Origin of the sequence: Microbacterium sp. Leaf288, assembly GCF_001422925.1 — a bacterium.
In the GTDB taxonomy this organism is placed as follows: Bacteria; Actinomycetota; Actinomycetes; order Actinomycetales; family Microbacteriaceae; genus Microbacterium.
In genome coordinates this window covers 1-111588 of sequence record NZ_LMNI01000012.1, presented here as the reverse complement: position 1 = coordinate 111588, position 111588 = coordinate 1, and the positions used below count along the sequence as shown (strand labels likewise).

At 70.3% G+C, this 111588-nt stretch carries 108 protein-coding genes and 1 rRNA gene (1 of these 109 only partly in view); 73 read left to right on the top strand and 36 right to left on the bottom strand.

Annotation, left to right across the window (positions count from 1 at the left end; genetic code table 11):
- From ASF40_RS14140 to ASF40_RS21505, 6 genes are all read left to right on the top strand, one after another.
- A protein-coding gene (locus tag ASF40_RS14140) for an inorganic phosphate transporter (RefSeq protein WP_056370170.1) crosses the window boundary here: on the top strand, nt 1-368 show its 3' end. 928 nt of this gene lie to the left of the window's left edge; the window shows 368 of its 1296 coding nt (coding positions 929-1296); its start codon lies off the left edge, out of view; the stop codon is at nt 366-368.
- On the top strand, nt 365-694 hold the full coding sequence (locus ASF40_RS14135; RefSeq protein WP_056370168.1) for a hypothetical protein: 330 nt from the start codon (nt 365-367) through the stop codon (nt 692-694). The genes ASF40_RS14140 and ASF40_RS14135 overlap by 4 nt, the downstream gene beginning before the upstream one ends.
- Nucleotides 695-835: 141 nt before the next feature.
- Complete coding sequence (locus tag ASF40_RS14130; protein ID WP_056370166.1) at nt 836-4240, top strand: nSTAND1 domain-containing NTPase; 3405 nt, start codon at nt 836-838, stop codon at nt 4238-4240.
- A gap of 10 nt (nt 4241-4250) precedes the next feature.
- Nucleotides 4251-5162 carry a phosphodiesterase gene (locus ASF40_RS14125; protein WP_056370163.1) on the top strand — a complete coding sequence of 304 codons (912 nt, stop codon included), beginning with the start codon at nt 4251-4253 and terminating at the stop codon, nt 5160-5162.
- A 148-nt stretch (nt 5163-5310) separates the two neighbouring features.
- A complete protein-coding gene (locus ASF40_RS14120) occupies nt 5311-6792 on the top strand; it encodes an aspartate ammonia-lyase (RefSeq protein WP_056370161.1) in 1482 nt (493 codons plus the stop codon).
- A gap of 62 nt (nt 6793-6854) precedes the next feature.
- A complete protein-coding gene (locus ASF40_RS21505; RefSeq protein ID WP_235560247.1) occupies nt 6855-7391 on the top strand; it encodes a DUF4190 domain-containing protein in 537 nt (178 codons plus the stop codon).
- Between the two features lie 99 nt (nt 7392-7490).
- Here the strand turns inward: ASF40_RS21505 and ASF40_RS14110 are convergent, their stop codons facing one another.
- Nucleotides 7491-8354 carry a fumarylacetoacetate hydrolase family protein gene (locus ASF40_RS14110; RefSeq protein WP_056370159.1) on the bottom strand — a complete coding sequence of 288 codons (864 nt, stop codon included), beginning with the start codon at nt 8352-8354 and terminating at the stop codon, nt 7491-7493.
- A gap of 86 nt (nt 8355-8440) precedes the next feature.
- Between ASF40_RS14110 and ASF40_RS14105 the strand changes: the two genes are divergently transcribed.
- From ASF40_RS14105 to ASF40_RS14095, 3 genes are all read left to right on the top strand, one after another.
- Nucleotides 8441-9667 (top strand): PrsW family intramembrane metalloprotease, encoded by a 1227-nt coding sequence (locus tag ASF40_RS14105; RefSeq protein ID WP_056370157.1) that lies wholly within the window; start codon nt 8441-8443, stop codon nt 9665-9667.
- 186 nt (nt 9668-9853) lie between these two features.
- On the top strand, nt 9854-10222 hold the full coding sequence (locus ASF40_RS14100) for an FKBP-type peptidyl-prolyl cis-trans isomerase (protein ID WP_056370156.1): 369 nt from the start codon (nt 9854-9856) through the stop codon (nt 10220-10222).
- Nucleotides 10223-10411: 189 nt separating this feature from the next.
- The gene (locus ASF40_RS14095) at nt 10412-10975 is read left to right on the top strand and encodes a YceI family protein (protein ID WP_056370154.1); all 564 of its coding nucleotides are present in this window, start codon (nt 10412-10414) and stop codon (nt 10973-10975) included.
- 34 nt (nt 10976-11009) lie between these two features.
- On the opposite strand, the gene ASF40_RS14090 is transcribed toward ASF40_RS14095, so the two are convergent.
- Nucleotides 11010-11957, bottom strand: a complete 948-nt coding sequence (locus ASF40_RS14090) for a DMT family transporter (protein WP_056371465.1) — start codon at nt 11955-11957, stop codon at nt 11010-11012.
- Between the two features lie 96 nt (nt 11958-12053).
- The gene (locus ASF40_RS14085) at nt 12054-13364 is read right to left on the bottom strand and encodes an MFS transporter (protein ID WP_056370151.1); all 1311 of its coding nucleotides are present in this window, start codon (nt 13362-13364) and stop codon (nt 12054-12056) included.
- A gap of 176 nt (nt 13365-13540) precedes the next feature.
- Here ASF40_RS14085 and rpsO point away from each other — a divergent pair, with 176 nt between their 5' ends.
- Entirely contained in the window at nt 13541-13810 is a 270-nt protein-coding gene (gene rpsO, locus ASF40_RS14080; RefSeq protein WP_005048780.1) for a 30S ribosomal protein S15, read from the top strand.
- An 84-nt stretch (nt 13811-13894) separates the two neighbouring features.
- On the opposite strand, the gene ASF40_RS14075 is transcribed toward rpsO, so the two are convergent.
- Nucleotides 13895-14929 carry an isopenicillin N synthase family dioxygenase gene (locus ASF40_RS14075; RefSeq protein WP_056370148.1) on the bottom strand — a complete coding sequence of 345 codons (1035 nt, stop codon included), beginning with the start codon at nt 14927-14929 and terminating at the stop codon, nt 13895-13897.
- A 133-nt stretch (nt 14930-15062) separates the two neighbouring features.
- Here ASF40_RS14075 and ASF40_RS14070 point away from each other — a divergent pair, with 133 nt between their 5' ends.
- Entirely contained in the window at nt 15063-15911 is an 849-nt protein-coding gene (locus ASF40_RS14070) for an SDR family oxidoreductase (protein WP_056370147.1), read from the top strand.
- 43 nt (nt 15912-15954) lie between these two features.
- Here the strand turns inward: ASF40_RS14070 and ASF40_RS14065 are convergent, their stop codons facing one another.
- On the bottom strand, nt 15955-17157 hold the full coding sequence (locus ASF40_RS14065) for an oxygenase MpaB family protein (RefSeq protein ID WP_235560246.1): 1203 nt from the start codon (nt 17155-17157) through the stop codon (nt 15955-15957).
- Between the two features lie 170 nt (nt 17158-17327).
- Nucleotides 17328-18509, bottom strand: coding sequence for an acyltransferase family protein (locus ASF40_RS14060; protein WP_200919492.1), 1182 nt, complete (start codon nt 18507-18509; stop codon nt 17328-17330).
- Between the two features lie 133 nt (nt 18510-18642).
- On the opposite strand from ASF40_RS14060, the gene ASF40_RS14055 reads away from it, so the two are divergent.
- The gene (locus ASF40_RS14055) at nt 18643-20139 is read left to right on the top strand and encodes a carboxylesterase/lipase family protein (protein WP_082497076.1); all 1497 of its coding nucleotides are present in this window, start codon (nt 18643-18645) and stop codon (nt 20137-20139) included.
- A 13-nt stretch (nt 20140-20152) separates the two neighbouring features.
- Nucleotides 20153-21034 (top strand): alpha/beta fold hydrolase, encoded by an 882-nt coding sequence (locus ASF40_RS14050; protein WP_056370143.1) that lies wholly within the window; start codon nt 20153-20155, stop codon nt 21032-21034.
- A gap of 42 nt (nt 21035-21076) precedes the next feature.
- On the opposite strand, the gene ASF40_RS14045 is transcribed toward ASF40_RS14050, so the two are convergent.
- From ASF40_RS14045 to ASF40_RS14030, 4 genes are read right to left on the bottom strand one after another with little or no spacing between them, the layout of a single operon-like run.
- Nucleotides 21077-21994: a carbohydrate ABC transporter permease gene (locus tag ASF40_RS14045; protein ID WP_056370141.1), complete on the bottom strand. Its 918-nt coding sequence runs from the start codon at nt 21992-21994 to the stop codon at nt 21077-21079.
- On the bottom strand, nt 21994-22932 hold the full coding sequence (locus tag ASF40_RS14040) for a carbohydrate ABC transporter permease (protein ID WP_082497075.1): 939 nt from the start codon (nt 22930-22932) through the stop codon (nt 21994-21996). Before ASF40_RS14040 ends, ASF40_RS14045 begins: the two co-directional genes overlap by 1 nt.
- Before the next feature lies 1 nt (nt 22933).
- Nucleotides 22934-24220 (bottom strand): ABC transporter substrate-binding protein, encoded by a 1287-nt coding sequence (locus tag ASF40_RS14035; RefSeq protein ID WP_056370139.1) that lies wholly within the window; start codon nt 24218-24220, stop codon nt 22934-22936.
- A 34-nt stretch (nt 24221-24254) separates the two neighbouring features.
- Nucleotides 24255-26420, bottom strand: coding sequence for an alpha-galactosidase (locus tag ASF40_RS14030; RefSeq protein ID WP_056370137.1), 2166 nt, complete (start codon nt 26418-26420; stop codon nt 24255-24257).
- Nucleotides 26421-26546: 126 nt separating this feature from the next.
- Between ASF40_RS14030 and ASF40_RS14025 the strand changes: the two genes are divergently transcribed.
- From ASF40_RS14025 to ASF40_RS14015, 3 genes are all read left to right on the top strand, one after another.
- Nucleotides 26547-27662: an ROK family transcriptional regulator gene (locus tag ASF40_RS14025; RefSeq protein WP_056370135.1), complete on the top strand. Its 1116-nt coding sequence runs from the start codon at nt 26547-26549 to the stop codon at nt 27660-27662.
- Nucleotides 27663-27833: 171 nt separating this feature from the next.
- Entirely contained in the window at nt 27834-29033 is a 1200-nt protein-coding gene (locus ASF40_RS14020; protein ID WP_157549776.1) for an LLM class flavin-dependent oxidoreductase, read from the top strand.
- Nucleotide 29034: 1 nt separating this feature from the next.
- Nucleotides 29035-29685, top strand: coding sequence for an FMN reductase (locus ASF40_RS14015; protein ID WP_056370133.1), 651 nt, complete (start codon nt 29035-29037; stop codon nt 29683-29685).
- Nucleotides 29686-29688: 3 nt separating this feature from the next.
- Here the strand turns inward: ASF40_RS14015 and ASF40_RS14010 are convergent, their stop codons facing one another.
- Nucleotides 29689-30513 (bottom strand): DNA/RNA non-specific endonuclease, encoded by an 825-nt coding sequence (locus ASF40_RS14010; protein WP_056370130.1) that lies wholly within the window; start codon nt 30511-30513, stop codon nt 29689-29691.
- 45 nt (nt 30514-30558) lie between these two features.
- Nucleotides 30559-31275: a DedA family protein gene (locus ASF40_RS14005; protein ID WP_235560245.1), complete on the bottom strand. Its 717-nt coding sequence runs from the start codon at nt 31273-31275 to the stop codon at nt 30559-30561.
- Between the two features lie 31 nt (nt 31276-31306).
- Here ASF40_RS14005 and ASF40_RS14000 point away from each other — a divergent pair, with 31 nt between their 5' ends.
- The gene (locus tag ASF40_RS14000) at nt 31307-33292 is read left to right on the top strand and encodes a GDSL-type esterase/lipase family protein (protein WP_056370128.1); all 1986 of its coding nucleotides are present in this window, start codon (nt 31307-31309) and stop codon (nt 33290-33292) included.
- Nucleotides 33293-33310: 18 nt separating this feature from the next.
- On the opposite strand, the gene ASF40_RS13995 is transcribed toward ASF40_RS14000, so the two are convergent.
- From ASF40_RS13995 to ASF40_RS13980, 4 genes are all read right to left on the bottom strand, one after another.
- Nucleotides 33311-33967, bottom strand: a complete 657-nt coding sequence (locus ASF40_RS13995; protein ID WP_235560244.1) for a YrhK family protein — start codon at nt 33965-33967, stop codon at nt 33311-33313.
- The gene (locus ASF40_RS13990) at nt 33964-35331 is read right to left on the bottom strand and encodes a glutamate decarboxylase (protein WP_056370126.1); all 1368 of its coding nucleotides are present in this window, start codon (nt 35329-35331) and stop codon (nt 33964-33966) included. The genes ASF40_RS13995 and ASF40_RS13990 overlap by 4 nt, the downstream gene beginning before the upstream one ends.
- 164 nt (nt 35332-35495) lie before the next feature.
- Nucleotides 35496-36188: a response regulator gene (locus ASF40_RS13985; protein ID WP_056370125.1), complete on the bottom strand. Its 693-nt coding sequence runs from the start codon at nt 36186-36188 to the stop codon at nt 35496-35498.
- Entirely contained in the window at nt 36185-37450 is a 1266-nt protein-coding gene (locus ASF40_RS13980; protein ID WP_056370122.1) for a sensor histidine kinase, read from the bottom strand. Before ASF40_RS13980 ends, ASF40_RS13985 begins: the two co-directional genes overlap by 4 nt.
- 183 nt (nt 37451-37633) lie before the next feature.
- Here ASF40_RS13980 and ASF40_RS13975 point away from each other — a divergent pair, with 183 nt between their 5' ends.
- Nucleotides 37634-39085, top strand: a complete 1452-nt coding sequence (locus ASF40_RS13975) for a cation:dicarboxylate symporter family transporter (RefSeq protein ID WP_056370120.1) — start codon at nt 37634-37636, stop codon at nt 39083-39085.
- Between the two features lie 44 nt (nt 39086-39129).
- On the opposite strand, the gene ASF40_RS13970 is transcribed toward ASF40_RS13975, so the two are convergent.
- Genes ASF40_RS13970 through ASF40_RS13965 form a run of 3 tightly spaced genes read right to left on the bottom strand, consistent with a single transcriptional unit; the run spans nt 39130 to nt 39655 of the window.
- A complete protein-coding gene (locus ASF40_RS13970) occupies nt 39130-39315 on the bottom strand; it encodes a hypothetical protein (RefSeq protein ID WP_056370118.1) in 186 nt (61 codons plus the stop codon).
- 13 nt (nt 39316-39328) lie between these two features.
- Complete coding sequence (locus ASF40_RS21615) at nt 39329-39463, bottom strand: hypothetical protein (protein ID WP_268776132.1); 135 nt, start codon at nt 39461-39463, stop codon at nt 39329-39331.
- A 9-nt stretch (nt 39464-39472) separates the two neighbouring features.
- Nucleotides 39473-39655 (bottom strand): DUF5302 domain-containing protein, encoded by a 183-nt coding sequence (locus ASF40_RS13965; protein ID WP_056370116.1) that lies wholly within the window; start codon nt 39653-39655, stop codon nt 39473-39475.
- A 329-nt stretch (nt 39656-39984) separates the two neighbouring features.
- On the opposite strand from ASF40_RS13965, the gene ASF40_RS13960 reads away from it, so the two are divergent.
- The 3 genes from ASF40_RS13960 (at nt 39985) to ASF40_RS13950 (ending at nt 44324) form a co-directional block, all read left to right on the top strand.
- Entirely contained in the window at nt 39985-42264 is a 2280-nt protein-coding gene (locus ASF40_RS13960) for a polyribonucleotide nucleotidyltransferase (RefSeq protein ID WP_056370113.1), read from the top strand.
- A 289-nt stretch (nt 42265-42553) separates the two neighbouring features.
- Nucleotides 42554-43606, top strand: a complete 1053-nt coding sequence (locus ASF40_RS13955; RefSeq protein ID WP_056370111.1) for an aldo/keto reductase — start codon at nt 42554-42556, stop codon at nt 43604-43606.
- Between the two features lie 115 nt (nt 43607-43721).
- On the top strand, nt 43722-44324 hold the full coding sequence (locus tag ASF40_RS13950; RefSeq protein WP_056370109.1) for a histidine phosphatase family protein: 603 nt from the start codon (nt 43722-43724) through the stop codon (nt 44322-44324).
- A gap of 13 nt (nt 44325-44337) precedes the next feature.
- Here ASF40_RS13950 and ASF40_RS13945 read toward each other — a convergent pair whose 3' ends face one another.
- Nucleotides 44338-44811 (bottom strand): GNAT family N-acetyltransferase, encoded by a 474-nt coding sequence (locus tag ASF40_RS13945; RefSeq protein ID WP_056370106.1) that lies wholly within the window; start codon nt 44809-44811, stop codon nt 44338-44340.
- A gap of 71 nt (nt 44812-44882) precedes the next feature.
- Here ASF40_RS13945 and ASF40_RS13940 point away from each other — a divergent pair, with 71 nt between their 5' ends.
- Together ASF40_RS13940 and ASF40_RS13935 are read left to right on the top strand one after the other, a co-directional pair.
- Nucleotides 44883-45698 carry a 4-hydroxy-tetrahydrodipicolinate reductase gene (locus ASF40_RS13940; protein ID WP_056370104.1) on the top strand — a complete coding sequence of 272 codons (816 nt, stop codon included), beginning with the start codon at nt 44883-44885 and terminating at the stop codon, nt 45696-45698.
- Entirely contained in the window at nt 45695-46144 is a 450-nt protein-coding gene (locus ASF40_RS13935) for a tetratricopeptide repeat protein (protein WP_056370102.1), read from the top strand. The genes ASF40_RS13940 and ASF40_RS13935 overlap by 4 nt, the downstream gene beginning before the upstream one ends.
- 13 nt (nt 46145-46157) lie before the next feature.
- Here the strand turns inward: ASF40_RS13935 and ASF40_RS13930 are convergent, their stop codons facing one another.
- From ASF40_RS13930 to ASF40_RS13915, 4 genes are all read right to left on the bottom strand, one after another.
- Nucleotides 46158-47087: a TIGR01777 family oxidoreductase gene (locus ASF40_RS13930; protein WP_056370101.1), complete on the bottom strand. Its 930-nt coding sequence runs from the start codon at nt 47085-47087 to the stop codon at nt 46158-46160.
- Nucleotides 47080-47505 carry an OsmC family peroxiredoxin gene (locus tag ASF40_RS13925; protein WP_045297285.1) on the bottom strand — a complete coding sequence of 142 codons (426 nt, stop codon included), beginning with the start codon at nt 47503-47505 and terminating at the stop codon, nt 47080-47082. The genes ASF40_RS13930 and ASF40_RS13925 overlap by 8 nt, the downstream gene beginning before the upstream one ends.
- Nucleotides 47506-47635: 130 nt before the next feature.
- Entirely contained in the window at nt 47636-48178 is a 543-nt protein-coding gene (locus ASF40_RS13920) for a DUF4395 domain-containing protein (RefSeq protein WP_056370098.1), read from the bottom strand.
- Nucleotides 48171-48608: a TlpA family protein disulfide reductase gene (locus ASF40_RS13915; RefSeq protein ID WP_056370097.1), complete on the bottom strand. Its 438-nt coding sequence runs from the start codon at nt 48606-48608 to the stop codon at nt 48171-48173. Before ASF40_RS13915 ends, ASF40_RS13920 begins: the two co-directional genes overlap by 8 nt.
- Nucleotides 48609-48728: 120 nt before the next feature.
- Between ASF40_RS13915 and ASF40_RS13910 the strand changes: the two genes are divergently transcribed.
- The 18 genes from ASF40_RS13910 to dapF all read left to right on the top strand — a co-directional run bounded on the left by ASF40_RS13910 (nt 48729) and on the right by dapF (nt 66537).
- Complete coding sequence (locus ASF40_RS13910) at nt 48729-49568, top strand: thymidylate synthase (RefSeq protein ID WP_056370095.1); 840 nt, start codon at nt 48729-48731, stop codon at nt 49566-49568.
- Nucleotides 49565-50089 (top strand): dihydrofolate reductase, encoded by a 525-nt coding sequence (locus ASF40_RS13905; RefSeq protein ID WP_056370092.1) that lies wholly within the window; start codon nt 49565-49567, stop codon nt 50087-50089. Before ASF40_RS13910 ends, ASF40_RS13905 begins: the two co-directional genes overlap by 4 nt.
- 21 nt (nt 50090-50110) lie before the next feature.
- Nucleotides 50111-50875 carry an SDR family NAD(P)-dependent oxidoreductase gene (locus ASF40_RS13900; RefSeq protein ID WP_056370091.1) on the top strand — a complete coding sequence of 255 codons (765 nt, stop codon included), beginning with the start codon at nt 50111-50113 and terminating at the stop codon, nt 50873-50875.
- 413 nt (nt 50876-51288) lie between these two features.
- Nucleotides 51289-52176 (top strand): type IV toxin-antitoxin system AbiEi family antitoxin domain-containing protein, encoded by an 888-nt coding sequence (locus ASF40_RS13895; protein WP_056370089.1) that lies wholly within the window; start codon nt 51289-51291, stop codon nt 52174-52176.
- A 217-nt stretch (nt 52177-52393) separates the two neighbouring features.
- Complete coding sequence (dapA, locus tag ASF40_RS13890) at nt 52394-53371, top strand: 4-hydroxy-tetrahydrodipicolinate synthase (RefSeq protein WP_056370087.1); 978 nt, start codon at nt 52394-52396, stop codon at nt 53369-53371.
- A gap of 70 nt (nt 53372-53441) precedes the next feature.
- Nucleotides 53442-55118 carry a ribonuclease J gene (locus ASF40_RS13885; RefSeq protein ID WP_056370085.1) on the top strand — a complete coding sequence of 559 codons (1677 nt, stop codon included), beginning with the start codon at nt 53442-53444 and terminating at the stop codon, nt 55116-55118.
- A 125-nt stretch (nt 55119-55243) separates the two neighbouring features.
- A complete protein-coding gene (locus tag ASF40_RS13880; protein ID WP_157549774.1) occupies nt 55244-55738 on the top strand; it encodes a GNAT family N-acetyltransferase in 495 nt (164 codons plus the stop codon).
- 98 nt (nt 55739-55836) lie between these two features.
- Nucleotides 55837-58581 carry an FtsK/SpoIIIE family DNA translocase gene (locus tag ASF40_RS13875; protein ID WP_056370083.1) on the top strand — a complete coding sequence of 915 codons (2745 nt, stop codon included), beginning with the start codon at nt 55837-55839 and terminating at the stop codon, nt 58579-58581.
- 44 nt (nt 58582-58625) lie between these two features.
- Entirely contained in the window at nt 58626-59198 is a 573-nt protein-coding gene (pgsA, locus tag ASF40_RS13870; RefSeq protein WP_056370081.1) for a CDP-diacylglycerol--glycerol-3-phosphate 3-phosphatidyltransferase, read from the top strand.
- Nucleotides 59195-59680 (top strand): CinA family protein, encoded by a 486-nt coding sequence (locus tag ASF40_RS13865; protein ID WP_056370079.1) that lies wholly within the window; start codon nt 59195-59197, stop codon nt 59678-59680. Before pgsA ends, ASF40_RS13865 begins: the two co-directional genes overlap by 4 nt.
- Nucleotides 59681-59848: 168 nt before the next feature.
- Nucleotides 59849-60157: a helix-turn-helix domain-containing protein gene (locus ASF40_RS13860; RefSeq protein WP_056370078.1), complete on the top strand. Its 309-nt coding sequence runs from the start codon at nt 59849-59851 to the stop codon at nt 60155-60157.
- Between the two features lie 21 nt (nt 60158-60178).
- Nucleotides 60179-60403 (top strand): DUF3046 domain-containing protein, encoded by a 225-nt coding sequence (locus ASF40_RS13855; protein ID WP_056370076.1) that lies wholly within the window; start codon nt 60179-60181, stop codon nt 60401-60403.
- 259 nt (nt 60404-60662) lie between these two features.
- Nucleotides 60663-61712, top strand: a complete 1050-nt coding sequence (gene recA / locus ASF40_RS13850; protein ID WP_056370073.1) for a recombinase RecA — start codon at nt 60663-60665, stop codon at nt 61710-61712.
- On the top strand, nt 61712-62581 hold the full coding sequence (locus ASF40_RS13845; protein WP_056370071.1) for a regulatory protein RecX: 870 nt from the start codon (nt 61712-61714) through the stop codon (nt 62579-62581). The genes recA and ASF40_RS13845 overlap by 1 nt, the downstream gene beginning before the upstream one ends.
- A gap of 105 nt (nt 62582-62686) precedes the next feature.
- Nucleotides 62687-64252: a tRNA (N6-isopentenyl adenosine(37)-C2)-methylthiotransferase MiaB gene (miaB, locus tag ASF40_RS13840; RefSeq protein WP_056370069.1), complete on the top strand. Its 1566-nt coding sequence runs from the start codon at nt 62687-62689 to the stop codon at nt 64250-64252.
- 8 nt (nt 64253-64260) lie between these two features.
- Complete coding sequence (gene miaA, locus ASF40_RS13835) at nt 64261-65199, top strand: tRNA (adenosine(37)-N6)-dimethylallyltransferase MiaA (RefSeq protein ID WP_235560243.1); 939 nt, start codon at nt 64261-64263, stop codon at nt 65197-65199.
- A complete protein-coding gene (locus ASF40_RS13830; RefSeq protein ID WP_056371446.1) occupies nt 65196-65618 on the top strand; it encodes a GNAT family acetyltransferase in 423 nt (140 codons plus the stop codon). The genes miaA and ASF40_RS13830 overlap by 4 nt, the downstream gene beginning before the upstream one ends.
- 46 nt (nt 65619-65664) lie before the next feature.
- A complete protein-coding gene (gene dapF / locus ASF40_RS13825) occupies nt 65665-66537 on the top strand; it encodes a diaminopimelate epimerase (RefSeq protein ID WP_056370067.1) in 873 nt (290 codons plus the stop codon).
- A 6-nt stretch (nt 66538-66543) separates the two neighbouring features.
- On the opposite strand, the gene ASF40_RS13820 is transcribed toward dapF, so the two are convergent.
- Entirely contained in the window at nt 66544-67200 is a 657-nt protein-coding gene (locus ASF40_RS13820) for a class I SAM-dependent methyltransferase (protein WP_056370065.1), read from the bottom strand.
- Between the two features lie 115 nt (nt 67201-67315).
- Between ASF40_RS13820 and hflX the strand changes: the two genes are divergently transcribed.
- Nucleotides 67316-68833, top strand: a complete 1518-nt coding sequence (gene hflX, locus ASF40_RS13815; RefSeq protein ID WP_056370063.1) for a GTPase HflX — start codon at nt 67316-67318, stop codon at nt 68831-68833.
- 24 nt (nt 68834-68857) lie between these two features.
- Here hflX and ASF40_RS13810 read toward each other — a convergent pair whose 3' ends face one another.
- On the bottom strand, nt 68858-70798 hold the full coding sequence (locus ASF40_RS13810; RefSeq protein WP_056371444.1) for a S9 family peptidase: 1941 nt from the start codon (nt 70796-70798) through the stop codon (nt 68858-68860).
- 275 nt (nt 70799-71073) lie between these two features.
- Between ASF40_RS13810 and ASF40_RS13805 the strand changes: the two genes are divergently transcribed.
- Together ASF40_RS13805 and metE are read left to right on the top strand one after the other, a co-directional pair.
- Nucleotides 71074-72036 (top strand): methylenetetrahydrofolate reductase, encoded by a 963-nt coding sequence (locus tag ASF40_RS13805; RefSeq protein WP_056370061.1) that lies wholly within the window; start codon nt 71074-71076, stop codon nt 72034-72036.
- 96 nt (nt 72037-72132) lie between these two features.
- Complete coding sequence (metE, locus tag ASF40_RS13800; protein WP_056370059.1) at nt 72133-74463, top strand: 5-methyltetrahydropteroyltriglutamate--homocysteine S-methyltransferase; 2331 nt, start codon at nt 72133-72135, stop codon at nt 74461-74463.
- Here metE and ASF40_RS13795 read toward each other — a convergent pair.
- The gene (locus tag ASF40_RS13795; protein WP_056370057.1) at nt 74460-75968 is read right to left on the bottom strand and encodes a hypothetical protein; all 1509 of its coding nucleotides are present in this window, start codon (nt 75966-75968) and stop codon (nt 74460-74462) included. The genes metE and ASF40_RS13795 overlap by 4 nt on opposite strands.
- Nucleotides 75969-76083: 115 nt before the next feature.
- Entirely contained in the window at nt 76084-76764 is a 681-nt protein-coding gene (gene lexA / locus ASF40_RS13790) for a transcriptional repressor LexA (protein ID WP_045297256.1), read from the bottom strand.
- Between the two features lie 263 nt (nt 76765-77027).
- Here lexA and ASF40_RS13785 point away from each other — a divergent pair, with 263 nt between their 5' ends.
- The 7 genes from ASF40_RS13785 (at nt 77028) to ASF40_RS13755 (ending at nt 82976) form a co-directional block, all read left to right on the top strand.
- Entirely contained in the window at nt 77028-77438 is a 411-nt protein-coding gene (locus tag ASF40_RS13785) for a LysM peptidoglycan-binding domain-containing protein (protein ID WP_082497074.1), read from the top strand.
- A gap of 67 nt (nt 77439-77505) precedes the next feature.
- Nucleotides 77506-78591, top strand: coding sequence for a histidinol-phosphate transaminase (locus ASF40_RS13780; protein ID WP_056371440.1), 1086 nt, complete (start codon nt 77506-77508; stop codon nt 78589-78591).
- A complete protein-coding gene (gene hisB / locus ASF40_RS13775; RefSeq protein ID WP_056370056.1) occupies nt 78588-79196 on the top strand; it encodes an imidazoleglycerol-phosphate dehydratase HisB in 609 nt (202 codons plus the stop codon). The genes ASF40_RS13780 and hisB overlap by 4 nt, the downstream gene beginning before the upstream one ends.
- Nucleotides 79193-79864 (top strand): imidazole glycerol phosphate synthase subunit HisH, encoded by a 672-nt coding sequence (gene hisH, locus ASF40_RS13770; protein ID WP_056370054.1) that lies wholly within the window; start codon nt 79193-79195, stop codon nt 79862-79864. The genes hisB and hisH overlap by 4 nt, the downstream gene beginning before the upstream one ends.
- Before the next feature lie 72 nt (nt 79865-79936).
- Complete coding sequence (priA, locus tag ASF40_RS13765; RefSeq protein WP_056370052.1) at nt 79937-80683, top strand: bifunctional 1-(5-phosphoribosyl)-5-((5-phosphoribosylamino)methylideneamino)imidazole-4-carboxamide isomerase/phosphoribosylanthranilate isomerase PriA; 747 nt, start codon at nt 79937-79939, stop codon at nt 80681-80683.
- A complete protein-coding gene (locus ASF40_RS13760; protein WP_056370049.1) occupies nt 80667-81458 on the top strand; it encodes an SseB family protein in 792 nt (263 codons plus the stop codon). The genes priA and ASF40_RS13760 overlap by 17 nt, the downstream gene beginning before the upstream one ends.
- A gap of 126 nt (nt 81459-81584) precedes the next feature.
- Nucleotides 81585-82976 carry a pyridoxal phosphate-dependent decarboxylase family protein gene (locus ASF40_RS13755; RefSeq protein WP_056370047.1) on the top strand — a complete coding sequence of 464 codons (1392 nt, stop codon included), beginning with the start codon at nt 81585-81587 and terminating at the stop codon, nt 82974-82976.
- Between the two features lie 41 nt (nt 82977-83017).
- Here the strand turns inward: ASF40_RS13755 and ASF40_RS13750 are convergent, their stop codons facing one another.
- The gene (locus ASF40_RS13750) at nt 83018-83434 is read right to left on the bottom strand and encodes a DUF1844 domain-containing protein (RefSeq protein ID WP_442922703.1); all 417 of its coding nucleotides are present in this window, start codon (nt 83432-83434) and stop codon (nt 83018-83020) included.
- 245 nt (nt 83435-83679) lie between these two features.
- On the opposite strand from ASF40_RS13750, the gene infC reads away from it, so the two are divergent.
- The 12 genes from infC (at nt 83680) to ASF40_RS13690 (ending at nt 94989) form a co-directional block, all read left to right on the top strand.
- Nucleotides 83680-84387, top strand: coding sequence for a translation initiation factor IF-3 (gene infC / locus ASF40_RS13745; RefSeq protein ID WP_082497073.1), 708 nt, complete (start codon nt 83680-83682; stop codon nt 84385-84387).
- A gap of 71 nt (nt 84388-84458) precedes the next feature.
- Nucleotides 84459-84653, top strand: a complete 195-nt coding sequence (rpmI, locus tag ASF40_RS13740; RefSeq protein WP_018172232.1) for a 50S ribosomal protein L35 — start codon at nt 84459-84461, stop codon at nt 84651-84653.
- Nucleotides 84654-84685: 32 nt separating this feature from the next.
- The gene (gene rplT / locus ASF40_RS13735) at nt 84686-85069 is read left to right on the top strand and encodes a 50S ribosomal protein L20 (RefSeq protein WP_045297244.1); all 384 of its coding nucleotides are present in this window, start codon (nt 84686-84688) and stop codon (nt 85067-85069) included.
- A 187-nt stretch (nt 85070-85256) separates the two neighbouring features.
- Nucleotides 85257-86057: a TrmH family RNA methyltransferase gene (locus ASF40_RS13730; protein WP_056370045.1), complete on the top strand. Its 801-nt coding sequence runs from the start codon at nt 85257-85259 to the stop codon at nt 86055-86057.
- A gap of 88 nt (nt 86058-86145) precedes the next feature.
- Nucleotides 86146-86943 (top strand): amino acid ABC transporter ATP-binding protein, encoded by a 798-nt coding sequence (locus ASF40_RS13725; protein ID WP_056370043.1) that lies wholly within the window; start codon nt 86146-86148, stop codon nt 86941-86943.
- A gap of 84 nt (nt 86944-87027) precedes the next feature.
- The gene (locus ASF40_RS13720; protein WP_056370039.1) at nt 87028-87894 is read left to right on the top strand and encodes a glutamate ABC transporter substrate-binding protein; all 867 of its coding nucleotides are present in this window, start codon (nt 87028-87030) and stop codon (nt 87892-87894) included.
- Nucleotides 87895-87975: 81 nt separating this feature from the next.
- Nucleotides 87976-88623 (top strand): amino acid ABC transporter permease, encoded by a 648-nt coding sequence (locus ASF40_RS13715; protein WP_056370037.1) that lies wholly within the window; start codon nt 87976-87978, stop codon nt 88621-88623.
- On the top strand, nt 88620-89549 hold the full coding sequence (locus ASF40_RS13710) for an ABC transporter permease subunit (protein WP_056370035.1): 930 nt from the start codon (nt 88620-88622) through the stop codon (nt 89547-89549). Before ASF40_RS13715 ends, ASF40_RS13710 begins: the two co-directional genes overlap by 4 nt.
- A gap of 53 nt (nt 89550-89602) precedes the next feature.
- Nucleotides 89603-90652, top strand: a complete 1050-nt coding sequence (gene pheS, locus ASF40_RS13705) for a phenylalanine--tRNA ligase subunit alpha (protein ID WP_056370033.1) — start codon at nt 89603-89605, stop codon at nt 90650-90652.
- Nucleotides 90652-93186, top strand: coding sequence for a phenylalanine--tRNA ligase subunit beta (gene pheT, locus ASF40_RS13700; protein ID WP_056370032.1), 2535 nt, complete (start codon nt 90652-90654; stop codon nt 93184-93186). Before pheS ends, pheT begins: the two co-directional genes overlap by 1 nt.
- Nucleotides 93187-93208: 22 nt before the next feature.
- Nucleotides 93209-93949 (top strand): dienelactone hydrolase family protein, encoded by a 741-nt coding sequence (locus ASF40_RS13695; protein WP_056370030.1) that lies wholly within the window; start codon nt 93209-93211, stop codon nt 93947-93949.
- A 59-nt stretch (nt 93950-94008) separates the two neighbouring features.
- On the top strand, nt 94009-94989 hold the full coding sequence (locus ASF40_RS13690; RefSeq protein WP_056370028.1) for an NAD-dependent epimerase/dehydratase family protein: 981 nt from the start codon (nt 94009-94011) through the stop codon (nt 94987-94989).
- Here ASF40_RS13690 and ASF40_RS13685 read toward each other — a convergent pair.
- Genes ASF40_RS13685 through ASF40_RS13670 form a run of 4 tightly spaced genes read right to left on the bottom strand, consistent with a single transcriptional unit; the run spans nt 94980 to nt 97565 of the window.
- Nucleotides 94980-95732, bottom strand: a complete 753-nt coding sequence (locus ASF40_RS13685) for an ABC transporter permease (RefSeq protein WP_056370026.1) — start codon at nt 95730-95732, stop codon at nt 94980-94982. The two genes, ASF40_RS13690 and ASF40_RS13685, sit on opposite strands and share 10 nt — an antisense overlap.
- Nucleotides 95732-96622, bottom strand: a complete 891-nt coding sequence (locus ASF40_RS13680) for an ABC transporter ATP-binding protein (protein WP_056370024.1) — start codon at nt 96620-96622, stop codon at nt 95732-95734. Before ASF40_RS13680 ends, ASF40_RS13685 begins: the two co-directional genes overlap by 1 nt.
- Entirely contained in the window at nt 96619-96918 is a 300-nt protein-coding gene (locus tag ASF40_RS13675) for a transcriptional regulator (protein ID WP_056370022.1), read from the bottom strand. The genes ASF40_RS13680 and ASF40_RS13675 overlap by 4 nt, the downstream gene beginning before the upstream one ends.
- Nucleotides 96915-97565: a hypothetical protein gene (locus ASF40_RS13670; protein ID WP_056370020.1), complete on the bottom strand. Its 651-nt coding sequence runs from the start codon at nt 97563-97565 to the stop codon at nt 96915-96917. Before ASF40_RS13670 ends, ASF40_RS13675 begins: the two co-directional genes overlap by 4 nt.
- Before the next feature lie 268 nt (nt 97566-97833).
- Here ASF40_RS13670 and argC point away from each other — a divergent pair, with 268 nt between their 5' ends.
- The 6 genes from argC to ASF40_RS13640 are packed head-to-tail and all read left to right on the top strand — an operon-like array spanning nt 97834 to nt 104250.
- Nucleotides 97834-98907 (top strand): N-acetyl-gamma-glutamyl-phosphate reductase, encoded by a 1074-nt coding sequence (argC, locus tag ASF40_RS13665; RefSeq protein ID WP_056370017.1) that lies wholly within the window; start codon nt 97834-97836, stop codon nt 98905-98907.
- The gene (gene argJ, locus ASF40_RS13660; RefSeq protein WP_056370015.1) at nt 98904-100061 is read left to right on the top strand and encodes a bifunctional glutamate N-acetyltransferase/amino-acid acetyltransferase ArgJ; all 1158 of its coding nucleotides are present in this window, start codon (nt 98904-98906) and stop codon (nt 100059-100061) included. The genes argC and argJ overlap by 4 nt, the downstream gene beginning before the upstream one ends.
- Complete coding sequence (gene argB / locus ASF40_RS13655) at nt 100058-100957, top strand: acetylglutamate kinase (RefSeq protein ID WP_056370013.1); 900 nt, start codon at nt 100058-100060, stop codon at nt 100955-100957. The genes argJ and argB overlap by 4 nt, the downstream gene beginning before the upstream one ends.
- Nucleotides 100954-102168: an acetylornithine transaminase gene (locus ASF40_RS13650; protein WP_056370011.1), complete on the top strand. Its 1215-nt coding sequence runs from the start codon at nt 100954-100956 to the stop codon at nt 102166-102168. The genes argB and ASF40_RS13650 overlap by 4 nt, the downstream gene beginning before the upstream one ends.
- Entirely contained in the window at nt 102165-103088 is a 924-nt protein-coding gene (gene argF / locus ASF40_RS13645) for an ornithine carbamoyltransferase (RefSeq protein WP_056370009.1), read from the top strand. Before ASF40_RS13650 ends, argF begins: the two co-directional genes overlap by 4 nt.
- 13 nt (nt 103089-103101) lie before the next feature.
- Nucleotides 103102-104250 carry a heparan-alpha-glucosaminide N-acetyltransferase domain-containing protein gene (locus ASF40_RS13640; RefSeq protein WP_235560242.1) on the top strand — a complete coding sequence of 383 codons (1149 nt, stop codon included), beginning with the start codon at nt 103102-103104 and terminating at the stop codon, nt 104248-104250.
- A 276-nt stretch (nt 104251-104526) separates the two neighbouring features.
- Here the strand turns inward: ASF40_RS13640 and ASF40_RS13635 are convergent, their stop codons facing one another.
- Nucleotides 104527-105144 carry a hypothetical protein gene (locus ASF40_RS13635; protein ID WP_157549688.1) on the bottom strand — a complete coding sequence of 206 codons (618 nt, stop codon included), beginning with the start codon at nt 105142-105144 and terminating at the stop codon, nt 104527-104529.
- A 698-nt stretch (nt 105145-105842) separates the two neighbouring features.
- Here ASF40_RS13635 and argH point away from each other — a divergent pair.
- On the top strand, nt 105843-107276 hold the full coding sequence (argH, locus tag ASF40_RS13630; protein WP_056370005.1) for an argininosuccinate lyase: 1434 nt from the start codon (nt 105843-105845) through the stop codon (nt 107274-107276).
- Between the two features lie 26 nt (nt 107277-107302).
- On the opposite strand, the gene ASF40_RS13625 is transcribed toward argH, so the two are convergent.
- Nucleotides 107303-107899 (bottom strand): hypothetical protein, encoded by a 597-nt coding sequence (locus ASF40_RS13625; protein ID WP_056370002.1) that lies wholly within the window; start codon nt 107897-107899, stop codon nt 107303-107305.
- Nucleotides 107900-107903: 4 nt separating this feature from the next.
- Nucleotides 107904-108503, bottom strand: coding sequence for a hypothetical protein (locus ASF40_RS13620; protein WP_056370000.1), 600 nt, complete (start codon nt 108501-108503; stop codon nt 107904-107906).
- A 200-nt stretch (nt 108504-108703) separates the two neighbouring features.
- Here ASF40_RS13620 and tyrS point away from each other — a divergent pair, with 200 nt between their 5' ends.
- From tyrS to ASF40_RS13605, 3 genes are all read left to right on the top strand, one after another.
- Nucleotides 108704-110005, top strand: a complete 1302-nt coding sequence (tyrS, locus tag ASF40_RS13615) for a tyrosine--tRNA ligase (RefSeq protein WP_056369998.1) — start codon at nt 108704-108706, stop codon at nt 110003-110005.
- Nucleotides 110006-110050: 45 nt separating this feature from the next.
- Nucleotides 110051-110872 (top strand): DUF4184 family protein, encoded by an 822-nt coding sequence (locus tag ASF40_RS13610; protein ID WP_056369996.1) that lies wholly within the window; start codon nt 110051-110053, stop codon nt 110870-110872.
- Nucleotides 110873-111487: 615 nt separating this feature from the next.
- Nucleotides 111488-111588 (top strand): 16S ribosomal RNA (locus ASF40_RS13605); the annotation flags it as partial.

The following is a 111588-nucleotide window of genomic DNA, read 5'->3' as shown; positions in this document are numbered from 1 at the left end:
GCCGGATCATGGTCGGCTGGATCCTCACGCTCCCGGCCGCGGGCGCCGTCGGCGCCGCTGCCGCGCTCATTGTGGTGTGGCTGCCGGTGTGGGGCGTCATCATCGACGCGGTCCTCGCCGTCGTCATCATCCTCTTCCTCTTCATGCGCTCGCGCCGCGACGAGGTCACGGCGTCGAACGCGATGAGCGAAGTGGCAGACTCCGGTCGGGCCGTCAAGGTCAAGCGCAACCCGCCGCCCACGCGCCGACAGCGCGCGCTCGCGCGCGACGAGGCGCGGCGCGTGGCCGCGGTGGAAGCGGCCGCGAAGAAGGCCGCCAAGGCGGCCGGGCGATCCGAGAACCGTCCGAAGGACGGAGGCCCGCGATGATCATCAACTGGCTCGCCTTCGTTCAGGTGTTCCTCGCGGCGTTCATCTCGGCCATCGTGGTCGTCTCCTTCTACGCGCTCGGCCTGCGACTGCTCGTCCGCGCCGGCCGCGCTCCCGTGGTGGCCCCCGCGGAGTTCACCGACGCCATCACCGTCATCTCCGAGAAGGAGGCGCGGCGCGCCGAGAAGGCCGCCGCGAAGGCGGCCAAGCGCAGCCCGCTGACCGTCGGCCAGAAGCGGTTCGCGCTCGCAGGCGCCTACGCGTGCTTCGCGGTCTGCGCCGCGGCCGTGCTCGGCGGACTGCTGCTCATCATCTTCAACCACTGAGGACGGATGCCTGCAACCAGGCCGCCGGCATCGTCATTCCGCGAGCAGCATCTATCAATCTGATATCGGTCGAGCTCGCGCGGGTATCAGCCTGATATCGGGGTCCTTGACGGATACCGGCGCGAGTTTCACAGTGTCGTCATGGACCTCCGTGTACTGGGGGCGTTGACACTCGACGAAGGCCGGATCGCGCTCCCCCCTCGTGATCGTCTCGTGCTGGGAGCACTCGCCGCACGGATCGGCAGAGCGGTCACAGTCGAGGCGATCGCGACCGCGGTGTGGGGTGACGCGCTGCCCGCGTCGTGGTCGAAGGTGATCCCGGGCTGCATCATGCGTCTGCGCAGAGAACTGCCGAAAGCCGCGATCGCAACGACGGCGGCCGGGTACACCCTCGCACCCGCGGCGGTCGAACTCGACGCCGCGCAATTCGTGCGGCTCGTCGAGCGCGGCTCGCGGCTGCTCGAGTTGAATGAGCCGGATCGCGCGGCCCACTCTCTCTCGGAGGCACTCGGATTCTGGCGAGGACAGCCGTTCGCCGAGCTGCAGGATTGGGAGCCCGCGCGCATCGAGTCCGATCGGCTGGACGAGATCCGCCTTGCGGCGGAGGAATCTCTGCTGGAGGCGCGGTTGCAGTCGGGTGACCTGGTCGACGCGGCCGCCGAAGCGCGCGCCCGTGTCGCGGAATCGCCGATGCGGGAGCGCCGCTGGGTGATCCTCGGGCTCGCGCAGTATCGCCAGGGACGTCAGGCGGACGCACTCGCCACGATCCGTCGTGGACGCGAGCTGCTCGCGACCGAGCTCGGCCTCGACCCGTGCGCCGAGCTCGCCACGCTCGAGCAGGCGATCCTCCGGCAGGACCCCGAACTGCAGTCGGCGGCCGCGTTTCGCACGGCGAGCGCGGAGTGTCCGTACTTCGGCCTCCCACCCGCCGGCGCGGACGACGGGGAGCGCTATTTCGGGCGTGAAGACGAGCTCGACCGCGCGCTTCAGGAGCTGGAACGGCACGCCGTGCTGGTCGTCTCGGGGTCGTCGGGGGTCGGAAAGTCGTCGTTCGTCCGCGCCGGGATCGCAGCGCACTACGCGGCGCGCGGCAGGCGGGTGACGGTCGTCACGCCCGGAGAGCGTCCGCTCGAGGTGCTGCGCGAGCTCACGCGGCATGACGGCGAGTCGCTGTTGATCGTCGACCAGTGCGAGCAGGCGTTCGCGATCGACGATCGGGATCAGACCCGTCGGTTCTTCGAGGAAATGGGCCGACTGGTGTTCCAGGGTCCGCTCGTGATGGTGATCCGCGCGGACCGGCTGGGCGATCTCGCCGACCACCACGGCTTCGCGGGGCTCATCCAGTCTCACCTGATGATGCTGGGTCCGCTCTCGGCTGACGGTCTGCGTGCAGCGATCGAGAAGCCCGCGCGGCAGGCAGGACTCATCCTCGAGCCGGGGCTGGTGGAAGTCCTGGTGCGTGACGCGGACGGGCGGAGTCTGCCGCTTCTGTCGCACGCGCTGTACCAGGTGTGGCAGCGACGCGAGGGACGGGTGCTGAGCATCGACGGCTACCACGCGTCGGGGGAGATCGACGGCGCCGTCGCGCAGACGGCCGAGGAGATGTTCGCTGATCTGTCGCACGAGGGCGCAGGACTGGCACGCGACATCCTGCTCCGGCTCGTGGAGCCTTCCCGCGGCGGTGGAGTCATCTGTCAGCGTGTGGACCGCGCGACGGTCGCGGTCGACGAGTCTCACGCGCGCGTGGCCGAGCGGTTGGTGGATGCCCGCCTGGTGACCAGCGACGAGGACTCCTTCCAGCTGGCGCACGAGGCTGTCGCCCGTGAATGGCCCCGTCTGCAGGAGTGGCTCGCCGACGATGTCGAGGGGCAGCGGACCATGCGTCATCTCAACGCCGCAGCGACCGCATGGGAGGAGATGAGTCGACCCGACAGCGAGCTCTACCGTGGCGGCCGACTGAGCGCCGCCGTTCAGTGGCGGGAGTCGGCGCAGCCGGTGCTCGCCCCGGTCGAGGTCGCGTTCCTGGACGCCTCGGTCGAGCGAGATGCGGCTGATCTCGATGCCACGCGGGATCAGCTGCAGCGGGAGCGACGCTCCGTCCGGCGCCTGCGTTGGCTGGCCGGCGCGACCGCCGCGCTCGCCGTGGTGGCGCTCGCGGCGGGGGCCCTCGCGGCGGTGCAGACGTCGGTGGCCAACGAGCGGGCCGTGATGGACGATGCGCGTCGGGTCGCCGCTCTCGCCGCCGCGGAGCCCGTGTACGAACGCGCGCTCCTCATGGCGGTGGAGGCGATCCGCCTCTGGGATGCGCCGGCGACACGCAGGTCTCTCCTGGACATCATGGAGCGCAGCCCGCGCATCGCGAGCGTGACGCGACTGGGCGACAACATGGGCATCGAGACGATGATGCTCGGTCGCGACGACTCCACTGTGCTGGTCATCGACGACACGATCACCGCCGGTGTCATCGACCTCGATGAGCGAGCCCCGATCGCCGTCGCCGATGTCGGGGGAGGGATCGTCCTGGACGCCGCCGAGGGACCCGGCGGGGGGATCGCGCTGAGCGTGATGCAGGGCGACTGCGGGGGCAGCGGCTGGTGCGAGGCGCCCGACCTCCGCACTTTCGACATCGGCCGCGGGAGTGCTCGCGAGCTGACGTTTCCCGTGTTCGGTTCGGAGGTGCTCGACATCGAGTACTCGCGCGACGAGTCGCTGGCGGCGATGATCGCGCCGCTCCCGTGGATGGCGGAAGGTGCGAACGTCGCCGTCTGGCGGGTCGACACGCCGGACGAGCCGCTGCTGCTCCGGCTCCCGCAGGCGGGGACCAACCCAGGACCACCGAGCTGGGCGAACTCGTTCGGACGCGTGCGGTTCTCCGCCGATGGCACGCGGCTGTACGCGAGCGGATTCGGCCCGACCGCCGTTTTCGATACGGCGGACGGCGCGCTCCTCGACGAGATCGAAGGCGACGGTCTGCTCGCGGTCAGCCCCGACGGGCAGACCCTTCTCCTGCGCGAGGGCCGCCAGGCGGCGCGCATCGTCGACCTCGCGGATCCGTCTCGGTCCCGTCTTCTCGAGATGGATGCCGACGTCGTGGACGGCGCATTCAGCCCCGACGGCACCGACGTCGCCACCGCCTCGGGGGACCGAGCGTGGCTCTGGCGAGCGCGCACCGGCGACCTGCTGGAGGTCCTCGCCGGCCATCGCGGCATCGTCCGGGCGCTGGCGTTCCGTTCGACGGGCGAACTTGTGACGGCAGGCAAGGACGGAGCACTGTTCACCTGGGCGCTGGACGATTGGACCGAGTCGTTCCGCGTGATTCGGGATCTCAGCGGCCAGCCTTCCCTGAGGGATGAGCGCGCCCTCACCTACGCTCTCCCTAACGGCGGGCACGTGAGGGTCTCCGCCGACGACCCTGACATCTGGGTCGAACGGGCTTGTGCGATCGCCGGGCGCGGCCTCAGCGAGGAAGAGTGGCAGGAGGTCTTCGCGGACCGACCACATGACCCCGCTTGCTCGAAGGGCGCTCCGTCCGCGCTGCCCGAATAGACTCGGCCGCATGGCCACCGCCGCACCCGTCCAGTTCGGTCAGTACCCGCCTGCGCGGCGCACGCTGCTGCACGTGAGCGACACGCACCTGCTCGCGGGCAACGCGCCGCTCGGCGGCCGTTTCGACACCGCGGCGAACCTCGCCCGGACGCTCGAGGCGGCAGAGGCCACCGGCATCCGTCCCGACGCGATCGTGTTCACCGGCGACTTGACGGATCTCGGCGAGCCCGAGGCGTACACCGCTCTGCGCGCCGCGGTGGGGCCGGTGGCGGAGCGACTGGGAGCCCCGGTGGTGTGGGTCGCCGGCAACCACGACGAGCGCCCGGCGCTGCGGCGCGACCTCCTCGGGCTGGAGCCGACCGAGGAGCCCGTGACCGGCGTATGGGATCTCGGCGGGCTGCGGCTGATCGGTCTCGACTCGACGGTGCCCGGCTGGCATCACGGCGATCTCGACCACGGGCAGCTCGAGTGGCTGCGCCGTGAGCTCGCGACGCCGGCGCCGCTGGGCACGATCCTTGCGCTGCACCACCCGCCGCTGCCGTCGCACGTGCCGCTGTTCGACATCCTCGAGCTTCGGGAACAGGGGCGACTCGCCGACGTGATCGCCGGCACCGATGTGCGCGCGATCCTCGCGGGCCACCTGCACTACTCGACGAGCGGCACGTTCGCGGGCGTCCCGGTGAGCGTGGCTGCAGCCACCTGCTACACGATGAACCTGGCGCGCCCCGCGGCGGACGTCAACGGCATGGACGCCGGCCAGTCGTTCCACCTCGTGCACGTCTACGACGACACGATCACCCACGCCGTCGTGCCCGTCGTCGACGCGCCGACCGGCGATGTCTTCTCCGCCGAATGGGTCGAGCGGATGTCGCGACTCACGCCAGAGGAGCGACTCGAGGCGTTCTCACGCAAGCGCCGCTGACGGCGGTCTCCTCACCGAATGCTGACCGCCGTCATGTACGTGGAGGCGGAGCCGGGTGTACGCCGTGTACAACCCGGTGGGCGGGCCCCGCGGGTAGGCTCGAAGCATCCCGCACACCGCTGTGAACGACCCACGAGGACTGCAACACATGGCTCTGGACGCAATGACGCGAACCCGCATCGAGACCGACTCCCTGGGATCCCTGGAGATCCCCTCCGACGCGTATTGGGGCATCCACACCGCCCGCGCGCTCGAGAACTTCCCGATCTCGAAGAGGCCGATCTCGGTCTACCCCGACCTGGTGCGGGCGCTCGCGATGGTGAAGCAGGCGTCGGCCCGCGCGAATCGCGAGATCGGGGTGCTCGACCCCGCCAAGGCGGACCTCATCGACCGTGCCTCGCAGCTGGTCATCGACGGCGACTACCACGACCAGTTCGTCGTGGGCGTGATCCAGGGCGGCGCCGGCACGTCGACCAATATGAACGCGAACGAGGTCATCACCAACATCGCGCTCGAGCTCGCCGGACGCCCCAAGGGCGACTACGACTTCCTGTCGCCGATCGACGACACCAACCGCAGCCAGTCGACGAACGACGTCTATCCGACCGCCATCAAGGTGGGCCTGGGTCTCGACCTGAAGACGCTGCTCGAGGAGCTCGACCTGCTGCGCCGCGCGTTCCTGGCGAAGGCGGTCGAGTTCCACGACGTGCTGAAGGTCGGCCGCACCCAGCTGCAGGACGCGGTGCCGATGACGCTCGGCCAGGAATTCCACGGGTTCGCCACGACACTCGGCTACGATCACCAGCGCCTCACCGAGAATGCCTACCTCCTGTACGAGGTCAACATGGGTGCGACCGCGATCGGCACCGGCATCACGACGCATCCCGCGTACGCGAAGGCCGTGCTGCGCCACCTGCGCGAGATCTCGGGCCTCGACCTCGACACCGCCTCCGACCTGGTCGAGGCGACCAGCGACACCGGCTCGTTCATGTCGTTCTCGGCGTCGCTCAAGCGCAACGCGATCAAGCTGTCGAAGATCTGCAACGACTTGCGACTGCTGTCGTCCGGCCCCCAGGCCGGATTCGGCGAGATCAACCTGCCCGCGCGGCAGGCGGGGTCCAGCATCATGCCCGGCAAGGTGAACCCCGTCATCCCCGAGGTCGTCAACCAGGTCGCGTTCTCGGTCGCAGGCGCCGACCTCACCGTCACGATGGCGGTCGAGGGCGGGCAGCTGCAGCTGAACGCGTTCGAGCCCGTCATCGCGCACTCGATCTTCCAGTCGATCACGTGGCTGCGTCAGGCGATGTACACCCTGCGTGTCAACTGCGTCGACGGCATCACCGCGAACCGCGAGCGGCTCGGTGCGATGGTCGGCTCGTCCGTCGGCGTGATCACCGCACTCACCCCGTTCATCGGCTACGCGGCGGCCGCAGCCCTCGCCAAGACCGCCCTGCTGACCGGGCACGGCGTCGCCGACCTCGTCGTCGAGGCGGGCCTCATGTCGCGCGAGGAAGTCGTCAAGCAGCTCTCGCCCGCCCGCCTTTCGGGACTCGAAACCATCACCGCCGCGATCCCGGTCGTGGCGGCGCCCGAGGACGTCGTCGAGGAGGCGCCGGCAGACACGCGCTGAGCCGGTTGCCGCGGGCGGCTCCCGATCGATAACGTCAGGGAGACTCGAACGAAAGGCGAGAAATGACCGATCCGCAGAACCCGGCCGCACCCGAGCCGCCGCAGCAGCCCGCGTCGCAGCCCACTGCGCCTCAGCCGCCCGCCGCCGACGCCCCGTCCGGCACGGGACCATCGGACTACCCGCCGCCGGCTCCTCGACCCGAGTACGGGGCGGCTCCGCCCTCCTACCCGGCCGCCTCGCCCGCGTACGGCTCGGCTCCGCCCGCCGCGTACGGCGCCCCGGCCGACGGCCCGGTGCCCGGCAAGACGCTCGGCATCGTCGCGTTCGTGCTGTCGTTCTTCGTCCAGCTCGTGGCGCTCATCCTCGGCATCGTGGCACTCGTGCAGAGCCGCAAGGCGGGCGTCAAAAACGGCTGGGCTGTAGCCGCGATCATCATCTCGGCGGTGCTGATGCTCCTCGGCATTATCCTGTTTTTCGCGATCGTGCTCCCGCTGCTGACCTTCTCCGGGGAAGTGCTGCAGGCGTGCCAGGAGGCCGGCTTCACCGGGACCGTCGAGGTCCGCGGTCTGCCGGTCGACTGCGCCACGGTCTCGAATTGACCTGACATCGCAGACGGCGGGTGCCCCACGGGGCGCCCGCCGTTCGTCGTACGCGGCGGGAGCGGCGATCCGCCTCCACACCCGCGCCGCGGGAGGAAATCAGTCGAGGATGCGGCAGTGCGTGGTGAGCGCGCCGATGCCGTCGATCCCGACGGTGACGGTGGAGCGGTCGCGCAGGAACACCTGCGGGTCCCGCGAGTACCCGGCGCCGCCCGGGCTGCCCGTCGAGATGAGCGTCCCCGGCAGCAGCGTGGCCGACTTCGACAGATGCGAGATGAGCGTGGCGACCGGGCGCACCATCTGACCCGTGGTCGCATCCTGCAGCGTCGTGCCGTCGAGCACCGTCCAGATGTGGAGATCCTGCGGGTCGGGCACTTCGTCGGCGGTGATCACGAAAGGACCGGTCGGCGTGAAGCCGTCGAAGGACTTGCAGCGCGACCACTGCGCCTCGGAGTACTGGATGTCGCGCGCGGTGATGTCGTTGACCACCGTGTAGCCCCAGACGTGGTCGAGCGCGTCCTCGGGGGAGACGTCCTTCGCGGGAGTGCCGATGATGACGCCCAGCTCGGCCTCGTAGTCGACGGACTCGCTGAGGGACCGCGGCCAGATCGTGGTGTGGTCGTGCCCGGCGAGCGAGTTCGGCCAGAGCACGAACACCGTCGGCGTCGAGTCCGTCTTCAGCCCGAGCTCGCTCGAGTGCGCGGCGTAGTTGAGGCCGATCGCGAGGATCACCGGGGGCGCGAGCACCGCGGACGCGAAGCCCAGCCCCTCGATCGGATGCCGCGTGCCACGGTCGGCGGCATCCCGCACGCGTGCGAGCAGCTCGTCGCCACCGGCGATGAGCTCCTCGAGCACGCGGGGCGCTCCGTCGAACAGCTCCTCGACGATCGCCACCTCGTCGCCATCGACGAGTGCGAGCCTCGGCTCGCCCGACTCCGGTGGCACGACATGGGCGAAGCGCATGCCCCCAACCTAGCCGCCGGGATGCGCGCGCGGGCCGTCCACAGCCCTGATGACGGGTGAGCGTTCTGCACCCATAGGCTGTGCGCATGACGCTCGACCCCGGTGCCTCCCGCCCCCGGCCCTCGCTCACGCCGCCGGAGTTCGCCTCCGCGCTCGCGCAGCCCCGCGTCGCGGCCCCCGCGGCGATCACGCCCCCGTCATCCGCACCCGCACCCGTGCAGATCCCGACCGCCGCCGCGTCGCATCGCGGACGCGGTGCGTCGGTCTGGATCATCGGCATCCTCGTGCTCGTGCTGATCGTGCTGGTGGCCTACTTCCTGACCGCGCTCGGCCCGGCGGCGTCGCTCATCGGGATGGTGCTGGCGGTGGTGCCGCTCGTCGGCGTTCTCTTCGCGGTGCGCATCGTCGACCGCTGGGAACCCGAGCCCCGCGGACTGCTCATCCTCGCGATCGCGTGGGGTGCGATCGCCGCCGTCGGCATCGCGCTCGGCGTCGACCTGCTGCTGTCGATGGTGTTCGGCCCGGCGACCGGGTCCCGTGAGGTGCTGCAGACCGTCGTCCAGGCACCGGTCGTCGAGGAGTTCGCGAAGGGACTCGGCGTCTTCCTCATCTTCGCGACCGCCCGGCGCGCGTTCGACGGCCCGATCGACGGCATCGTCTACGGCGCGCTGGTCGGTGCCGGCTTCGCGTTCACCGAGAACATCCAGTACTTCGCCGTGAGCTTCATCGAGGGCGGTGCGACCGAGACCACCACGACGTTCTTCCTGCGCGGCATCCTGTCGCCGTTCGCCCATGTCATGTTCACGAGCGTCACCGGCTTCGCGCTCGGTCTCGCCGCGCGCCGCGGGCTGTCGACCGGTCAGGCGATCGGCCCCGGGCTGCTCGGGCTGGCGGGCGCGATCGCGCTGCACGCGTTCTGGAACGGCTCCGCCATGTTCGGGGACTTCTTCTTCCTCTACCTGACGCTGCAGGTGCCGCTCTTCATCGGGTTCATCCTCGGTGTCGTGGCGCTCCGGCGAGAGGAGTCGCGGCTCACGCGACGCCGGCTCGGCGAGTACGCGTCGGCCGGCTGGTTCACCCCGCAGGAGGTCGACATGCTCGCGACCTCGGCGGGGCGCAAGGCCGCCCTCGCGTGGGCGCGGACGCTGCGGGGGGACCGCACGGCGCTCATGAAGACCTTCATCACCGATGCCACGGCCCTCGCCGCGACGCGTCAACGGGCGATCACCGGGCGTGATCCGCAGGCGGCGGGCGAGGAGCGGGACCTGCTCGCGAAGACCGCCGCGACCCGCACCGCGATGTTCGCGCCGTGACCGGAGAACCCCGGAGACAAAGACTCAGCGCTCGGTGCCGCGGCGATGCCTGCGTGTCAACCGAGCGCTGAGTTGGTCTGCCCCCAGCATGCCGGGCGGGCTGCGCGGGTGTCAAGAGAACCCCGGCGGTTCCCCTGACGGCGAACTCGCTCGGCGCTCGCGGACTTCGGATGGTTGGATGGAGGCATGACTGACGACCGTACCAAGCCCGAGATCGACGCACCCGCCGGCCCGGCGCCGGCCGACCTCGTCGTCCGCGACATCGTCGTGGGTGAGGGTGCCGAGGCGAAGCCCGGCGACACCGTGACCGTCCACTACGTGGGCGTCGAGTACGAGACCGGCGAAGAGTTCGACTCGTCGTGGAACCGCGGCGAGAGCATCCAGTTCCCGCTCCGCGGCCTCATCCAGGGCTGGCAGGACGGCATCCCGGGCATGAAGGAGGGCGGTCGCCGCGAGCTCGTCATCCCGCCGCACCTCGCTTACGGTCCGGCCGGCGGCCACTTCCTCGGCGGCAAGACGCTCATCTTCGTCATCGACCTCATCAAGGTCGGCTGAGCTCGTCGAAGCCTGACCCACCCCGATCGTCCGGAGGGACGGATGCTGCGGCATCCGTCCCTCCTTCGTTCCCAGGAGTTCGCGCGTAATTTGCATTCACGGGAATAGAACATCTGCGAGGCTGTGTTGGACCACGTATGCCCGTCCCCTCGGGCGGCCCCACACGGACCTGAAACACGAAGGACGACCATGACCGACTCCACCACGATCGACGTTCCCGGCTACAAGGCGGGCACCTGGGTGCTCGACCCCGCGCACAGCGAGGTCACCTTCAGCGTGCGCCACATGATGATCTCGAAGGTGCGCGGCACCTTCGGCATGAAGAGCGCGACCCTCGTCGCCCCCGAGAACCCGCTCGACGCCAAGGTGGAGGCATCGGTCGACGTCACCTCCGTCGACACCAAGGACGAGGGCCGCGACAACCACCTGCGCTCCGCTGACTTCTTCGACGTCGAGAACCACCCCACCATGGAGTTCGTCTCGACCGGCGCCCACGTGAAGGACGGCGAGTTCTTCGTGGACGGCGACCTCACCATCCGCGGCGTCACCAAGCCCGTGTCGTTCGAGTTCGAGTTCGGCGGCTTCGGCACCGACCCCTGGGGCAACTACAAGGCGGGCGCGACGGCGAAGACGGTCGTGAACCGCGAGGACTTCGGCCTCACCTGGAATGCCGCCCTCGAGACCGGTGGAGTGCTGGTCGGCAAGGACGTCACCATCACGCTCGACCTGCAGGGCGCGCTCCAGCAGGACTGACCTTCCGCATGCGGAAGAAGAGCGGATGCCTCGATCACGAGGCATCCGCTCTTCGCGCACGCAGCCGATCCTGAGCGAGCAGGATGCCGAGGAACACGACGAGCGCGCCGATCGGCTCGTTCCACGTGATCGTCTCGCCGAGGATCAGGATGCCGAGGATCACGCCGACGACCGGGGTGATGTAGGTCACGGTCGAGGCGCGCGTCGGCCCCCACGCGCGCACGGTGTTCTGGTTCCACACGTACGCGATGCCGGTGCCGAGGCACCCGAGGAGCACCAGGCTCACCACGATCGGGACGTCGAGGCGCACGGGCGTCAGCACGAGGAACGGCGTCAGCAGTGCCATGACGACGCCGGCCATCGCGATGTAGCCGAACGTGAATGCGAGCGCCGACATCCCGGTGTTCGAGACGAAGCGCCGCATGTAGGCGAAGCTGAAGCCGTAGCTCGCGGTCGCACCGAGGATGGCGAGCTCGGCGACGAGGCTTCCGTCGAGGGCGATGCCCTGCCACGGGGCGATGATCACCACGACGCCGAGGATGCCGACGCCGATCCCGAGGACCTGCAGGGCCTTGAGCCGCTCGACGCGGAAGACCAGCCACGCCATGATCGCGGTCATGATCGGCGTGGTCGCGTTGAAGATGCTGGCGACGCCCGAACTGACGTGCTGCTGCGCCCACGAGAACAGCAGGAACGGGATGACGCAGAACGTGAGCCCGAGCACGGTCAGGTGCGCCCACACCTTGAGGCTGCGGGTCAGGTGCTCACGCCGCAGGAGGACGAGTGCGCCGAGGGTCAGCGCGCCGAGGAGGATGCGGGTCCACGCGACCTGCGCGGGGGAGATGCCGGTGAGCGACACCTTCATGAAGAGGAAGCTCGCGCCCCACACGATCCCGGCGAGCACGAACTGCACCGTGATCCAGCGCGGGGACGGCAGCCGCTGCGCACGCAGTGCCGGCGGAGCCGTTCTTGTCGAGGTCACGGTCGCCACCGTACGCCCACCCGCCGACGCCCGGGCCCGGGAGAGGATGCGACGTCCGAAATCCGCCGATGTGCGGCCGTCAGGCTACGGCGCAGCTCAGGGGACGGGATTCTCGGCGTCGTATGCGCGGAACCGCGGCGTGAGCCGCACCAGCGTCGCGACCAGGCCGATGATGATGAAGCCGCCCAGCAGCGGCGGGAACCACAGTGCGGTGAGCGTCGCCAGCGTGCCCGCGTACAGGGCGCCGAGGCGCGGGCCGCCCGTCACCACGACGATGAAGATCCCCTGCAGGCGGCCGCGGATCGTGTCGGGCACGGCGGACTGCACCATCGTGTTGCGGAAGATCGAGCTGATGTTGTCGGCGGCGCCCGAGACCGCGAGCACGAGGCACGCGAGTGCGATGAGCACCAGGTTCGGGGTGTCGGCGTCCACGCCGTCCGGCGCGAACCACCCGAGCGCGGCGGCGCCCAGGACGAGCCCCAGCGCGGCGATCGAGCTGCCGTACGCGAGGATCGCGCGCTCGATCCCGACGCCCTGACGCCGGATGCCGCCGACCCGGCCCGAGAACAGACTGGAGGCGAAGGCGCCTGCCGCCACCGAGGCGGTCAGCACGCCCGTCGTGATCGGCCCGCCGCCGAGCAGCACCGCGCCGATCGCGGGGAAGAGCGAGAGCGGCTGGCCGAACGTCATCGCGATGATGTCGAGGATGAACTGGAGCCGGATGTTCGACGCGCGCTTCAGGAAGCGCCAGCCATCGCGGAGCGACTCGAGGCCCGGCCGCACGATCTCACCCTCGGGGCGGAGATTCGGAAGGGTCCACAGCCCGAGGAAGAGCGAGGTCATGAGCACGACGTCGAGTGTGTAGGTCCACGCGTAGCCGGTCAGCGCGACCAGCACGCCCGCGAGGGCGGGCCCCGCCATCACCATGATCCCGACCGTGATGCCGCCCAGCGCCGACGCCGCGGGCAGCAGCTCACGCGGAAGCAGGCGCGGAACGATCGCCTGGCGCGAGGCGAACACGATCGAGTTCGCCGACGAGTTGACGATGCTGAGCGCGTAGAGCCACCACACGGTCTCGAGTTGCGCCCAGGTCAGCACCGCGAGCAGCGCGGTCGAGGCGAACGTGACGGTCGCGGCGATGAGGGCCACCGCCCGGCGGTCGAAGGCGTCGGCGAGCATGCCGCCGTAGATGCCGGCGAAGATCATCGGCACGAGGCCCGCGACCGCGATCATCGACACCGCGAAGGTGGACCCGGTCAGGTCGTACATCTGCAGCATGATCGCGACGATCGTGAGCTGCCCGCCGAGGCCGGCGAGCGTCGAGCCGATCCACATGCGCGTGAACGGGGGACTGGCGCGGAAGGGCCGCAGGTCGATGAAGTGGCTGCGATGCTCTCCGGCGCTCACTCGCCGGCCTCGGTGTCCTGCACGGATTCGAGCGTACCCGGGCTCAGGGGCAGCCGGTTCGCCGGGGCATCCGTTCGCTGGTAGACTCTTCAGGTTGCCGTTGGATCGGCCGCGGAGAAAGAGAGCTCGCACATCGGGTGACGAGCACCGCGCAACAAGCAGAGAGGGGATCACCTATGGCACTGGAAGCAGACGTCAAGAAGGCGATCATCGAAGAGTACGCGACGCACCCCGGTGACACCGGATCCCCCGAGGTGCAGGTCGCGATGCTGACGCAGCGCATCAAGGACCTCACCGAGCACCTCAAGGAGCACAAGCACGACCACCACTCGCGTCGTGGGCTGTTCCTGCTCGTCGGTCAGCGCCGCCGCCTGCTGGGTTACCTGCAGGACATCGACATCAACCGTTACCGCTCGCTCATCGAGCGCCTCGGTCTCCGTCGATAAGGCATCGACCAGCGTTCAATCGCGCAAAACATTCTTGGAAGGCCTCCCTACGGTGTGGGGAGGCCTTCGTCATTCCCGGACGCGTCAACGCGACGGGCGAGCGGATGCCTCGACCCGGGCGGCGACCAGATCCGCGTGGTGGATCTCGGCCACGTCGGGGTGCGCGCGCAGGCGCGACTTCAGCGCGTTCTCGCCGTACAGCGCATGGATCGGGTTGGACGGATCCTGCGTGACCCCGCGGGCCTGCGCCGCGAGCTCGGCCGGAAGCTCGATGAGCGGGAGGCGCTTGTCGAGGGCCGGGTTGAAGAAGAACGGCACCGAGATGCGGTCGTCGGGGGAGCGGGGAGAGATCACGCGGTGCTTCGTCGCGATGAGGTAGCCCTGCGTCGCGTACTCGAGGAGCTCGCCGATGTTGACGACGAACGCACCGGGTACCGGGGGAGCGTCGACCCACTCTCCGTCCCTCTCGACCTGCAGGCCGCCCTTGCCCGGTTCGACCCACAGGAGCGTCAGCACGCCGGAATCCTTGTGGGCGCCGACGCCCTGCTGCGGCGTCGGGTCCTCCTTGCCGGGGTAGCGCACGATCTTGATGAGCGTCGAGGGCTCGCCGAAGTGCTCGTCGAAGTAGTTCTCCGCGGCGCCGAGCGACAGCGCCCACGCGCGCAGGAGCTTGCGCGCGACCCCCGACAGGTGGTCGTGCCACTCTGAGACGACCTCGCGCAGCTCGGGCTGGGCTGCCGGCCAGAGGTTGGGTCCGATGAGGCGTGCGAAGTCGGGGGCCGCCGGGTCGGCGATCGCCTCGCGTTCGGGTCCGATATCGATCTGCTCGCGCCAGTCGACCTTGCCCTGCGTGCGCTCGCCGCCGACGCGGGTGTACCCGCGGAAGTGCGGGCTGTTGACGTTCTCGATGGCGAGCTTGTCGGCCTCGGGGAGGGCGAAGAAGTCGCGCGCGGCCTGGTGCAGTCGCGCCTCCAGGTCGGGGGTCACGCCCGTGCCGGTCAGGTAGAAGAAGCCGACGTCGTGGGTCGCGGCGCGCAGGTCGCTGCGGAACTGCGCGGCTGCCTCCGGGCCCGCGTCGAGCCGGGAGAGGTCGAGGATCGGCAGGTTGAGGTCGGTCATGGTGCGAGAGTAGGCGGCTGCGCCGCATCCGTCCCGTTTGTTGCCTTCGGTTTCGCGCGGTCCGCGCCGATGCCGAATCGGCGGCTGACGCGCACCCGTTGCGCCCGCGACCGTCGTCCGGTCTGCTGGACGCATGACGCGTCCCCCACGCAACGTGCTCGTGACCGGCTGTTCCACCGGTATCGGCCGCCAGGCGGCATCCGTCCTCGCCCGGCGCGGCTGGCGCGTCTACGCGACGGCTCGCCGTCTCGACGCCATCGCGGATCTCGAGAGGCATGGATGCCGCCTCCTCGAGCTCGACGTGACCGATGAGGCTTCGCGGGCCGCCGCCGTCGACGCGGTCATGGCGGCCGAGGGCGCGGTCGGCGTGCTGGTGAACAACGCCGGCATCAGTGAGCTCGGCGCGACGGCGGCCATGCCGGTGGCACACGTGGAGCGGATGTTCGCGACCAACGTCTTCGGCATGCTGAGCCTGACGCAGCTCGTGGTCCCGGGCATGCGCACGCGCGGCGCCGGGCGCATCGTGAACATCGGCTCGATGAACGGTCGCTGGATGATGCCGGGCATGGGATCGTACGCCGCCACCAAGCACGCGCTCGAGGCGTTCAGCGACGCCCTCCGCTACGAGCTCCGGCCCTTCGGCATCGAGGTCTCGCTCATCGCGCCCGGCATGGTGACGACAGGGTTCGGCCATTCGGCGGCGCGGCGCAGCGACAGCTCCGAAGACGACCCGCAGTGGGCGGACTTCACGGCCCGCGTGTCGGAGCTGACGCTCACGTGGGACGCGGGGCCGCGCGCCCGGCTCGCCTGCTCGCCGCGCGATGTCGCCGAGCGCGTGGTGCGCGCAGCAGAGTCTCAGCGGCCGCGGGCCCGCTACCGGGTCGCGCCGTCGGCGACGATCATGCTGTCGCTGCGCCGCGTGCTGCCGGAGCGGACGTTCGAGCGTGTGCTGCGCGCCCAGTTCCCGTCCCCGCGGCCCTGACGCCGGACGATGGCCGGGCGCGCGGCCCGGCCATCGGCGATCCTCAGGAGGTGGGGCGGTTCATGTCGGGGATGGTGATCGGGGTGGTCGTCCCCGATGCGCCGCGGTTCAGGAAGGCCATCGCGATGCCGCGGAGGAGCTGGTCGAACAGGTAGAAGTTCGCCGGCATGAGCGGAAGGAGCCCCTCGCGGAACGCGATGTAGCTCGGCCAGCCGACCCGGATGGTGGCGGCCGACACATAGTCGCGGGGGAGGCCGAGCCAGTCGCCGATCTCGTTGCCGAGCTGGTAGCGGACGAACTCGTTGAGGAAGCCGCGCGTGACCCCGAGGTCGACCTGCGCAGTGAGCCCGAGGAGCGTCTCGGCGAGCTCCTGGCCCTCGGGCGTCCACGCGAGCTTGGGCGTGAGGATCTGCGCGGCCTGGGCGTGTGCGGCGTCCCAGGTCGCGGGGATGTACTCGTCGCGGACGCCGAGGAAGTGCAGCGCCACCTGCCACGAGTGCAGGAAGGCGTCCTGGTCGGCCGTCGACATCGGCACCCGCCACTCCTTGAGCTTCTTGTGCGCGAAGGTGCCGGTGCTGTGGAAGGTGACGAGGATGTCGTGGTTGCTGATCGGGATCTGCTCGTCGTGACCGCTCTGCTGCCAGTGCGGCGACTGCGGCAGGAGGTGGCGGACGGCGGAGTGCACCATGCGCGTCTTGTTCGAGGTCACCATGAACTCGCCCGTCGTCTCGAACGCGTTGATGTCGCTCAGGTCGTAGCCGAAGCTGAACGTCTTCGCTGCGCGGTCCTGCATGTCGGCGCCGCCCTTCGAGTGGTACACGGACCGTGCCTCACGCGGGATGACGGTGCTCATGATGCCGCCGCCGATTCCGTAGATCATGAAGAGGTAGGTGTCCTTGCGGCGGTTGAAGTCCGCCGCGCGGCGCAGCTTGGTCCGGTCGGCCCAGGAGGGCAGCTGGGTCGAACCCTGGAGGAAGCCTGCCAGCTCCGGCGGAAGGCCGGTGGGCACCGGCTGCCAGTTGTTGACCCACGGCAGGATCGCGTCGTTGACCGCAGCGGTCTGACCGCTGGAGATGACGGAGGCCATGATGCGGTCGAGGTCGTCGTCCCACACCCACTGCGGATCGACGCCGGAGCCGGTGCCGAGCACCGACCCCGCGGGCGACCACGACCAGGCCGCTGTGGGGATGGCGACGCCGGCGAGACCGAGCGCGGCCCCCAGCGTCAGGACGGAACGTCTGGTCATTTCGGGCATGGGGGTACCTGCTTCCCGACGGGGGACGGATCACGCCCGGCGACATCCTCGACGCCGGTTCCCGCGTGTCGATCCATCCAGGACGAATGTGATTCGCCGTTAACATATGTGGTGCGGGCGCGCCGCACAACCCCCTGATGTCCAGGGGTTTCGGAACGGGGTCAGCCGTTCTGGCGCGGATCGGGTCGGGGCATCCGCGGTTCCTCCCGCGGCCGGCGCGATCCCGTGGGATCGTTGCGCCGTCCCTCGCGGCGGGCGAGGGTGCGATCGGCGAACAGCCAGGTCGGACGCGGCTCGACCAGCGGGCGGAAGACGCGGCGCACGGGTTTCGTCGCGAGCCCGAGAGCGATCAGCACGGATCCGATGATCACGAGTGGCAGCCACAGCCACGTCGGCTCGGCGTTGCGCAGCAGGCCGTTCTCGCGGAACGGGTAGAGCACGAACGAATGCAGCAGATAGACGTACATCGTGTACTGGCCGAAGTGCGTCCACCAGTGCGTGTCGCGCGGCACGAGCGCGAAGAACGCGGTCGACAGCACCACTGCCACGACCATCAGCGCGAGGCGCACACCGCCCGCCCACCACTGCGTGCCGCCGATCGACGCGTAATTCTCGTCGTAGAACAGCCACTCGCGCAGGTTCATCGCGCGCCAGTCGTCGACGAAGAACCACGCCGCCCATCCGGTGACGGCGAAGAGTCCGAGCGCGCCGGCCAGCACCCACCAGGGCCGGCGGTCGAGGAGTCGAAGCCGTGCGACGACGTCGTGCTCGCGCAGCCACCAGCCGAGCGTGAAGAACGGCAGCAGCCCGAGCGTGCGCGACAGCGAGAACGTCGAGCCGATGTTCGGCAGGTAGCCGGCGCCGATCGAGATCACGATGGTCCACAGCAGCGGCCAGCGCAGCAGCGCCAGATAGGGGAGCACGACTCGGAAGATGCCGAGCGCGAGCAGGAACCACAGCGTCCAGGAGGGCTGGGTGATGTTGGGGTTCGCCTGTCCCTCGACGATCCACTTGGTGAGGGTCCACAGTCCCTCGAACACGATGTACGGCACCAGGATGTCGGTGATCACGCGTGCCATCTGCGTCTTGGTCGGGGCGTCCGACTTCGAGAAGTAGCCCGAGATGATCGCGAACGCCGGCATGTGGAACGCGTAGATGACGAGGTACAGGCCCAGCGCGATGTCGGAGTCGTACGTCAGCCGCTGCACGGCGTGACCGAGCACCACGAACACGATGCACGCGAAGCGCGCGTTGTCCCAGAACGGCGTGCGCCGCCGCGGACGGGCGATGGATCCCGTCGGGGTGGTGGTCGTCGCCGTGGGCGGAACGCTGCTGCCGGTCATCGTCACCTCTCGCCGGGGGCGCAGACCAGACTAGCCGCGTGCGCCGGGCGGCGCTCTCGCTTGACACCGAGTCCCACGCTGGATGAATCTGAGTGCGAGCGTGCCGACGGCGGTCGCCGGGAGGGATTCACCGATGAGGGATGCTGCGACCCACGCCGGCTGGTCGAGCTCGGCGACCGATCGGCCCTTCGTCGCAGTGAGCACCGGGGTGATCCGCGGAACCCGGGAGGGTGCGCTCGACCGCTTCCTCGGCATCCCGTACGCCGCCCCGCCGGTGGGTGAGCGCCGCTTCCGGGCTCCCGAGCCTGCCGCGGCGTGGGTGGGGGAGCGGGATGCCTCGGCCTTCGGCCCGACCGCGCCGCAGCGTCCGTACAGTCCGGCGATCGCGAAGTACCTCGCCTCCGTCGAGGTGCCCGGCGACGACATCCTCACGGTGAACGTGTGGACGCCCGCCGATCGCGCACCGGACGCCGCGCTGCCCGTGCTGGTGTTCGTGCACGGCGGCGCGCTCACGCGCGGCACGACCGCGCTCCCCACCTACGACGGCGAGCGGTTCGCGCGGCATGGCATCGTGTACGCGTCGATCCAGTATCGGCTGGGCCAGGAGGGCTTCGCGGTGCTCGACGACGTGCCCCGGAACCTCGGCGTGCTCGACCAGGAGCTCGCTCTGCGCTGGGTGCGCCGCGAGATCGCCGCCTTCGGTGGAGACCCCGCCCGCGTCACGGTCATGGGGCATTCGGCCGGTGCCAACACGCTCACGGCTCTCCTCGCCCTCCCGCACGCGAAGGAGCTGTTCGACCGGGCGATCCTGCAGTCCGGCCCGCTCGAGGCGCGGCCGCCCAAGAAGGCGGGCCGTATGACCCGCGAGATCGCGCAGCGCCTCAAGGTCGCCACCACGCGTGCGGGATTCTCCGGCGTCCCTGCGGATGAGCTCGTCTCGCAGCAGACCGCGCTCGCCGCGGGCGGCTCCCCGCTCGGCGGCGGGCCGACGGTCGCGCTGGTGATCGGGGGCGAGGCCGTGCCTCGCAGCCCGCTCGATGCTCTGCTCGCGGGCGCGGGTCGAGGCATCCCGGTGCTGATCGGCTCCACCAGCGAGGAGTACCGGCTCTGGCTCGTCCCGTCCGGGGCGGTCGACAAGGCGAGCTGGCTCACGGTGACCGTCGCGCGGCTGGCCGCGCGCGTGCCGGCGCGGATCGTGCGGGCTCACCGCGCGCGCCGCCCCGACGCGAAGCCGGGGGAGGTGCTGGGCGAGGTGATCGGCGACATGCTGCTGCGCGGCCCGATCACGCGCTTCGCCGACAGTCGGGTCGAGTCGACGGAATCGCCGACGTGGGTGTACGAGTTCCGGTGGCGGAGCCCCGTCGACGGGCTCGGCGCCGCGCACGTCATGGAGCTCGGCTTCGTGTTCGACCGGCTCGGCGAGCCCGACGCGATCGGCATCGGGGGTCCGGACGGGCCCCAGGCCCTCGCCGACGCGATGCATCGAGCGTGGGTGTCGTTCGTTGTCGACGGCGATCCGGGCTGGGAGGCATGGTCGGCGCGGCGGCCGGTGCAGGCGTTCGATGCCGACGGCGGGCACATCGACTACGCGCCGCGTCAGAACGAGCTCGACGGTCTTCCCGAGGGGTAGTCTCGCAGGCGCGATGACGACGATCGACGACGCGCTGCAGCGCGACCAGGCCATTGGCGACCTCGATTGGCATGTGTTCCCGGGCGGCACGGAGCGCGATGAGTTCCGCGCCCCCAGTGGCGGTCTCGCGCGGGTGCGCCTGGGTGACCACGACGCGCCGAGGGTCGTGCTCGTCCCCGGCGTGGCGGGGTCGAAGGAGGACTTCGTGCTGCTGTTCCCGCTGCTCGCCGCCGCCGGGTACCGCGTCGAGTCGTACGACATCGCCGGCCACTACGAGTCGGTGGAGGCCGGCCCGCAGCACCTCGACCCGCCGCGCGAGCAATACGACTATGCGCTGTTCGTCGACGATCTCATCGCGATCCTCGAGGACGGCAGCCCCGCCCACGTGCTCGGCTACAGCTTCGCGGGCCTGGTCACCGAGCTCGCGCTCGTCGAGCGTCCCGACCTGTTCCGGAGCCTCACGCTCATGGCTGCGCCGCCCGCGACCGGCCAGGTCTTCCGTGGCGTGAAGCACATCGGGCCGATCTCCGACATGTCGCCGCACCGCGCCGCGGGGCTCATCCTGTGGGGCATCCGGTACAACCTCAACCGCACGCCTCCCGGCCGCATCGCCTTCGTGCGCGAGCGGCTCGGCGTCACGGGCCGCGCCTGCATCGACGACGTCGTCGGACTCATGATGTCGACGCCCGACTTCGCCGACGCCGTCGCGGCCACGGGCATCCCGAAGCTCATCGCCGTCGGCGACCAGGACCTCTGGCCGCAGGCGCAGCACGATGCCTACGCCGCGCGCATCGGCGCCCGTGTCGCGACGTACCCCACGGGGCACGCGCCCTGCGAGACCGCTCCGCACCAGCTCGCGCGCGACATGCTGCGACTCTTCGCCGACGCGCAGTGAGAGGGGTGGATGCCGCAGCCCGCGGCATCCACTCTCCTCATCTCACTTGATCGAGCCTCGCGTGACGCCAGAGATCACCCAGCGCTGGCTGAAGATGTAGACGATCAGCAGCGGTGCCATCGCCATCAGGTAGGACGCGAACGCCACCGTGTAGTCGGTGTTGAACTGCCCCTGGAAGACGTACTGCGCGAGCGAGAGCGTCCGCGCCGAGGGCTCTGTGAGCACGACGAGCGGCATGATGAAGTCGTTCCACGCCCACACGCACGTGAGGATGCCGACCGTCGCGTTCATCGGCATGAGCAGCGGGAAGATCACCTGCCAGAACACCCTCCACGTCGAGGCGCCGTCGACGCGTGCGGCCTCTTCGAGCTCGATCGGAATCGAGCGGATGTACGCCGTGTAGATGAAGATGTTCAGCGACAGCCCGTAGATCGTGTACAGGATGATCATGCCGGCCTGGTTGTCGAGTCCCAGGATCGACGTCTGCTTGACGAGCGGCAGCATGATGATCGGGAACGGGATGAATAGCGCAGCCAGCAGGTAGAAGAACACGCCCTTGAAGAACGGGCGGTGGATGTTGCGTGCCAGCGCGTACGCCACGATCGAGCTCGTCAGCAGTGTGAACGCCACGGAGCCGACGGTGATGATCGCCGTGTTCAGCAGCGCCTGCGGAAAGCTCGTGCGCACCCAGGCGTCGGCGAAGTTCTCCCAGCGGATCGGGTTCGGCAGTTCGAACCCGGTGCCCTCGGTCAGCTGATCCGGCGTCTTGAGGGCGACGACGACCGCCAGGTAGAGCGGGATCAGCACGGTGAGCGAGCACACCGCGATGAGCGCGGTGGCCCACCAATTGGTCTTGCGCGTGTCGTCGTCGGGCTCGCTGCGACGCTTGCGGCGGTTGTTCGCCGTGACGGCGTCGACCTCCTGCTCGAGCTGGGACGCGGTGTTGGTCATGGTGGTCATCAGAAATCGGCCTCTCTGCGCTGAAGGACCCGGAACTGCAGGAGTGAGACGACCGTGATCACGATGAAGAAGATCACCGCGTTGGCCGTCTGGTAGGCGAACTCTCCGCCTGAGAAGCCGCCCCGGAAGATGAGCAGCGTCACTGATTCGGTCGACGTGCCCGGTCCGCCGTTGGTGAGGGCGACGATCGGGTCGAAGACCTGAAGGAATCCCTTGAGGCTCAGTACCACGTTGATGGTGAAGAACGCCCCGATGAGAGGGAAGGTGATCGATCGGAACTGCCGCCACGGGCTGGCGCCGTCGAGGGACGACGCCTCGTAGAGCTCCGACGGAATCGTCTGCAGCCCCGAAAGGTAGATGATGATCGCGAAGGCGCACGCCTGCCAGACGGCGAGCGCGACGATCGCGGTCCACGCCCACGTCTCGTTCGTGAGGATGTTGTCGCGGAACAGCGGGATGCCCGAGAGGATCTTCGGCAGCGAGTTCGAGAAGAAGAACTGGAACACGTAGCCGATCACGAGGATCGCCAGGATGTAGGGCACGAAGTACACGCCGCGCCAGAAGTTCCGCGCCTTGATCTTCGCGTTCAGTCCGAGGGCGATCGCCAGCGAGAACACGTTCGTCAGGATCGTGGCGACGATGGCGAACAGGAACGAGAAGCCATAGGCCTGCAGGACGCGGTCGTCCTTGAACAGGTTGAGGTAGTTCGACAGACCCACGAAGTTCCAGGCGCCATAGCCGGCATAGTTCGTGAAGCTGAAGAAGATGCCCACCACGACCGGCAGGGTGTGGAACGCGGCGAACGCGATGACCGCGGGCCACACCATCCAGTAGTAGGCGGGGAGGGCACGCGAGGAGTCGCTGCGCGTGCGGGACGCACGCTTGCGCGCGGTGCCGACCGGAGTGGACCGAACGGCTTGGGTGAGGGTGGTGGCCATGTCATTCTCCCGTCACGGGGATCGTGCGGGCGGCCACCTTGGCCCACTCGCGGTCGAGGGTCTTCAGCGCCTTCTCGGCATCACCGTCGAAGAGGAACTGCTGATCGGTGGGGATGAGGGGGAGCGCAGGCGGGATCTGGTGGTCGATGAAGCCCGTGATGCGCCGGTCTTCGAAGTACGGCCGCACCGACTGCAGCGCGGGATCGTCGCTGAGTTCGGCGCCCTCGACCGACGGGACCATGTTCTGCGACGCGGCGAACTTCTCGATCACCTCGGGCTGGAACACGTAGTCGATGAAGCGCATCGCCGCGTCGTGCTTGGGGCTGTCCTTGCCGAGCGTGAAGACGACATCGACGCCGGACACGAGCAGGCTCTCGCCGGGCTCGTCGGTGGGGTAGGGGAAGATCCCCATCCGGATGTCGGGATTCACCTGCTTGATCGGGTTGGTGGCCCAGATGCCCTGGAGCAGCATCGCCGACTCGCCGCGCGCGAAGGCTGCGTTGCCGTCGTCGTACGTCTTGCCGCGGTAGCCCTCCTGCATGTACGAGTACAGCTGGTACTGGCGGTCCATCGCTTCGACGAAGTCCTTCTCGAAGGACACCTCGGAGTCAGGGCCGACGTTCTCGCCCTCCTCGCGCATCTTGTCGAAGAAGCCGTTCTGGGCGGGGTAGGCGCCGAGGGCGTTCCACGACGGGATGCCGGTCCACGAGTCCGCGAGCGTGCCGTAGAAGGGCTGGATGCCGGCGTCGACCAGCGCGTCGCAGACCGCGATGAACTCGTCCCAGGTCTGGGGGACCTCGAGGCCCTGTTCCTCGAAGATGTCCTGGTTGTAGATGACGCCGTTGGCGTTGTTGACGTAGCCGAGACCGTTCACCTCGTCGCCGTAGGAGCCGAGGTCGGCGAGGATGTCCTGCACGGCGGGGTTGATGGTCTCGAGCACCGGCTCGTTCGAGAAGTCGTAGAACACGCCGGCCTGTGCGAGCCGGCCGAAGTTGCCGTTCGCGTTGAGGGTGATGACATCGGGGATGCGATCCTTCACCAACAGCGTGCGGATGGCGGTGTCGGCGTCCGCGACCTGGTTCTGCACCACCTTGATGTCGGGGTTCTCCGCCTCGAAGCCCGCGATGATCTCGTTGAAGTCCTCGAGCGCCTCGCCCTTGAACTGGAAGAAGTTCAGGGTCGTCACGCCGTCGGCGGGGTTCTGGGCGCAGCCGCCGACGGCGACGGCGGTCGCGGCGATGACGGCGACCGCGAGCGGCCGGATCCATCGTCGGTGAATGGTTCTCATCGTGCGCCTCCTTGCGCGTGGGGGTGGGGAGTGTTCAGTTCTCGGCGGTGAGCTCGACGACCATCGCCTGCTGCGGGCGCTGCACGGGTGGGCGCACGCCCACTTCGGCCAGTTGCAGGCCGGTCAGCACGATGTCGGACTCGGCCCATTCGAGGGCCGACTGCCCGGCGTCGTCGTCCCGGATCAGGACGCGGAGCCGGTAGGCACGGGCGGGATCGAGTCCGGGCATGCGAACGCGACCTGGCGGATACGCGGCGCTGGTCGCGGTCTGGACGATCGTGAAGACGGCGGATGCGGCATCCGCTCCCACCACCCCGCGCACGTCGATTCCCGGGTCGGTGCCGTCGACGTGGATGACGCGACCCGACGCGATGAGGGGGCGCAGGCGCTTGGCGAGGGCGACCCACTCCGCGATCTCGGCACGACGGGTGTCATCGAGGCTGGTCAGATCCCATTCGATGCCGAAATGGCCGAGCAGCGCGACGGCGCCGCTCAGACCGAGCGAGACGGTCCGCCCCGACGAATGGACGACGGGACTCGTCAGGTGCATGCCGAGCATCTCGGGGGGCACCACGATGCCGGTGTGCTTCTGGTTGTCGAGCCGCTCGAGCGGATCGAGGCTGTCGCTGGTCCACACGCGATCGGTGCGATCCAGGATGCCGAGATCCACACGTGCGCCGCCGGAGGCGCAGCTCTCGATCTCGAGCCCGGGATGGGCTGCCTTGAGGTCGTCGATCAGCCGGTAGACCGCGAGCGTGTGCTCGTGCACGCGGGCGCCCCCCGCGGGTCCGCTCGCGGCGTCGACGAGATCGCGGTTGTGATCCCACTTGAGGTAGGCGATCGGGTACTCGTCCAGCAGGGCATGCAGACGCCCGGCAATGTGGGCGTACGCCTCCGGCTGCGAGAGGTCCACCACCTGCTGCTGGCGAGCGGACGGCGGCAGCGACATCCGTCCCCGCAGGAGCCAGTCCGGGTGCTGCCGCGCAAGGTCGCTGTCGGGGTTGACCATCTCGGGTTCGACCCAGAGGCCGAACTCCATCCCGAGCCCTCGCACGTGGTCGACGAGGGGGTGAAGGCCCCGGGGCCAGACGGCGGTGTCGACCGTCCAGTCGCCGAGCCCCGCGGTGTCATCGCGGCGGCCCTCGAACCAGCCGTCGTCGAGGACGAACCGCTCGACGCCGACGGATGCTGCGGCGTCGGCGAGTGCGGTGAGCCGATCGAGCGAGTGGTCGAAGTAGACCGCCTCCCAGGTGTTCAGCGTGACCGGCCGGGGCCGACGCGGATGCTGCGGCCGGGCGCGCCACTCGTCGTGGAAGCGCGCGGACAGCGCCGTCAGCCCGTCGCCCCACGAGCCGATCACCCAGGGGGAGCTGTACGCCGCACCGGCCGCCAGCACCACCTCGCCGGGCAGCAGCAGTTCGCCGCCCGCGAGGAAGGCGTCTCCGGTGGTCGTGCGCTCGGCGAGAACGCGGTGGTTGCCGCTCCAGGCCACGTGGATGCCGTGGACCCGGCCTCTCTCGAAGCCGAACCCCGGCCGGCCGGCCGCGAGGAGGATCGTGGAGTCGGCCCCGGTCCGGCCGCGACGGCTCTCACGGACATGGACGCCGATGCCGAGGTCGCGCCGCTGCGGCGACCGCTCGCGGAGGTGGTGTCCCGTGGTGTCGAGCACCTCGGTGGCATCCCAGGGGAGGGGGAAGGTGGGGTGCGTGGCCTGCAGTGTGTACGGCGTCGCGCCGGCGTTGCGCACCGTCACCCGCTGGTGGAGCAGGCCGCTCGGCCCGATGCGCACCTCGACGCGCACGGCGAGACCCGCCTCGGCGTCGACGAGGGCCAGGCTCGCGCGGTGCTCGCCGGCCTGCACGTCGGCGAGAGAGAGACGGATGCTGACACCCGCACCCTCGCGGTGCCCCTCGAGTCCCGGGGCGGCGAACCATCCTTCGGCGCCGGTGGGCACGAGTGTGAGGGCAGGCGTCGTGTCGAGGCCGCCGGACACGCGCTGGCCGCGCGCGGCCACCGCGAGTGAGCGCAGCGTGTCAGGAGTGGAGCCCGTGAGCGCCTCGCCCCAGTGCACGATCGCCGGTCCGGGCGTCGCGTCGAGGTCGACGACGACGCTCGTTCCTCCGCGGCTGAGGTGGAGCACGCGAGGCTCGGCGGACGGAGAGGTGCGCTCGGCGTCGAGCAACCGGTCGGTGCTGTGCATAAAGTTAGTTTTATCACGGAAGTAATGAGTCCCACAAGAGGAAGCGAAACGGTCGCGCCATCGGCGCTTGAAGGGGTATTCGTGCCATAATGAAACCATTAGGGATGTGGGGGGAGATCGCCGACGATGCTGACGGACAGCGAGCGCGCCCTCGCGCGGGCCGTGCTCATCCATGGCCCGATCGCTCGCAGCGCGCTCACCAACCGGCTCGGCCTGTCGCCGGCGAGCCTCACACGGCTGGCGAAGCCGTTCCTCGATCGTGGCTACCTCGTCGAGCTCGACGATCTGGCCGACGGCACGGTGGGGCGCCCGGTGCGACCGCTCGACGTCGCACCCGGCCTCGGAGTCTTCGCGGGCGTCAAGATCACCGGCGACGCCGTCCATGCGGTGGTCACGGACGTCCGTGCCGGTCTCGTCGCTCAGCGGACGGTCCCGCTCGCCACGCATGAACCCGAAGGAGTCGCAGCAGTGATCGCCGGAGCGCTCCGCGCCATGACGGACGACTCCCTCGTCGGTGTCGGTGCCGCCCTCGGCGGTGCTGTCGCCGACGGCACGGTGCGTTATGCCCCGTTCCTCGGGTGGGAGGGGGTGGACTTCGCGTCGATCCTCGAGCGTGAAGTCGGCGTCCCCGTGACGCTGGAGAACGATCTCGTCGCGCTGACCGAGGCTGAGCGCTGGTTCGGCCTCGGCCGAGGCATCCCGGGTTTCGTCGTCCTGACGATCGGAGTGGGCGTCGGCTACGGGCTCGTCGTCCACGGCGAGGTGGTCCACTCCGCGGAAGCGGGTCTCGGCCTCGGGGGGCATATCCCGCTGAGCGACACCGGCCCGCTCTGCCAGGAGGGGCACCGCGGATGCTCGCAGGCGATGCTGACATCGGGTTCGATCGCCGCGCAGGTGTCGGCGGCACTGCAGCGCACGGTCACCTATGACGAGGTCCTCGCGCTGGCGATCGCCGGTGAGCCGGCCGCCGCCGCGGTGGTCGATGCCGCGGCCGATGCGCTGGGCAGGTTCATCGCGCTGGCGGCCAACCTGACATTCCAGAGCGCGGCGGTGCTGGCGGGCGACGGCATCGGGCTGTTCCCGATCGTCGAGGATCGGATCCGCGCCGCGATCTCGGCGGGTCGGGACCCGCGAGCGCAGCCCGTGCAGCTGTTCGTCGACGACTCCGGATTCACCGCCTGGGCCCGGGGTGCCGCAGCCGTCGCGATCCAGGCCGCGGTCGACAGCCTGCAGTTCGACTGACGCACTCTCGCGCGCGAGGGCCCACGGCGACCGTTTCGAAACGGTCCGGAATATTCTTGGTGCGCACACGTTGCACGAGATACATTCATTTGCATGGATTCGCACGACGGAGAACCCGCACGGCGAAAGAGCGGAGAAGCGATCGTGAGCGAGAGCACCACGTGGTCGGGTATGCAGTTCGGCATCTTCACGGTGTCCGACATCACCCAGGACCCGACCGACGGCACCACGCCCAGTGAGGCGGAGCGGATCAAGGCGACCCTGAAGATCGCCCAGCACGCCGAGGAGGTGGGCCTGGACGTCTTCGCGCTCGGCGAGCACCACAACCCGCCGTTCTGGTCGTCGTCGCCGACCACGACGCTCGCGTACATCGCGGCGCAGACCGAGCGCCTCATCCTCTCGACCGCCACGACGCTCATCACCACGAACGACCCGGTGAAGATCGCCGAGGACTACGCGATGCTGCAGCACGTGTCGGATGGCCGCGCCGACCTCATGATCGGGCGCGGCAACACCGGCCCGGTGTACCCGTGGTTCGGAAAGGACATCCGCCAGGGCCTGCCCCTCGCGATCGAGAACTACAACCTGCTGCACCGCCTCTGGCGCGAGGACGTCGTCGACTGGGAGGGCCAGTTCCGCACGCCGCTGCAGGGGTTCACCTCGACCCCGCGTCCCCTCGACGGCGTCGCGCCCTTCGTGTGGCACGGCTCGATCCGCACCCCCGAGATCGCCGAGCAGGCCGCGTACTACGGTGACGGCTTCTTCGCGAACAACATCTTCTGGCCCAAGGAGCACTACCAGCGCCTGATCCAGCTCTACCGCCAGCGCTTCGCGCACTACGGTCACGGCACGCCCGAGCAGGCGATCGTCGGCCTCGGGGGGCAGGTCTTCATGGCTGCGAACTCCCAGGACGCGGTGAAGCAGTTCCGCCCGTACTTCGACAATGCGCCGGTCTACGGCCACGGCCCGTCGCTCGAGGACTTCAGCGAGATGACGCCGCTCACGGTGGGATCGCCCCAGCAGGTGATCGACCGATACGCCGCGATGCGGGAGACGTACGGCGACTACCAGCGCCAACTGTTCCTCATGGATCACGCCGGTCTGCCCCTCAAGACCGTGCTCGAGCAGCTCGACATCCTGGGCGGCGAGGTGGTTCCGGTGTTGCGCAAGGAGCTGCAGAAGAACCGGCCGGCGGACGTTCCGGATGCCCCGACGCACGCGAATCTCGTGACCGCGAAGTACGGCGACGAGGCGCCGCGCCAGGCCGTTCCCGGCGCGAACCGCGGCGACAACCTCGTGGGCGCGAGCCCCTACGCCGACACCCCCGCCCCCGCGGGCGCGGCGTTCGGTCTCGGCCGGAAGGAGGCGTGACATGACCAGCTCCGCACGCCGCATCGCAGTGATCTCGGCCGGACTGTCGAACCCGTCGTCGACCCGCATGCTGGCCGACCGGCTCGCCGCAGCCACCGCGAAGCAGCTCTCCGAGCGCGGCATCGAGGTCGAGGCCGACGTGTTCGAGCTGCGCGACTACGCGCACGACATCACGAACAACCTCCTCACGGGGTTCGCGCCTGCGGCGCTCGAATCGGTGATCAACGCGGTCGTGTCGGCCGACGCGGTCATCGCGGTCACGCCGATCTTCTCGACGAGCTACTCGGGACTCTTCAAGTCGTTCATCGACGTGCTCGACCCCGACGCCCTCACCGGCAAGCCCGTGCTGATCGGCGCGAACGCCGGCACCGCGCGCCACTCGCTCGCGATCGACTATGCGATCCGGCCGCTGTTCACGTACCTGCACGCCGAGCCCGTCTCGACCGGAGTGTTCGCCGCATCCAGCGACTGGGGTGCGTCGGCCGACAACATCGCCCCGCTGGGCGAGCGGATCGACCGCGGCGCCCGGGAGCTCGCCGAGGCGATCGCGCGCCGTGAGCCGGCCACCGATGCCGATCCGTTCGACCCCGCCAACTACCTCGGTGAGGACCGTTCGTTCGGCCATCTGCTCGGCGGTCTCGCGGGGGAGTAGCCCTCAGCCGAGAACGACATCCTCCGGGGCGCGGAGGGGACGCCACGCGTCCTCTCCGCGCACTGTCGTGCGGGGGAGCACATCGGCCTCCACGAGCGGGCCGAGATCGACGCCCGCGAGCTCCTCGATGTCGCCGATCGGCACCTGGAACGTGCGGAACGCGCCCAGCACCGGCACCCCGAGCACGCCCTCGCTCAGGTCGATCAGCTGCGACTGGTCGAGCACGAAGCCTGCCGCCGCAAGCCGCGGCTCTCCGTCGTCGTGCGGTGTCGCCCACGCGGCGACCTTGAAGAATCGTCGCGGAACACGGATGCCGCGGTACGGCGGATCGTCGTCGTGCAGCACCGGTGCGGTGAAGACGCTGAGGCGTTCGTCGGTCGTCTCGGCGAACTCGAGCACGTGGTCCTCGAGGCCGAGCCACAGCTCTTTGGACTGGTTGAACCCGCTCGCCTGCGGCGCCGCATTCGGATACGTGAACGTCGCCTCGGTCGCGCGCCGCGCCTCGGCGGCCGAGCCCCAGCCCGGATCCCGCCGGCGCACCAGGTGCCCCCGATCGAGGTCGTTGGAGGCGTAGACGGCGGGCCCGGCCTGCTCGGTCGCGGGAACGCGCGCGTCGAGCTCCCAGTCGCCGGTGCGCGGGAGGTCCTGCAGCGTCGCCCCGTCGATGTTCACGCCGGTGACGACCGCGAGCCGGCGCTGCGGATCGAGGAGCACCGTGAACCGGGGGTAGGTCAGCTCGCGCACCGCGCGCCCGTCCGCCGGATGCGGGAGGGGGAGCGGGATGCCGAGGAAGCCGTCGTCGTACGCGTCCGAGATCACGTCTGCCACGACTCCATCCTGGTCTGCGCGGGCGACACCGCGCGTTGCCACGCGTCACTCATCGCCCGTCGCCCGCCGGGCTCGCAGCCGGCGCGCGAGCACCGCGTCGATGGCCAGCCCGAGGCCGACCGCGAAGACCACCGAGACCACGACCGCGACGACCGGGCCGCCGGGCACCAGCGTCGCGACGAGCGCCCCGATCAGAGCCTGGTAGATCGCCCACGCGAGCGCGGCGAGGCCCGCCACCGCGAGGTAGCGCGGCGCCGGAAGCCGGGTGGCTCCCGCCGTCAGGTTGACCGCGAGTCGTGCGAACGGGATGAACCGGGCGGTGAAGAGCACGAGCGCCGCACGGCGCTCGAGCCGCAGCCGGGCCCATGCGAACGCGGCCTGCGCGCGGGGTGCGCGCATCCAGCGCCAGCGCTCGAGGCCGATCGTGCGGCCCACGAGATAGCACGCGACATCGCCGGTCAATGCGGCCGCGGCTGCCACGAGCACGATCGCGGCCAGCGCCGGCTCGCCCTGAGACACCGCCAGCGCCCCGAGCGCGGTGACGGCCGCCTCGCCCGGTATCACCACCAGGAACGCGTCGCCCAGCACCAGCACGAACAGCAGCGGCAACGCCCACGCGCTCGACGCGATGCTGGTGAGCAGGTCCTCGACCATGTCTTCTTGGTAGCCGCCTGCGGTGAACGGCGACGGAACGGGGCACGTCCGGTGACCCGCCGCGGTGCATCCGGTGAACTCTTGCGCACGGACGCCGGTTCGCGGCATCCGTCCTCCTTCGTCCCGTCACCCTGGAGGCGTGAGAGTCGCACTGCTCGCCGAATCGTTCCTGCCCCACATGAACGGGGTGACGGGGTCGGTGCTCCAGGTCCTCCGGCATCTGGCCGCCGAAGGACACGAGACCCTCGTCATCGCACCGCGTGCCGGGGAGATCACCACCGATCTCCACGGCGCCCGCACCGAGCTGCTGCGCTCGGCGCCCCTGCCGTCGTATCCCGAGGTGCGCGTGGTGTTCGCGCGCGCCGCCCGGCTGACGGCGATCCTCCGCGAGTTCCGGCCGGATGTCGTGCATCTGGCGTCGCCGTTCGTCCTCGGCTGGCAGGGTCTCGCGGCCGCCGACGCGCTGCGCGTGCCCTCCGTCGCCGTGTACCAGACCGACGTGGTCGCGTACGCGGAGAAGTACGGGATGCCGCAGGCCGCCGCGCTCGTCGGACGCCACATCGGGCGGCTGCACCGACGGGCGACACTCACCCTCGCGCCGTCGACGGCGTCGCTGCAGCAGCTGGAGGGCCTCGGCGTCGACCGCCTGCGTCGCTGGGGGCGCGGCGTCGACGCCCTGCGCTTCGGTCCCGAGCGGCGCAGCGACGGCTGGCGTGCGCAGGTGGCGCGGGGTCAGGCGATCGTCGGCTACGTCGGCCGCCTCGCCCCCGAGAAGCAGGTCGAGGATCTCGCGGCGCTCGCCGGGCTCCCGGGGACGCGCCTCGTGATCGTCGGCGACGGACCCTCACGTCCGGCGCTCGAGCGCGCGCTGCCCGACGCCGTCTTCACCGGGCACCTCGCCGGAGCCGCGCTCGCCGAGGCGCTCGCGAGCTTCGACGTGTTCGTGCACCCCGGCGAGAGCGAAACGTTCGGGCAGACGATCCAGGAGGCGCTCGCCAGCGGCGTGCCGGTCGTCGCGACCGGTGTCGGCGGACCCGTCGACCTGGTGCGATCGTCGGTCGACGGCTGGCTGTACCGGCCCGGAGACCTGGTCGACCTGCGCGCGCGGGTCGCCGATCTCGTCGGCGACGACGGCAAGCGCCGCGCGTTCGCTGCGGCTGCCCGCGAGTCGGTGAGCGAGCGCACGTGGCACGCCGTCTGCAGCCGCCTGGTGGAGCATTACGACGAGGCACGGATGCTGCGGCCCATCGACGACGCGCAGCCTCAGCGTGCGGCGACCCGGCCGGCGGTTCCGACGCCCGCTCCGCCGCGCTCGTGGTCGCGGTTCGTCGCGCTCGGCGACTCGATCACCGAGGGGCTCTGCGACGCCTCGCGGATGCCGACCGGGCGGTACCGCGGGTGGGCGGACCGGCTCGCACAGCTGCTCGCGCACGCCGGCGGCTCCGGCGAGCCGTTCCGCTACGCCAACCTCGCGGTGCGCAGCCGTCGGGTACGGCACGTCGTCAGTGAGCAGGTGCCGCAGGCGCTGGCACTGCGGCCGCAGCTGGTCTCGATCCTCATCGGGGCCAACGACCTCGTCGCGCGCCGCGTCGATCCGATCGCCGTCGCGCGCAACCTCGAGAAATCCGTGGAGCAGCTGCGCGCAGCCGGCATCGACGTGCTCCTCGTGACGCCCTTCCTCCCGCGTCGGCGCCCTGCGCGGCTGTTCGGCCGCCGGTTCGCGGTGTTCTCGTCCGAACTGCGCCGGATCGCCGCATCCACCGGCGCGGTGCTGCTCGACACCGACGCGTTCCTCGACGCGCGCGGGCTCCCCGCCATCGGCGACCTCGACCTCTGGGCCGACGACAAGGTGCACCTTCGCCCGCGCGGCCACCGGTACCTCGCGTACCGCGCGGCCGAGGCGCTCGGGGTGCCCGACGCCGAGGCCCTCGGCGAGCTCGACGCGAGTCTGCACGCCGACGACGACCCGGTGCTTCCGGGCACGTGGCTGCGCCGCGACGCCCTGCCGTGGGTGTGGCGACGCCTCCACGGACGCACGGCCGGCGACGGGCTCGTCGCCAAGCACACGGACTACGTGCTCATCGGCGGTCCGGGCGACGTGCCTGCTCGCGTGCACGCCGGCTGAGGCATCCGTTCCGTCTCTTCAGTCCGCCTCGCCGATCGTGCGCCGGGCCAGCAGCGCGGCCGCGAAGAAGCAGAGCGCGCCGACGCCCGTGCCGAGGTTCGCCCACAGCGGGCTCAACAGCTCGCCGGTCGACGGCACCACGAACGCCGCGACCGCCGACACCCCGAAGGCGATCGAACCCAGCAGGTTGAGGCCGGTGCCGTGCCACGTGCGCGCGTCGCGATCCCACAGCGTCCCCCGGTCCTTCGTCGCCGCGACCGCCAGGACGCTGGAGACGAGGAAGGCCGCGGAGCCCCATGCGTCAGGCCGCCATCCGGCCCCGACGTAGTCCGGATCCGCGATCGCGGCGATGAGGGCGGCGGCGGTCGACACGTTGAACAGGAGCGTGCCGGCGAACTGGATGGCGGCGGCCCACCAGTCGAAGCGGTCGGCCCGGTTCATGCGCGCGTCCGGCGTGCGGCGCCCGCTCAGCAGCAGCTGGATGAGACCCGCCGTGGTGAAGAAGATCGATCCGGCGAAGAACGTGACGTTCGCGCCGACCGGACCCGCCCACGCGGCGTAGGCCGGGACGACGCCGACGAAGAACAGCGCCGACCCGACCGCGAAGCCCCAGGACTCCCGCCGGAGTCGCCGGATCCGCCGCGCGGCCGGGTCCAGCGGTCGTCGCGCGCTCAATGGTGGAAGCTGGGGCCGATGCCGGGGTGGGGCATGGGGCTGTCGAGCGAGTCGAGGAACTCGGTCTCGTTCTTGATGTCCTTCATGAGGTCCTCGGCGAGGTCGCGACTGAGCCCGTTGCGGCACACGATGCGCATCACGGTCTGATCCGACAACTCGCCCGACAGCGGATACGCGGGGACGAGCCATCCCTTGATCCGCAGTCGCTCGGACAGGTGGTACAGCGTCCACTTGTCGGTGTGGCCCTCCTTGAGCCGCCACGCGAACACGGGGATGTCGGTGCCGTCGCTGAGCAGCTCGAACGCGTCGAGCTCGGCGATCGCCGACGAGAGGTACACCGCGACGTTCTGCGAGGCCTGCTGGATCGCGGTGTAGCCGGCGCGACCGAGGCGCAGGAACCGGAAGTACTGCAGCAGCACCTGCGTGCCGGGCCGGGAGAAGTTGAGCGCGAAGGTCGGCATCGAGCCACCCAGGTAGCTCACCTTGAAGACGAGGTCGTCGGGCAGCGCCGCGGCGTTGCGCCACACCACCCAGCCGACGCCCGGGTACACGAGCCCGTACTTGTGCCCCGACGTGTTGATGGACTGCACGCGCTCCACGCGGAAGTCCCACTCGAGGTCGGGCTGCAGGAACGGCGCGATCATGGCACCCGACGCGCCGTCGACGTGCATCGGGATGTCGAGCCCCGTCTTCTCCTGGATCTCGTCGAGCTTCGCGGCGATGGCCTTCACCGGCTCGTACGCGCCCGTGTAGGTGACGCCCACGATCGCGACGACGCCGATCGTGTTCTCGTCGACGTAGTCCTCGAGCCCGATGCCGTCCATCAGCGGGTGCTCCGCGGTCACGGGCACCAGCCGCATCTCGACGTCGAAGTAGTTGCAGAACTTCTCCCAGCACACCTGGACCGCCGAGCTCATGATGAGGTTCGGCTTCTCGGTGGACTTCCCCGCCGCGCGGCGTGCGTGCTGCCAGCGGCGCTTGAGCGCGAGGCCGCCGAGCATGCACGCCTCGGACGAGCCGATCGTCGACGTGCCGATCACGTCGTCGTTGTCGGGGACGTTCCACAGGTCGCCGAGGATTCGCCAGCAGCACTCCTCGATGGCGGCCGTGGCCGGGTACTCGTCCTTGTCGATCATGTTCTTGTCGGCGGAGTCGACGGCGAGCTTGTTGGCGTAGTCGTCCATCCATGTGCCGACGAAGGTGGCGAGGTTCAGCCGGGCGTTGCCGTCCAGCATCGTCTGGTCGCGGATCACGCGGTACGCCGTCTCGGGCAGCATCTCGCCCTCGGGGATGACGTTGTACCTCGCGGTCGTCGCCTCCCCGGCGCGTGTGAAGGTGGGCTGGAGCGCTTCGTCCTGGTACATGCATCCTCCGTCGCTTGCGGGCCTGTCGCGCGGGCGCGCCTCGGGGCCTGCGATGCCCAGTCCACCGCGCCCCGATCGGTCCCTTCGGTGCCGAAGCTATACCGCTGAGGTCGCGCCGTCATCCCCTGGATCGCGTGAGAGGGCGATGTTCGGTCGCTGTTCTCCTACGGAGGGGACGGATGCTGCGCCCACGCGTACTCGGACTCCGGCCGGCCGCGCGTGCCGTAGCGCGCCGCGCGCTGCGCTCGACCCTCGGCCACGAGGTGCTCGAGGTAGCGACGAGCGGCGACGCGCGACATCCCCAGCCGCTCCGCGGCCTCCGCGGCCGAGACAGGGCCGCGCTCGCGCACCTCGTCGCTGATGCGGGCGAGTGTGTCGGCCGAGAGGCCCTTCGGCAGCGCGACCGGCGTCGCCGGACGCAGCGCCCCGAGGAGCGCGTCGATCTCGGCCTGCGTCGGCGCGCCCGCGGCTTCGGCCGCGCGTCGACGGAACTCGCGGTACTGCTCCAGGCGCTCGCGGAAGACCGCGAAGGTGAACGGCTTGACGACGTACTGCGCGACGCCGAGCGACACCATCTGCCGCACGACGTCGGCGTCGCGGACACCGGTTATCGCGATGACATCGACGGCGGCGCCGCGGGCGCGCACATGCCGCAGCACGTCCAGCCCCGTGCCGTCCGGCATCGTGACGTCCAGCAGCACGAGGTCGATCTCGTTCCCGCGCTCCAGCACGGCCTCGATCGCGGCACGAGCGCCCGTGCACTCGCCGACGGACTCGAAGTCGTCCAGGCGCGCGAGGTAGTCCCGGTGCAGCTCGAGCGTGAGCGCGTCGTCGTCGACGAGGAGGACACGGATCATGTCGCCCTCGCCGGAAGGGTGACCACGAAGACCGTGGGGTCGTCGCGCAGCTCCACGTGACCGCCGGCGCTCGCCACGATCGAGCGCACGAGCGCGAGGCCCACCCCGCGTCCCTCGGCTCCGCCCGGCTTGGTGGTGAAGCCATGCTCGTAGATGCGCTCGCGCAGCGCCTCGGGCACGCCGGTGCCGCTGTCCGACACCTCCAGCCGCAGGGCGGCAGGGGAGGAGGGCGTCTTCCCGAACACGACGCGCACCCAGCGAGGCGGCTCCGCCGCGGCCGCGGCATCCATCGCATTGTCGATGAGGTTGCCGACCACCGATACCGCGTCGACGGGCGACAGCACGCTTCGTGGCGCATCCGGGTCGATCTCGGCCGACCACTCGATGCCGCGCTCACGCGCCTGGGCCGCCTTGCCCAGCAGCAGCGCCCCCACGGTGGGGTCGCCGCCGCGCCGGGCGGCCACCTGGTCGACGAGCTCCTGGCTCTGCCGAGACGTCTCGGTGAGGATCTCGATCGCCTCGCTCGTGCGGCCGAGCTCGAGCAGCGACACCGCGGTGTGCATGCGGTTGCCGTGCTCGTGGGTCTGCGCGCGCAGCGCCTCGCCGAGCGTCCGCACGGACTCGTACGACGCGACCGCGTCGCGGATCGTCCCGGCGGGCAGGTCGCCCGCGACGCGCCGCGTCGTGCGACGGGCGAGCCACGCGCCCACGAGGCCCGCAGCGAGGAGGGCGAGGGCGATCGACACGACGAAGGGCAACCGCGGCAGGATCTTCGACCAGATGCTGCCAATCGTGACGCCGACCGAGACCCAGCCGACGACTCCGCCCTCGGCGGTCACCGGCACGATCGTCCGCACCGACGGGCCCAGCGTGCCCGTGAACTCCTCGGTGAAGACGCTCGGCGTGCTCGGGATCGTGCCGAGGTAGTGCCGGCCGATCTCGGCGGGGTCGCGGTGGCTGACGCGGATGCCGTCCGGGGTCATGATCGTGACGAAGTCGAGGCCTGTCTGTGCCATCACGTCGGCCGCGAGCGGCTGCAGCGCTGCCGAAGGGTCGGGCGCGCTCAGGGACTCCGCCACCTCGGGCAGTGACGCGAGAGACGAGGCGACGGCCCGCGTCACCTCCTCCGCCTCATTGCGTTCGGAGCGCTCCGCGTCGAGCACGAGCACGGCGGCGAGGGCGGCGACGATCACGGCCGCCGAGACGGCGACGACGACGAACACGCGCGATGCCGCGCTGCCGTGCTGCGTCCTCGCTGACATGGCCCTCCTCATCGATGCCGCCGCCTCCATCCTCGCCCGTCGAGGGCGCCGGGGGGAGTCCGCGGGTGCGACCAATACGACCGTAAATCGCCGGTTGCCGCCGCGGCGCGCACGCTGTGTCACACGCCGCACTCTCGAGCGGCACCGCGGAAACACCGCCGTTTCATCCCGCAGGAGGCAATGATGGCTCTCTCGACCCGCACCACGTCCTTCACGCTCCCCGGCTTCAACTGGAGACGTGGCAAGCAGGCGTGGGACAAGCACACCTGGCTCTACCTCTCGGTCATCGCCGCCGTCGTCCTCGGCGCGATCGTCGGGCTGGTCTGGCCCGACGTCGGCGTCGCGCTCAAGCCGCTCGGCGAGGGCTTCGTCGCGCTCATCAAGATGATGATCGCGCCGATCATCTTCTGCACGATCGTGGTGGGTGTCGGATCCATCGCGAAAGCGGCCACCGTCGGCAAGATCGGCGGTCTCGCGCTGCTGTACTTCATGGTGATGTCGACATTCGCGCTCGCCATCGGCCTCGTCGTCGGCAACCTGCTGCACCCGGGCGAGGGCCTGAACATGGCGAGCGCCACCTACGAGGCGACCGCCGAGGCGAAGACGACCCAGGAGTTCATCCTCGGCATCATCCCGACGACGTTCTTCTCGGCCTTCACCGGTGAGAGCGTGCTGCAGGTCCTGTTCATCGCCCTGCTCGTCGGCTTCGCGCTGCAGCAGATGGGCGACAAGGGGGCGCCGATCATGAACGCGGTGAAGCACCTGCAGGCGCTGGTCTTCCGCATCCTCGGCATGATCCTGTGGCTCGCGCCGATCGGAGCGTTCGGCGCCATCGCCGCCGTGGTCGGCAACACCGGCATCGCCGCGATCTGGGCTCTCGGCACGCTGATGATCGCGTTCTACATCACGTGCGTGCTCTTCATCGTGGGCGTCCTCGGCACCCTGCTGTACGCCGTCACCCGCGTGAACATCTTCAGCCTCATCAAGTACCTGGCCCGCGAGTACCTGCTCATCGTCGGCACGTCCTCCTCCGAATCGGCGCTGCCCCGCCTCATCGCGAAGATGGAGCACCTCGGCGTCTCGAAGCCGGTGGTGGGCATCACCGTGCCGACCGGCTACTCGTTCAACCTCGACGGCACGGCGATCTACCTGACGATGGCCTCACTGTTCATCGCGAGCGGCATGGGCGCCCCGATGTCGATCGGCCAGCAGATCGGCCTTCTCGTCTTCATGATCATCGCCTCGAAGGGTGCGGCCGGCGTCACCGGTGCGGGCCTGGCGACGCTCGCCGGCGGTCTGCAGGCGTACCGGCCCGACCTCGTGAACGGCGTCGGCGTCATCGTCGGCATCGACCGGTTCATGTCGGAGGGCCGCGCGCTCACGAACTTCACCGGCAACGCCGTCGCGACGGTGCTGATCGGCACGTGGACGAAGGAGTTCGACGCCTCCCGCGCGCGCCGCGTGCTCGCCGGGGAGCTGCCGTTCGACGAGACGACCTTGTCGGGCGACGGTCACGACGGGATGTCGCGCGCCGCGGACGCGGTCGGCGTGCAGGGACTCGAAGAGGCCGCCGTCACGGAGGCGGAAGCCAAGGAGCGCCGCGCCCGCGAACGCGAGCAGCTGCTGTCGCGCTGAGCGGACGGAACGGGCGGGCGCGGGTCGGACCCGCGCCCGCCCGTTCAGTCGTCCGGCGCGATCTCGCCGGCTTCGATCGCCGACTCGCGCTCCTCGAGTTCGAGCTCGTCGACGTCCTCCTCGACCGCTTCGAGCGGGTCGATGGTCGGCGGCGGGAGCTCGAACTCCACGCCGTCGTCGACGGGCACGTCGCGCTCGTCGTCGGGGATCCGCTCTCGGAAGTCGCTCATGGCCTGCTCGCGATCACTGCTCGCCGTACGGCGGCAGCTCGTCTTCCTCGATCTCGCCCGCGAGGGGAGGGGCGTCGTCCTGACCGTCCAGGTCGGGCAGCTCGTCGGCCTCGTTCGAGATCTCGTGGAACGTCGGGTCGAAGACCATGGCCTGCTCCTATCCGCTCTTGCGACGGAACTCGCGCTTCGTGACCGCGCCGTGCGTGCCGTGGATCGCGGAGTCGCCATCCATGTGGGCCTCGCCCTCGCGGTGATTCGCGTTCTTCTTGTCGAGTGCTTCCTTGAATTTGCGCTTCATCTCATCGGATGCCGCAGACGCCGGCTTCTCGTCGGTGCTCATGCCCCCACCCTAGGCGCGGCATCCGACGCTCGCCAGGGTGGGGGTCAGCGGGCATGCTGCTGATAGGCTTGGGCGGGTTGCCGTGTGGCAACCGCTCAATTCCACATGTGAGCACTGTGCTTCAAATGGGCACTGTGGAGCAGGCCGGCAGGAAGCTGGTCCCCTGTGGTGGATTCCCCGCCGGACGACGTCGGGTGATCTTCTACTGGTGACCAGCGCTGGCGAACCCCGCGGCACTCCCGCGCGCCGAGATCTGCCTGTTCCTGCTCCTTCGCACAAGCTCGTGCGCGAAACGCGCGTGCGAGCCTAAACAAAGAAGGAGAGACCTCTTGGAAGGTCCTGAAATCACCGCCGCTGAGGCCGTTCTCGACAACGGCCGCTTCGGCACCCGTACCGTCCGGTTCGAGACCGGACGACTCGCGCAGCAGGCACAGGGTGCCGTCGCCGCGTACCTCGACGAGGAGACGATGCTCCTGTCGGCGACCAGCGCCGGCAAGTCGCCTCGTGAGGGCTTCGACTTCTTCCCGCTGACCGTCGACGTCGAAGAGCGTTCGTATGCCGCGGGCAAGATCCCCGGTTCGTTCTTCCGTCGCGAGGGCCGTCCCTCGACCGAGGCGATCCTCGTCTGCCGTCTCATCGACCGCCCGCTGCGCCCGTCGTTCGTCGACGGTCTCCGCAACGAGGTGCAGATCGTCGTCACGGTGCTCTCGATCGCGCCGGGCGAGTTCTACGACGCGCTCGCGATCAACGCTGCCTCGCTGTCGACCCAGATCTCGGGTCTGCCGTTCTCGGGCCCGATCGCCGGTGTGCGCCTCGCGCTCATCCCGGGTCACGGCGAGCACGCCGACCAGTGGATCGCGTTCCCGACGGTCACCCAGCTCGAGGAGGCCGTGTTCGACCTCATCGTCGCCGGTCGCGTCCTGCCCGACGGCGATGTCGCGATCATGATGGTCGAGGCCGAGGCCACCGAGCACAGCTGGAACCTCATCAAGGCGGGGGCCACCAAGCCGAACGAGGAGATCGTCGCGCAGGGCCTCGAGGCCTCGAAGCCCTTCATCAAGGAGCTCGTCGCGGCGCAGAACGTCGTCGCCAACACCGCGGCGAAGGAGATCAAGGAGTTCCCTGTCTTCCTGCCGTACAGCCAGGAGACGTACGACTTCGTCGCGCACCGCGCGTACGACAAGCTCGTCCCGATCTACCAGATCGCCGACAAGCAGGACCGCCAGAACGCCGACGACGAGCTGAAGGACGCCGTCAAGGCGGAGCTCCTCGCCGCCGTCGAGGCGGGCGAGCTCCCGGCCGTCGCGACGATCGAGTTCTCTGCCGCCTACAAGTCGGTCACCAAGAAGATCGTCCGCGGTCGCATCCTCGCCGAGGGCGTCCGCATGGACGGTCGTGGCCTGGCCGACATCCGTCCGCTCGACGCGGAGGTGCAGGTCATCCCGCGCGTCCACGGCTCGGCGATCTTCCAGCGCGGCGAGACCCAGATCCTGGGCGTCACCACGCTGAACATGCTCAAGATGGAGCAGCAGATCGACTCGCTGTCGCCGGTCACGAGCAAGCGCTACATGCACCACTACAATTTCCCGCCCTACTCGACCGGTGAGACCGGCCGTGTCGGCAGCCCGAAGCGTCGCGAGATCGGGCACGGCTTCCTGGCCGAGCGCGCACTCGTGCCGGTGCTGCCCAGCCGCGAGGAGTTCCCGTACGCGATCCGTCAGGTGTCCGAGGCTCTCGGCTCGAACGGCTCGACGTCGATGGGCTCGGTGTGCGCCTCGACCCTGTCGCTGCTGAACGCGGGCGTGCCGCTGCGCGCTCCCGTCGCCGGCATCGCGATGGGTCTCGTGTCGGACGAGGTCGACGGCCAGACGCGCTACGCCGCGCTGACCGACATCCTCGGCGCCGAGGACGCCCTCGGCGACATGGACTTCAAGGTGGCCGGCACGAGTGAGTTCGTCACCGCGATCCAGCTCGACACGAAGCTCGACGGCATCCCGTCGTCGGTGCTCGCCGCGGCGCTCACGCAGGCCAAGGACGCGCGCCTCACGATCCTGGGCGTGCTCAACGCCGCGATCGACGGCCCGGACGAGATGGCTCCGACCGCCCCGCGCGTCATCAGCGTGCAGATCCCGGTCGACAAGATCGGCGAGCTGATCGGCCCGAAGGGCAAGACGATCAACGCGATCCAGGACGAGACCGGCGCGCAGATCTCCATCGAGGAGGACGGCACCGTCTACATCGGTGCGACCGACGGCCCCTCGGCCGAGGCGGCCCGCGCTCAGGTGAACGCCATCGCCAACCCCACCAACCCGGAGGTCGGCGAGCAGTTCCTCGGAACGGTCGTCAAGATCGCGACGTTCGGCGCCTTCATCTCGCTGCTGCCCGGCAAGGACGGCCTGCTGCACGTCAGCGAGGTCCGCAAGCTCGCCGGTGGCAAGCGCGTGGAGAACGTCGAGGATGTGCTCTCTGTGGGTCAGAAGCTGCTCGTCAAGATCACGAAGATCGACGACCGCGGCAAGCTCTCGCTCGAGCCGGTGCTCGAGGAGGCTGCTGACCAGGAGGGTCGCGCTGCGGCCAGCGAGGGCCCGGAGGCTCCCGCCGAAGGCTGACTCCTCGCCGTCCGGTGATAGCCGGTCTGGAATCACGGATGCCCGTCCCCGAAAGGGGGCGGGCATCCGTCGTAAGTCGTCCGGTAGGTGCTTGGCGCATGGTGTCCGCCGAACAGGGGACATATCCCCTAGGGATCAGCCCTTCGTGACCAAAGCGTTATGTAATGTTTATCCATAGTTCGCCTCAGGGAACGGCGCCCTGTCCGGACTGGCCTACCCTTTGTGTAAGCGCCGGGGGGCGCGCATAGTGATCACGACTCCCGTAAGGGATCTCGTGAGGGGGTGGCACATGGCTTACTTCGGCGTTGACTCGACGCTCCCGTCGTCGAGTCCGGATGCCGCGCCCGCGCAGCCGGGCGCCGTCGTGCGCGGCCCGCACCCCTCTGCTCCGATCCCCGTGCAGGGCCCTTCGATCGGCAGCAACGTGCGCGTCGCGCTCGGTGAGAGCGGCTCGCACATCTTCCCCCTGATCCTCGGCGCCGCCGAGTTCGGGTGGAACGTCGACCTCGAGTCGAGCCACGCGATCCTCGACACCTACGCCGAACTGGGCGGCAACGCCGTGCACACGGCCGACAGCTACTCGAGCGGTCGCAGCGAGCACATCATCGGCCAGTGGCTGCAGTCCCGCGGCCTTCGCGACGACATCGTCCTCGCCGTTCGCGTCGGCGGCCATGCCGACAACCCCGGTCTGGGCCCGGTCAACCTCGTGCGCGCCGTCGAGGCTTCGCTGACCCGCCTGCGCACCGACCGCATCGACGTCCTCTACCTCGACGCGACCACCGATCGTGCATCGTCGCTCGAAGACACGCTCGCCACGGCGGAGTGGCTCGTCGAGACCGGCAAGGTGCGGGCGCTCGGCGCGATCGGCTACAGCGCCGCGCAGCTCGTCGAGGCGCGCATCTTCGCGTCGGCGGGCTACCCCCGGATCGCGGTGCTCGACGTCCCGTTCAACGTGCTGCGCCGCCACGAGTTCGACGCCGACCTGCGACTCGTCGCCGGGGCGCAGGGCATGGCGGTGACCCCGTCGCACGCGCTGGAGCACGGGTTCCTCGCCGGCCGGCAGCGCTCGAAGATCCGTGGTGCCCTCTCGGTGCGCGGCGCGCAGCTCGCGGCGAACCTCAACCGCCGGGGGAGTCGGACGCTGCGCGCGCTCGACGCCGTCGGCGCCGATCTCGGCGTCCCCGATGCGGCCGTCGCGGTCGCCTGGCTGCTCTCGCAGAAGCTCGTCACGGCGCCCATCGTGAACGCGTACGCGCCGCAGCACGTCGAGGAGCTCGTGCAGGGCGTCGGCGTCCGCCTCAGCCGCGGCCAGCTGTCCGACATCGGGCGCGCCTCGGAGTAGTCGCACCCGCGCTTGGGACTCGCCGTCCACAGTCGCTGAATCGCCCCGGCGACGTGTCGTAGGCTGGATATCGTGCCTTTCCCCAGGGCACGGGATCCCCGACGGAGTGAACTGCGTGACGCACTACATCTACCTCGTGCGGCATGGCGAACATCAGGATGCCGAGCACGGACTCGTCGACGGGCCGCTGTCGCCTCGCGGCCGCCGGCAGGCCGCACTGCTGGCGGACCGGCTCTCCGGGGTGCCGTTCGACGCGCTGTGGCACTCGCCGCTCGAGCGCGCCAGCCAGACGGCCCGCGCGGTCGCCGAACGGATGCCGTCGCTCACGCCCGAACCGTCCGCGCTGCTGTTCGACTGCGTGCCGACGGGCATGACCGACGAGACGCCCGCCGCCTTCGAGCCGTTCTTCGGTTCGGTCACCGACGCCGAGGTCGAAGCCGGCCGTGCGCAGATGTCTGACGCGACGAGCGAGTTCCTGGCGCGCAAGCGCGGCGAGGTGCACGAACTCCTGATCACCCACAACTTCGTGATCGGGTGGTTCGTGCGCGAGGTGCTGCAGGCGCCCGACTGGCGCTGGATGACGCTCAACCAGGCGCACTGCGGCCTGACCGTGATCGCGCAGAAGCAGGGGCGCCCGTGGACGCTCCTGTCGCACAACGATCTCGCGCACCTTCCGGTCGAGCTGCGGACCGGCCTGCCCGAGGTCTACCCCGTCTGATCCGCCTCCGCGTTCAGAGCACCTTGCCGTACCAGCGGGACGCGTTCGGGTTGTCGTTGTAGGGCTCGATCGCGACGAATCCGGTGCGCGCGTAGAGCGCGCCGGCGGCCTCGAGCGAGTGGTGCGTGTCGAGCACGAGCTCGGCGGCGCCGAATCCACGGGCGCGCTCGACGAGCCCCTCGACGAGCAGGCGGCCCCACCCCCGCCCGCGTGTGACCGGCCGCAGGTACAGGTGCTTCAGCTCGTACCGCGGGCCGAGCGGCCCTTCGGGGATGAGACGGATGCCTCCGCAGCCCTGTGCGACGCCCGCGTCGTCGTCGAGCAGGACGAAGACGCCGGCGGGCGGCGCGAAGGCCGCCGGATCGGGGAAGGTCGTCCGGTACGCGACGCCCTGGTCGGCGAATCCTTCGGTGCGGGTCCGGAAGTACTCGGCGAGGAGGTCGTGGGCATCGGGCGCGTCGACGGGGGAGGGTCGGAGAGTCACCACGGCCTCCAGCGTAGGCGTCTGCCGCGGTCGGCAGGCCCGGCCGCTCGCCGGCCCCCGCCTAGGATGGAGGCATGACGACACGCGTGGCCATCGTCGGCGGCACCGGAAAGCTCGGAGCGATCATCCGCGACGTGGTCGACGCCGAACCCGGATTCGAGGTCGCCGGGGTGCTGTCGTCCCGGTCGGAACTGTCCGAGCTCGACGGCGCAGACCTGGTGGTGGACGCATCGACGCCCGCCGTGTCGATCGACGTCGTCCGTGCCGCGATCGAGCGCGGCATCAACGTGCTCATCGGCACCTCCGGCTGGTCGGCCGAGCGCATCGCGCTGGTCCGTCCCCTCGTCGAGGCCGCCGGCACGGGTGCCGTCTTCGTCCCCAACTTCTCGCTCGGCTCCGTGCTGGGCTCGGCGCTCGCGGCCGCCGCGGCGCCGTTCTTCCCGTCGATCGAGATCGTCGAGGCGCACCGCGAGACCAAGATCGACTCGCCCAGCGGCACCGCCGTGCGCACGGCCGAGCTCATCGCGGCCGCGCGTGACGGCGTCGGCCCGGTCGAGTCGCCGCACGTCGACCAGCGTGCCCGCGGCCAGCAGGTCGCGAGCGTGCCGATCCACTCGCTGCGTCGCCCGGGCGTCGTCGCCCGGCAGGAGACGATCCTGTCGGGGGCAGGGGAATCGCTCACCATCGTGCACGACACTGTGGAGCCGGCGCAGGCGTACGGTCCCGGCATCCGTCTCGCCCTCGCCGCCGCGCGCGACGCGTCGGGTGTCACCGTCGGCCTCGACAGCCTGATCGACATCGGCATCGGTCGCCGCGCGGCGCAGCCCGACGGTCGGCCTGTCGACGAGGGTGGCGTGCCCGGCCAGGTCGCCCGCACGACCGGGGCATGAGCGCGCGCATCGGCGTCGCCGTCATGGCGGCGCTGCTCGCGCTGTACATCGTGCTCGTCGGGCAGCGCGCGTGGCTGCTGCTCGTGAGCGGCGACCCGGTCGGCATCGCGATGGGCGCGGCGCTCGTGGTGCTGCCGCTCATCGCCGCGTGGGCCCTCGGGCGCGAGCTGTGGTTCGGCGTGCGCGCGCAGCAGCTCGGCAAGCGGCTCGAGGCCGAGGACGCACTGCCGCAGGAGGAGGTCGCCGTGCGTCCGAGCGGCCGCGTGATGCGCGAGGACGGCGACGCCGTCTTCCCTGCGTATCGCGCCGCCGCCGAGGCCCACCCCGATGACTGGCGGGCGTGGTACCGGCTCGGACTCGCCTACGACGCCGCCGGCGACCGCCGCCGCGCACGAGAGGCGGTGCGGGCCGCCATCCGGCTCGAGAAGGCCGACCGCGCCGGCTGAACCTGGCGTCGGATCAGGATGCCGCGGGCACGGCCGCCGCGACCGCGTCCTCGACCGTCGGGTGCGAGAACACGAAGCCCGACGTCTCGAGCGCCTGTGGCACCACGTGCGCATCTGCGGTGAGGATCGCCTCCGTGGCGTCCGCGCCGAGCGCGAGCTTCATGCCCCACACCGGCGCGCGCAGAAGGAACGGGCGGTTCATCCTCACCGCGAGCGCGAACCCGAGGTCGTTCGCGGTGGCGCGGGTGGGGCCGGAGAGGTTCACGGGACCGGTGAGGCGGGCGTCGATCACGTGCCGGATGGCGCGCACCTCGTCCTCGAGCGAGATCCACGGCCATGCCTGCGTCCCGCGGCCGATCGGGCCGGAGAGGCCGAGCTTGGTCAGGAGCATCAGCGGCTTCAGCACGCCGTCGACGTGCACGATCGGGGCGGTGCGCAGCACCGACACCGCAGCATCCGTCCCCGCGCCGTACGCCGCGGCCTCCCACTCGCCGCAGAGATCCGCGAGGAACGACTCGCCGCGCGGTGCGTCCTCTGCGAGGCGCGCGCCCGGCACCGAGCCGTAGTAGCCCACGGCCGATGCCGACACGAAGTGCGGGGCCGCTGTACCGAGCTCGCGCACCGCGCGGGCGAGCGCGCGTGTCGGCGCGATGCGCGACCACAGCAGGGTGCTCTTGTACGACGGCGTCCAGGGGAAGCGCCCGATGCTCGCGCCGTTGAGCCCGACGACCGCGTCCGTCCCCTCGAGCACCGCGGGATCCAGCGGCTCGGCCGTCGTGAGCCACTCGACTTCGTGCGCGGCCGCGGCGGGCCGGCGCACGAGGGTCGTCACCTGGGCGCCGTCGGCGCGGAGGCTCTCGACGAGCGCCCGGCCGATCAGGCCGGACGCCCCGGCGACGACGATCCGCCGACCGTGGTCACCGCCCGGTGGGCCTTCAGGCAAGCGTGGCCTCGATTGTGATCTCGATGCCCGCCAGGGCCTGCGAGACGGGGCATCCGGCCTTTGCGCTCTGGGCGAGTCGCTCGAAGTCCTCGGGCTCGAGTCCCGGGACGACCGCGTTGACGTTCAGGTGGCTGCCGGTGATGCCCGTGCCCGGCTTGAACGTGACCGAGGCGGTGGTGTCGATCGACTCCGGGGGAGTGCCGTTCTCGGCCAGCGCGAGGGAGAACGCCATGCTGAAGCACGAAGCGTGCGCGGCCGCGATCAGCTCCTCCGGCGTCGTGACCGACGTGGAGCCCTCGCTGCGCGCCTTCCAGTTGACGGGGAAGGTCCCGAGGCCGGACGACACGAACGTGGTCTCGCCGGAGCCGTCGAACAGACCGCCCTTCCATACCGTGGTTGCTTCGCTCGTGACGGTCATGTGGGCCTCCTCGCTGGCGGGGCGCCCGCGTGCCGGGCGTCTCGCGTCAGCCTATGGCGTCGGGCTGCCGCACCGCGATGGGTTGACACCGGATGCTGCGCCCCTCGGTCCGCGGACGGCCGACGCGGCGTCAGGCCGACGCCGGGCGGGTGCGGCCGACGATGCCGGCGCGCTGCAGGAGGAGGTACAGCTGGCAGCCGAGGCAGAGCCCGAACACGGCGTTGAGGAACGCGGCGATGAAGGCCGCCGAGGCGGCGATCGTCAATGCCCACGGCACGCCGAACAGCTGCAGCACGAGACCGAGAGCCGACACGAACAGGCCGACGCCCTGCGCGAAGCGCGGCGGGCGCGGGTCCTCGAGCTCGGTCGGAGCCGACAGGCGCGGCGCCACGACCGCGCGGTAGAGCGCGCCCCACGGCGCGGTGCGCGGCGAGACGACGCCCCACAGGAAGAGCAGGGTCGTCACGAGCAGCAGGAGGAAGGCGGGGTCGAGGATCCGCTGGGCCACGCTCGCCGCGGAGATCGCCCATCCTTCGGCCGTCTGCGCCGTCGAGAGGCCGGTGAGCCCGAGGAACACGACGATCAAGAGGAGCACGGCGGTGATGCCGGCCGCGAAGCGCGGACCGCGGGGGTCGATGCCACGCGGGGTCGCAGCATCCCGTCGCTCAGACATTCGCGTCCTCCGCGATCAGCCGGTTGAGCTCGAGCTCGAGCACGTCGCGACCCGGGGCGCCGCCGAAGCGCGTCTGCACGACGCCGTTGCGGTCGAGCACGAGCGTGGTCGGCGTCTGGAGGACGTGGAAGTGCTTCGCGATGTCGGGGCGATGGGTCAGGTCGACGTCGAGGTGGCGCACGCCCTCGTGGTCGTCGGCGATGGCCGCGAGCGTGCGGTGCACACCCGGACAGCGGGCGCAGAGCTCGGTGCTGAACTGCAAGAGGGTGGCGACCTCGCCGAGCCCGTCGGCGCCGAGGCGGTGAGGTTCGACGACCTCGTGCTCGACGTTGCGGCGGGCCTGCGACTGTCGCCAGTTCAGGAAGACACCGAGTGCCACCGTCGCCGCAAGCAGCACGGCGAGGGCGATGAGGGCTCCGACCAGGGTCACAGCAGATCAGGCTAACCCCTTTCACCTGAATGGAGGCCGAATCGGCGAATATGACGCGATCGATGTAACAGAAGGCGACTCGGCGCTGTGAGGAGAGCACACGGTGCGGGCACGGCCGGGATGTCCCGGGGCGCGGGTATCGTGGCAGCCGTGACGACGCCGATCCCGACCCCGTACGAAGACCTTCTGCGAGACGTGCTCGAGCACGGCACCCACAAGGACGACCGCACCGGCACCGGCACGACCAGTGCGTTCGGCCGGCAGATCCGGTTCGACCTCGCACAGGGCTTCCCGCTCATCACGACCAAGCGCGTGCACTTCAAGTCGATCGCATATGAGCTGCTGTGGTTCCTCCGCGGCGAGTCGAATGTGGCGTGGCTGCAGGAGAACGGGGTCACCATCTGGGACGAGTGGGCGGATGCTGCGGGCGAGCTGGGTCCGGTCTACGGGGTGCAGTGGCGGTCGTGGCCGACGCCGTCGGGCGACCACATCGACCAGATCGCGCTCGTGCTCGACCAGATCCGCGCGAACCCCGATTCGCGTCGGCTGATCGTGTCGGCGTGGAACCCCGCCGACATCCCCGACATGGCGCTCGCGCCGTGCCATGCGATGTTCCAGTTCTACGTGGCCGACGGCAAGCTGTCGTGCCAGCTGTACCAGCGCAGTGCCGACCTCTTCCTCGGCGTCCCCTTCAACATCGCGTCGTACGCGCTGCTGACCCTCATGGTGGCGCAGCAGGCGGGGCTCGAGCCGGGCGACTTCGTGTGGACCGGCGGCGACTGCCACATCTACGACAACCACATCGAGCAGGTGCGCGAGCAGCTGACCCGCGAGCCGTACCCGTATCCGACGCTGCGCATCGCGCGCACGCCCGAGTCGATCTTCGACTACCGCTACGACGACTTCGTGCTCGAGGACTACCAGCACCACCCCGCGATCCGCGGGGCGGTCGCGGTATGACGGCCCCGATCGGCCTCATCTGGGCGGAGGCGCACGACGGCGTGATCGGCGCCGACGGCGGCATGCCGTGGCACGTGCCGGAGGACCTCGCCCACTTCAAGGCACTGACGCTCGGTGCGCCGGTCGTGATGGGCCGCCGCACCTGGGAGTCGTTCCCCGCGCGATTCCGCCCGCTGCCGGGGCGGCGCAACGTCGTGATCACCCGGCAGGAGCAGTGGACGGATGCCGGCGCCGAGCGCACCGCATCGCTCGGGGCCGCGCTGGCCCTCGCCGACGAAGGCGCGCCCGAGCGCATCTGGGTGATCGGCGGCGGGCAGCTGTTCCAGGAGGCCATCGAGCTCGCCGACCTCCTCGAGGTCACCGAACTCGATGTCGCGGTCGAGGGTGACACCCTGGCGCCCGACCGCGCCGGCTGGGTCTCGGCCGCGACGGACCCGGTCGACGGCTGGCACACGTCGGGTTCCGGCATCCGCTATCGCTTCCTGCGGCTGGTGCGGCCGGCGGCGCACGGCTCGCGCTGACACGGTAATAGGCTGGCGCGCATGGCGAAGACGGCGCTCATCACCGGTGCGAGTTCGGGTCTCGGTGCGGAGTACGCGCGCCAGCTCGCGGCGAAGGGCGCGCACCTCGTGCTCGTCGCGCGCGACCGGCAGTCGCTCGAGCAGCTCGCCGTCCGGCTGCGGTCGACCTACGGGGTCGAGGTCGAAGTGCTCGCGGCCGACCTGCTGAAGCGACGCCAGCGCGAGCGGGTCGAGGCGCGTGTCGCCGATGAGGCCCGGCCGATCGAGATCCTCGTGAACAACGCGGGGTTCGGACTGCCGCTGGCGTTCGAGCGCAACGACATCGAGGACGAGGTCCGCCACCTTCAGCTGCACGTCGAGGTGCCGATGCGCCTCACGCACGCCGCACTGGGCGCGATGCTCGCGCGCGGGCACGGCCGCATCGTCAACGTCGCATCGGTCGCCGCCTTCATCCCGCGCTCGACGTACGGCGCCTGCAAGGGGTGGCTCGTGAGCTTCAGCCGCTGGGCGAACGGCCGCTACGGTCCGCGAGGTGTCACGGTGACCGCGGTGTGCCCGGGCTACACCCACACGAACTTCCACGAGCGCCTCGGGCTGCCGCCGGGCCAGGAGGGCGTGCCCGACGGGATGTGGCTCGACGCGCGCGACGTCGTCGCCGAGTCGCTGCGCGATGCGGCACGCGGTGCGGCGGTGTCGATCCCTTCGCTGCGCTACAAGGCGCTCGTCGCCCTGGCCCGGTTCGCCCCGCCGTCGGTCGCCGCGCGCATCGGAGAGCGCGGCCGCTGAGCCGGCCCGGCGTCACCGGGGACCCCCTCCCTTTGCCGAAACACGGGTCGGCAAGGGCGACACGCCGGTGTCGGCTGCCGCGGCCCGGCGTGTCGCACGATCGACCCGTGTTTCGGTGGAATGCAGGCGGCGGTCACCGTCGAGCCCGGGTCGCCTGCAGTCGTCGTGAGATTCACCGGTCTGTGTGCCGAAGCACGGGTCGGTAACGGGGGCACGCCGGTGACGGATGCTGCGACCCGGCGTGTCGGATGACCAGCCAGTGCTTCGGTGGCAGCCGGGGAGGGGCCTCGTGCGCTCGGCGGTGCGACGGGGGAGGGAACCCGGGGTTCCTCCCCAGATGACTCGGCTCGGAGCTTCTCCACCGATCGACCCACCTGGTCCGCGGGTGCGAAGAGATGGCGCGACCGTGAGGCATGACCGTCGAATCCGCCGTCGATGCCGTGGAGCTCATCGGAGGCGTCGCGCGCACCCGGGACATCGTCGCGCAGGGCGTCCGGAAGAGTGACCTCGGCCGGGCCCACGCCGAGGGGCGCCTCCTGCGACCTCGGGTCGGCGTGTACGCGACGCCTTCGACCCCAACAGCAACCGTCGAGGCGCTGAGCCATCGCGGACGCATCGCATGCGTGACCGCGGGACGCGCCTACGGGCTGTGGCTCCTCGACGACGGCGATCAGGAACCGGTCCACACCTGGATCGACGAGAAGCACCACCCGATGCGGATCGCCATCCATCCCGAGCCCGAAGAAGGTGCATGCTGCGCCTTCCACCGTGACATCGCCGTCGACGAGCCGACATTGGCGTCCGTCGGAATCCTTCACTGTCTCCGGCAGATCCTTGCGTGCCGGGGCGAGGAGGCGTTCTTCGCGGCGCTCGAGTCGGCTCTGCGGCAGAGCCTGGTCGATGATCAGGCGCGAGAGCGGCTGAAGCTGAGCCTCCCCGCTGGGTTTCGCTGGCTCGTCGACTTCGCTCGCACCGACGCCGACAGCGGGCTCGAATCTCTCGTTCGGCTGCGGCTCCGCAGGTACGGGCTCGCGCTCACCCCGCAGGTCGCCGTTCCCGGGGTCGGCGTGGTCGACTTCGTCATCGGCGACTGCCTGATCGTGGAGGCCGACGGCGACACCCATGACGGACCGTCTCGGCACCGTGACCGCGTACGCGACGCCGCGGCGATGGCACTCGGCTTCATCACACTTCGCTTCGACTATGCGCTCATCGTGCACGACTGGGAGATCGTCGAGGCTGCGATCCTGGCCGCTATCTCGCGGAACCTGCACCGGAGCCCCGCCGGCCTCACGTGGTGAGAACGGTCTGCCTCGGTCCTACCTGCGGCACGCAGCATCCGCGTCCCTCCATTCGCGCGAGCGCCGAAACACGGGTCGACGACTTCGACACGCCGGCGACGGAGGTGCCGGCCCAGCGTGTCGCGCGATCGACCCGCGTTCCGGTGAAGCCGGGTCGCCGTCGTGGGGTGACCGTCACCGGGCGCGCCGGGGCGCGGCATCCCGATAACCTGAGTGCATGACGCATACGGGCAATCCCTTCGGACAGGTGCTCGTCGCGCTCGTCACCCCCATGACGGCCGACGGCGAGGTCGACTGGCCCGCTGTCGAGAAGCACATCGACGACGTCATCACCGCGGGGGCCGACGGCATCGTCGTGACCGGCACCACGGGTGAGACGTCGACCCTCACCGACGCGGAGAAGATCCGCCTCGTCGAGGTCGGAAAGGATGTCGCCGCCGGCCGCGCCAAGATCATCACGGGCGGTGGGTCGAACGAGACCGCGCACGCGATCGAGCTCTACAAGGCCAGCGAGAAGGTCGGCGCCGACGGCATCATGATCGTCACGCCGTACTACAACAAGCCCACGCAGGCGGGCATCCTGACGCACTTCCGCCTGGTCGCGGACGCCACCGACCTGCCGGTGATCCTGTACGACATCCCGGGCCGCACCGGCGTGCCGATCCGGTACGAGACGATCCTGCGTCTCGCCAAGCACCCGAACATCCTCGCCATCAAGGACGCCAAGGGCGACTTCAGCGAGGTGAGCCGTGTGCTCAACCAGACGGATCTGATGTACTTCTCGGGCGACGACGCCAACGTGCTGCCGCACCTCGCGATCGGCGCGACGGGGCTCATCGGCGTCACCGCGAACATCGCGGCGCAGCCCTACCGTGCGATCGTCGACGCCGTGAACGCGGGCGACCTCAAGACGGCCACCGCGGCGCACCAGCAGCTCGAGCCGCTCGTGCGCGCCGTGATGACCCACGTGCCCGGCACGGTGTCGGCGAAGTACATCCTCCACGGCCTCGGCCGCATCGGCAGCCCGCGTGTGCGGCTGCCGCTGGTCGGACCGGAGGAGTGGGAGGCCGCCAAGATCGAGGACGAGCTCGCTCTCGTGCACGATGTGCCCGGCGCCGACTTCTCGAACTTCCGCCCCGACCGCAACGCCGCCGCCGGCGGCGCGCTGCCGAAGGTCTCAGGCACCACGAGATGACGAATCGCGCCGTCGAACGGTCGACGGCGCGCAGATGACGGGCGTCCCAGCGCCCGGAGGAGGCTTCGCAATGCCCACCACCCCGTACGACCCGCCGGAGCTCGCAGCAGGAACCCTACGGATCGTCCCGCTCGGCGGCCTCGGCGAGGTCGGCCGCAACATGACGGTGTTCGAATACGGCGGGAAGCTTCTCGTCGTCGACTGCGGCGTGCTGTTCCCCGAGGAGCACCAGCCCGGGGTCGACCTGATCCTCCCCGACTTCGAGCCGCTCAAGAAGCGGCTGGACGACATCGTCGGCGTCGTGCTCACGCACGGCCACGAGGACCACATCGGCGCGGTGCCGTACCTGCTCAAGCTCAAGAGCGACATCCCGATCATCGGATCGGGGCTGACCCTCGCGCTCACCGAGGCGAAGCTCAAGGAGCACCGGATCAAGCCGTACAGCCTCACGGTGGCAGAGGGCCAGAGCGAGAACCTCGGGCCGTTCGAGCTCGAGTTCGTCGCCGTGAACCACTCGATCCCCGACGCTCTCGCGGTCGCGATCCGCACGCCCGCGGGTCTCGTGCTCGCGACCGGCGACTTCAAGATGGACCAGCTGCCGCTCGACGGCCGGCTGACCGACCTCCGCGCGTTCTCGCGGCTGGGGGAGGAGGGCGTCGACCTCTTCCTCGTCGACTCGACGAACGCCGATGTGCCCGGCTTCACGCCCCTCGAGCGGTCGATCGGCCCGGTGCTCGACCAGGTGATCGGCAAGGCGCCGCGCCGCGTGATCGTGGCGAGCTTCTCGAGCCACGTGCACCGCGTGCAGCAGGTGCTGGATGCGGCCGCCGCCCATGGTCGCCGCGTGGCCCTCCTCGGCCGCAGCATGCTGCGCAACATGACGATCGCCGAGGACCTCGGGTACCTGCACGTGCCCGAAGGCGTGCTGATCGACTACAAGAAGGCCCGGGACCTGCCCGACGACCAGATCGTCTACATGTCGACCGGCTCGCAGGGCGAGCCGATGGCCGTGCTCAGCCGCATGGCGAATCTCGACCACGCGATCGAGCCGGGCCCCGGCGACACCGTGATCCTGGCGTCGAGCCTCATCCCCGGCAACGAGAACGCGGTGTACCGCGTGATCGACGGGCTCACCAAGCTCGGCGCGAACGTGGTGCACAAGGGCAACGCCAAAGTGCACGTGTCGGGGCACGCCGCCGCCGGCGAACTGCTGTACTGCTACAACATCCTGAAGCCGAAGAACGTGCTGCCGGTGCACGGCGAGTACCGCCACCTGATGGCGAACGCGCGTCTCGCACAGGACACCGGGATCGAGCCCGAGCGGACCATTCTGGCCGAGAACGGCACCGTGATCGATCTCAAGGACGGCGACGCGCGCGTTGTCGGACAGTTCGACCTCGGCTTCGTCTACGTCGACGGCTCGACAGTGGGCGAGATCACGGACGCCGACCTCAAGGATCGCCGGATCCTCGGCGAAGAGGGCTTCATCTCGGTGATCGTGGTGGTCGACGCGTCGACCGGCAAGATCATCTCCGGCCCGGAGGTGCACGCCCGCGGGTTCGCCGAGGATGACGCGGTCTTCGAAGACGTCAAGCCCAAGATCGCCGCGGCGCTCGCCGAGGCGGCCAAGTCCGGCGTCCGCGACCCTCACGCGCTGTCGCAGGTCGTGCGCCGCACGATCGGCCGCTGGGTCAACCAGTCGCTGCGCCGCCGGCCCATGATCGTCCCGCTCGTCATCGAAGCGTAGCGAGATGACCATCAAGCGGAGTATCGAAGCGTAGCGAGATGACCATCAAGCGGAGAATCGAAGCGTAGCGAGATCGCCATCCGCGGAGTATCGAGACGTAACACGTGGGCCGTACCATCGGCGTCGTGGCCTCCTCGTTCCGCATCCGCCCCGCCGTGTCGGCAGACGGCGCCTTCCTCGGCGACATGGTCGTCGAGGCGGCGAACTGGCGCCAGGGCGGCACGCGACCCCGCCACGAGGTGATCGGCGGCGCCGATCACCGGCGCTACGTGGCGGGCTGGATGCGGCCGGGCGATGCCGGCTTCGTGGCCGAGGACGCCAACGGGGAGCCGGTGGGCGCCGCCTGGTACCGCATGCTCCCTCGTGACGACCCGGGCTTCGGGTACGTCGGCACCGGAGTGCCCGAGCTCATCATCGGCGTGCGTCCCATCTGGCGCGCTCACGGGGTGGGCCGCACCCTCCTGCAGAGACTGTGCGAGCACGCGGGAGCGCAGGGGTTCGCGCGCATCAGCCTCAGCGTCGAGCGGGGCAACTTCGCCTCGACGCTGTACCGCAGCGAGGGCTTCGCCGTCACGCAGAGCGGGTCGGGCCGCGACACGATGGTCAAGCGCCTGCGCTGAGGCATCCGGCGAGGCGGGCCTTCGCGACGCGCCGGGCCTGCGGCCGTACGGCGGCGTGGTTGCGGGCAAATGTCGGGGTGTCGGCCTACCGTGGGGGGATGGCCAGGAGCTCAAGCCCGACCAGCCGGTCGCGCGCGTCTTCGACCGCGTCGACGAACGCGCGCTCGAGCGCGTCCTCGTCGGCGCGCAAGCCCGCGGCCGCCAAGCCGGCCCCCGCACCCAAGCGCTACGTGAACGAACCCGACCGTCCGCCGGTCATCGCCCGGGCGTGGATGGGGCTCGCGCACGCCACCGGCAGTCTGTTCCGCGCATTCGGTCCCGAGGCGCTCGAGAAGGACCAGCGCCGCGACGGCTTCCCGTTCCTTCTCGTGCTGCTGGCGATCGCCGGCGCCGTGAACGAGTGGTTCTTCATCGGCAACGAGGTCGCGAAGACGATCAGCGCGTACACCGTCGGAATGCTGATCGGCCGTGAGGCCTTCGTCATGCCGGTGCTCCTGCTGCTGCTCGCGGGCTGGATGTTCCGGCATCCGTCGTCCGTGCACGACAACGGCCGCGTGGGCATCGGCTTCGGCCTGCTCGTCCTCACGATCGCAGGCTTCTGCCACGTCGCGGGCGGGCGCCCCCAGCCGAACCAGGGACTTCCCGCCCTGAGCGAGGCGGGCGGCCTCTTCGGCTGGATGGTCGGCGAGCCGCTCGCCATGGTCCTCACCGACGTCGGCGCGTACATCGTGCTGTCGCTGCTGGCCGTGCTCAGCATCCTGATCATCACGAAGACGCCCCCGAACCGCATCGGGCGCCGTCTGGGCGAGCTGTACGCCTGGATGTTCGGCGCCGAGCCGCGGGAAGAGAAGGCGACGACGGATGCTGCGGCCCCGGCCGCTGCGGACGACGGAGGCGACTCCTCTCTGCCGTTCTGGCGACGCAACAAGACCGGCCGCGAGAAAGACCCCGAGGGCGGCCTCGGCTCGCAGGACCTCACGGAGCTGCTGACGCCCGGCACGTCGCAGGGCGGGTTCGAGCAGGCCGTCGTTCAGCCCGTGACGCCACCCCCCGCGCCCCCGACGGACGCCCTCACCGAGGTCATCGACCCGGCGGTGCTGTCGGCGGCGAAGGCGGCGACCTCCTCGCGCACGTCGCTCCGCGACGACGCCGAGGTCATCGAGGACGACGGCACGCTTCCCGGCCTCGACGGCATCGGCTCGGCCACTGCCGTCGACTCGCCGTCCGCGCCGTACCGGCTGCCGTCCGTCAACTCGCTGGCCGCAGGATCGCCCCACGTGGCGCGCTCTCAAGCCAACGACGACACGGTGCGCGCGATCACGAGTGTGCTCGAGCAGTTCAATGTCGATGCGCGCGTCACCGGATTCTCGCGCGGCCCGACCGTCACGCAGTATGAGATCGAGGTCGGTCACGGCGTCAAGGTGGAGCGCATCACGGCGCTCACGAACAACTTCGCGTACGCCGTCGCCTCCAACGAGGTGCGCATCCTCGCGCCGATCCCGGGCAAGAGCGCCATCGGTGTAGAGATTCCCAACACCGACCGCGAGATCGTCACCCTCGGCGACGTGCTGCGCTCGCAGACGGCCACCAGCCAGACGCACCCCATGACCATCGGCGTCGGCAAGGACGTAGGGGGCGGCTACGTCGTCGCGAATCTCGCGAAGATGCCCCACCTCCTCGTCGCCGGCTCCACCGGCTCGGGCAAGTCGAGCTTCGTGAACTCGATGATCACGAGCCTCCTGATGCGCGCCAAGCCCGCCGACGTGCGCATGGTGCTCATCGACCCGAAGCGCGTCGAGCTGACGTCCTACGCCGGCGTTCCGCACCTCATCACGCCCATCATCACGAACCCCAAGAAGGCCGCCGAGGCGCTGCAGTGGGTCGTGAAAGAGATGGACATGCGGTACGACGACCTCGCGTCGTTCGGCTTCCGTCACATCGACGACTTCAACAAGGCCGTCGTCGCCGGCGAGATCACGCTTCCGCCGGGCAGCGAGCGTGTACTCAAGCCGTACCCGTACCTGCTCGTGGTCGTCGACGAGCTCGCCGACCTCATGATGGTCGCGCCTCGTGACGTCGAGGACTCGATCGTGCGCATCACGCAGCTCGCACGCGCCTCGGGCATCCACCTCGTGCTCGCGACGCAGCGCCCGTCGGTCGACGTCGTCACCGGCCTCATCAAGGCGAACGTGCCCTCGCGGCTGGCGTTCGCCGTGACGAGCGTCACCGACTCCCGCGTCATCCTCGACCAGCCCGGCGCAGACCGCCTCATCGGCCAGGGCGACGGCCTGTTCCTGCCGATGGGCGCCTCGAAGGCACTCCGCGTGCAGGGCGCCTGGGTGAGCGAGAAGGAGATCGAGGAGGTCGTCAAGCACGTCACTCACCAGGCGCGACCGGAGTACCGGGCCGACGTCGCGGCGGTGGCGGAGAAGAAGGAGATCGACGCCGACATCGGGGACGATCTCGAGCTTCTCCTCGCGGCGGCCGAACTCGTCGTGTCGAGCCAGTTCGGCTCGACGTCGATGCTCCAGCGCAAGCTGCGCGTCGGTTTCGCGAAGGCCGGCCGTCTGATGGATCTCCTGGAGTCCCGCGAGATCGTCGGCCCCTCCGAGGGCTCAAAGGCCCGCGACGTGCTCGTGACCGTCGAGCAGCTGCCGTCCGTCCTGGCTCGCATGCGCGGCGAGGACGTGCCCGCCACGGCGCCTGCTCCGGCGGCGCCCGCTCCGGCGGAGGACGACCGCTACGGAACGGATGCCGTGGCCTCGCAGTACGACGGCTACCCCGTCGTCGAGAGCGACGACGACGGCTCCGAAGACGCGTGGGGTCTCACCGGCCGCGACTGACCCCCGGCGCCGCGCGGCCGGGGCGCGCCGATAGGCTCGGGTCCATGGCGATCCCCCGGCAGCTGCCCAACGCGATCACGATCGTGCGCATCCTGTGCGCGCCGGTCTTCCTGTGGATGCTCCTGGCCGACGGGGGAGCGGACGGCGCCCTGCGGTGGTGGGCTGCCGCGCTGTTCATCGTGGCGATCGCGACCGACGGGATCGACGGCTACCTGGCCCGCAAGCACGAGATCGTCACCGATCTCGGCAAGCTCCTGGACCCCATCGCCGACAAGGTGCTCACCGGATTCGCCTTCATCGGCCTGTCCATCCTCGGCGAGCTGCCGTGGTGGATCACGATCATCGTGCTCATCCGCGAGATCGGGATCACGGTGTACCGGTTCATGGTCGTGAGCGACCACGTGCTGGCCGCCGCCTGGATGGGCAAGCTCAAGACCCTCGCCCAGGCTCTCGCCCTCTCCTTCGCCCTGCTGCCGCTGTGGACCCTCGTGGGCGACTGGATCTTCTGGGTCAACGGGGTGCTCATGACGATCGCGGTGATCCTCACGATCGCGAGCGGCATCGACTACATCGTGACCGAGCTTCGCGCTGCTCGCGCGAAGCGGAGGGACGCGTGACGGACGAGCCTTCCGATGGGACGGATGCCGCGGCCGCCGTGCTGCGCGCCCTCCAGATCCGCGGCTGGTCGATCGCCGCGGCGGAATCGCTGACCGGTGGCCGGGTCACCGCCACGCTGATCGATGTGCCGGGTGCGTCCGCGCAGGTGCGTGGCGGGATCGTCGCATACGCCACCGATCTCAAGACGACCGCGCTCGGTGTCGAAGCGGACCTGCTGGCGGCCCGCGGTGCCGTGGATCCCACGGTCGCCGAGGAGATGGCGCAGGGCGCTCGCCGTGTGCTGCGCGCGGACGTGGGCGTCTCGACGACGGGCGTCGCCGGGCCCGATCCGCAGGACGGGCATGCCGTGGGCACGGTCTACATAGCGGTCGCGACGCCCGAGACGGCCATCGTGTCGGCTCTCGCTCTGTCGGGAACGCGCGACGAGATCCGCACCGCGACGGTGCAGAGCGTGCTGGAGCTGGCACTCACCGTGTTGTGAGGCATCCGCGAATGGTGACATCCGGTCCGGGAACAGATGGTGTTTCGTCTCGGTTACATTCGGTGATTCCCACCCATTGCCCAGTTGTCGGGATTAGATTGGCATCATCCGGTGCTGTACTGTTGGGCACCCGGACGACGGTGGAATCAGAAGTGAGGAGGGGCCCTGATGATCCTGGTACGTCAAGAGATCGGCGAAGTGCTTCGTGATTTCCGCCAGCAGAAGGGGCGCACCCTCCGCCAGGTGGCGAGCCGCGCGAGCGTCGCGCTGGGATATCTGAGCGAGGTCGAGCGCGGCCAGAAAGAGGCGTCGAGCGAGATCCTCGCGTCGGTCGCCGAAGCCCTGGACGTCCCCATTTCGACGATCATGCGCGAGGTGGGCGACCGCATCTCGGTGCTCGAGGGCATCCAGCACTTCCCCGACGTGGTTCCCGACGACCTCGTGGCCTCGGTCGACGCCGAGCTGTCGCTGCGCTGATCGCCGCTCCGCAGTTCTTCTATGCGACGCAGTGAGTTCCAACGTGCCGTGGCGGACGAGTTCGGCGTGCGCGCGAACGCGGTCGTGACCGACCTGTACCTGTCGAAGGTGGGCGGTCGAACGGCCGCCGAGGCGATCGATGCCGGGGTGGACCCGCGCGAGGTGTGGCTCGCACTGTGCGAAGAACTCGATGTTCCCGCCGAGCGCCGATACGGCGTCGGACGACTCGAGCCGCGCCGCCGCTGACCCGCTCCGCGGTGCGCGTTCCGGTCGCCGCGACCCGGCGTGTCATCGAAGAAGTGTTCGAGATCCGCGTAGGCTCCTGCACAGCAGGTGTCGAGGGCGTGTTTTCCACGCAGCGGGAAGGAGCGAAGACGGATGTCGGAGCCCCTCCCTAACGTGAACAGCGTCGAACGACACCTCACGCCTTGTCGCAGCATCCGTCCCACCGGGGTGGAGCGCGACAGCCTACAGGCGACGGAACGCGAGCACTGAGGAGCACGTCATGCCATCACCCGTTGACCGCGAGAAGGCCCTGGAATCGGCCCTCGCCCAGATCGACCGGCAGTTCGGGAAGGGCTCGGTGATGCGCCTCGGCAGCGACGAGCGCGCTCCCGTCGAGGTCGTGCCCACCGGCTCGATCGCCCTCGATGTGGCGCTCGGCATCGGCGGTCTCCCGCGCGGCCGCATCATCGAGATCTACGGACCGGAGTCGTCGGGTAAGACGACGCTGACCCTGCACGCGATCGCCAACGCGCAGCGCGCCGGCGGCATCGCGGCGTTCATCGACGCCGAGCACGCACTCGACCCCGATTACGCGCAGAAGCTCGGCGTCGACATCGACGCACTGCTCGTCTCGCAGCCCGACACGGGTGAGCAGGCGCTCGAGATCGCCGACATGCTCGTGCGCTCGGGCGCGATCGACCTCATCGTGATCGACTCCGTCGCCGCCCTCGTGCCCAAGGCCGAGATCGAAGGCGAGATGGGCGACTCCCACGTGGGTCTGCAGGCGCGCCTCATGTCGCAGGCGCTGCGCAAGCTCACGGGTGGTCTCAACCAGACCAACACCACGATGATCTTCATCAACCAGCTGCGCGAGAAGATCGGCGTGTTCTTCGGCTCGCCCGAGACCACCGCCGGTGGTAAGGCGCTCAAGTTCTACGCGTCGGTCCGTCTCGACATCCGTCGCATCGAGACTCTGAAGGACGGTACGGAGGCGGTCGGTAACCGCACTCGCGTCAAGGTCGTCAAGAACAAGATGGCGCCGCCGTTCAAGCAGGCGGAGTTCGACATCCTCTACGGCGTGGGCATCTCGCGCGAGGGCAGCCTCATCGACTTCGGCGTGGAGCACGCCATCGTCAAGAAGTCCGGCGCCTGGTACACCTACGAGGGCGAGCAGCTCGGGCAGGGCAAGGAGAACGCCCGCAACTTCCTCCTGAAGAACCCGGATGTCGCGGCCGAGATCGAGACGAAGATCAAGACGAAACTCGGCATCGGCGTGCCCAAGGCCACGGGCGAGGTCGCGGACGAGCTGGCGGCCCGCCGCCCGGCCTGATGGTCCGCTTCGTCGACAGCGGCGGCGAGTCCGACGCAGACAACGGCGACGGACTCGCCCCCGTGACATCGCTCTTCGGCGACCGCCGCGCGAAGGCGTACCCGAAGACGGTGGCAGACGTTCGGCAAGAGCTCGAGGACCGCATCCCCGCCGGTCGAGCAGACCCGGACTCGTGGGCGGAGCCTGTCTCCGCGCCGTCGGCACCGGCTGCGGCTGAGTGGCGGAGCGAGTGGAACGACGGCCCCGGCGCGCGCACGAGCACGAGCGCACGCAGCGGACCCGAGCGCGATGAGCGTGAGGAGCGCCCCATCGACCTCGACGCCGAGCGCGCCGGCAGAGCTCGTTCCGGGGGGAGTCGGCGAGGTGCGCCGGAGGCCACCGATCCCGCCGGGGCGGCCGAGCTCGGTCTGCTGAAGAAGCTGCGTGGTCGGCAGGTCTCCGTATCGGAGGCGAAGACGTACCTCGGTCAGTACGAACTCGGCCGCGAAGGCGTCGAGGCGATCCTCGACGCCTTCCTCGAACGCGGCTACCTCGACGACGCCCGGCTCGCGGAGCAGGTGGTGCATTCCGGCGTCGATCGCAAGGGACAAGGACGCCAGGCGCTCTCGCAGAGCCTCGCGAAGCGGGGTATCCCGCGCGACATCGCCGACGCGGCGCTGGCAGGGCTGCCCGACGACGACGCGGAACGGGCGCTCGAGTTCGCACGATCCAAGGCGGGCTCCATGCGCGGGCTCGAGCGCGACGTCGCGCTTCGTCGTCTCGCCGGCCAGCTGGCGCGACGGGGCTACGGAGGTTCGGCGGCGCTCAACGCCGCCCGGCAGGCGCTGGACGAGTCGATGCGTCCCACCGGACGCGTGCGATTCGACTGACGCCTGCCGCGAGCTCGTGCGTGTCATGCCCAGGCACGGGGCCGCACGCGCAGCATCCACTGCCCAGCCTCCGTGCATGCGGACGGCTCGTAGAATGGCGGGATCATGTCTTCCCCTTCCGCCACCCCGACTCTCATCGCGCCCTCCGAGGCCGCGCACGATGTCGACGGGCGTGCGCGCACATACGAGGTGCGCACGTTCGGCTGCCAGATGAACGTGCACGACTCCGAGCGCCTCTCCGGTTCGCTCGAGAGCGCCGGCTACGTCCGCGCCGAGGCGGGCGAAGAGGCCGACGTCGTCGTGATCAACACGTGCGCCGTGCGCGACAACGCGGCCGGCAAGCTGTATGGCACGCTCGGTCACCTCAAGTCCCGCAAGGACAAGCACGCGGGCATGCAGATCGCCGTCGGCGGCTGCCTCGCGCAGATGGACAAGGACGTCGTCCAGCAGAAGGCGCCCTGGGTCGACGTCGTCTTCGGCACCCACAACATGGGATCGCTGCCGAGCCTGCTCGAGCGTGCGCGCCACAACGGCGAGGCCGAACTCGAGATCCTCGAGTCGCTCGAGATCTTCCCGTCGACGCTGCCCACCAAGCGTGACAGTGTCTACAGCGGCTGGGTGTCGATCTCGGTCGGCTGCAACAACACCTGCACGTTCTGCATCGTGCCGAGCCTGCGCGGCAAGGAGAAGGACCGCCGCCCCGGCGACATCCTGAACGAGATCCGCCTCCTCGTCGACGACGGCGCGATGGAGGTCACCCTCCTCGGCCAGAACGTCAATTCGTACGGCGTCGAGTTCGGCGACCGTCAGGCGTTCGGCAAGCTGCTGCGCGCCGCCGGCGAGATCGAGGGCCTCGAGCGCATCCGCTTCACGAGCCCGCACCCCGCCGCGTTCACGGACGACGTCATCGACGCGATGGCCGAGACTCCGGCCGTCATGCCGCAGCTCCACATGCCGCTGCAGTCGGGCAGCGACCGCATCCTCAAGGCGATGCGCCGGTCGTACCGCAGCGACAAGTTCCTCGGCATCCTCGATCGCGTGCGGGTCAAGATGCCCGACGCCGCCATCACGACCGACATCATCGTGGGTTTCCCGGGCGAGACCGACGAGGACTTCGAAGACACGATGCGCGTCGTCGAGCAGGCGCGCTTCGCCAGTGCCTTCACGTTCCAGTACTCGATCCGCGAAGGCACCCCGGCGGCCACCATGCCCGACCAGGTGCCCAAGGAGATCGTGCAGGCGCGCTACGAGCGCCTCGCCGCCCTGCAGGACCGCATCTCGCGCGAAGAGAACGAGAAGCAGCTCGGCCGCGAGCTGCAGGTGCTCGTCTCGACCGGTGAGGGCAAGAAGGACGCCGAGACCCACCGCCTGACGGGCCGCGCCGAAGACAACCGGCTCGTGCACTTCGAGGTGCCCGAGGGCTCCGAGATCCCGCGCCCCGGTGACGTCGTCTCAGTCGTGGTGACGCACGCTGCGCCGTTCCACCTGCTCGCCGACTCGACCGATGGCGCGCCGCTGCGCATCCGCCGGACGCGCTCCGGCGACGCGTGGGATCGCTCGCAGGCCGAGTCGTGCGGCATCCCGGCGCCCGCGGGCGCCGCGTCGACAGGCTCCGCCGGGGCACCGCGCGCGGTCTCCCTCGGGCTGCCGACGCTGCGCATCGGCGTCTGACCCCCTCCGTGAACACCCCGGCCGACGCCGCCCCGCCGCCGCTCCTGTGGGCCGTGGTCGGTGCGACGGGGACGGGTAAGACCGCGCTGTCGCTCGAGCTGGCCGAAGCGCTCGCGGCCGGCGGCCGCCCGGCCGAGATCGTGAACGCCGACGCGATGCAGTTCTATCGCGGCATGGATATCGGCACCGCGAAGCTTCCCGAGGCCGAGCGGCGAGGCATCCGTCATCACCTCTTCGACGTGCTCGACGTCACCGACGACGCCGCGGTCGCCTGGTATCAGGATGCTGCGCGCACCGCGATCCGCGAGATCCACGGTCGCGGCGCCGACGCCGTGCTGGTCGGCGGTTCCGGGCTGTACGTGTCGAGTGTGCTGTTCGACTTCCGCTTCCCGCCGCGGAACGAGGAGCTCCGCGCCCGGCTCGAGGCGGAGCTCGACGAGCACGGCCCCGGCGCACTCTATGCCCGCCTGCGTGAACGGGATCCCGCGACGGCGGCCAAGGTCGATCCGCGCAACGGCCGGCGCATCGTGCGCGCGCTCGAGGTGCTCGAGCTCGGTGAGCGCACGCACGGCGCGATGCTGCCCGACGCTCCCATCCTCTGGTACCCCGACACCCGCATCGTCGGCGTCGCGGTGCCCCGCGACGAGCTCGTGCTCCGCCTGGACGCGCGCGTGGAGGCGATGTGGCGGGACGGGCTTGTCGACGAGGTGAGGGCGCTGCGCGCGCAGGGCCTCGAACGCGGCGTGACGGCGCGCCGAGCGATCGGCTACGCGCAGGCGCTCGCTCAGCTGACAGGCGAGATGACCGAGGCCGAGGCGATCGCCGAGACCCAGGCCCTGACACGCCGCTACGCCCGGCGGCAGGTGTCGTGGTTCAAGCGCTACGACGACCTGCGGTGGGTGGATCCGGAGACGGATGCCACCGCCCTGGCAGACTCGTGGTCATGAGCATCGCGATCCGGGCCTTCGATCTCCCCGACACCGAGGCGGTCGTCTCGCTGTGGCAGCTGACGGGGCTCACGCGGCCGTGGAACAACCCGTACCAGGACATCCGCCGCAAGCTCTCGGTGCAGCCGGAGCTGTTCCTCGTCGCCGTCGACGACCGGACGATCGTCGGCACGGTCATGGCCGGCTACGACGGCCACCGCGGCTGGCTCTACTACCTCGCGAGCGCGCCGGACCGGCGCGGCGAGGGGATCGCACGCAAGCTGGTCGCCGAAGCCGAAGAGCTGCTGACCGAGATGGGCTGCCCGAAGGTGCAGCTCATGGTGCGGCCCGAGAACGGGATCGCACGCGGGTTCTACGACTCGCTCGGCTACGAGCCGTTCGAGACGTGGAACACCGGCAAGCGCCTCATCGCCGACTGAGCCGGCCAGGGCCCGGCGCCTCGGATCCCGCCCGTAGACTGGTGCGATGCCGCAGACGATCGCGTTCACCAAGGGCCACGGCACCGGCAACGACTTCGTGATCGTCCCTGACCCCGACGGCGTGCTCGACCTCACCGACGACCAGGTCGCGGTGCTGTGCGACCGGCGCTTCGGGATCGGCGGCGACGGCATCCTGCGCGTGGTGCGCGCGAGCGCCATCGACGAGGGCGCCGAGGCGGCGGATTCCGGAGCCGAGTGGTTCATGGACTACCGCAACGCCGACGGTTCGAAGGCGGAGATGTGCGGCAACGGCGTGCGGGTCTTCGTGCGCTACCTCGTCGACGTCGGCTGGGCCGACGTCGACGGCGACCCGCTCAAGGTCGGTACGCGCGCGGGCATCAAGACCGTCACCCGCAGCGACCGCGGGTACGAGGTCGACCTCGGCCCGTTCGTCGTCGACGACTCCGGTGTGCTCGTGCGCACGCGCGGCGGGGGAGCTCCTCGTCCGGGTGTCGGGATCGACGTCGGAAACCCGCACGTCGTCGTGGCGCTGCCCGACGACGCGGAGCTGGAGGGACTCGACCTTGCCGCGCAGCCGCTGCTGCAGCCCGAACCTCCGCACGGCGCGAACGTCGAGTTCGTCGTCCCGAGCGACCCGCTCGTGCACGAGGGCGTCGGCTCGATCCGCATGCGCGTGTTCGAGCGCGGGGTGGGCGAGACGCTGAGCTGCGGAACGGGTGTCGCGGCCGCTGCGCTGGCGGTGCGGCACTGGGCCGGTCCCGCGGCACCCGATCACTGGGTCGTCGAGGTCCCCGGCGGCACGCTGGGCGTGCGGGTACCGGAGGTCGACGGGGCGCGTCACGTGCTCCTGTCGGGCCCCGCGACGCTCGTCTACACCGGCGAGGTCACGCTCGCGTAGCGCAGCTCAGCCCTCGGGCAGCTCGGGCAGGTCGATCGGCTCGCTCGGCGGTGAGCCGTGGCGGCGCACCTTGAGCACGCGGAAGCCCCGGGCCGTCGCCGCGCGGTGCACGGTGAAGCGCCGGTCGAGCGTCGCGGCGAGCCAGCGCTGCAGCGAATCCGAGCCGAGGTTGCGCTGCACCACGAGCCACGCGTCCGCCCGCTCGTCGAGCCGGGGGAGCCAGCGCTCGAGCAGACCGTGCAGCTCGTTCTTGCCCACGCGGATGGGCGGATTCGACCGGATCGTGCGGAACAGGATGTCGTCGGGAACATCATCGGGCAGCGACGCGTTGACGTTGTCGAGCCCGAGTGCCGCCGCATTGCGACGCACCAGGTCGAGCGCACGCTCGTTCACGTCGACGGCCCACACCGTCGCGTGCGGCGCATCGAGCGCAAGGCTGAGGGCGATCGGTCCCCACCCGCACCCGAGGTCGAGGAAGTTCCCGCTCGCCGGAGGCGGGGGAGTGTTCGACAGCAGCACCGCGGTTCCCGAGTCCACGTGATCGGGGCTGAAGACGCCCCCGGCAGTCGTGACCTCGAGATCGCGACCGGCGAGTGTGACCCGGATGCGGCGCAGGTTCTCGGGGCTGGCGGGCGTCGCACTGAAATAGTGGTCACTCCCCATGGCTGACGAGCCTAGCGGAGGTGCTCCGCACAACGGGAAGCTAGAATTCACGGATGCCGCGAACCGGCCGATGAGCGGCGGAAAACGGCATCCACCGCAACAACCGAAGGAACACATGACGGATACCACGACACCCCAGAGCACCGACGAGACGCCGGTGGACCCGGTGGATCGCGTGCTGGCGCGCGCCGAAGCGCGCTCGGGGGTGCACGTCTTCGGGGCCGCTCAGGCGCTCCAGGACGAGGCAACGATCGGGCGCGCCGACAGCGACGGCGAGCAGTGGGACCGCGAGGAGCGCGCCGCGCTCCGGCGCGTCCCCGGGCTCTCCACCGAGCTCGAAGACGTCACCGAGGTCGAATACCGGCAGCTGCGACTCGAGAACGTCGTGCTGGTCGGCGTGCACGCGCAGGGCGAGACGGAGGATGCCGAGAACTCGCTGCGCGAGCTCTCGGCGCTGGCCGAGACGGCCGGCGCCGTCGTGCTCGACGGCGTGCTGCAGCGGCGTCCCCACCCGGACCCCGCGACGTACGTGGGTCGCGGCAAGGCGGAGGAGCTGCGCGACATCGTCGCCGCGGTCGGCGCCGACACCGTGATCGCCGACACCGAGCTCGCCCCCAGCCAGCGGCGCGCCCTCGAGGACGCCGTCAAGGTCAAGGTGATCGACCGTACGACGGTGATCCTCGACATCTTCAGCCAGCACGCGAAGAGCCGTGAGGGCAAGGCCCAGGTCGAGCTGGCGCAGCTCGAGTACCTCCTCCCGCGCCTGCGCGGTTGGGGCGACTCGATGAGCCGCCAGGCCGGTGGCCAGGTGGGCGCGGGCGGTGCGGGCATGGGCTCGCGCGGTCCCGGTGAGACGAAGATCGAGCTCGATCGTCGCCGCATCCGCACGCGCATGGCACAGCTGCGCAAGCAGATCCGCGACTTCGCCCCGGCGCGCGACGCCAAGCGGGCCGAGCGCAAGCGCAACACGATCCCGTCGGTCGCGATCGCCGGGTACACCAACGCCGGCAAGTCGTCGCTGCTGAACCGCCTCACGAGCGCGGGCGTGCTCGTCGAGAACGCCCTGTTCGCGACGCTGGACGCCACCGTGCGGCGCACCGAGACGAACGACGGCCGGATCTACACGCTCACCGACACCGTCGGTTTCGTGCGCAACCTGCCGCACCAGCTGGTGGAGGCGTTCCGGTCCACGCTGGAAGAGGTCGGCGACGCCGATGTCATCGTGCACGTCGTCGACGGCTCGCACCCCGACCCGGCTGCCCAGCTGGCGACGGTGCGCGATGTGATCGGCGACGTCGGCGCGCGCGACATCCCCGAGATCATCGTCTTCAACAAGGCCGATCTGATCGACGACGACGCGCGCCTGCTGCTGCGCGGACTCGAGCCCAAGGCGGTGTTCGCCTCCTCCCGCACCGGCGAGGGGATCGACGAGCTGCGGGCCCTCATCGAACAGACGCTGCCGCTGCCGGCGGTCGAGGTGCGGGCGCTCGTGCCCTACGACCGCGGCGACCTCGTCTCGGCGATCCACGAGCAGGGGATGATCCTCGCGCAGGAGCACGAGGAGGGCGGCACCGCCGTGCACGCCCGTGTGGGCGAGCACCTCGCCGCACGCCTCGCCCCCTTCACGGTCTGAGACCGCGAGCCGCCGCTCGAGCCGCTAGGAGAGCTCGAGCGGCGGCACTCCCGGCGTCTCGAATCCGAACACCTGGCCGAGGAACGCGAGCTCGGCCTCCATGGTGCGCACAAGCGTCGTCGCGCTGCGGAAGCCGTGGCCTTCGCCCTCGAACGCGAGGTAGGCGTGGGCGACGCCGTTCGCCGCGAGGGCGTCGCGCACGGCCTCGGACTGCGACGGCGGCACGACGCGATCGTCGAGGCCCTGCTCGATCAGCAGCGGTGTGCGGAGTCTGTCGAGGTGCGACAGCGGCGACCGCTGGACGTACAGCGCCTCGGCCTCGGGCAGCGGCCCCACCATGCCGTCGAGATAGCGGGCTTCGAAGTCGTGCGTGTCCTCGGCGAGCTTGCGGAGGTCGGCCACGCCGTAGCGGCTGATGCCCGCGCCGAACGCGTCGGAGTTCGTCAGTGCGCACAGCACCGTCCAGCCGCCCGCCGAGCCGCCCGCGATCGCGAGCCTGGCCCCGTCGGCGATGCCCGCCTCCGCGAGCCCGCGGGCCGCGGCCACGACGTCGTCGACGTCGACCACGCCCCACTGCCCGAGCAGGCGTTCGCGATAGGCGCGGCCGTAGCCGCTGGAGCCGCCGTAGTTGACGTCGAGCACGCCGATTCCACGGCTGGTCAAGTACGCGATCTTCCCGGATGCTGCGCCGCCCACGTGATCGGTCGGACCGCCGTGCACGAACACCACGTACGGGGGCCGCTCGCCGTCTGGCCCGACGACACCCGGGTTCGCCGGCGCGTAGTCGAAAGCGTGGACGGGACCATGGGGTCCGGGCTCGGTGACCGGGCGGGAGCGCGGCATCCACTCGGCTCCCCAGGGCGAGGCACCGCCGACGATGAGCCGTGTCGCCGCGGGATCCTCGACGCCGACCTCCCAGAGCCCTGCGCCGCCGGAGCCCGCGCCCGAGAGGAGCACGCGGGTGCCGCGGGCGTCCTCGATCGACAGGCGCGTCACGGCGTCGACGGGCAGTGCGCGGCGGCCGCCGGCGGCGTCGAGCACGACGAGCTCCTCCGCGCCGTTCGTCTCGACAGCGGCGATGCGCCCGTCGGCGAGCAACGCGAACCACCGCGTGCCGAGCACCCACAGCGGACCGCCGGTGTCGGCGTCGACAGCCGCGATCGGCTCATGGTGCAGGTCAGCCGTGAGCCGCAGCCGCCACAGGTTCCAGCGGCCCGTCGGGTCGTCGGCGTAGACGAGGTCGTCGTCGTCGACCCACTCGGGCTGCAGCGGCGAGGAGCCGCCGCCCGCGACTGTGGTCCATTCCGGGCCGTCGCCGCCCTCGAGGCGCGCGATGCGCAGCTCTGCACGATCCCAGGCCATGTGGGGGTGGTTCCACGCGATCCAGGCGAGACGCGAGCCGTCGGGCGACAGTGCGGGGTGGGCGACGAAGTCGCTGCCGCTCGCGAGCGAGCTCAGGCGCGCAGCATCCGTGGCTCCGCTGCCGTCCCGGGGGACGTCCACGATGTCGCGAGCCGGAACCGCGGTGCCGCGGGTGTGGTCCTCGCGCACGGCGAGCAGGCGGCCGTGCTGCAGCGTCAGGCCGCCGAAGCGGACGTCGCCGGCCTCGGGCGTGAGCGGGCGCGGCTCACCACCCGGCTCGAGCCGCCAGACGCGCTGGTCGGTCTTCTCGACGAAGTACAGCACGCCGTGGTCGTCGGCCGTCCACGAGCCGCCGCCGTACTCGTGCACGCGCGACCTGGCGCTCCACGGCGTGGGGAGCACATCGATGACGTCTCCGGATGCTGCCCGCCGGCGCACTGCGGAGCGGCCGCCCTCCTCGGGCACGGACTCGCCCCACCACACGTCCGGCTCGTCAGCACCGACGAAGCGCGCACCCTCCAGACGCGGAGAGGCCGCGGAGACCTCCGCGGCGGAGATGGGGGAGGGCCAGCTGCCGTAGGGGCGTACGTCCGGTGTCGTCACGCACACCACGGTACGACGAAGCCCACGGGAATCGCGATCGAAACAGAACGTCACAGGCGACACGACGGCGGCGCGCTCCGCTACCGTGGACGAATCGTCGCCCGGTCGTCCTCACGGACGCCCCGAACCTCGGGGCCCGGGCAGGAGCGACAGCCGAGCCCGGCACCCGCCCGCGAATGACACCCCTTCCGCCGTCCCGGCGGGTGGAGGTGCCGCGGCCGATCGGGCCTTCCCGTACGGCTCAGCCCTGTCCGCCGATCCCTGAGAAGCAGGCCATGTCGATCGACCTGAGCACTCCTCCCGTGCCGATCTCCTTCGAGGTGTACCCGCCGCGCTCCGACGCGGGCGTCGCCGCGCTCCACGAGACGATCCGCCACCTGGCATCGGTCGACCCGCGGTTCATCTCGGTGACCTACGGAGCGGGCGGCTCCACCGGCGGTCGCTCCCTCGAGCTGCTGACCCACATCCTGCGCGAGACCCACGTCGAGCCCCTCGCCCACCTCACGTGCGTCGGGAACAGCTATGCCGCCGCGAACGCGCTGATCCGGGAGTTCCTGGATGCCGGGATCACGAGCTTCCTCGCACTGCGAGGGGATCCGCCGGCGGGCGTCTCGGAGGACGACGTCTTCCTCGGCGATCTCGACAGCGCGGCCCAGCTCGTGCAGCTCATCGACTGCGTGCAGGCGGAGCGTGAGCCCTACAGCGAAGCGCCGATCCCCGGCGTGCCGGGTGCGGTGCGGGTCGCGGAGCGCCCCCGCGTCGACATCGCCGTGGCGGCGTTCCCGAACGGTCACCCGCGGTCGAGGCATCCCTTCGAAGACATCGACGCGCTGCTCGCGAAGCAGGCGGCCGGTGCGACGCTCGCGATCACGCAGCTGTTCTTCCACGCCGACGACTACCTGGCGTTCGTGCAGCGATCGCGCGAAGCCGGCGTCACGATCCCGATCCTCCCCGGCATCATGCCGATCACCTCGCCCACTCGCCTGCGCCGGGTTCTCGAGCTGACAGGGGAGCAGCTGCCGGTGGACCTCGCCGTCGCGCTCGACGTCGAGCCCACCGTCGAGGGGCAGCGCGAGGTGGGAGTCGCGCACGCCGCGCGACTCGCCCGCGAGGTCGTGGACGGGGGCGCCCCCGGCGTCCACCTGTACGCGTTCAACAACCACGAGACGGTCCTGGACGTGCTGAGCGAAGCCGGAGTGCTCGCCCCCTCCATGCGAATGCCCGACGCCGTCCGCTGACCCGGACGCCGCGATCCGTCGGATGACCGACGGGTCTCTTCGGCGACCCCTGAAGACCCCCCGATCCGAGATGAACGAAGCGAAAGAGAGAGCACGATGACCGAACCTCGCAGCACCTTCCCCCACGGCACGATCCTGGGCTATCCCCGGATCGGGCGCCGCCGCGAGCTCAAGCGCGCGGTCGAGGGGTACTGGGCCGGAACCGCCGACGCACAGACCCTGGAGCAGACGGCGGCCGGCCTGCGCCGCGCGACGCGTGAGCGGCTCGCCGCGCTCGGTCTCGGCCGCGACGACTCGTCGATTCCCGAGTCCTTCTCGTTCTACGACCAGGTGCACGACGCGGCCGTGACCGTCGGGGCGCTGCCCGAGCGGTTCGCCGCGCTGCGCGATGCCGACGGTGCGATCGGTCTCGACGCGTACTTCACCGCCGCGCGCGGGGCGGGTGACGATGCTCCCCTCGAGATGACCAAGTGGTTCGACACGAACTACCACTACCTCGTGCCCGAGATCGGCCCCGAGACGGTCTTCTCCCTCTCGAGCGACCGGTTCGCGCGCCAGGTGGCCGAGGCCAAGGCCGACGGCTTCACCGTCCGACCGGTGATCGTGGGCCCGGTGACCCTCCTCGCCCTCGCGAAGGCTTCGGATGCCTCCCCCCAGGGCTTCGACCCGCTCAGCCGTCTCGACGATCTGCTGCCGGTGTACGCCGAGCTGCTGTCCGCCCTTCGTGCCGCGGGCGCCGAGTGGGTGCAGCTGGACGAGCCCGCCCTGGTGAGCGAGAGCCTGCCTGCGGACGCGGCCGTGCTGGCGGATGCCGCGGCCCGCGCCTATGCCGCACTGGGCGTTCGCGGCGACCGGCCGGCGATCCTCGTCGCGGCGGGCTACGCGCAGCTGTCGCGGGAGGCCTGGGCGGCCCTCGCGGAGGCTCCGATCGAGGCCATCGCCATCGACCTCACCCGCGGCGCCGTGCCGGACGCCGTGCCGGGCCTGGACCGAAAGACGCTCGTGGGCGGCGTCGTCGACGGACGGAACGTGTGGCGCGGCGACCTCGACGCCGCATGGGATCGCCTGCAGGCGCTGAGCGCGGTGGGCGCGTCGGAGATCAGCGCGGGCACCTCGACCTCGCTGCAGCACGTGCCCCACGACGTCTCCGACGAGTCCGCGCTCGATGAGCGGCTCGCGTCGTGGCTCGCCTTCGCCGACCAGAAGGTCGCGCAGGTGGTGACGCTCGCCACCGGCCTGGTCGAGGGGCGAGACGCCATCGCCGCGCCGCTGGCCGAGGCATCCGCCGCCCTCGCGGACCGTCGGAGCGCCCCCGGCGTGCGCGACGGCGCGGTGCGCGAGCGCGCCGCGGTGCTGGACGCCGGCGACTTCGAGCGCGGCGACTACGACGCCCGCGTCGCAGCGCAGGACGCCGAGCTCGCTCTCCCCGTGCTGCCCACCACCACGATCGGATCGTTCCCGCAGACCGGCGACATCCGCCGGGCGCGGGCTCGTCACGGCCGGGGTGAGCTCACCGCCGACGAGTACCAGCGGTTCCTGCGCGACGAGATCGCGCGCGTCGTGACGCTCCAGGAGGACATCGGCCTCGACGTCCTCGTGCACGGCGAGGCCGAGCGCAACGACATGGTGCAGTACTTCGCCGAGAACCTCGACGGCTTCGCGGTGACCGAGAACGGCTGGGTGCAGTCGTACGGCTCGCGTGCGACGCGTCCGTCGATCCTGTGGGGCGACGTGTCACGGCCGACGGCCATCACGGTCGCGTGGTCGGCGTTCGCGCAGTCGCTCACCGACAAGCCCATGAAGGGCATGCTGACGGGGCCGGTGACGATCCTGGCGTGGTCGTTCGTGCGCGACGACCAGCCGCTCGGCGAGACGGCGAACCAGGTGGCGCTGGCGCTGCGCGATGAGATCGCAGACCTCGAGGGTGCGGGCATCCGCGTCATCCAGGTCGACGAGCCGGCGCTGCGCGAGCTCCTTCCCCTCAAGGCGGCGGACCAGCCCGCCTACCTCGAGTGGTCGGTCGGCTCGTTCCGCCTCGCGACCGCGGGTGCCGCGCCGGCGACGCAGGTGCACACCCACCTCTGCTACTCGGAGTTCGACGTGGTCATCGACGCGATCGCGGCGCTCGACGCCGACGTGACCTCGATCGAGGCCGCCCGCAGCCGAGGTGAGGTGATCGGCGACATCCGGGCGTCGGGCTTCGCCGCCGGCATCGGTCCGGGTGTCTACGACATCCACTCGCCGCGCGTGCCGTCGGTCGACGAGATCACCGACCTCCTGGACCGTGCGGTCGCGGAACTCCCGCTGCGCCGCGTCTGGGTCAACCCCGACTGCGGGCTGAAGACCCGTGGGTACGACGAGACGGTCGCATCGCTGAAGAACCTCGTCGAGGCGACCGAGGCGGTGCGGGCGAGCGTGCCGGCCTAGGAGCCCTTCTTCTTCGACCCGGATGCCGCGGCCACATCGGTCGCGGCATCCGTCGCGTCCGGGATGACCTCGGTGTCGTTCAGCGGCTCCAGGACGGCGGTCGCCGCGTCGCCCGCCTCTTCGTCGACGGCGTCGGCTTCGGCGACGTCGATCTCGAGGTCCGCGGCGGCGGCTGCGGCCTCGTCCGGGCGACGCTGCAGCAGCTCGAAGACCCACCACACGATGAGCCACACGATCAGCACGAGGAACACCTCGCCCACGCTGAGCGGCCGGAGGAGCATGAGCCAGAGGATCGCCAGGGCTCCCAGCACGATGCGCACGAGGATCCGCTGCGCGTAGAGCCACGTTCCGAAGCGGCCGGTGTCGATGCCGCGCTTCAACGCGGCCCCCCGCAGCCCTGCATTCACCGAGGCGACGCCGTTGCGCGCCGCGGTGGCACCGCGCCAGCGACCGGACATCCATGCGATCACGGCGATCACGACGCCCAGCAGCGTGAGGACGATGGCCGTGTCGCGCATCGCGGCGGTGATCTGCTCGTACATCGACGCGAGGGCACCTGCCGGCACCCCCAGGTTCGGGGCGCTGAGCGCCAGCACCGAGCCGCCGATGCCGAGCGCGATCGCGAGGATCCCCGCGCCGAGGGCGATCCCGATCCCGGTGCCGAGGACGGCGGTGGAGCGCCGCCGCGCGATCAGGATTCCGGCCAGGAAGAGAACGAGCGCGATGATGGGGGTCCACCAGCCTGCGGCGACGGCGAGGTTGTAGACGGTGCCGACGACCGTGAGGGCGTCGCTCTGCGCGACGACGATGGTCTTGTCGATGACCGGGATGGACTCGGCGAACCCGATGCCGCGATCTACGAGGCGCTTCTTCACCTCCTCGATGATCGGGCCGAGCTGGATGCCCACTTCGCCGGTGTCGCTGATCACCACGGCGCCGCCGGAGGTGCCCCCGGCGGCGACGGCCGCCAGCGACTTGTGGCTGGCCCGCAGCGCCGTCTCCCACACATCGGCGAACGCGTCGGACTGCACTAGACGCGTCACGGTCGTGTCGACGAGGTTCTGCAGACCTTGGGTGGCCGGTGCCCGCAGCAGATCGAGCGCGGCGAGAGCCCGCGGCGGCAGATCGAGCTGCTGGATGCCGTCGAACAGGTCGTTCGTCAGGCCCTCGAGGTCGAGCGAGTCCTCGATCGCCGTGGTGACCTGGTCGGCCACGAGCGCCTGCACCTGCGGATCCTCGGCGAGCGGGGCGAAGGTCTCCACGAACCGGGTCTCGTCGACCAGTTCGACCCGCGCCCATGCCGCGACGATCGAGACGGGCACCAGGATCGTCGCGATGACGATGCACAAAGCAGACAGGAACGCCCGCCAGCGGTTGCCGTGCGCCTTCTCGGAAGGAGGTGCCGGCGGCGGCGATCCGGCGCGCAGCCGGGCGTTCTCGGCCTCGAGGGCGTCGAGGCGGGCGCGAAGCGCGGCGGTGTCGTCCGTGGCGGTGACGTCGGTCATTCCCCCCTTATAGCGCTTGGCCGTGATCCACCGCCACCCGGCGCACCAGTTGGTGTCGAACTGTGCGTGAACGAAATGTCGACGAGATCGGCGTAGCCGCGCTCGAACAGGGGATTCAGACCGCGCGCAGCACCGCGACGACCTTGCCCAGCACCGTGGCGTCGTCGCCCAGGATCGGCTCGAACGCGGAGTTGCGGGGGAGGAGCCAGGTGTGGCCGTCGCGCTGACGGAACGTCTTCACGGTCGCCTCGCCGTCGAGCATCGCGGCGACGATGTCACCGTTGTCGGCGGTGGCCTGCGATCGCACCACGACCCAGTCGCCGTCGCAGATGGCGGCGTCGATCATCGACTCGCCGGACACCTTGAGCATGAACAGGTCGCCCTTGCCGACGAGCTGGCGCGGGAGCGGGAAGATCTCCTCCACCTGCTGCTCGGCCGTGATGGGGACGCCCGCGGCGATGCGGCCGACCAGCGGAACCAGTGCCGCGTCGCCGACCGATGGCGCGGCGTCCGCGGGGCTCTCGGTGGCGGTGCCGGGCAGGTCGATGAGGACCTCCATGGCGCGGGTCTTCCCGGCGTCGCGCCGCAGGTAGCCGCTGAGCTCGAGCTGGTTGAGCTGGTGCGTCACGCTCGACAGCGACTTGAGCCCGACGGCATCGCCGATCTCGCGCATGCTGGGCGGGTAGCCGTGACGGGCGATCGAGCGCTGGATCACTTCGAGGATCGCGAGCTGCTTGTCGCTCAGGCTCTTGCGCCGGCGGGTCTGGGGCTTCTCTCGCCCGGCCGCGTCGCTCATCTTCCGGCTCCGTCCTGCGCTCGGCCGCCGAGCGCTGTTTCTTCGAATGTCGGAGGCCCGTGGTGGGGTTCTCGTATCGAAACCGTATCCGGATCGCATGCGTTGAGGTGGCAACCTCGCCGCGTGTCGCGTTCGAGAGATCGACGTCGGAATCCGGTATTGACATCCTACAGACTCGAAGATAGCTTCGGAAGAGAGATTCGCATTGCCCGCTCCCGACCGAGTGGAGAATGCGAATCTCTCCCCATCAGGAGGAGATGAGCATGACCGCGATCGACTTCACGACGTCCGTCCCGTCGCCGGCCCGCGCCGCCGGCGCCGCAGCCCAGCGCGCCACGCGCGCAGTGGCCCAGCGATCCACGCGTCTGCGGTTGACAGTGCGCGGTCGCCGCGTGCTCGCCGTCCTCGCCGCTCTTCCGGCCGTGATCGCCCTGAGCGTCGCGGTGCTCGGCGGCGGCGCGGCGCTCGCCTCGCGCGACGCGGGCGCTCCTGCCGGTTCGTTCACCACCGTGACCGTCGCGCCCGGCGAATCGCTGTGGACGATCGCGGAGGAGGTCGCCCCCGACCTCGACCCGCGCGACGTGGTCGACGAGCTTGTGCGGCTGAACGCCCTCGACACCGTCCTCGTCCAGGCGGGCCAGCGCCTCGCGATCCCCGCAGCGTACGATCGCTGATCGCACGGCGCGTCGCGCGGCGTCACGCGGCGAGAGCGCCCCGATGGGCGGGCCTACCATGGGATGGGTGAGTGCACGTCTCGAAGATCTCCCCCTACGCGCCGATCTCCGGGGGCAGAAGCCCTACGGTGCCCCGCAGGCGCCCCTTCCGGTCGCCCTGAACGTCAACGAGAACACGCATCCGGTTCCGGGCGAGGTCGCCGACGACATCCTGGACTCGATTGCACTCGCACTGCGCGACGTCAACCGCTATCCCGACCGGGAGTTCACCGCACTGCGGGAAGGCTTCGCCGACTATCTCGGTCACGGTCTCACCCGTGACCAGATCTGGGCCGCCAACGGCTCGAACGAGGTGCTGCAGCACATCCTTCAGGCTTTCGCGGGTCCGGGGCGCACCGCCTTCGGGTTCGCGCCCACGTACTCGATGTACCCGCTGCTCACGCGCGGCACGGGCGCGGAGTGGATCTCAGGCACCCGATCGGCCGACTTCACGATCGACGCCGAAGACGCGGCATCCCAGATCGCGGACGCCGCGCCCGACGTGATCTTCCTGTGCTCGCCGAACAACCCGACCGGTACCCCTCTCGGCCTGGACGTCGTGGAGGCCGTGTACGAGGCGACTGACGGAATCGTCATCGTCGACGAGGCGTACTTCGAGTTCGCCCCGCACGACGAGCGCTCGGCGCTGACGCTGCTGCCCGGGCGGGAGCGCCTCGTCGTCTCGCGCACGATGAGCAAGGCGTTCGCGTTCGCCGGAGCGCGCGTGGGCTACCTGGCGGCCGATCCCGCGCTCATCGATGCACTGCGCCTCGTGCGCCTGCCGTATCACCTCAGTGCGCTCACCCAGGCGGCGGCGTCCGCCGCGCTGCGTCATGCTCCGGTCATGCTGGGCATGGTCGACGAGATCGTCGCCCAGCGCGACCGTATCTCGGCCACGGTCGAAGCGCTGGGCTACACGCCCCACGAGTCGTGGACGAACTTCGTGCTGTTCGGCGGCGTGGCCGATCCGGCGGCCACCTGGCAGGCCCTGTACGACGAGGGGGTGCTCATCCGTGACGTCGGCATCCCTTCCCACCTGCGAGTCACCGCGGGCACTGCGGATGAGACCACCGCATTCCTCGACGCCCTCGCCTCGGTAGGATCGGCGGCATGAGCGCCGCACCACGAACCGCCTCGCTGCGCCGGGCGACGAGCGAGTCGACCGTCGAGCTGGAGCTCGATCTCGACGGCACCGGCCGCAGCCGCATCGACACCACGGTGCCGTTCTTCGACCATCTCCTGACCGCGTTCGCGAAGCACTCGCTCACCGACCTCACGGTACGGGCGTCGGGCGACACCGACATCGACGCCCACCACACCGTGGAGGACATCTCGATCGTGCTCGGCCAGGCGATCCGCGAGGCCCTCGGCGACAAGTCGGGCATCTCGCGCTACGGCGACGCGCTCGTGCCGCTCGACGAGGCGCTCGCGCAGGCCGTGGTCGACATCAGCGGCCGCCCCTACCTGGTGCACACCGGCGAGCCCGCAGGCTTCGAGCACCACCTCATCGGCGGCCACTTCACCGGATCGCTCGTGCGCCACACCTTCGAAGCCATCGCGTTCAATGCGGCCCTGACCGTGCACGTGCGCGTGCTGTCGGGGCGCGACCCGCACCACATCGCCGAGGCGGAGTACAAGGCGTTCGCCCGCGCGTTCCGCCAGGCGAAGGCGCTGGACCCGCTCGTCGAGGGCATCCCGAGCACGAAGGGCGCCCTGTGACCGCAAGCGCTCCCGCCGAGCGGGAGAAGCCGCTCGTCGCCGTCCTCGACTACGGGTCGGGCAACGTGCACTCCGCCGTCAAGGCACTGGTCGCGGCGGGAGCCGACGCGCGCCTGACCTCCGATCGCGGACTGATCATGGACGCCGACGGGCTCTTCGTGCCCGGCGTGGGCGCGTTCCGCGCGGTGGCCGAGGCGCTGCGCGCGAGCCGCGGCGACGAGCTCATCGAGCGCCGCCTCGCCGGCGGCCGGCCGGTGCTCGGCGTGTGCGTCGGCATGCAGATCTTCTTCGAGCGCGGCGTAGAGCGCGGCGTCGACACCGAGGGCATGGGGGAGTGGCCGGGCGTCGTGACCGAGCTCGACGCCCCGGTGCTGCCGCACATGGGCTGGAACACCGTCGAGCCGGGTGAGGGCTCGCGCCTGTTCCGGGGCATCGAGCACGAGCGGTTCTACTTCGTCCACTCGTTCGGCGCGCAGAAGTGGCTGCTCGACGTCCAGCCCCCGTTCCCCGAGCCCGTCCTCACCTGGTGCGAGTACGGCACGCCGTTCCTCGCCGCGGTCGAGAACGGGCCGCTGTCGGCCACGCAGTTCCACCCCGAGAAGTCCGGGGATGCCGGCATCCGCCTTCTCACGAATTGGATCGACGGCCTCGGCGGGGCTACCCTCTGAGACCGTGCCGTCTGCGGGAGCGCGTGCTTCCGTGATCCGCCCCACAGCTTCCCCACGTCTGAGTCAGGATCCATGAACGATTTCGCGTCCACACCCAAGCTCGTCCTCCTGCCCGCTGTCGATGTCGCCGACGGCAAGGCCGTCCGCCTGACGCAGGGCGAGGCCGGCACCGAGACCAGCTACGGCGACCCCGTCGACGCAGCCCTCGACTTCGCGCGTCAGGGTGCCGAGTGGATCCACCTCGTCGACCTCGACGCCGCCTTCGGCCGTGGCAGCAACGCCGGCGTGCTCCGCAAGGTCATCAAGCAGGTCCGCGGCGTGCAGGTCGAGCTCTCGGGCGGCATCCGCGACGACCGCACGCTCGAGGCGGCCCTCGAGAGCGGCGCCTCGCGCATCAACCTCGGCACCGCGGCGCTCGAGAACCCCGAGTGGGCCGCCGATGTCATCGGCCGCTACGGCGACGCGATCGCCGTGGGCCTGGACGTGCGCGGCACGACCCTCGCCGCACGCGGCTGGACGCGCGAAGGCGGCGACCTCTGGACCGTGCTCGACCGCCTCGAGGCTGCCGGCTGCAGCCGTTACGTCGTCACCGACGTCACGAAGGACGGCACCCTCCAGGGTCCGAACCTCGACCTCCTGCGCGAGCTGACCACGCGCACCCCGAAGCCGATCGTCGCCTCGGGCGGCGTGTCGAGCCTCGACGACATCGCGGCGCTGCGCGACCTCGTCCCGCTCGGCGTCGAAGGCGCGATCGTGGGCAAGGCGCTGTACGCCGGAGCCTTCACGCTCGCCGAGGCGCTGGATGTCGCCGGACACTGACCCCCACGGCCACCACGGCCACGCGCACGGCGGCGACTCCGCCGGCGTGCCCTGGGAGGGTCGCAGCTTCCAGGCGAACCCGCACTCCTCTGACGACGGCTCCGCCGATCCGGCGCTGCTCGCCGCGCTCACGGCGTTCCGCGCGGGAACGGGCGGGCAGCGCGAGGTCGTCGACGCCTACCGGACGGCGCGCCTGCTGATCCCGCTCGTCGCCGAGAAGGGCGACCACGGCATCGGGGCGCACGGTCTCGAGGTCGACAAGACGCAGGAGCTCTCCATCGTCACGGTGGCCGCTCCCGACGGCCGTCGCGTGCTGCCCGTGTTCACGTCGGTCGATGCCATGGGGCGATGGGATGCCGCGGCCCGGCCGGTTCCGGCCGACGGCGTCCGCACCGCTCTGTCTGCTGCGGCCGACGACACCGACCTCATCGTGGTGGACCCGGCGTCCGAGACCGAGTTCGTCATCCGGCGCCCCGCCGTGTGGGCGATCGGGCAGGGCCTCCCGTGGGAGCCGAGCTTCCTGTCGCCCGAAGTGGTGGCGGGACTCCACGAGAGCATCGGCGGTGAGCTGTCGGTCATCGACCTCGCCGTCGAGGCCGGCGACCCCGACGCGCGGCTGCGCGGCCCCGAGCTCGTGGTGCGCCTGCACCTCATGGACGGGCTCGAGAAGGCCGAGCTCGACGCGGTGCTCGCGCGCCTCGCGAAGCGCTGGGCGGCCGACGACCGCATCGCCGTCCTGGTCGACTCCCTCACGGTCAAGCTCGTCCGCGCCTGAGCGCGCCTCCGGCGCGCGTGATGCGTGCTCTCCGTCTGCGAGCGTGCGCTCGGCGTGGAGCTCCCGCGCGGCTCTTGCGGCGGGGCGGATGGGGTTGGATGATCGGCTCGGCGAAGGGGGCCCCGCATGGACGACGGCGTGACCGGGCGGCAGTACCGTGAGGCGCTCGACGCGGCCCATCGGCACGCGCTGAGCTGGTTGGACACTCTGCCCGATCGTCCGGTGCGGTCGGAGACCGACGCAGACGGGGTGCTCGCGCGGCTCGACCGCACCCTCCCCGCGGAGGGGACGTCGCCGACGGCGGTCGTCGACGAACTCGCCGAGGCCGTGGGCCCCGGCCTCATCGCTCTCGGTTCACCGCGCTTCTACGGCCTGGTGATCGGCGGAGCGTACCCGGCGGCAGTCGCCGCCGATTGGCTCGTCTCGGCGTGGGATCAGAATGCCGGAGCCCGGCAGCTCACGCCGGCGGCGGCCGCGGTCGAGGAGGTCGCCGCCTCGTGGCTTCTCGAGCTTCTCGGGTTGCCGGCCAGGAGCGGGGTGGGCTTCGTGACGGGTGGGACCATGGCGAATTTCGCGTGCCTCGTGGCGGCGCGCGACGCCGTGCTGCGTGGCGCCGGCGCGGATCCGTCCGCGGGGATCCAGCACGCGCCCGCGATCCGCTTCTTCGCCGGCGGCGCGGTCCACGTGTCGATGGTGCTGGCCGGTCGGCTCGCGGGCCTCGGCGCTCCGGCCACCGTGGGCGCCGACGATCAGGGGCGCATCGACGTCGACGGTCTCGAGCGCTCGCTCGCCGAGGGGACGGGGCCCGCCATCGTCGCCCTGCAGGCGGGAGACGTGCACTCGGGCGCGTTCGACGACTTCGCAGCCGCGGTCGAGGTCGCCCACCGCGCCGGGGCGTGGGTGCACATCGACGGCGCCTTCGGTCTGTGGGCGGCTGCGAGCCCGCGCTTCCAGCACCTCGTCGGCGGCCTCGCCGACGCCGACTCGTGGGCGACCGACGCGCACAAGACGCTCAACGTGCCGTACGACTGCGGCGTCGCGATCGTGCGTGACGAGGCCGCGATGACCGCGGCGCTGGGGGCGCACGCCGCGTACCTGCCCGCGACGACCAGCGTCTCGGATCCGTACGACCGCGTCCCCGAGTTCTCGCGCCGCGCGAGGGGCATCCCCGTCTGGGCCGCACTCCGGTCGCTCGGCAGGCGCGGCGTGGTCGGCTTGGTCGACGGACTGGCGGATGCCGCGGCAGCGCTCGCCGCCGGGTTCGACGAGATCCCCGGCCTCGAGGTCCTCAACGATGTCGTGTTCACGCAGGTGAGCCTCGCCGCGCGCGACGATGCGACGACCGCTGCGCTGGGGGAGTGGCTGCGCGCCGAGGGGACCGTGTGGGCGTCGTCGTCGACGTGGCGGGGCCGCACCGTCGTGCGCTTCGCGGTCAGCAACCACGGCACGGACGCCGAGGCCGTCCGCCGCACGATCGATGCCGTGGCGCGCGCAGCGGCCGCGCTCGGCATCGCGTAGTCAGCGCGGCGGTCGGGCGATCAGGTCAGGGGGCCCGCCGGTCAGGTGACCGGGCCCGTCCACTTCTCGCCGGGGCCCTTGCCGATCGGGTCGGGGATGACCGAGGCCTCGCGGAAGGCCAGCTGCACCGAGCGCAGCCCGTCGCGGAGCGACCGCGCGTGCATGTCGCTGATCTCGGGCGCGCCGGCGGTGATGAGCCCCGCCAGCGCGTTGATGAGCTTGCGCGCTTCGTCGAGGTCGGTCTGCGTCTCGGGGTCGTCGGCCAGCCCGACCTTGACCGCGGCGGCGCTCATCAGGTGAACCGCGGCCGTCGTGATGACCTCGACGGCGGGCACGTCCGCGATGTCGCGCGAGGCCGAGGCGGCCGCCCGCTCCTGCTCCTCCCAGCGCGCGTGGCGCTCAGCATCCACTGCCGTCGCGCTGGTCTGATCGCCGTCCTGGTCTCGAATCGTGTCCACGCCGTTCTCTCTGATAGACTGCTGCGGTCTCCGGTGCGTTCTGTACCGGATCGGAAAGTGGATCACATCCCACCCGCGCTTGCCGTTCCAGGCTACCGGGTCATGCACTCCGCCCCGACCGTTCTGCGGCCGGGGTAGCCGTCGGGGCGACCGGACGGGAACTCCATCACAGGAGAGGGTGCAGGAAGTCGGCGCTCGAAGCGTCTGACGGGTGGAGTGGATCTTCCTCCGCCCGCGATACGACTGTGTGTCGCGGTGGTCCAGCCCATATACCCAAGGAGTTCCGCATCAGCGATCCCCGCACCAACGACCGCATCCGCGTCCCCGAGGTCCGCCTCGTCGGACCCGCGGGTGAGCAGGTCGGCGTCGTCCGCATCGAGGTGGCGCTGCGCCTGGCCCAGGAGGCCGACCTCGATCTCGTCGAGGTGGCCCCGAACTCGAAGCCGCCCGTGGTCAAGATCATGGACTACGGCAAGTTCAAGTACGAGGCTGCGCAGAAGGCCAAGGAAGCGCGTCGCAATCAGGCGAACACCGTCCTCAAGGAGGTCCGGTTCCGCCTGAAGATCGAGGCCCACGACTACATCACCAAGCTCAAGCGCGCCGAGGGCTTCCTCCAGTCCGGCGACAAGGTCAAGGCGATGATCCTGTTCCGCGGTCGCGAGCAGTCGCGTCCCGAGCAGGGCGTGCGCCTGCTCCGCAAGTTCGCGGAAGACGTCGCCGAGTTCGGCACGGTCGAATCGAACCCCACGATCGACGGCCGCAACATGGTGATGGTGGTCGCACCGCACAAGAACAAGTCCGAGGTGAAGACCGAGCAGAACGCTCAGCGCGCCGCGAACAAGGAAGCTGCCCGCTCTGCCCGCACCGGTGGCGCGACGCAGGCCGGCGCCCCGGCAGAAGCCCCTGAGGCCGACGCCCCGACCGCCGCCCCTGAGGCAGCTCCGGCCGAGTAAGGCCCCACAGACTCCCGCACCGCGGGATACCGACTCCCGCCTGGGCGGGAAGTGAAACGAAGGAAGAAGAGATGCCGAAGCAGAAGACCCACTCGGGCGCCAAGAAGCGCTTCAAGGTCACTGGCAGCGGGAAGCTCATGAAGCAGCAGGCGAACCTCCGCCACAACTTCGAGGGCAAGTCCAGCCGCCGTACCCGCCGCCTGTCGCAGGAGCAGGTCCTCGCCCCGGGCGACGCCAAGGTCGCGAAGAAGCTCCTCGGCCGCTGACGCGCGCCGACGCAAGTTAGGAACATCAAGAAATGGCTAGAGTCAAGCGGGCCGTCAACGCCCACAAGAAGCGTCGCGTCATCCTCGAGCGCGCCTCGGGTTACCGTGGCCAGCGTTCGCGCCTGTACCGCAAGGCGAAGGAGCAGGTCACCCACTCGCTCGTCTACGCATACCGCGACCGTCGCAAGCGCAAGGGCGACTTCCGCCGCCTGTGGATCCAGCGCATCAACGCGGCTGCCCGTCAGAACGGCATCACGTACAACCGCTTCATCCAGGGCCTCGGCCTCGCGGGTGTGCAGGTCGACCGCCGTATGCTCGCCGAGCTCGCGGTGAACGAGCCCAAGACGTTCGCGTCGCTCGTCCAGACCGCCAAGAAGGCGCTGCCCGAGAACGTCAACGCTCCCAAGAGCGCCTGACCTCGGCATCCGTTGTCTCGAAAGGGGCGTCCTCCTCACGGAGGGCGCCCCTTTCGCATGCTCACGCGGCGGCAGGCGGCGAGAAACTCGTGCCGCAGACGGGTCCCCACGCCCTCTCCAGGCGCCGCTGGCGCGCCGTCCGGAGTCTCGGGGCGCGTGGGCCCAGCCGCGACTCTAGACTGATCCCGTGCTCGAGAACCCTCGCTCTCCGCGTGTCCGCGCCGTCGCGAAGCTGACGAAGCGGAGCGCCCGCCAGGAGACCGGCCTCTTCCTGCTGGAGGGTCCGCAAGCCGCCCGCGAGGCGCTGGCGTACCGGCCCGACACCCTCGTCGAGATCTTCGCCACGCCCACCGCGCTCGAGAAGCACACCGACGTGCGCGACGCCGCGAAGGACGCCGGACTCGAGGTCGTCTACACGACCGAGGCCGTGCTGGACGCGATGGCCGACACGGTGACCCCGCAGGGGATCGTGGCTGTCGCGCGCCAGTCGCCGACGTCGGTGCGCGAGATCTTCGCCGCCTCGCCGCGCCTCGTCGCGATCTGCGAGGAGGTCCGCGACCCGGGCAACCTCGGCACGATCATCCGTGCGGCCGACGCCGCCGGCGCGGACGCCGTCATCCTCACCGGCCGCACCGTGGACCCCTACAACCCGAAGGTCGTGCGCGCTACCACCGGCTCGCTCTTCCACGTTCCGGTCGCGGTCGGCGTCGATCTCTCGACGGCGGTCGAGAAGGCGCACACGGCGGGTGTGCGCGTGATCGCGGCGGACGTCGGCGGAGGGGACTTCCTCGAGTCCCGGGACGTGCTCGCGGGGCCTACGGCGTGGCTGTTCGGAAACGAGGCCCGCGGCCTCGAGGAGGATGCCCTGGCGCTCGCCGACTTGTCACTCCGCCTGCCCATCTACGGCGCGGCCGAGTCGCTGAACCTGGCCACCGCGGCCAGCGTCTGCCTGTACGAGACCGCCTTCGCGCAGCGCGCGGCACGCTGAGCCGTTACGGTTCCGACCCTGTTACGGAACGGTAAAGGCTCGATCGAGCCTCTGGCCGAGTGTCGTGACTCGCCCCTAGTGTGAGGGAATGGCGACACCTGATGCCCCGGCGCCGGCGCCCCGGACTTCGAACATCAACGTCCGTCGCGGTGAGCCGCTCGTCGTCGTCGACCACGTCGACAAGCACTTCGGCGATCTCCACGTCCTGAAGGACATCAACACCGTGGTGAACCGCGGCGAGGTCGTCGTGGTCATCGGCCCATCCGGATCCGGCAAGTCCACGCTGTGCCGCGCGATCAACCGGCTCGAGACGATCGACTCCGGCAGGATCACGATCGACGGGGTGCCCCTCCCGGAAGAGGGCAAGGCGCTCGCCCATCTGCGCGCCGATGTCGGCATGGTGTTCCAGTCCTTCAATCTGTTCGCCCACAAGACGGTGCTCGAGAACGTCACCCTCGGGCCGATCCGCGTGCGGGGACTGAAGAAGAAGGATGCCGACCAGAAGGCGATGCAGCTGCTCGACCGCGTCGGCGTGGCCAACCAGGCGAAGAAGATGCCGAACCAGCTATCGGGCGGGCAGCAGCAGCGCGTCGCGATCGCCCGATCACTGGCGATGAACCCGAAGCTCATCCTCATGGACGAGCCGACGAGCGCGCTCGACCCCGAGATGATCAACGAGGTCCTCGACGTCATGATCGGCCTCGCATCCGATGGCATGACGATGATCGTCGTCACCCACGAGATGGGCTTCGCGCGCAAGGCGGCCGATCGCGTGCTCTTCATGGCCGACGGCGCGATCGTCGAGGAGGCGACGCCCGACGAGTTCTTCACGAATCCGCAGAGCGAGAGGGCGAAGGACTTCCTGTCCAAGATCCTCGAGCACTGAGACACACTCCCGTCCGCCTCCCCACGCGGGTCGGGATCCGAGAGGACCGTCACGAGCGGTCCGTTCACAGCAAAGGACGAAGACATGAAGCGAATGCGACTTCCGCTCATCGCGCTGGCGGCCGCCGGCGCGCTGGCGCTGTCGGCGTGCGCCTCCGGCGGCACGCCGGCCGGCGAGGAGACGACAGCCCCTGAGCCCGCCCCCACCTTCGAGGCCGGGACGACGATGGCCGAGCTCGCAGAGGCGGGCACGATCACGATCGGCACGAAGTTCGACCAGCCGCTGTTCGGACTCAACGGTCCCAACGGGCCGGAGGGCTTCGACGTCGAGATCGGCAAGATCATCGCGTCCGAGCTCGGCATCGCCGAGGAGGACATCGAGTGGAAGGAGGCCGTGTCGGCCAACCGCGAGCCGTTCATCCAGAACGGTGAGGTCGACATCGTCGTGGCCACGTACACGATCAACGACAAGCGCAAGGAGGTCGTCTCCTTCGCCGGACCCTATTACATGGCGGGTCAATCGATCCTGGTGCTCGCTGACAACGACGACATCAAGAGCGAGGACGACCTCGTCGGCCAGCCGGTCTGCTCGGTGACGGGTTCGACTCCGGCGGCGAAGCTCGCCGAGATCGGCGCCGAGCCGGTTCTCACCGACACGTACTCGAACTGCCTCGAGCCGCTGCGCAGCGGCGCCGTCGTCGCAGTGTCGACCGACAACGTGATCCTCGCGGGCCTCGCGGCCCAGAACGAGGGCGAGTTCAAGGTCGTCGGCGAGCCGTTCACCGAGGAGCCCTACGGTATCGGCCTCGCCCTCGAAGACACCGACTTCCGCATGTGGATCAACGACGTGCTGGAGAAGGCGTACGAGGACGGTCGCTACGAAGAGGCGTGGAACGCGACGGCCGGAACGGTGCTGCCGTTCGTCGAGCCGCCGACACCCGACCGCTACTGATCGAAGACGGATGCCTCGGGTCGGCCGTACGCGTCGACCCGAGGCATCCGATCCCCGGATCCCGTTCCCGAAAAGAGGCGCATGGAGCAGCTCTGGTCGCTGATGCCGACCTTCCTCGAAGGCTTCCGCGTGACGCTCATCCTGCTCGCGGTGTCGGGCGTGAGCGCGCTCGTGCTGGGCACGCTCATCGCGGCGATGCGCATCTCTCCGGTCGGGGCGCTGCGCGTCTTCGCCGCGTTCTGGACCGAGATCGCGCGGAACACCCCGCTGACGCTGGTCTTCATCTTCACGGCGTTCGTGATGCCCATGCTCGGCGTCCGGCTGCCGTACCTCATCCTCGCGTTCATCGCGCTGACGTACTACACATCGCCCTTCGTGGCAGAGGCGCTGCGATCGGGGATCAACGGCGTCCCCGTCGGGCAGGCCGAGGCCGCCCGAAGCATCGGTCTCGGGTTCGGGCAGACGGTCTCGCTCGTCGTCCTCCCGCAGGCCTTCCGCATGACCATCCCGCCGCTCATCAACGTGTTCATCGCCCTCACCAAGAACACGTCGGTGGCCGGCGGATTCTTCGTGGTCGAGCTGTTCGCGACGACGCGTCAGCTCGCCAACGACAACGGGAACATCGTGATCCAGATCCTGCTGACCGCGGCCGCCCTCTATCTCGTGATCACGGTGCCGCTCGGCTTCCTGGCCGGGCAGCTCGAGAAGCGTTGGGTGGTGCGGCGATGACCGGCGCGAGCGTTCTGTTCGATGCCCCGGGCCCTCGGGCGCGACGGCTGTCACTCATCTTCTCGATCGTCGCGGGGCTGCTGATCCTCGGCGCGGCGGTGTGGGTCATCATGACCCTCGCCGCCCCGCGCACATCCGGCGGCATCAACCTCCCCGGCATGTTCGACGGGTCGCGGTGGAACATCTTCACCGATCCCGCGGTGTGGGGCTTCATCGCCGAGGGCATCGTGGCGACGCTGCAGGCGGCTGCGGTGGCCGCAGTGGGCGCGATCGCGCTCGGCATCCTGCTCTCGCTGCTGCGCAGCTCGCTCATCCCGTGGGTGCGCATCCCGACGGCGTGGGTCATCGAATTCTTCCGCGGCATGCCGGTCCTGTTGATGATGCTGTTCATCCTCCTCGTCGCTTCCACGGGAGCCTTCTGGGCCGTCGTCATCGCGCTCATCCTCTACAACGGCACACTGATCGGCGAGATCCTGCGCGCCGGCCTTGCCGCGCTGCCGAAGGGCCAGCGCGAGGCGGCCCTCAGCGTGGGCATGCGCGAGTTCCAGTCGAAGATGCTCGTGGAGTTCCCCCAGGCGTTCCGGCAGATGCTGCCGATCATCGTCGCGCAGCTGGTCGTGCTACTGAAGGACACGTCACTCGGCTACATCGTCGGCTACAACGAGATCATCCGGAACAACATCAACAACCTGGGCAGCTTCTACGGCAACCGCTACCTGTTCTCGCTGTTCGTCGTCACGCTCGCGATCTACCTGACGATCAACCTGCTGCTGTCGTGGTTCGCGCGTTGGCTCGCACGCCGCACGGCCAGTGGCGGCCGCAAGGGCGGTCGCGGCAGGTTCGTCGAGGACCCCACGAACCCCGCGACCCTCCTGCACGTCGAGGCGAAGGCGGACACCGCCTCCGAAGGGCCGGACGCGCGGTAGCGGAACGGGCGCACGACCGGACCGCGCATCCACCGTCGGTAGACTCGTCTCTCGTGTCCGACGCTCCCGAAACCACCGAGATCACGCCTGAGGCGGTGAACGCCGCCGTCGACGCCGCCCTCGAGGCCATCGCGGCCGCAGGCGACACCGCAGCGCTCAAGGCCGCGCGCTCCGCGCACTCCGCGGAGGGCTCGCCGCTGGCGAAGCTCAACGCGCGGCTGCGCGATGTGCCGAACGACAAGAAGGCCGAGTTCGGCAAGCTCGTCGGTCAGGCCCGCGGCCGGGTGAACCAGGCGTTCGCCGCCCGCGAGGAGGAGCTCGCCGCGGCCGAGACCGCCGCGAAGCTCGAGGCGGAGCGCGTCGACATCACGGCGCTCGCGGCGCGCGCGCGCGTCGGGGCGCGGCATCCGATCTCCCTCCTGCAGGAGCAGATCGCCGACATCTTCGTCGGGATGGGCTGGGAGATCGCAGAGGGTCCCGAGCTCGAGCACGAGTGGTTCAACTTCGACGCGCTCAACTTCGACGTCGACCACCCTGCGCGCCAGATGCAGGACACGTTCTTCGTCGACCCGGTGGAGCGTCACCTCGTCATGCGCACGCACACGAGCCCCGTGCAGGTGCGCTCGATGCTCGAGCGCGACCTGCCGCTGTACGTCCTGTGCCCCGGGCGCGTGTACCGCACCGATGAGTTCGACGCGACCCACCTGCCCGTTTTCACCCAGTTCGAGGGCATCGTCGTCGACAAGGGCATCACGATGGCGCACCTCAAGGGCACGCTCGACCACGCCGCCAAGGTGCTGTTCGGCGCCGAGGCGAAGACGCGCTTCCGCGCGAACTTCTTCCCGTTCACCGAGCCGTCGGCCGAGCTCGACCTGTGGCACCCCACCTTCAAGGGCGGTGCCCGATGGATCGAGTGGGGCGGCTGCGGAATGATCAACCCGAACGTGCTGCGCGCGGCGGGGATCGACCCGGAGGAGTACTCGGGCTTCGCGTTCGGCATGGGCATCGAGCGGACCCTCATGTTCCGCAGCGACGTCCAGGACATGCGCGACATGGCCGAGGGCGATGTCCGCTTCAGCGAGCAGTTCGGAATGGTGGTCTGATGCGCGTCCCGCTCTCATGGCTTCGTGAGTACGTCGACGTCCCCGCGGATGCCGCGCCCGAGGACGTCCTCGCGGCGCTCGTGCGCGTCGGTTTCGAAGAGGAGGACGTCCACCGCTTCGAGCTGCAGGGTCCGATCGTCGTGGGTGAGGTCCTCGAGTTCGTCGAGGAGCCGCAGTCCAACGGCAAGACGATCCGCTGGTGCCAGGTGCGCGTCGCGCCCGACGGTGAGACCGCCGCGGACGGCGGCGACGCGGTGCACGGCGTCGTGTGCGGTGCCCGCAACTTCTTCGTCGGCGACAAGGTCGTCGTGACCCTTCCCGGCGCGGTGCTCCCCGGCCCGTTCCCGATCGCCGCGCGCAAGACCTACGGCCACGTGTCGGACGGCATGATCGCCTCCGCCCGCGAACTGGGGCTCGGCGACGAGCACAACGGCATCCTCCGGCTCGTCGAACTCGGCATCGACGCACCCGTCGGCACGGATGCGATCTCCCTGCTCGGCCTCGACGACGTCGCGGTCGAGATCAACGTCACGCCCGACCGCGGCTATGCGCTGTCGATCCGCGGTGTCGCGCGTGAGTACTCGCACTCCACCGGTGCCGCGTTCCGCGACCCGGCAGATCGCACGTGGGAGGACGTCGCGCCGGGCGCCGGCTTCCCCGTGAGCGCCGACGACCTCGCCCCGATCCGCGGCCGCGCGGGCGTGACCGAGTTCGTGGCCCGGGTCGTGCGCGACGTCGACCCCACGAAGCCGACCCCCGCGTGGATGATCTCGCGCCTGTCTCTCGCGGGCATCCGGTCGCTCGGCATCCTCATCGACATCACCAACTACGTGATGCTCGAGCTCGGCCAGCCGATCCACGGCTACGACCTCGACAAGCTCCAGGGCGGCATCACCGTGCGCCGTGCGACGCCCGGCGAGAAGCTCGAGACGCTCGACGGCAAGGTCCGCACGCTCGACCCCGAAGACCTGCTCATCACCGACGACTCGGGACCGATCGGCCTCGCCGGCGTCATGGGCGGCGGCACCACCGAGATGGGCGAAGCGACCCGCAACGTGCTCATCGAGGCCGCGACGTTCGACACCGTGTCGATCGCGCGCACCGCCCGACGGCACAAGCTGCCGAGCGAGGCATCCCGCCGCTTCGAGCGCGGCGTCGACCCTCTCGTGCCCTTCGTCGCCGCCCGTCGCGTGGCCGACCTCATGGTCGAGTACGCCGGCGGCACCAGCGACGACGCGTACGGCGCTGCCCTGTTCGCCGAGGTGTTCATCCCCGGCATCGAGCTGCCGCCGACGTTCGTGCAGCGCCTCATCGGCGTCGACTACACGCCGGGCCAGATCGAGGCAGCGCTGCGGCTCATCGGCTGCGAGGTCGTCGGCGCCGAGGGCAGCGAAGGATGGCAGGTCATCCCGCCGTCGTGGCGCCCGGACCTCACCGACAAGTGGACGCTCGCCGAGGAGGTCGCCCGCATCGAGGGGTATGACCGCATCCCGTCGGTGCTGCCCCTTCCGCCGTCGGGCCGTGGTCTCACCGCCGCGCAGCAGGGCCGACGTCGCGTCGCGAACGCGCTCGCCGCTGCGGGCTTCGTCGAGACGCCGTCGTTCGGGTTCACCACCGAGGAGCAGAACGACCTCCACGGCTCTGCGTCGGGAGATCACCTGCCCAGCGTCAAGCTGGCCAACCCGCTCGACGGGCAGGCGCCGTTCCTGCGCCGCTCGCTCGTGCCCGGCCTCCTCCAGGTCGCGCACCGCAACGTGTCGCGCGGCTTCACCGACCTGTCGCTCTTCGAGACCGGCGTCGTCTTCCTCCCGACGGCCGGCGTGCAGTACGGAACGTCGTTCGTACCGCCGCTGGCCGTGCGACCGGATGCCGCGACCCTCGCCGAGCTCGACGCCTCGATCCCGCCGCAGCACCGCCACGTCGCCGTGCTGCTCGCAGGCAGCCTCGTCGCCAAGCAGCCCGGCATCGCGCCGGTGACCGCGGATCTCGCCGACGCGCTCGATGCGGTCCGCACGATCGCCGCCGCCGCGGGCGTCACGATCGATGTCGCTCAGGGTCAGCGCGCCGCGCTGCACCCGGGCCGCACCGGCGTGCTCTCCGTCGACGGCGCCGAGGTCGGCTACGTCGGCGAGCTGCTGCCGGCGGTGGCCGAGGCATCCGATCTTCCGGGGCGCGTCATCGTCGCGGAGCTCGATCTCGACCTCGTCCTCTCGCTTGCGGGGGACAAGGTCGTCGCCGCTTCGCTGTCGGGCTTCCCGGCCGCGACGCAGGACGTGTCGCTCGTGCTCGGCGCCGACGTCCCGGCCGCCGAGGTGCGCGGAGCGCTCGTCTCGGGCGCCGGCGACCTCCTCGAGTCGGTGCGCCTGGTCGACGACTATCGCGGGCAGGGCGTTCCCGAGGGCGAGAAGAGCCTCACCTTCGCGCTCCGATTCCGCGCCCCTGACCGCACGCTCACGGCCGCCGAGGCGACCGAGGCGAAGCTCGCGGGGGTGGCCGTCGCGACCGAGCGTTTCGGGGCGACACTGCGCGAGTAGCATCCGTATCGGAGGTGGCCCCATGCCCGAGGTGATCACGGTGCCGCTCGCCGGCGGCGAGGTCATCGACGCCTACGTCGCTCGCCCCACCGACGACCCGATCGGCGGCCTCGTGCTCATCCACGAGATCTGGGGCCTGGTCGGCCACATCACCGACGTGGCCGACCGCTTCGCCGCCGAAGGGTGGCTGGTCGCCGCGCCCGACATCCTGACCCATGGCGGCGTCGCCCCCGCGCTCGGTGAGGAGCTCTTCGCGCTGGTGAACAGCGACGACGAGGAGGCCCGCATCGCGGCGCAGCCGCGTATGCGCGAGGCGTTGTCGGGAATGCGCGCGCCCGAGTACGCCGGCTGGGCGGTCGCCGCGCTCCGCGCCGTGGTCGACTGGCTCGCCGAGCAGCCCGGGGTCGACGACCGGATCGCCGCGACCGGCTTCTGCTTCGGCGGGACGTACTCGTTCCTGCTCGCCGCGCACGACGACCGCGTGCGTGCCGTCGCACCGTTCTACGGCACGGCGCCGTCGGCGGACCGCATCGCCGACATCTCCGCGCCGGTCCTGGCGATATACGGGCAGCACGACCCCGCGCTCATCGACGCGCTCCCGGCGGTGACCGAGGCCATGGCCGAGGCGGGCGTCGACTTCACGGCCGTGGTGTACCCCGACTCGGCCCATGCGTTCTTCAACGACACCGGCCGTCGGTACAACCGGACCGACGCGGCCGACGCCTGGGAGCGCGTGACGGCCTTCCTCCGCAGCCGCGTCTGACGTTCTGCCGTCGGCGGAGAAGGGATGCCTCGACCCGGCCCGTCTGGTTGGGTGGAGCCATGACCGACGTACTGGTGCTGGGCGGGACGGGCTGGCTGAGCGGGCGGATCGCCGAGCGGTGGGCGGATGCCGGAGCCGCCGTCACCTGCCTCGCCCGAGGGGGACGCGATGCGCCGTACGGGACGACGCTCGTCGTCGCCGACCGCAACGACCCGGACGCGTACGACGAGGTCGCCCGGCGCGAGTGGGACGAGGTCGTCGACGTGTCGTCGAACCCGGTGCACGTCGCCGCCGCGGTCGTGGCGCTGGGGGAGCGCGCGCGGCACTGGACGTACATCTCTACAGTGTCCGTGTACGCCTCCGACGACGTGCCGGGCGCCGACGAGACCGCCGAGCTGCTGACGCCCGCCGGCCCCGACGAGGACGAGGACTACGGTCGCGCGAAGGTGCGGGCCGAGGCATCCGTCCGCTCCACCCTCGGGTTCCGCGCGGCGATCGTGCGTCCGGGGCTCATCGTGGGGCCCGGTGACCCGACCGACCGGTTCGGATACTGGGTGGGCCGCTTCGCTCTCGCCGGATCGGACGACGTGCTCGTGCCCGACACCGCCGACCGCGGCGCACAGGTGATCGATGTCGACGACCTCGCGGAGTTCGTGCGGGCCGTCGGCCGCGAGCGTTGGACGGGTGTGGTGAACGCCGTCGGCGATCCGGTCGCCCTCGACCGGCTCTTCGCGGACGCGCGTGAGGTCGCCGGGCACACCGGCGCGCTCGCCGCGGCCGACGACGAGTGGCTCGTGGCGCACGAGGTCGCCTACTGGATGGGTGCGCGGTCGCTGCCGCTCTGGCTGCCGGCCGACATGCCGGGGTTCTGGACCCGCTCGAACGCCGCCTACCACCTGCTCGGCGGCCGCCTCCGTCCGTTGCGCGAGACCCTGGACCGCGCGCTCGCCGACGAGCGCGCCCGGGGCCTCGGCCGCGATCGTCGGGCCGGGCTGACCCGGCCCGACGAACTGGCGCTGCTCGGCGAGCTTCAGCGGTAGCGGCGCCCCTCGTCGCGGCGGTACAGCCACACCGCCAAGGCGCCCAGCACCAGCGTCCACGCGAGGATCCCGACCACCGCCCACAGCGGCGCGCTCTGGCCGAGGGCGGCGGCGATGACGATCTCACGGGCCTCGCGAACCCACAGGAACTTCGAGGCGAGGTCGAGCCACTCGGGGAACAGGATCGGGGGGAGGAACAGTCCGCCGCCGAACGCGAGGAGGAACATCGCCACCTGGGTGATGGCGATCGCGGCCTTGGGCCCGGCGGTCGTGCCGATGATCGTCCCGAGCAGTGCCGAGGGCACGGCCGTGAGGATCGCGAGCCCGATGGCCGCGAACAGCTCCCCGGGCTGGACGGCGGCCGAGGTGAAGATGCCGCCGACGATCAGGAGCGGGATCATCGCGAGGATCGAGATGATGAGAGTCGCCGACATGAGGCCGATGAGGCGCGCCGCCGGCGAGCCCGGGAGCGTGCGCAGATACGGCCACCAGGGCTTCGAGCGCTGCTCGGCCATGTCGAGGCCGATACTGAACAGGCTCGCCGACATGAAGGCGAACACGACCATCGATGCGATGGCGGCCGTCGCGAAATCAGGTTCGTCGACGACCATGCGCTGCGGCAGGACGAACAGGCAGAACGCGAGCGTCGGGAAGATGAGGGATCCGATCACGGCGATCGGCACGCGCATGGTCTCCAGCAGGTTGTACTTCGTGTGGACCGCGGCGAGCGTGAGCGTGGACATCAGACCATCGCTCCCTTCGTGATCGTGAGGAAGGCCTCTTCGAGGGATGCACCGCGCACCGTCAGGTCGGTGAACGGGGCGCCGGACGCGACGAGCGCCCGGATGAGCGCGTCGGAGTCCGAGACGACGGCGGTCACGACGCCGTCGTCCGGGTCCGTGGTGACGGTCGCGTCGGGATCGAGCGCGAGGACGTCTTCGGCAGTGACCCCGCGCAGCGTCACCCGTCGGCGGGCGACACCCGCGACCACGGCGGCGAGTGTGTCGTCGGCCCGCACCGCGCCGTGGTCGATGACGACGACGCGCTCGGCCAGCTGCTCGATCTCCTCGAGGTGATGGCTCGTCACCACGACGGCGGTGCCTTCGCGATGGCGGGTGCGCACGGCATCCCAGAGGGTACGCCGGGCGTCGACATCGAGACCGGTGGTGGGCTCGTCGAGGAGGACGAGCTCGGGGTCGCCGACGAAGGCGAGGGCGACCGCCACGCGACGCTGCTGGCCTCCCGAGAGCGCCCCGCACTGCTTCGCCAGGAGCGGCTCGAGGTCGAACTCCGCGATGACGCGATCCACCGGCCCCGGGGAAGGGTAGTGGGATGCGACGAACCGCAGGACCTCCCGCACCTTGAGCGCCTCCGGCAGCGCGGTGGCCTGCGGCGTGGATCCGAGGCGGGAGCGACTCGCCGGCGTCCGCGGATCGCCGTCGAAGAGGCGCACGACGCCGGATGTCGGCAGCCGCAGCCCCTCGATGAGGGAGAGGAAGGTCGTCTTGCCGGCCCCGTTGGGGCCGAGGAGGCCGACGCACTCGCCGGCGTGGATGTCGAGCGTGACACCGTCGAGGGCGACGGTGTCGCCGAAGCGCCGTGTGAGGGCTTCGGTGTGGACGACTGCGGTCATGCGGACCCTCCGAGGAGTGCGAGCAACTGCGAGCGGTAGGAGCGGAACGCTCCGCGCCCGGCATGGGTCAACGTGATCTCGGTGACGGGCTTGCGGCCGGCGAACGACTTCGCGACCTCGACGTAGCCGGCATCCGACAGCTTGGCGAGATGTGTGGTGAGGTTGCCCGCGGTCATGCCCAGGAGCTTCTGCAGCGCGGGGAAGGTGATCGTGTCGCCGTCCTCGAGCACCTCGGCCAGCGTCGTCATGATCCTCAGGCGTGCCGGCGCGTGGATGACGGGGTCGAGTTCGTTCATGACCGCTCCGCGGCACTGGGTGCGACCGGCCCCCAGTACATGAGCGCGGCCACGATGAGCATCGCGACGGGGCCGGCGATCGCGTAGACGAGGAAGTGGGTCGGCGCGCCGAAGAAGAGCCCGATCACGGCGATCACGATGAGCAAGCCGCCCAGGATGTACATCGGCACCGCGCGCCAAAGGGCGCCGCCCGACAGATAGAGCACGCCCACCAGGAAGATGTAGAGGCTCGGGTACAGCAGCTGCGAGAGCTCCTGCGAGAGGCCGTTGCTCTGCAGCCCCGAGATCAGCGCCCATGCCGCCACCATCACGATCGTCCAGGAGCACCCGTACAAGGCGCCCTGCAGCTGGCTGCGCCCGCGGATCCCGTCGCTGCCCGCGCGGATGCCGACGACAGCGGACCACACGATCGCGATGACGAGGGCACCCGCGAAGATCCACCAGCCGACAGCGGTGGGGAGGAGGTCGACGCCTCCGACCCCGCGGGTCAGCCAGAGTGCGGCGAACCCGACGCCCCAGGCGATCGCCCAGAGCACCAGCAGCCCGGCGTAGCGACCCGTGATGTGACGGACGGCCTCACGACGTGTCGTGTCGATGAGGTCGAGCATCTCTCGCGGATCGTTCGCGGCATCGAGTTTCTCGTTCATACAAAGTAGTTTGCAGCGCAAAGTACTTTGCGTCAAGGGCCAACATGACGAGCGCGATTTGCGGATGCCTCGACCCGGCGGCTATCGTCGGCGCATGCCTTCGGCGCCCCAGGGACCCTCGACGCTCGTTCCGAGCGCCGCTCCCGCGCGCCGACGCCGTCTGGGCGAGCGCCGACTCTAGGCGACCCCGCACGCCGTCCTGTCATGGACCGTCGCGAGTGGGCGTCGCCGTCTCCGGCCCTCAGCCCCAGACTCTAAGGTGGAATCCATGACATATTCGGTCGCCGTCTCCGGCGCATCCGGCTATGCGGGCGGCGAGATCCTGCGGATCCTCGCCGCGCATCCCGACGTCGAGATCCGCACCGTGACCGCGCACTCCAACGCGGGACAGCCGCTCATCCAGCATCAGCCCCACCTGCGCTCGCTCGCGCACCTGACCCTCGCCGAGACCTCGCCCGAGGTCCTCGCCGGCCACGACATCGTCTTCCTGGCGTTGCCGCACGGCCAGTCCGGGCAGTACACCGACGCCCTCGGCGACACCGCGCTGGTCATCGACGCGGGCGCCGATCATCGCCTCGAGTCGGTCGCCGACTGGGATCGCTTCTACGGCGGCGACTTCCACGACCCCTGGGTCTACGGCGTTCCCGAGCTTCCGGTGGCGGGTTCGAAGCAGCGCGAGCGGCTGGTCGGAGCATCCCGCATCGCGGCACCCGGCTGCAACGCCTCCACCGTGAGCCTGAGCCTCGCGCCAGGCGTGGCTGCGGGTGTCATCGATCCGTCCGACATCGTGACGGTGCTCGCCGTCGGTCCTTCGGGTGCCGGGAAGAGCCTCAAGACGAACCTGCTCGCCGCCGAGATCCTGGGATCCGCGAACCCCTACGCGGTGGGCGGCTCGCACCGGCACATCCCCGAGATCCGCCAGGCGCTCGCCGCGGCGCGCACTGCGGGTGCCGCTCCCGCCACGACCGCCGACGAAGGAATCCGCATCTCGTTCACCCCGGTCCTGGTGCCGATGTCGCGGGGGATCTTGGCGACGTCGACGGCGCCGATCGCGCCGGGCGCGACGGACGACGAGATCCGCGCCGCGTGGGAGTTCGCGTACGGCGACGAGACATTCGTGCAGCTGCTGCCGGCGGGCCACTTCCCGCGCACCGCCGACGTCCTGGGTGCGAACACCGCGCTGATGGGCCTCGCCATCGACCGCGCCGCGAACCGCGTGACGGTCGTCGCGGCGGTCGACAACCTCGTCAAGGGCACGGCCGGAGCCGCCGTGCAGTCCATGAACATCGCGCTGGGGCTCGCCGAGGGCACCGCGCTGACCGTGAACGGAGTCGCGCCGTGAGTGTCACCGCGCCCCAGGGTTTCGAGGCGGCAGGCGTCGCCGTCGGCCTCAAGTCGACCGGCAAGCCCGATGTCGCGGTCGTCGTCAACCGCGGCCCGCTGAAGGTCGGGGCCGCGGTGTTCACGAGCAACCGGGCGAAGGCGAACCCGATCCTGTGGTCGCAGGAGGTCATCCGCGACGGCGCGGTCGAGGCGATCGTCCTCAACTCCGGCGGGGCGAACTGCTTCACGGGGTCATTCGGCTTCCAGACGACGCATCAGACGGCCGAGAAGGCCGCCGAGCTGCTCGACGTGAGCGCCGGTGACATCCTGGTGTGCTCCACGGGGCTCATCGGCACCGGCGACGAGGTGTTCCGCGCGAAGGTGCTCGCCGGCACCGAGCAGGGCATCGCCGAGCTCTCCGCCGACGGCGGGGAGGCAGCATCCCTCGCGATCATGACCACGGATTCGAAGCCCAAGCGCTCGGCCCGCACCGGCGACGGCTGGTCGATCGGCGGCATGGCGAAGGGCGCCGGGATGCTGGCACCCGGCCTCGCGACGATGCTCGTCGTGATCACGACCGACGCGGTGCTCGACGCGGCGCAGGCGGACGCCGCGCTGCGCGCGGCTACCGGACGCACCTTCGACCGGCTCGACTCGGACGGCTGCATGTCGACGAACGACCAGGTGACCCTCATGGTGAGCGGGGCATCGGGAGAGACTCCCGATCCCGAGGCGTTCGCCGCGGCGCTTGCCGAGGTCTGCCAGGACCTCGCCCAGCAGCTGCAGGGCGACGCCGAGGGGGCGAGCCACGACATCACGATCGAGGTCATCAACGCGGCCTCCGAAGACGAGGCCGTCGAGGTGGGGCGCTCGGTCGCGCGCAACAACCTGTTCAAGGCGGCGATCTTCGGCAACGACCCGAACTGGGGGCGCGTGCTGGCGGCGATCGGCACGACCGAGGCCGCGTTCGACCCGTACGACGTCGACGTGTGGATGAACGGCGTGCGCGTGTGCAGCGCCGGCGGCCCCGACGCGCCGCGCGACGCGGTCGACCTCACGCCGCGTGCGACCCATCTCGTGATCGACCTCAAGGTCGGCGCGGCGACGGCGACGATCCTCACCAACGACCTCACCCACGACTACGTCCACGAGAACAGCGCCTACTCCTCATGACCGACCTGCAAGAGACCGATCCCGGCGAAGCCAGCGCCCGGGCGGTGACCCTCATCGAGTCGATGCCGTGGCTCAAGCGCTTCCGCGACCAGATCGTCGTCGTGAAGTACGGCGGCAACGCGATGGTGAGCGAGGAGCTGCAGGATGCCTTCGCCGCCGACATCGCCTACCTCCGCTACGTCGGGGTCAAGCCCGTCGTGGTGCACGGCGGCGGCCCGCAGATTTCGTCGATGCTCGACCGCCTCGCGATCCCGAGCGAGTTCAAGGGCGGCTACCGCGTCACCTCGACCGAGGCGATCTCGGTCGTGCGGATGGTGCTCACCGGTCAGATCAACCCGCAGCTGGTGTCGAAGATCAACGCGCACGGCCCGGTCGCGACCGGGCTCAGCGGTGAGGATGCCGGCCTCTTCGGCGGCCGCCGCCGCGGGGTCGTCATCGAGGGCGTCGAGCACGACCTCGGTCGCGTCGGCGACGTCGTCGAGGTCGATCCGCAGCCGGTGCTCGATCAGATCGAGGCGGGACGCATCCCCGTCGTCTCGAGCATCGCCCCCGACCTCGACCACCCGGGACACTCGCTGAACGTGAACGCGGATGCCGCAGCATCCGCTCTCGCCGTCGCGCTCGGTGCGGCGAAGCTCGTGGTGCTCACCGACGTCGCGGGGCTCTATGCCGACTGGCCCAACCGCGACTCGCTCGTGTCGCACCTGACCTCGACGGAGCTGAAGGCGATGCTGCCGACGCTCGAGTCGGGCATGATCCCGAAGATGGCGGCGTGCCTGGAGGCCGTCGAGGGCGGCGTCGAGACCGCGGCCATCATCGACGGGCGGGTGCCGCACTCGGTGCTCGTGGAGATCTTCACCAGCAAGGGAATCGGAACAGAGGTGGTGCTCGGATGACGTGGCAGGACGATGCGGGGCGCGACCTCGTGAAGAGCTTCGGTGCTCGCATGCAGATGTTCGTGCGGGGCGAGGGCTCGTACTTGTGGGACGCCGACGGCAAGCGCTACCTCGACTTCCTCGCGGGGATCGCGGTCGACTCGCTCGGCCACGCACACCCGGTGTTCGTCGATGCGATCGCCACGCAGGCCGCGACGCTGGCGCACGTCTCGAACTACTTCGCGACCCCGCCGCAGCTCGCTCTGGCCGCAACCCTGAAGCGCCTCGCCGGCACCGGCGACGAGGGCCGCGTGTACTTCGGCAACTCCGGCGCCGAGGCGAACGAGGCGGCGTTCAAGCTCGCCCGCCTCCATGGCGGCACCGAGCGCCCGCGCATCCTCGCGCTCACCGACGCGTTCCACGGCCGCACGATGGGCACGCTCGCCCTCACCGGCAAGCCGTACATGCAGGAGCCCTTCCTGCCGATGACGCCGGGCGTCGAGTTCATCGACTCGACTGTCGAGGCGCTCGAGGCAGCGATCGACGACCGCGTGGCCGCCCTGTTCGTCGAGCCCGTCAAGGGCGAGGCCGGCGTGATCCCGCTGCCCGAGGGTTACCTCGCTGCGGCGCGCGAGCTCACCGAGCGCCACGGTGCGCTCCTCATCATCGACGAGATCCAGACCGGCGCCGGTCGCACGGGGGAGTGGTTCGCCTTCCAGCACGAGGGCATCACCCCCGACGCGATCACCGTCGCCAAGGGCATCGGCGGTGGCTTCCCGATCGGCGCGCTCATCACCTTCGGCGCTGCGAGCGAGCTGTTCTACCCCGGCACGCATGGCTCGACCTTCGGCGGCAACGCGCTCGGCACCGCCGTGGCGGGCGCCGTGCTCGGCGAGATCGAGCGGGCGGAGCTCGTGCGCAACGCCGCGGAGCGCGGTGCACAGCTGCGTGCGGCGATCGAGGGAATCGATTCGGACCTGATCGACGGATGCCGCGGCTCGGGCCTCTTGATCGGCATCGGGCTGACGCATCCTCTCTCGAAGGCGCTCGTCGCCGCGGCGCAGGAGCACGGTCTCGTCATCAACGCGCCGAACGACGAGACCATCCGCCTCGTCCCCGCCCTCACGATCGGCGACGTCGAGATCGACGAGTTCATCGAGCTCTTCACCGCGACGCTGCGCACGGTCGAGGACGCGCTCGTGCTCGACACCCCGACGGAGGTTCCCGCATGACTCGCCACCTGCTGCGCGACGACGATCTGACGCAGGCCGAGCAGGACGAGATCCTCGACCTCGCGGTCTCGCTCAAGAAGGACCGGTGGAAGCTCAAGCCCCTCGAGGGTCCGCAGACCGTCGCGGTCATCTTCGACAAGTCGTCGACCCGCACGCGCGTCTCGTTCGCGGTCGGCATCGCCGACCTCGGCGGCTCGCCGCTCATCATCTCGACCGCGAACAGCCAGCTCGGCGGCAAGGAGACTCCGGCCGACACGGCCCGCGTGCTCGAGAGGCAGGTGGCGGCCATCGTGTGGCGCACGTACGCGCAGGCGGGCCTCGAGCAGATGGCCGCGGGCACACGTGTGCCGGTCGTGAATGCGTTGAGCGACGACTTCCACCCGTGCCAGCTGCTCGCCGACCTGCTCACCATCAAGGAGCACAAGGGCGACCTGGCCGGGCTCACCCTCTCGTTCTTCGGCGACGGCAAGTCGAACATGGCCCACTCGTACGTGCTCGCCGGCGTGACCGCCGGCATGCATGTGCGCGTCGCGTCCCCCGAGGCGTACGCCCCGCGCGATGACGTGATCGCCGACGCCGACCGCCGCGCGGCCGAGACCGGCGGCTCGGTCACCCTCTACACCGACGCCAACGAGGCGGCGGCCGGTGCCGACGTCATCGTCACCGACACGTGGGTGTCCATGGGCAAGGAGGAGGAGAAGCTCGAGCGCCTCCGCGACCTCGGCGGGTACAAGGTGACCCAGGAGCTCATGGGGCTCGCGAAGGACGACGCGATCTTCATCCACTGCCTGCCCGCCGACCGCGGCTACGAGGTCGACGCCGAGGTGATCGACGGTCCGCAGAGCGTCGTGTGGGACGAGGCCGAGAACCGGCTCCACGCCCAGAAGGCACTGCTCGTCTGGCTCCTCCGCCAGGACTGAGAGCGCCTGGGCGGTGAGCGGGCGAGAGCTGAGTGACACCGAGCGCCCCGCGCCGCGCGCCGACGGCTGGCTCGCCACGCGCTGGGAGCGTCTGAACGGTCCCGCGCGCATCGGCGGGGTCGATCTCGCGCGCGGTCTCGCGGTGCTCGGAATGTTCGCCGCGCACCTGCTCTGGATCACCGAGCCCTTCGACGTGCTCGAGCCCGATACCTGGATCGCCGTCGTCTCGGGCCGGTCGTCGATCCTGTTCGCGACGCTCGCGGGTGTGTCGATCGGCCTCGTCACCGGAGCGGGGGCGCCGCTCACGGGCGATGCGATGAGCACCGCGCGCGGGCGGCTCGCCGTGCGGGCAGGACTGCTCTGGGTGCTCGGCATCCTGCTCATCGCCACCGGTGTGCCCGTGTTCGTGATCCTTCCGGCCTATGCGCTCATGTTCCTGCTGGCGCTGCCGCTGACGTCCCTGCCGGCCCGTGTGCTGCTGCCGCTCGCCGCGGGGCTGGCACTGGTCCTGCCGTTCGTCCAGATCGTCCTCGACGCGCTCCCGTTCTGGAGTTCCCCGATCGGCGGCCCGGTGTCGCTCGGACTCGGGTGGCACTACCCGTTCACGACCTGGATCGTGTTCGTCGTGGCCGGCCTCGGCGTCGCGCGTGCCGGCGTGACTCGGCTGCGGGTGCAGGTGTGGCTCGTCCTCACCGGAACTCTGCTCGCCGCGCTCGGCTATGGGCTCGGTGCGGCGACCGGTGCAGACCCCGAGGCCGAAGCGGCGACGTATCTCGGAGCGCTCTGGACCGTCCGCCCGCACTCCACCGGACTGCTCGAGGTGATCGGCTCCGGCGGCTTCGCGCTCGCCGTCCTCGGGGTATGTCTGCTCGCATGCCGCACGTTCCTCGTGTGGGTGGTGCTGCCGTTGCGGGCCGTAGGGGCGATGCCGCTGACCGCGTACACGCTGCAACTCCTGGTGTGGGCCGCCGTCGCCGCCGCGGTGCTCGACCGGGTGGGCGACCTCATCGGCTTCCGCGCGCTGCTGCCCTTCTGGCCGCTCGCCATCGGCACGATCGTTCTGTGCACGGCATGGGCGCTCCTCGTGGGGCGGGGCCCGCTCGAGACGCTGCTCGATTCGGCCTCGCGCTTCGCCGTGCCCGCCGGTCGGTTTCCCCGCTGACGCGACACCTGCGGGCGGTTTCGCCGCTGTGTCGTTCGGTGCGCCGGTCGCGGCGTCACGGGCCGACTGGGTGCCCGGGGTTGGGGCAGGCGGGGCGGGTCGAGTGGGCCGCTGTGGTCGTTCCGCGCGCCGGTTGCGGCGTCACGGGCCGACTCGGCGTCCGGGGTCTGGGCTGGCGGGGCAGGCGGGGCGGGTCGGGTTGGCCGCTGTGGTCGTTCCGCGCGCCGGTTGCGGCGTCACGGGCCGACTCGAGGGGGCGGCGAGTTCGGGGCGTGATCAGCCGCGCCAGCCGGCGCGGGCGAGTGCGGTGCGCACGCGGGAGACCGCCGCCGCGGGGGTGGGCTTCATCTGCGCCGACGTGATCCGGAGCACCTCCCACCCCTCAGCGGCGCACGCCGCGTGTTTGAGGATGTCCCGCTCCCATTGCGCGGCGTCCCTGCGATGGTGATCGCCCTCGTACTCGATCAGCACCCGGTACTTCGCGTACGCGAGTTCCGTGTAGCCGATCGGCGTGCCGTCCGAGGCGATCACGTCCACATCGAGCTCGGGTTCGGGGAGTCCCGCTCGGATGAGCGCGAGCCGCAGCTCGGTCTCCCGCGCCGATGAACTCCCGACCCGGATCTGCGACAACGCATCCCGTAGCTTGGCGGCCCCCCGCCGCGGCTGAGCGGCGACCGATTCGAGGTCGGCGATGCTCGCATGCGCATCCGAAGGGCGGCCGCGCCGCATGCCTCTCGCGCGGGGAACACGGACGATGGCGTCTCCCACGGCGATGAGCTCGTCCACCGTGAGCAGCTCGGCGAGGTGTGCCCAGGTTGTCGCGGCATCCGTCACCCGGAAGCCGTCGCGCTCGGTCACGGCCGTCACTCCCGCGCGGAACTGCCGCGCTCGCACTCCGGTCGCCTTCGAGGACCGGTGCGGATGAAACACGCCTGCATCGACGGGACGAGGCCGCGAACGCTCCACACCCGTGACACTCGTGGTCGCAGCATCCGTTCGTGGCGTCGATGCCGCCGCCCGCAGAACATGGCGAGGGAGAGGGAACTTCCAGATCACGGCTGCGGTGACGGACCAGAGGAAGGCGTGGGACGGAGCGATCGACTGGTACGCGCGCGCCCGGCTCACTATGGCAGCCCGAAGCAGCCTCGCCTCCCGTGCAGCAGTGCCCTCGTCAGGCACCCAGGGCTCTGGCTCGGGCATCCGGGCTCGTGCGCCGCGAAAAGGCTTGTCGAGATCATCGTTCCGAAGCCGTCGCGACGACAGCCCCGCCGCCCTCGCCGCCGCGACGGAGAAGCTGTCACCCAGCGACGAGGGCAGGGGGCGGGGCTTGCGCGGCATGTCGTCATCGTCCCTGGCGTGGCGTGCCGCAAGGCGCGGGCAGAACGTATCTCTGGACAGCGAGCCCGTCTGGTCTTGTGTGGAGGAGCAGACGACGGCTGCTCGACGGCCGTTGTGGTCGCTGTGGGCGGCCGATGCGGCGCGGAGGGCCGACTCGGTGCCGCTCGAATTGCGACGGACACGGATGCCACCCCTCGGTCGGCGACGATGACACACCGGCGGGCGGGTGGGTGGCGCGTCGGTAGGCTGGTCGGGTGAGTGAATCGAAGGGCGACGGCGGGACCAACGAGGGCGCACTGTGGGGGGCCCGCTTCGCGTCGGGGCCGTCCCCGGCGCTCGCCGAGCTGAGCCGATCGACCCACTTCGACTGGGATCTCGCACTGTACGACATCGCCGGCTCCCACGCCCACGCGAAGGCGCTGGCCGCGGCCGGGTACCTCACGGCTGACGAAGAGCAGTCCATGCACGAGGGCCTCGATGAGCTCGCACGGGGCGTGACCGACGGGACGCTTCGGCCCGCGGCATCCGATGAAGATGTCCACGGTGCTCTCGAGCAGGCGCTGATCGGCGTCGTCGGCGCCGAGCTCGGCGGAAAGCTGCGCGCCGGTCGCAGCCGCAACGACCAGATCGCGACGCTCGTGCGGATGTACCTGCTCGACCACTCGCGCACGATCGCGCGCGAGATCCTCCGCCTCGTCGACGCACTCGTTGCCCAGGCCGACGCCCACCCCGAGGCGATCATGCCGGGCCGCACCCACTTGCAGCACGCACAGCCCGTGCTCCTCGCACACCACTTGCAGGCGCACGCATGGCCGCTGGTGCGTGACCTGGAGCGCCTGCGCGACTGGTCGGCGCGCGCGGCGGTGTCGCCCTACGGCGGCGGAGCGCTCGCCGGCTCGACGCTCGGGCTCGACCCGCAGCTCGTGGCGCGTGAGCTCGGACTCGATCGTCCAGCGGAGAACTCCCTCGACGGCACGTCCTCGCGCGACGTGGTCGCCGAGTTCGCCTTCGTCACGGCCATGATCGGCATCGATGTCTCGCGCTTCGCGGAGGAGATCATCCTCTGGAACACGCGCGAGTTCGGCTTCGTGACCCTCGACGACGGCTACTCGACCGGCTCGAGCATCATGCCGCAGAAGAAGAACCCCGATATCGCCGAGCTCGCGCGCGGCAAGGCGGGCCGCCTCATCGGCAACCTCAGCGGACTGCTCGCGACCCTCAAGGCCCTCCCGCTCGCGTACAACCGCGACCTGCAGGAGGACAAGGAGCCGGTGTTCGACTCCGTCCGCACCCTCGAGACGGTGCTGCCCGCGTTCGCCGGCATGGTCGCGACCATGCGCTTCCACACCGACCGCATGGCGGCGCTCGCTCCGCAGGGTTTCTCGCTCGCGACCGACGTCGCCGAGTGGCTCGTGAAGCGGGGCGTCCCGTTCCGCGACGCTCACGAGATCTCGGGGCACCTGGTCCGTGTGTGCGAGGAGAACGGCCTCGAGCTGCACGAGGTCTCCGACGCTCAGCTCGCCGGCGTTTCCGAGCACCTCACGCCCGAGGTCCGCGAGGTGCTGAGCGTGGAGGGCTCCGTCGCGAGCCGCACCGGCGTCGGCGGCACGGCCCCCGTGCGGGTCGCCGAGCAGCGGGCCGAACTGGTCCAGCGCGTGCAGGACACCGCGCACGCCCTCGGACTCTGAACCTCAGCGGCGAAAGCTCCTCGCGATCACCAGATGGCGAGTCGCACCAAGGCCGCGACGACGCACGCCCACACGAGGCTCGAGAGCGTGCCGATGATGAAGCGCTCGCGCGCCTCGGCGGTCGCGAGCTCTGAGAACCGGCCGATGCCCTTGAGCGCCACGACCACGGCGATCGCCTCGGGGAATCCGGCGATGATCCCGAGCGTCACTGCGACCCGCTCGAGGTAGCCGATCGTGGTGCCGCCGCGCATCACCTCGCGGACGGCGCCCTCGCCGGCGACGGCTCCCGGCAGCGACGGCGCGCGCAGGAGGATGCCGCCGTTGTCGCCCTCCTCGACGCGCCCGTGGCTCGCGATCTCGAGGATGCGCCGCGTGATCGGGTTGCCGCCGAGCACTCCGAGGGCGGTGCCGAGCATGGCGATGCCCAGCCCGAGGAGCAGCGGCACGTTGATGGGGGACACCGTCACCGCGAGCAGGCACAGGACGACGAGCACGCCCGCGACCACCAGCGGGATGGTCGAGGGCTTCCGGAGGCTGATCACCACCAGCACGAGTGCGCCGCAGAGCGCGAGGAACAGGAAGATCGTGAGCGCGGCGACGAGGATCACGTCCGGGGAGACCATGGCGTCAGTCTGGCACGGGCCCCGGACTCAGCCGTGCGAGCACGCGGACGAGCGCGGGCACCGCCGCCTCCTCGGTCCGAAGCCCCGCCGACTTCACGCGCAGGCTGACCGCGCCCTCCGAGATGCCGAGGCGCGCGGCGGCTTCGCGCTGCGTGATCTCCTCGGCGAGCAGGTCGTAGATCTCCCACCCCTCGGCAGTGCGCCGGTCGCGCAGCTCGACCAGCAGTCGCACGAGCGCCTCGGCGTCCGCCCCGCCCTCCGGTGCGGTGATCGCGACGCGGGTGGCGGCCTTCTTCGCGCGCTCGACCGCATCGCGCGCGTTGACGAAGGCCTCGCCGCGTGCGGCCCGGACGCTGTCAGGCAGGGGCGATTCCACCTCTCCGGCACCGACCCCGACGCTCCATCGACCCGAGCGGGTCAGGTCGAGCACGATCCCGAGCAGCGCTCCGGCGTCGGCCACCGCGACCTGGATCTCGTCGCCCGCGGTCCGCTCCGGAGCGAGCGCGAGGCCCTGGTGTCCTTTCGCGTGGACGGATGCCAGAGCCGCAGGTACGAGGTCTGCGCTGCTCCGGCTGTCGCGCTGGTCGCTGGTGATCACGAACATGGGCATTCCTTATGCGTGAGAGCTCAAGTGAGGGAAAGTTTAGCTTGAGGACCTCAGTCTCACAAGCCTGTGAGCTAAATATGTTCAAGAATTAGCCCAGAGGCTGAAACACGGAAGTGTGTCCTCCATCAGGCGGGCGGAGCGCCGCGCCGACCGTTCGCGGGCGGGGCGAGGCATCCGTCGCTGATAGCCTGGCGGGCGTGTCTGAAACCGTCGTGAGCGCGACTGCGCCCGCGATCGACCCCACGTTCGAGAACGTGTGGGACGAGATCGTGTGGCGTGGGCTCGTGCATGTGTCCACCGATCAGGAGGCGCTGCGCGCCCTTCTCGCCGGGGACCCGATCACGTATTACTGCGGCTTCGACCCGACCGCGCCGAGTCTGCACCTCGGAAACCTCGTGCAGCTTCTGACGATGCGCCGTCTGCAGCTCGCGGGCCACAAGCCGCTCGGACTCGTCGGCGGCTCGACCGGACTCGTCGGCGATCCGCGCCCGTCCGCCGAGCGCACGCTCAACACGCGCGAGACGGTGGCCGAGTGGGTCGGCTACCTGCGCTCGCAGGTGGAGCGGTTCCTCAGCTTCGAGGGCGACAACGCCGCGCGCATCGTCAACAACCTGGACTGGACCGCGCCGATGAGCGCGATCGACTTCCTGCGCGAGATCGGCAAGCACTACCGCGTCGGCACGATGCTCAAGAAGGACGCCGTCGCGGCGCGCCTGAACTCCGACGCCGGCATCAGCTACACCGAGTTCAGCTACCAGATCCTGCAGGGGATGGACTTCCTCGAGCTCTACCGTCAGTACGGCTGCGTGCTGCAGACCGGCGGCAGCGACCAGTGGGGCAACCTCACAAGTGGCACGGACCTCATCCACCGCGTCGAGGGTGTGTCGGTGCACGCGATCGGCACGCCGCTGATCACCAACAGCGACGGAACGAAGTTCGGCAAGAGCGAGGGCAACGCGATCTGGCTCGACGCCGCGATGTGCAGCCCGTACCGCATGTACCAGTTCTGGCTGAACACCGACGACGCCGATGTGATCCAGCGGCTCAAGATCTTCACGTTCCTGACGCGCGCCGAGATCGAGGACTACGAGCGCCTGGTCGCCGACGAGCCGTTCCGCCGCGCCGCGCAGAAGCGCCTGGCTCTCGAGGTCACGGCTTTCGTGCATGGGACGGATGCTGCGGCCGCCGTCATCGCCGCATCCGAGGCCTTGTTCGGCCAGGGAGACCTCGCCGCGCTCGACGCGATCACGCTGCGTCACGCGCTCGAAGAGCTGCCCAACGCCACCGTCGCCTCGGGGACGAACGTGGTTCAGGCGCTGGTCGACACCGGCCTCGTCTCGAGCCTCTCGGAGGGCCGGCGGGCGATCGCCCAGGGCGGTGTCTCGCTCGACGGCTCCAAGGTCGAGGACGAGTCGGCGACCGTGTCCGGCGCTCTCCCCGGCGGAGTCTCGGTGCTGCGGCGCGGCAAGAAGACGCTCGCGGGCGTGTTCGTCGGCTGACGACGGGTGACGAGCGGCGTGGCTCAGGGGATGGACGGCTGACGGATGCCGTTCACCCCGAGCCACGCCGTCGTCGCGCTGCCGTTCGTGCGCACGCCATTCGTGCCCGCAGCGATCGCGATCGGCGCGATGGCGCCGGATCTGCCGCTGTTCGTCCGCGGACTGCCGCTGCACTACGGCGTCACGCATGCGCTCGGGTGGCTGCCGGCGACGATCGTGCTGGCATTCGGGCTGCTCCTCGTCTGGCGCCTGCTGCTGCGGCCGGCGGTGCGCGAGCTCTCGCCGCGGTGGCTGGCGGCGCGGCTGCCGGGGGAGTGGGATGCCGGCGCCCGCCCAGCCCTCCGCGAGACGCTCGCGATCTCGGGATCACCCGCGCGGGTGTCGTGGAGCGGGATGCTGCTGCTCGTCCTCTCGCTCACGATCGGCGTCGTGAGCCACATCGTGTGGGACCTGTTCACCCACGAGGGTCGGTGGGGGATGACCGCGATCCCCGCACTGGAGTCCGAGTGGGGACCGCTCCCGGGTTACAAGTGGCTGCAGCACGGCTCGAGCGCGATCGGACTGGCGATCCTCGGGATCTGGATGCTGGTGTGGCTGGTACGCCGTGACCCCGAGGCACCCGCTGCGGGTGTGATGCCCTCGTGGGTCCGCCGGGTGTGGTGGGTGTCACTGCCGGTGATGCTGCTGGCGACGTGGGTGTGGGGACTCGCCGTCTTCGGCCCGCTCGACGCGGAGTTCACCGTCGCCCACCTGGGCTATCGCGTGCTTCCGCCGGCCTGCGCGGCGTGGGGCGCGATCACCATCGCGCTGTGCGCTGTTGTGCAGGTACTCCGTCGACGCACCGCGGGAGCGACGAGTCTCGCGTGATTCCGCGGGTGTGGTCGTGCGACACGCCCGGGGCGCGGCTCCGATTCGACGAGCCACCGGGGCGCACGTAAAGTATTACTTGTTCGCCCCACAGGGAAGCGGAGAGGCCGAGAGCCTTACCCCCCTCAAGTGGAGAACAACCCCCCTCCTTCAACGCTCCTTGGAGCGTCCCGCATGCGGGTTCGGGATGGGGTTCCTGCCTCGGAGACCGCGGTCGCCGACAAGCCAGATCATCTGAAGGTCACGGCGTGTCGGTTTGACAGACGGGTCGGGCGGGATAAGATAGTGAAGTTGCCCTGCGGTGATGGCTGTGAAGCTGGAATGCGGGTGCGTCCGATCTTTGAGAACTCAACAGCGTGCACTTGTCAAATGNGGGATAAGATAGTGAAGTTGCCCTGCGGTGATGGCTGTGAAGCTGGAATGCGGGTGCGTCCGATCTTTGAGAACTCAACAGCGTGCACTTGTCAAATGCCAATTTTTTCTCTGTCGACCRTTTTTTGGTTGGTGGGGTCTTTTTTGGATCAATTCATGGATGTCAGTTTGATATTCGTTTTTGGTCATGGTTGAACTCGCTGCCCTTTTTACCGTTTTTCCCGGTGGGGGTGGCAATCATTTTTTATGGAGAGTTTGATCCTGGCTCAGGATGAACGCTGGCGGCGTGCTTAACACATGCAAGTCGAACGGTGAAGCCAAGCTTGCTTGGTGGATCAGTGGCG

What these genes read in the sequence shown, in the direction of transcription:
- ASF40_RS14135 (WP_056370168.1), top strand. Translation starts at nt 365, where the DNA reads ATGATCATCAACTGGCTCGCCTTCGTTCAGGTGTTCCTCGCGGCGTTC.
- ASF40_RS14130 (WP_056370166.1), top strand. Translation starts at nt 836, where the DNA reads ATGGACCTCCGTGTACTGGGGGCGTTGACACTCGACGAAGGCCGGATC.
- ASF40_RS14125 (WP_056370163.1), top strand. Translation starts at nt 4,251, where the DNA reads ATGGCCACCGCCGCACCCGTCCAGTTCGGTCAGTACCCGCCTGCGCGG.
- ASF40_RS14120 (WP_056370161.1), top strand. Translation starts at nt 5,311, where the DNA reads ATGGCTCTGGACGCAATGACGCGAACCCGCATCGAGACCGACTCCCTG.
- ASF40_RS21505 (WP_235560247.1), top strand. Translation starts at nt 6,855, where the DNA reads ATGACCGATCCGCAGAACCCGGCCGCACCCGAGCCGCCGCAGCAGCCC.
- ASF40_RS14110 (WP_056370159.1), bottom strand. Translation starts at nt 8,354, where the DNA reads ATGCGCTTCGCCCATGTCGTGCCACCGGAGTCGGGCGAGCCGAGGCTC.
- ASF40_RS14105 (WP_056370157.1), top strand. Translation starts at nt 8,441, where the DNA reads ATGACGCTCGACCCCGGTGCCTCCCGCCCCCGGCCCTCGCTCACGCCG.
- ASF40_RS14100 (WP_056370156.1), top strand. Translation starts at nt 9,854, where the DNA reads ATGACTGACGACCGTACCAAGCCCGAGATCGACGCACCCGCCGGCCCG.
- ASF40_RS14095 (WP_056370154.1), top strand. Translation starts at nt 10,412, where the DNA reads ATGACCGACTCCACCACGATCGACGTTCCCGGCTACAAGGCGGGCACC.
- rpsO (WP_005048780.1), top strand. Translation starts at nt 13,541, where the DNA reads ATGGCACTGGAAGCAGACGTCAAGAAGGCGATCATCGAAGAGTACGCG.
- ASF40_RS14075 (WP_056370148.1), bottom strand. Translation starts at nt 14,929, where the DNA reads ATGACCGACCTCAACCTGCCGATCCTCGACCTCTCCCGGCTCGACGCG.
- ASF40_RS14070 (WP_056370147.1), top strand. Translation starts at nt 15,063, where the DNA reads ATGACGCGTCCCCCACGCAACGTGCTCGTGACCGGCTGTTCCACCGGT.
- ASF40_RS14065 (WP_235560246.1), bottom strand. Translation starts at nt 17,157, where the DNA reads ATGACCAGACGTTCCGTCCTGACGCTGGGGGCCGCGCTCGGTCTCGCC.
- ASF40_RS14060 (WP_200919492.1), bottom strand. Translation starts at nt 18,509, where the DNA reads ATGACCGGCAGCAGCGTTCCGCCCACGGCGACGACCACCACCCCGACG.
- ASF40_RS14055 (WP_082497076.1), top strand. Translation starts at nt 18,643, where the DNA reads ATGAGGGATGCTGCGACCCACGCCGGCTGGTCGAGCTCGGCGACCGAT.
- ASF40_RS14050 (WP_056370143.1), top strand. Translation starts at nt 20,153, where the DNA reads ATGACGACGATCGACGACGCGCTGCAGCGCGACCAGGCCATTGGCGAC.
- ASF40_RS14045 (WP_056370141.1), bottom strand. Translation starts at nt 21,994, where the DNA reads ATGACCACCATGACCAACACCGCGTCCCAGCTCGAGCAGGAGGTCGAC.
- ASF40_RS14040 (WP_082497075.1), bottom strand. Translation starts at nt 22,932, where the DNA reads ATGGCCACCACCCTCACCCAAGCCGTTCGGTCCACTCCGGTCGGCACC.
- ASF40_RS14035 (WP_056370139.1), bottom strand. Translation starts at nt 24,220, where the DNA reads ATGAGAACCATTCACCGACGATGGATCCGGCCGCTCGCGGTCGCCGTC.
- ASF40_RS14030 (WP_056370137.1), bottom strand. Translation starts at nt 26,420, where the DNA reads ATGCACAGCACCGACCGGTTGCTCGACGCCGAGCGCACCTCTCCGTCC.
- ASF40_RS14025 (WP_056370135.1), top strand. Translation starts at nt 26,547, where the DNA reads ATGCTGACGGACAGCGAGCGCGCCCTCGCGCGGGCCGTGCTCATCCAT.
- ASF40_RS14020 (WP_157549776.1), top strand. Translation starts at nt 27,834, where the DNA reads ATGCAGTTCGGCATCTTCACGGTGTCCGACATCACCCAGGACCCGACC.
- ASF40_RS14015 (WP_056370133.1), top strand. Translation starts at nt 29,035, where the DNA reads ATGACCAGCTCCGCACGCCGCATCGCAGTGATCTCGGCCGGACTGTCG.
- ASF40_RS14005 (WP_235560245.1), bottom strand. Translation starts at nt 31,275, where the DNA reads ATGCCGCGAACCGGCGTCCGTGCGCAAGAGTTCACCGGATGCACCGCG.
- ASF40_RS13990 (WP_056370126.1), bottom strand. Translation starts at nt 35,331, where the DNA reads ATGTACCAGGACGAAGCGCTCCAGCCCACCTTCACACGCGCCGGGGAG.
- ASF40_RS13985 (WP_056370125.1), bottom strand. Translation starts at nt 36,188, where the DNA reads ATGATCCGTGTCCTCCTCGTCGACGACGACGCGCTCACGCTCGAGCTG.
- ASF40_RS13980 (WP_056370122.1), bottom strand. Translation starts at nt 37,450, where the DNA reads ATGTCAGCGAGGACGCAGCACGGCAGCGCGGCATCGCGCGTGTTCGTC.
- ASF40_RS13975 (WP_056370120.1), top strand. Translation starts at nt 37,634, where the DNA reads ATGGCTCTCTCGACCCGCACCACGTCCTTCACGCTCCCCGGCTTCAAC.
- ASF40_RS13970 (WP_056370118.1), bottom strand. Translation starts at nt 39,315, where the DNA reads ATGAGCGACTTCCGAGAGCGGATCCCCGACGACGAGCGCGACGTGCCC.
- ASF40_RS21615 (WP_268776132.1), bottom strand. Translation starts at nt 39,463, where the DNA reads ATGGTCTTCGACCCGACGTTCCACGAGATCTCGAACGAGGCCGACGAG.
- ASF40_RS13965 (WP_056370116.1), bottom strand. Translation starts at nt 39,655, where the DNA reads ATGAGCACCGACGAGAAGCCGGCGTCTGCGGCATCCGATGAGATGAAG.
- ASF40_RS13955 (WP_056370111.1), top strand. Translation starts at nt 42,554, where the DNA reads ATGGCTTACTTCGGCGTTGACTCGACGCTCCCGTCGTCGAGTCCGGAT.
- ASF40_RS13940 (WP_056370104.1), top strand. Translation starts at nt 44,883, where the DNA reads ATGACGACACGCGTGGCCATCGTCGGCGGCACCGGAAAGCTCGGAGCG.
- ASF40_RS13935 (WP_056370102.1), top strand. Translation starts at nt 45,695, where the DNA reads ATGAGCGCGCGCATCGGCGTCGCCGTCATGGCGGCGCTGCTCGCGCTG.
- ASF40_RS13925 (WP_045297285.1), bottom strand. Translation starts at nt 47,505, where the DNA reads ATGACCGTCACGAGCGAAGCAACCACGGTATGGAAGGGCGGTCTGTTC.
- ASF40_RS13920 (WP_056370098.1), bottom strand. Translation starts at nt 48,178, where the DNA reads ATGTCTGAGCGACGGGATGCTGCGACCCCGCGTGGCATCGACCCCCGC.
- ASF40_RS13910 (WP_056370095.1), top strand. Translation starts at nt 48,729, where the DNA reads ATGTCCCGGGGCGCGGGTATCGTGGCAGCCGTGACGACGCCGATCCCG.
- ASF40_RS13905 (WP_056370092.1), top strand. Translation starts at nt 49,565, where the DNA reads ATGACGGCCCCGATCGGCCTCATCTGGGCGGAGGCGCACGACGGCGTG.
- ASF40_RS13900 (WP_056370091.1), top strand. Translation starts at nt 50,111, where the DNA reads ATGGCGAAGACGGCGCTCATCACCGGTGCGAGTTCGGGTCTCGGTGCG.
- ASF40_RS13895 (WP_056370089.1), top strand. Translation starts at nt 51,289, where the DNA reads ATGACCGTCGAATCCGCCGTCGATGCCGTGGAGCTCATCGGAGGCGTC.
- dapA (WP_056370087.1), top strand. Translation starts at nt 52,394, where the DNA reads ATGACGCATACGGGCAATCCCTTCGGACAGGTGCTCGTCGCGCTCGTC.
- ASF40_RS13885 (WP_056370085.1), top strand. Translation starts at nt 53,442, where the DNA reads ATGCCCACCACCCCGTACGACCCGCCGGAGCTCGCAGCAGGAACCCTA.
- ASF40_RS13875 (WP_056370083.1), top strand. Translation starts at nt 55,837, where the DNA reads ATGGCCAGGAGCTCAAGCCCGACCAGCCGGTCGCGCGCGTCTTCGACC.
- pgsA (WP_056370081.1), top strand. Translation starts at nt 58,626, where the DNA reads ATGGCGATCCCCCGGCAGCTGCCCAACGCGATCACGATCGTGCGCATC.
- ASF40_RS13860 (WP_056370078.1), top strand. Translation starts at nt 59,849, where the DNA reads ATGATCCTGGTACGTCAAGAGATCGGCGAAGTGCTTCGTGATTTCCGC.
- ASF40_RS13855 (WP_056370076.1), top strand. Translation starts at nt 60,179, where the DNA reads ATGCGACGCAGTGAGTTCCAACGTGCCGTGGCGGACGAGTTCGGCGTG.
- recA (WP_056370073.1), top strand. Translation starts at nt 60,663, where the DNA reads ATGCCATCACCCGTTGACCGCGAGAAGGCCCTGGAATCGGCCCTCGCC.
- ASF40_RS13845 (WP_056370071.1), top strand. Translation starts at nt 61,712, where the DNA reads ATGGTCCGCTTCGTCGACAGCGGCGGCGAGTCCGACGCAGACAACGGC.
- miaB (WP_056370069.1), top strand. Translation starts at nt 62,687, where the DNA reads ATGTCTTCCCCTTCCGCCACCCCGACTCTCATCGCGCCCTCCGAGGCC.
- ASF40_RS13830 (WP_056371446.1), top strand. Translation starts at nt 65,196, where the DNA reads ATGAGCATCGCGATCCGGGCCTTCGATCTCCCCGACACCGAGGCGGTC.
- dapF (WP_056370067.1), top strand. Translation starts at nt 65,665, where the DNA reads ATGCCGCAGACGATCGCGTTCACCAAGGGCCACGGCACCGGCAACGAC.
- ASF40_RS13820 (WP_056370065.1), bottom strand. Translation starts at nt 67,200, where the DNA reads ATGGGGAGTGACCACTATTTCAGTGCGACGCCCGCCAGCCCCGAGAAC.
- hflX (WP_056370063.1), top strand. Translation starts at nt 67,316, where the DNA reads ATGACGGATACCACGACACCCCAGAGCACCGACGAGACGCCGGTGGAC.
- ASF40_RS13805 (WP_056370061.1), top strand. Translation starts at nt 71,074, where the DNA reads ATGTCGATCGACCTGAGCACTCCTCCCGTGCCGATCTCCTTCGAGGTG.
- metE (WP_056370059.1), top strand. Translation starts at nt 72,133, where the DNA reads ATGACCGAACCTCGCAGCACCTTCCCCCACGGCACGATCCTGGGCTAT.
- ASF40_RS13795 (WP_056370057.1), bottom strand. Translation starts at nt 75,968, where the DNA reads ATGACCGACGTCACCGCCACGGACGACACCGCCGCGCTTCGCGCCCGC.
- lexA (WP_045297256.1), bottom strand. Translation starts at nt 76,764, where the DNA reads ATGAGCGACGCGGCCGGGCGAGAGAAGCCCCAGACCCGCCGGCGCAAG.
- ASF40_RS13785 (WP_082497074.1), top strand. Translation starts at nt 77,028, where the DNA reads ATGACCGCGATCGACTTCACGACGTCCGTCCCGTCGCCGGCCCGCGCC.
- hisB (WP_056370056.1), top strand. Translation starts at nt 78,588, where the DNA reads ATGAGCGCCGCACCACGAACCGCCTCGCTGCGCCGGGCGACGAGCGAG.
- priA (WP_056370052.1), top strand. Translation starts at nt 79,937, where the DNA reads ATGAACGATTTCGCGTCCACACCCAAGCTCGTCCTCCTGCCCGCTGTC.
- ASF40_RS13760 (WP_056370049.1), top strand. Translation starts at nt 80,667, where the DNA reads ATGTCGCCGGACACTGACCCCCACGGCCACCACGGCCACGCGCACGGC.
- ASF40_RS13755 (WP_056370047.1), top strand. Translation starts at nt 81,585, where the DNA reads ATGGACGACGGCGTGACCGGGCGGCAGTACCGTGAGGCGCTCGACGCG.
- rpmI (WP_018172232.1), top strand. Translation starts at nt 84,459, where the DNA reads ATGCCGAAGCAGAAGACCCACTCGGGCGCCAAGAAGCGCTTCAAGGTC.
- rplT (WP_045297244.1), top strand. Translation starts at nt 84,686, where the DNA reads ATGGCTAGAGTCAAGCGGGCCGTCAACGCCCACAAGAAGCGTCGCGTC.
- ASF40_RS13725 (WP_056370043.1), top strand. Translation starts at nt 86,146, where the DNA reads ATGGCGACACCTGATGCCCCGGCGCCGGCGCCCCGGACTTCGAACATC.
- ASF40_RS13720 (WP_056370039.1), top strand. Translation starts at nt 87,028, where the DNA reads ATGAAGCGAATGCGACTTCCGCTCATCGCGCTGGCGGCCGCCGGCGCG.
- ASF40_RS13715 (WP_056370037.1), top strand. Translation starts at nt 87,976, where the DNA reads ATGGAGCAGCTCTGGTCGCTGATGCCGACCTTCCTCGAAGGCTTCCGC.
- ASF40_RS13710 (WP_056370035.1), top strand. Translation starts at nt 88,620, where the DNA reads ATGACCGGCGCGAGCGTTCTGTTCGATGCCCCGGGCCCTCGGGCGCGA.
- pheT (WP_056370032.1), top strand. Translation starts at nt 90,652, where the DNA reads ATGCGCGTCCCGCTCTCATGGCTTCGTGAGTACGTCGACGTCCCCGCG.
- ASF40_RS13695 (WP_056370030.1), top strand. Translation starts at nt 93,209, where the DNA reads ATGCCCGAGGTGATCACGGTGCCGCTCGCCGGCGGCGAGGTCATCGAC.
- ASF40_RS13690 (WP_056370028.1), top strand. Translation starts at nt 94,009, where the DNA reads ATGACCGACGTACTGGTGCTGGGCGGGACGGGCTGGCTGAGCGGGCGG.
- ASF40_RS13685 (WP_056370026.1), bottom strand. Translation starts at nt 95,732, where the DNA reads ATGTCCACGCTCACGCTCGCCGCGGTCCACACGAAGTACAACCTGCTG.
- ASF40_RS13680 (WP_056370024.1), bottom strand. Translation starts at nt 96,622, where the DNA reads ATGACCGCAGTCGTCCACACCGAAGCCCTCACACGGCGCTTCGGCGAC.
- ASF40_RS13675 (WP_056370022.1), bottom strand. Translation starts at nt 96,918, where the DNA reads ATGAACGAACTCGACCCCGTCATCCACGCGCCGGCACGCCTGAGGATC.
- ASF40_RS13670 (WP_056370020.1), bottom strand. Translation starts at nt 97,565, where the DNA reads ATGAACGAGAAACTCGATGCCGCGAACGATCCGCGAGAGATGCTCGAC.
- argC (WP_056370017.1), top strand. Translation starts at nt 97,834, where the DNA reads ATGACATATTCGGTCGCCGTCTCCGGCGCATCCGGCTATGCGGGCGGC.
- argB (WP_056370013.1), top strand. Translation starts at nt 100,058, where the DNA reads ATGACCGACCTGCAAGAGACCGATCCCGGCGAAGCCAGCGCCCGGGCG.
- ASF40_RS13650 (WP_056370011.1), top strand. Translation starts at nt 100,954, where the DNA reads ATGACGTGGCAGGACGATGCGGGGCGCGACCTCGTGAAGAGCTTCGGT.
- argF (WP_056370009.1), top strand. Translation starts at nt 102,165, where the DNA reads ATGACTCGCCACCTGCTGCGCGACGACGATCTGACGCAGGCCGAGCAG.
- ASF40_RS13625 (WP_056370002.1), bottom strand. Translation starts at nt 107,899, where the DNA reads ATGGTCTCCCCGGACGTGATCCTCGTCGCCGCGCTCACGATCTTCCTG.
- ASF40_RS13620 (WP_056370000.1), bottom strand. Translation starts at nt 108,503, where the DNA reads ATGTTCGTGATCACCAGCGACCAGCGCGACAGCCGGAGCAGCGCAGAC.
- ASF40_RS13610 (WP_056369996.1), top strand. Translation starts at nt 110,051, where the DNA reads ATGCCGTTCACCCCGAGCCACGCCGTCGTCGCGCTGCCGTTCGTGCGC.